Below are 108,982 nucleotides of genomic sequence, written 5' to 3' on the forward strand. Positions count from 1 at the left end.
CCCTGCCGTCGTCCCGCCATGTGGACAGCGACGACTTCTGGTATGTGCGCGCCAAGATGCGCGTGGTGCAGGGGCGCGACGCCGTCAGCCTGCGCTCGGCCGGCCAGCAATTGCAGGACGAGGCCCAGGCGCTGTCCGGCGTGCGCCAGTCGGCGGCTTATTACGGCCTGGCCCTGCAGGCCTACCAGCGCAACAACCTGGCTGAGGCGGAGCGCTGCTGGAACCTCGCCTCGGCCGATGGCCGCAGCTCGGCCCAGCTTGCCAAGTTGAGCGTGGACATCGCGCTGGCCCGCAAGGACTACCCGCGCGCGCTGACGCTGGCCCAGGCGGCCACCAAGCGCTGGCCCGACCAGCGGGCGCTGGGCATCGCCTACGCCCAGGCGCTGCAAAGCAATGGCCGCCACGCGGAGGCGCAGGATTACCTGCGCGCCAAGATCAAGCAATGGGGCTCCGACGAGCCCAGCCTCTACCAGATGCTGGCGCAAAGCGAGGAACGCAACGGCAAGCCGGTGCAGGCGCGCCGGGACCTGGCCCGCTACTACGTCATGACCGGCGCGTTCGCGGCAGCGGAATCGCAGCTGCAGCAGGCGCGCGGCCTGTCCAGCGACTTCTACGAGCAGTCGCAGATCGATGTGCAGATCAAGGAAGTCAAGGACAAGCTGGCGGAAGAGCGCCAGTTGCTGGAACGCTTCAAGTCGGGCTGATGAGGCCGGCTTACACAGGTGTCTGACACCCCCGCGATGCCGGACAAGCTGGCGTCCGTCTCGCACGGGTGTCAGACACCTGTGTCGCGGGATTACAAGCCGGTTTCGAAGAAGCGTCCCAGGCGCTGGGGCAGCCAGTTCAGGTGGCCAGGGAAGCCGCCCGTCGGAAAGCCGGCGTGTCCGCCATCGGAGGGCTGGTGCAGCAGGATGCCGGGCGCGCACTCGTCCGGCCTGGGCAGCGACGAGGGCGGGATGAACGGGTCGTTGCGCGCGTTGAGCACCAGCGTGGGCACGGAGATCTTCGGCAGCCAGGGCTTGCTGGACGCGCGCGTCCAGTAATCCAGCGCATTGCGAAAGCCATGCATCGGCGCGGTATAGGTATCGTCGAATTCGCGCAGGTCGTGCGCGTGGGCGATCCGCATGACGTCGATGGCGCCGGGAAAGCGATGCGCCTTTTCCAGCACCTTGTGCTTGAGCGTCTTCAGGAAGTGCGCCGTATAGATCCGCCGGTTGAACACGCCGGTAGATAGGGTCTTGCCGCAGGCGACGAGATCCAGCGGCACGGATACGCCGGCGCACGCGGTCAGCCAGGTGGTGTCTTCCTGGTGCTCGCCCAGGTACTTCAGCAGCGCATTGCCTCCCAGCGACACGCCCACGGCATGCCAGCGCGCATGCGGAATGCGCTTGCGCACCGTCTCCAGCAGGAAGCCCACCTCGGCGGAGTCTCCCGAGTAGTAGGCGCGGGCCAGGCGGTTGGGCACGCCGGAGCAGCCGCGGAAATGCGCAATCACGACTATCCAGCCGCGCGCGCGGAAATGATGCGCGATGGACTGCGCATAGCGGCTGTTGCTGCCCCCTTCCAGGCCGTGGAGCAGGATCAGGGCAGGGGTGTCGGGCGTTTGCGGCAGGGACTTCCAGTCCGCATCCGTCATCCACCTGGCCGCGGCGGTCTTGCCGTTGGCGACCGGCCGTTGCCCGCTGACCGGGGCGCCGTCGGCGGCCTTGTGCGGGAACAGCCCGGGGCCGGTCCAGTCGAAGTCGACGAAGTCCGTATCCGGCGTGTCCACGCGGTCGCGCACGAACGCGATGCGGTGATACTGCGCGAACAGGGCGGCGTAAACCGTCTGGCTGTCGCCTCCTGGCAACCAGGGGGGGACGGGGCAGGGCGTGGTATCAAGACGAGCAGCGGCCAACTAAAAATCCACCCGATTCAATGGAGCATGTCGGGTACGTCGTGCAAATCGAGCACCCCGGCTTCCGTGGGCGCCGACGAGGCATGGTGCATGACCATGCGCCAGCCGGTGGGGCCCTTGTGGTAGATGTTGGTGGCGTAGCAGTTGGCGAACTGCGTGCCTTCCCGCGTACGCACCGCTACCTGTTCCACCAGCACATGCACCGCGCACATCATGCTGAGCATGACCAGCGGGCGCAGCGGACGGACGTGCAGCGGGCCGTTGGACAGCACTTGTTGCCAGGACTCGTGCACCGCGGAGTGGCCGACGATGCGCAAGCCTCCGGGGTGGATGCATACGACTTCCTCGTCGTCAGCCCAGACTTGCATCAGGCGGACGCTGTCCGCCTGCTCTAGGGCTTCGTAGAACGCGTGCTCTGCTTCTTCGGGCGTTGCGAACATGGCTGCTGGAACGGATAAGCGTGTTATGGGGCGGGAGACTCAGTGCCCGTGGCCGTGCAGCACCGTGCCGGCCTTCAGACGGTACTCGGCGCCGCAATAGGCGCAGCTTGCGGAGCCGGTGCGGGCCACGTCCAGGAAGACGCGGGGGTGCATGCTCCAGAGCGGGGCCTTGGGGCCGGGACAGAACACGGGCAGGTCTTCACCGCCGACCTCAATGACTTCGTGAGCTTGGGGGACGGCGGCCGGGGCAGCAGCGGTCATGGATATTCCTGAAAAAAGAACCGGTAAACGGCAGGTTGGGGCAATGTTGCGGCCTTGCATGCGCAAGGCCGCGCGAATCAGACTTTGCTTAGCCAGTGATGGTACTTCGGGTTGCGGCCATTCACCATGTCAAAAAATGCGTTCTGCAACATCTCGGTGACCGGACCGCGCCGGCCGGAGCCGATCTGGCGGTTGTCGACCTCGCGGATCGGGGTCACTTCGGCGGCCGTGCCGGTGAAGAAGGCCTCGTCCGCGATATAGACGTCGTCGCGCGTCAGGCGCTTTGTCTCCACGCGCAGGCCGAAGTCGGCGGCCAGCGCATGGATGGTGGATCGTGTGATGCCGGTCAGGGCCGAGGCGATCTCGGGCTCGCAGAGCACGCCGTCCTTGACGATGAACAGGTTTTCGCCGGAGCCCTCGGCCACGAAGCCTTCGGTGTCCAGCAGCAGGGCCTCGTCATAGCCGTCCTGCAGGGCCTCGGTGTTGGCCAGGATGGAGTTGGCGTAGGTCGTGGCGACCTTGGCGCGCGGCATCGTGACGTTCACGTGCTGGCGCGCGAACGACGACACCTTGACCCGGATGCCGTGGGACAGCGCTTCTTCGCCCAGGTAGGCGCCCCAGGGCCAGGCGGCGATGGCGACATGCACCTTGGCGCCCTTGGGCGACACGCCCATCTTTTCCGGGCCGTAGAACACCAGGGGGCGCAGATAGCCGGATTCCAGCTGGTTTTCGCGCACGACCATCCGCTGGGCCTCGTTGATCGTGTCGCGATCGAACGGCATGGGGATCTGGTAGATGTGGGCCGAATTGAACAGGCGGTTGGTGTGGTCTTCCAGGCGGAAGATGGCGGTGCCGATCTCGGAGCGGTAGGCGCGCACGCCTTCGAAGACGGACAGGCCGTAATGCAGCGAGTGCGTCAGGACGTGCGTCGTCGCGTCTCGCCATGGGACGAGCTTGCCGTCATACCAGATGAAACCGTCGCGGTCAGCCATCGACATGGTCTTCTCCACACAGAGCGCGCCGGACCTGCCGCCACGCGCCAGGTCCCCAAGCGGTCAAGAATCTTGAGGCGCGTATTGTATCAAGCGGCGAGGTTACAATACGGGCCTATTCGCGCACCGGCGCGGCGCCCCATGGCCCGCGCATCGGGATTCCGGCGGGCGAACGGGTTGTCGTGTGTGTCCTTCCCCATAGAGTTTCCATGTCGTCCTGTCTGAATCGCCAGGGGCCAGCCGTTGTCCTCTGAATCCGCGCTTCCTGAATCCGAAGACCCCGGCGTGGTCCGCCAGGAACGCCTGACCGCATTCCGCGCGGGTGTCCACGCCATCGTGCCGGCCCTGATCGCCACGGCGACCTGGGGCCTGGTGACCGGGGTGGCCATGGTCAAGTCCGGGCTGACCGAGTCCATGGCGCTGGCCATGACCCTGCTGCTGTACGCGGGCTCGGCGCAGCTGACGTCGCTGCCGCTGATCGCGGCGGGCGCGCCGCTATGGTTGATTTTTGCGGCCGGCTGCGTGGTGAACTTGCGCTTCCTCATCTTCGGCGCTGCGTTGCAACCCTATTTCCGCCACCTGTCCTGGCCCAAGCGGCTGGGGCTGGGCTATTTCACGACCGATATGGGTTTCGTGCTGTTCATGCCGCGCTACGGCGATTCGGTCGAACGCGGCACGCGCGAGCAACTGTGGTTCTTCCTCGGCACGATCGCGCCGGGTTGGGTGGTGTGGCAGTCGTCCTCGATCGTCGGCATCTACCTGGGCGCCATGGTGCCCACGGACTGGTCGCTGGACTTCGCCGCCGTGCTGGCGCTGCTGGCGATCACCGTGCCGCTGGCCAGCTCCAAGCCGATGCTGGTGTCCATGCTGGCCGCCGGCGTGGTGGCCTGGACCGGGCAGGCGCTGCCCTTGCGCCTGGGCCTGGCGGCGGCCGTCATCGCCGGCGTGGCGGCCGGCATCTGGGCCGAACGTTTCTTCAAGGCGCGCGCATGACCCTCTGGCCCTCCGAAATCTACGTCTATTCCGCCATCCTGCTGCTGGCCCTGTGCAGCGTGCTGACGCGCGCCGGCTTCATGCTCTTTGGCGACTACATCCCCTTGCCGGACGGCGTGCGCAGAGCGTTGCGCTACGCGCCCGCCGCCGCGCTCACGGCCATCGTCGTGCCCGACCTGCTACCCTGGAAGGCCGGGTTGGGCCCCGTGTTCGACTACAAGCTCGTCGCGGGCCTGGTCGCCATCCTGGTGTTTCTGCGCACCCGCAGCGCCGTGCTGGTGATCGTCGTCGGCATGCTGGTGCTGTGGGGCTTGCGCTGGCTGGCGGGCTGATGCCCGGGCTTTGAACGGGGTTTGTCCACCTGATGGACACTCTGCGAGCCCCGTTTGCCTGCCGTCCGGGGCCATTGTCTGGCCTGCCGGATGCTGATTTGACCGTGTGGTAGGACGCCTGCGCTAAAATCAAGTTATCCACAGCAATCCGGGCCTGGTACTGCCCTCATAAGTATCGAATCCAGAATGCGCCGACTGGCCTCCAAGGCAGGGTGCGGATTGTCCGCGAAGCCGCTAGCGATTCGCGGATATTTGCGTGCCGTCGCGATGCGACCACGCGCATTCGGGTTGCCCCGATGCATATGTAGTGCAGTGCATGTAGCACTCTCGTTTTGTTCTTTTTCACTGGTCCCGGTATCTGCCAAACCCTGATGACTGAATCCACTCAATCCGTAGCACCCACCGCTGACGCGCCCGCGCCGACGTTCGCCGATTTCGGGCTGCACCCCCTGCTGCTGCAGTCCATCGCCGAAACCGGCTACACCATTCCGACGCCCATTCAGGCGCAGGCCATCCCTGTCGTGGTGGAAGGGCGAGACGTCATGGGCGCCGCCCAGACCGGCACCGGCAAGACGGCCGCTTTCACGCTGCCCATCCTGCACCGCCTCATGCCGTTGGCCAACACGAGCGCATCGCCCGCCCGGCACCCCGTGCGCGCGCTGATCCTCACGCCGACGCGCGAGCTCGCGGACCAGGTCTACGAAAGCGTCAAGCGCTACAGCAAGCAGACGCCGCTGCGCTCGGCCGTGGTGTTCGGCGGCGTGGATATCGGTCCGCAAAAGGAAGCGCTGCGCCGCGGATGCGAAGTGCTGGTGGCCACGCCGGGCCGCCTGCTGGACCACGTCGAACAAAAGAACGTGAACCTGAGCCAGGTCGGCATCCTGGTGCTGGACGAAGCGGACCGCATGCTCGACATGGGCTTCCTGCCGGATCTGGAGCGCATCATTCGCCTCCTGCCCGCGCAGCGCCAGGGCCTGCTGTTCTCCGCCACCTTCAGCAACGAAATCCGCAAGCTCGGCCGTTCGTACCTGAACCACCCCGTGGAAATCGAAGTCGCGGCGCGCAACGCCACCGCCACGACGATCACGCAGATCGCCTACAAGATGCCCAGCGACGCCAAGCGCGCCGCCGTCGTGCATCTGGTGAAGTCGCGGGGCCTGAACCAGGTCATCGTTTTCTCCAACACCAAGATCGGCACGGCGCGCCTGGCCCGCGAACTGGAGCGCGACGGCGTGAAGGCCGAATCGATCCACGGCGACAAGACGCAGGCCGACCGCATGAAGGCGCTCGAAGCCTTCAAGGCCGGCGAACTCGAAGTGCTGGTGGCCACCGACGTGGCCGCGCGCGGCCTGGACGTCGCGGGCGTGCCCTGCGTCATCAACTATGACCTGCCGTACAACGCCGAAGACTACGTCCACCGCATCGGCCGCACCGGCCGCGCGGGCGCTTCGGGCGAAGCCATCGCCCTGTTCACCTCCGACGAAGAGCGCTTCCTGCTCGACATCGAAAAGCTGATCAAGCGCGAAGTGCCGCGTGGCACGCTCGACGTGCCGGCCGACCTGATCGCGCGCAGCCATCGCCGCAGCGACGGCGGCCCGTCGTCGCGCGAAGGCCGCGAAAGCCGCGAAGGCGGCCGCGAGGGCCGGGGCGACCGCGGCCGTTCTTCCGACCGCCGTTCCGGCTACACCTCGAACTCCTCGCGCCAGCCCGTGGACGACTTTTTCCTGAAGCCTTACGAGCCCTCGGCCTCGTCGGCGCCGGCCGATGAACAGCCGTCCAAGAGCAACGGCGCTTCGGCCACGGCGCCCAAGCGCCAGGTCGCGGTCCTGCTGGGCGGCAGCCGCAAGCCCTGAGCGCCCCCGGCGACCCGGCAACAAAAACCCGCAAGGCCGAGAGGCGTTGCGGGTTTTGTGTTTTTCGCCCGGGGCCGCGGCGGCGTCAGGCGGCCAGCATCCGGGGCAGGTCGGGCAGGGCGGTGGCGATCGGGGCGCTGTCTGCGCTCAGGCTTTCCAGCAGGCGCTCCAGGTGGCCGATATGCGGCAGCATGGGGCCATAGAACACCACGCGCGCGCCGATCTGCACCAGCAGCGTCGGGAAGTTCTCGACGTCTTCGTCGCCCAGCAGTTCGGCGTGGTCTTCGATGTCGATCCAGGCGAAGACGTGCTGCGGCAGGGTGTCGGCCAGGGCTTGCAGCTTGGGCTTGTATTGCTCGCAGGTGTCGCACCAGGCCGCGCAGAAACAGGCGACCAGCCAGGTGCTGGACGATGAGCCCAGCCGCGCGCGCAGGGCGGCAAGGTCGGTACCGGGTACAAGTAGAGACATGTGAGCAGATCAGGGCGTGTTTGACTATCATACCCGGGATGTCTACCCACTATTTTGACCGCCATGACCGTCTTGCGCACTGATTCCGCCACGCCCGAGAACGGCCGCCTGCCCGGCGCGGCCACCGGCGCCGTCAGCGTGGGCCAGGCGTTCAAGCGCGCGCTGGTGTCCCAATGCCACCCGACCATGCTGTTCGCGGTGCTGCTGCCTTTCCTGATTGCGCTGATGGGCGCCTTTCTGCTGCTGTGGCTGTTCTGGACGCCGCTGACCGACTGGCTGCGCACCGAGGTCTCGCACTGGGAGTTCGTCAACCGCGTCGACGAATGGCTGGTCGCGGTGGGGCTGTTTTCGCTCAAGATCTACCTGATCCCGGTCATCGCCGCCGCCATCCTGCTGCCGGTGTCCGGCATACTCGGGCTGGCGATCGCCGCCGTCTTCGTCATGCCGCTGGTGCTGCGCCACGTGGGCCAGCGCGAGTACGCCACGGTGGGCCGGCGCGGCAAATTCTCCACCGCGGTCAGCGTCTGGAATGCCGTCTGGGTGTCCGCCGCCTTCGCCGCCGGCTGGGTGCTGACGCTGCCGCTGTGGCTGGTGCCGCCCATGGCCATCGTGCTGTCCATATTCTGGTGGGCGTTCGCCTTCTCGCGCATGATGCGGGTGGACGCCATCGTCGAGCACGCCAGCCCGTCCGAACGCAAGCTCATCCTGGAGCGGAACAACGGCGGTTTCTGGACCATCGGCCTGATCTGTTCGCTCTTGAACCTGCTGCCGCCCGCGTGGATTATCCTGCCGGTGTTTTCGGCGCTGGTCTACGCGCACTACGGCCTGGACGCGCTCAAGCGCTTGCGCCAGGACCGCGTCATCGACGTCTGACCGGCGTCTTCCCTCTTACCCTCTGGAACTGGACATGGCCGCAGAATCCGCCGCCCGTCGCATCGGCCTCATCATCGTCGGGGATGAAATCCTCTCGGGCCGTCGTCAGGACAAGCATTTTTCCAAGATCGTCGAACTCCTGAGCGCGCGCGGCATGCGCCTGAACTGGGCCGAGTTCCTGCCGGACGAGCGCGATGCGCTGGTGGCCGCCTACAAACGCAGCTTTGCCACCGGGGACGTGGTGCTTTCCTGCGGCGGCATCGGCGGCACGCCGGACGACCACACCCGGCAAGCCGCGGCAGCCGCCCTGGGCCTGCCCCTGGCGCTGCACCCCGAGGCCGAGCAGGCGATCGCACTGCGCACCCAGGAAATGGCCGCCAAGGGGCAGGGCACGGCCGACATGAGCGCGCCCGAAAACCAGCAGCGCCTGCAGATGGGCATGTTCCCGCAGGGCTGCGAGATCGTTCCCAACCCGTACAACCGGATTCCCGGCTTCTTCATCCGGGACCACACCTTTGTGCCGGGCTTCCCGGTCATGGCCTGGCCGATGCTGGAATGGACGCTGGACACCCGCTATCGTGCACTGCAGCATGTGCGGGCCCATGCCGAGCATTCCTTTCTGGTTTTCAGCATGCCCGAATCGCGCATCACGCCAGCCATGATCAGCGTGGAAACGCGCTGGCCCGATGTGCGCGCCTTCAGCCTGCCCAGCGTCGGAGAGGCGGGCGGAACCCCCCACATCGAACTGGGCGTGAAGGGCGAACCCGAGGCGGCGGCGGAGGCTTTGGAGTTCTTGCGGGCGGAGGTGTTGCGCCTGGGCGGGAAGCTGGCGCCGCCTGCCGCCGCTTGAACCGCACGTTCATAAACGGGGAGCAACCCCGTTTTATTGAACAAAATCTGATTGCCAAACGGCTCGGTAAATTTCACAATACGGGAAAGAACCATTTGCTGCATTGCCGCAAGTCTGTTTTTTGTCGGCGGCGCGGCGCTAGCCTATCTTCCCCATGACCCGTCTTTCGACCCCCCGCAATCCCCTGGACGCCGAGACCGAAGGCGCTTCCGCCCATCCCATCGCCATCCAGGTCATCGAGCGCGCCATGCGTTTGCTCGACGCCCTGGCCGCGCAGCCGGATCCCGTGACCCTCAAGGAGCTGTCCGCGACGACCGGCCTGCACGCGTCCACCGCGCACCGCATCCTGAACGACCTGGTCGTGGGCCGCTACGTCGAACGCGTCGACAACGGCCTGTACCAGCTCGGCATGCGCCTGCTGGAGCTGGGTTCGCTGGTCAAGGGGCGGCTGAATGTGCGCGAGGCGGCCATTCCCGCGATGCGTTCGCTGCACAAGCTCACGGGCCAGACCATCAACCTGTCGGTCCAGCAGGGCGACGAGATCGTCTATATCGACCGCGCCTGGAGCGAACGCTCGGGCATGCAGGTTGTGCGCGCCATCGGCGGCCGCGCGCCCTTGCACCTGACGTCCACGGGCAAGCTGTTCCTGTCCACCGGCGACACGCGCCAGGTTCGCGCCTATGCGCTGCGCACGGGACTGGCCGGCCATACGCGCAACAGCCTGACCGACCTGGACCGCCTGGAACGCGAATTGGCGCTGGTGCGCCGCCATGGCTATGCGCGCGATAACGAAGAGCTGGAGCTTGGCGTGCGCTGCATCGCGGCGGGCATCTTCGACGATACCGGCAAGCTGGTGGCGGGCCTGTCCATCTCGGCGCCCGCCGAACGCCTGCAGGACGATTGGATCAAGGCCCTGGTCGACACGGCCGCCAGCATTTCCGAGGCGCTGGGCTACGAACCGTCGGTGTCCACCGGCTTCAACGGCCTGGGCATGGCGGCCGAGGCCTTGCGGCCCTAGCACAACCGCCGCCCACAAAAAAAGCCGCCTGGGATAAGGCGGCTTTCTTGCTGAACGAGCTTATTGCTGTTCGACGCCGGCCTTCTTGAAGAGCTCTGCCCACTGCGGGACTTGCTGCTTCACCTTGGCTTCCAGCGCTTGGGGATTGGCTTCGGACGTCAGGACGGTTGCGCCCAGCTGCTTCATGCGGTCCTGGAACTTGGGATCGGCCAGGCCGGCCTGCAGGCTCTTGACGAGCTTGTCGACGACAGGCTTGGGCGTGCCCTTCGGCACCCACATTCCGTGCCAGATGCCCACTTCAAAGCCCTTGTAGCCGGATTCGTCCATGGTCGGCAGCTTGGGCAGCGTGGGAACGCGCTTCAGGCTGGTGACGGCATAGGCCTTTACTTTGCCGGCTTCGATTTGCTGGGTGGTGTTGGTGGTCTGGTCGCACATCAGGTCAACCTGCTTGCCCAGCAGGTCATTCATGGCCGGCGCGGTTCCCTTGTAGGGGATGGTCAGCAGCTGGACGCCCAGCGCTTCCACCAGCATGGTGCCGCACAGGTGGCTGGCGGCGCCGATGCCGGCATTGGCCAGGGACACCTTGTCCTTGTTCTTTTTGACGTAGTCGGCCAGTTCCTGGATGGTGTTGGGCGGGAAGTCCGAGCGCGCGACGATGGTCATGGGCACGTCGACCACCAGGCCGATGGGCTCGAAGCTCTTGAAGGGGTCGTACCCCGGATTCTTGTAGAGCGAGGGGGCGGTCGAGAAGCCGGCGTGCATCAGCAGGACGGAGTAGCCGTCCGGCTGCGAGCGGGCCACCTGGGTGGTGCCGATCGTGCCGCCGGCGCCGCCCTTGTTCTCAACCACGACCGTCTGGCCCAACGTCGGCCGCATGGCTTCCGCGAGCGAGCGGGCGACGTTATCCGTCGGACCGCCTGCGGCGAACGGCACCACCATGTTGATGGGGCGTTCCGGGAATTCCGCTTGGGCGGCGCCGGCCGCGAGCATGGCGCTGGCCGCGAGCATGGCCGAAAGCGTGCGGGGAATAAGGGTCATGAGGTCTCCGATTGCAGGGTTTTACTTGCTGCGATGTAGTTATTGACCGCTGACATGTAGGTTGTATTTGTTTGTCATCAGCGTGCAAGCAGTTTAGAAAAGAATTGATACGGCGTCATGTCCGGTATTTCCCGAATCATGGGAAATCATTGAGCAGGATCAAACCGGGCAGGGCGGGCGCACCGTTAAAGTGCAAATAGTTGTTGCGCTGCACAAAAAGCGCTTGACAAGTTTTTTGCCCAGTCTAGAATGTGAATTGTGCAGTGCATCAAACGGGCCGGCGGTAGCTTGTAGTACCAGTTTCCGCGCACGTTTCTATAGTTCGTCGCAGACAACCATCCTTATTCGCCGGACAGCCTCCGGCTACCCCTAAAGGAGCATTCTATGAGCGCAATTCCGCAACAAGTCCTGGACCGTCAAAAGGCCAGCATCAATACTTTCGTGGCCGCCCAGTCCGCCGTTTTCGCCGGCTTTGAAAAGCTGGTCGAGCTGAACCTGAAGGTCGTGAAGGCCACTCTGGACGAAGTCGCCCAGAAGTCGCAACAAGCCGCTGAAGTGAAGGATCCGCAGGAAGCCGCCGCGTTCGCCTCGGGCCTGCTGCAGCCGGGCGCCGAAAAGGCCATGGCCTACACCAAGCACGTGTACGACATCGTCGCCGGCGTGCAAGGCAGCCTGGTCAAGCTGACCGAAGAACAGATCGCCGAAAGCCAGCAGCAGCTGAGCGATGCCGTCGACCAGTTCTCCAAGAACGCCCCGACCGGCTCCGAAAGCGCCGTTGCCCTGATCAAGTCCTCGCTGGCCACCGCGACCAGCGCCTACGATTCGATGACCAAGGCCGCCAAGCAGGCCGCTGAAGTCGCCGAGTCGAACCTGAATGCCGCCGCCAACGCGACCTTCAAGGCTGCCACGGATGCCGCCGATGCCGCCACCAAGGTTGCCAACCGCAGCCGTCGCACCGCCTAAGTTTTTGGCGCGCGATGCTGCGCAAATCGCAGTAATGTAGTACTGTTGAGTGACAGAGCAGAGCTGGAATTAGGGCCACCCGCAGGGTGGCCCCTTTTTTTGCCTGTTTTTTGAGCCGCCTGCCGGCCCGCGGTCTTTAGCGGCGCGCCACGGCGCGCACGCACTCGCCCACCAGGGCGGGGCCGCGATAGATCAGGCCCGTATAAAGCTGCACCGCGTCGGCCCCGGCTTCCAGCTTTTCGCGGGCCTGCTGGCCCGACAGCACGCCGCCCACGCCGATGATGGCCAGGCTGTCGCCCAGCCGCGCTTTCAGGCGGCGGATGACCGCCAGCGACAATTCATGCACCGGCGCGCCGGACAGCCCGCCGGCTTCTTCCGCATGCGCCTGGCCCGCCACCGCATCGCGCGACAGCGTGGTGTTCGTGGCGATGACGCCGTCGATGCCGTGGCGCGGCAACGTGTCGGCGATGGCGTCGATCTGCTCTTCGGTCAGGTCGGGGGCGATCTTCACGGCGATCGGGACCCGGCGCTGGTGCTGGTCCTCGAGCGTCCGGCGCTTGTCCGCCAGTTGCCCCAGCAGCGCGGACAGCTCGTCGCCGCTTTGCAGCGCGCGCAGGTTCTTGGTGTTGGGCGAAGAAATGTTCACCGTGACGTAGTCGGCATGCGGGTACACGCCTTCCAGGCCGATCAGGTAGTCGTCCGCCGCGCGCTCGATCGGCGTATCCGCGTTCTTGCCGATGTTCAGCCCGAGGATTCCGCCTTGCTGGCGCCACGTGCTGCGCTGCACATTGGCCAGGAAGGCTTCCAGGCCCTGGTTGTTGAAGCCCAGCCGGTTGATCAGCGCATTGGCGCGCGGCAGCCGGAACATGCGCGGCTTCGGATTGCCGGGCTGCGCTCGGGGGGTGACCGTACCCACTTCGATAAAGCCGAAACCCAGGTTGCCCAGCGCGTCGATATAGGCGCCGTTCTTGTCCAGGCCGGCCGCCAGCCCGATCGGGTTGGCCAGCTGCATCCCCATCAGCGTGCAGGGGGCCTTGGGCTGCCCGTGCATGAGCTTGCGGGTGGCGCCGCACTCGTAGGCGCGCTGCAGGGCCGACAAGGTGACTTCGTGGGCGGTTTCCGCATCCATGGCGAACAGCGCCGGGCGGGCCAGGGGATAGGCGTGGAAGAGGATAGACATGGGGCGGAATTGTAGAGCGAATTTTGCCGGCCTTGCGGCGGGCCGAAGGCACGCAAGACATTCGCCAGGGAAATCAGGCGGCCGGCGGTTCGGGCTGATCGCGCCATTCGCCCTCGACCAGGAACTGGGCCGGGTGAAAGCTCGACTTATAGGACATCTTGCGGCTGTCCGCGATCCAATAGCCCAGGTACAGCCAGGGCAGGTTCAGCGCGCGGCACTGCTCGATCTGCCACAGGATGCTGTAGGTTCCCAGGCCGCCCGCGATGTCGGGGTCATAGAAGGTGTAGACGGAAGACAGGCCGTCGTCCAGCACGTCGATGATGGACACCATCATCAGCGCGCCTGCGGCGTCGCGGAATTCGACCAGCCGGGTGTTCACGCGGCTGGTGAGCAGGAATTGCGCATATTGGGTGCGGCTGTCCTCGTCCATGCCGCCGCCCGGGTGCCGGCCCTGCTGATAGCGGGTGTAGAGCCGGTAGTGCTCGGGCGACCAGGCCAGTTCCGCCACGAAGGACTGCAGATGCTGGTGGTCGCGCCAGGCGCGGCGCTGGCTGCGGTTGGGGGCAAAGCCCGCCGTATCCACGCGCACGGGGACACAGGCGTGGCAATTGTCGCAATGGGGACGGTAAGTGAAGAGCCCGCTGCGGCGAAAGCCCTGTTCCACCAGTTGGGAATACGTGCCCGCGTTGATCAGGTGGCCGGGCGCGGCGACTTGCGACCGGGCCTGGCGACCCGGCAGGTAGCTGCAAGGGTAGGGGGCGGTTGCATAGAACTGCAGCGTGGAGAAGGGTAGCTCTTTAAGCTGGCTCATTGGGAATCCCGCTTGACGGCGGCAAGCCCGTGACGGGATGGCTACATATTAACGCTTAACCCGGCATCCGACGCGGGGTCCGCGGACGCCCCCGGATGCAGCCTGCCGGCGCTGTCGAGCGTGCCCGCGGCCCACGCAATGCCCGGCTGCGAGGTGGTCCGGCGGACATGCTGGAGAAACCGCGCCCGGGATCGGGGGCGGGCGCCCATGCTGGCCAGGTGGCGCGTCTGCTGCTGGCAGTCGATCCACTCCACGTCCTGCGCGGCCAGGTAGCGCACCAGGTAGGCCAGCGCGATCTTGGACGCGTTGGGCGCGCGGGTGAACATGGATTCGCCGAAGAACATGCGCCCCAGGCTGATGCCGTACAGGCCGCCGGCCAGTTCGCCGTCGATCCAGGTTTCGATGCTGTGCACGTAGCCGGCCTCATGCCAGGCCCGGTAGGCCTCCTGCATGGCGGCGGTGATCCACGTGCCCGGCTGGCCGTCGCGCGGCGCGGCGCAGGCCGCCATGACCTGCGGGAAGGCCGTGTCCACGCGCACCTGCACGCGCGGCGCGGCGTCCTGCTCCTGGCTTGCGACCTGCCTGAGCAGCTTGCGCAGGGAGTGCGATGGCGCGAAGTCCTTCACGGCCAGCACCATGCGCGGATCGGGGCTCCACCAGAGGACGGGCTCGCCTTCCGAATACCAGGGGAAGATGCCGTTTGAATAAGCCTGGACGAGCCGGGCGGGGGACAGGTCGGCGCCGGCGGCCAGCAGGCCGTCGGGATCCGTCAGCGCGAATTCCGCGGGGGGAAAGGGAGTGTCGGCGGCAAGCCAGGGCAGCTTCAACGGTGCGATTCGAGGGTGTAGTGATGAGGGCCGAACGTGCCGCGCTTGCGGTCCTCGAAAAACAGGCGCAGCGTGCTTGCCACCGTGCGGAACGCCAGGTCGTCCCAGGGAATCTCGGACTCGTCATAATAGCGGGCTTCGAGGCTCTCGGGGCCGGGATCCAGCTCGGGGCCCAGCGCCTGCGCCAGGTAGAACACGTGTACCTGCTCGATCTGGGGCACGTCGATGATGGTGTAGATGTCGCCAAGCTGGATCTTGGCGCCGGATTCCTCCAGCGTTTCGCGCCCCGCGCCCTGCGCCGTGCTTTCGCCCAGCTCCATGAAGCCGGCCGGCAGGGTCCAGGTGTTGTAGCGCGGTTCGATGGCGCGCCGGCAGAGCAGCACGCGGTTTTCCCAGACCGGCACCGTGCCGACCACCAGCCGCGGGTTCTGGTAGTGGATCGCGCCGCAGTGATCGCAGATGTCGCGTTCGCGGTTGTCGCCTTCCGGCACCCGGCGGTTGACGGGCGAGCCGCATTGGCTGCAGAAATGGGAACGGCGCGGCGCGGGGAAGTAGGCGATGGGCGATTTGGCGGTCATGGGTACGATTCTAACGGCTGCGGCGGGTCGTGGCGCGCCGGCCCGGCACGGCGGGGGACGGGTTGCCGAAGCGCTCTTCCAGGTGCTCGACGAAAGACCTGACCTTGGGCGACAGGAAGCGCCGGTGGGGGTAGACGGCGACCATGGAAATGGGCGTGTGCGCGTAGTCGGTCAACAGGGCCGTGAGGCGTCCCGCGCGGATATCCTCGCCCACCAGGAATTCCGGCTGCAGGATGATGCCGTGGCCGGCCAGCGCGGCGGTGCGCAGCACGTCGCCGTTGTTCGCCCGCAGCGCCGCGTTCACGCGCACCAGATGCGTCACGCCGTCTTTTTCGAAATGCCATTCGTTGCCAGTGCTGGCATAGGCATAGTGCAGGCAGCGGTGCTGCTTCAGGTCTTCGGGCACGGCCGGCGCGCCGTGGCGCTTCAAATAGGACGGCGCGGCGCAAACCAGCAATTGCTGGGGCGCCAGCGGCCGGGCCACCAGCGAGGAATCCAGGAGCGGTCCGATCCGCACGGCGACGTCGTAGCCATCTTCCACCAGGTCCACCACGCGGTCGTTCAGGTCCAGGTCGATGATCACGTCCGGGTAGCGCTGCAGGTACTCGGCGATGGCGGGGCCCAGGTGCAGGATGCCGAACGAAACGGGGGCGCTGACCCGCAGCCGGCCGCTGGGACGCTGGCCTTCGGCCTGCAGCGACAGTTCCAGGTCCGCCACTTCGGCCAGGATGGGGCGCACGCGTTCATAGAAGGCGCGTCCCGCATCCGTCATGCTGAGCTTGCGGGTGGTGCGGTTGAGCAGGCGCACACCGTATTTCTGTTCCAGGTAGGCGATCTGCCGGGTAACCACGGAACGGGCCTGGCCCATCTTGTCGGCCGCCGCCGCGAATGAGCCCAGTTCCACGACCTTGGCGTAGGTCTGCATTGCGGTATGGGTATCCATGATTGTTTCCTAACGGGGAACAATAATTTGCAATTCTGCATGTTTATCTTTGTTTTTGGAATCGCAAGAATACGGCCCATGAAGAATCTTCCGTTCCGGGCGATTCGCATTCCGCACAAGGATGATTGCAATGATTGATACCCGTACCGCGCCCTATGCCGCACTGCTGCTGCGCGTCGCGCTTGGCGTGATGTTCCTGGCCCACGGCCTGACCAAGCTGCTCGTCTTCACGCTGCCCGGCACCGCGCAGTTCTTCGCCAAGATCGGCTTCGCCGGCTGGCTGGCCTATCCCGTCACGTTCTTCGAAGTCGGGGCGGGCGTGCTGCTGATCCTGGGCGTTGTGCCGCGCTGGATCGCCGCCATCGCGGTGGTGCAGCTTTTCGTTGCGTCGACCGTGCATTTCGGCAACGGCTGGGGCTTCGGCAACACGGGCGGCGGCTGGGAATATCCGATTTTCCTGACCGTGGCCGCCGCGGTGCTCGCCCTGCTGGGCGACGGCAAGTTCGCGTTGGTCAAGAGCGGCCGCGGCTGAGCGCGGCGCGGTAAGGCGCCTAGGGGATCAGGCCGGATCGGCTGCCGGGTTCGGCTCGAATCCCAGGCGCGCGGGCGCGTCGCGTCGCGCCATCGATTGAAGCGGCGCGGCGGCATAGACCTCGGGATACCGGGCCGTGATGGCCTGGCCGGGCGCCAGGTCCGCCAGCGCATCCAGCAGCGCGGCGCCGCCTTCCGTCGTCATCCGTTCCAGGAGCGGCGGCAGATCGCGGTCCAGCACGATGCCGGCGCCCAGCGGCGTCATGGCGTAGAGCTGCCCTTCGTCATCCAGCCACCATCCGCTGACTGACTTCACCGCCGCATTCGTGTGCGTGAGCAAGGCGCGGTTGTCGTCGGCCAGCCGCAGCACGTAGGGTGCGGCGTCCAGGCGCACGTATACCCGCTGCGGACCGTTCTGGAAAAACCAGCGGCCCGCCTCGTCATGCCCGTAGTTGCGGTTGATGAATTCCTGGATCTGGGTGTTGGTGATGGACTCGCCCGGGCCGCCGCCGGCCGCCTGGCCTTGCGGATGCAGGCGCCAGCGGCCGCGCGCGTCCAGCGACAGCCAGCCGTGCACCGCCGGCACATTCGGCCAGCGGGCCAGGGCGTCCTTCACCGATTGATCCATGTTCAGGGGCGAATGATGATGGAAGGCGTGATCACGATGGCGGGCGACGCCGGCATCATGGGCACCGCCACGGGTTGAGGTGCGTAGCCATAAGCATAATCGGGGCGGCACTTGCGCTTCTCGCGGTACTCGCCATTGCGCTTCCATTTGCGCTCGACCTTGCAGGCTCCATCCCAATACTGCTCCTTGTATTCGCCGCCCTTGTGGCGGTGATGGTGATGATGCTTGTCGCCGGCTTCGGCGGCGAACGGCGCCAGGGAGATCAGCGCGGCGGCGGACAGCGTCAAGAAGGAGGAGCGGCGGGTCGCGCCCGTCCGGGAATCCGAAATGTTGTGCATGGAGAGTCGTCGTTCAATGAAAACGGCGTCACCTTAGCAATCATTCGATTGACGGGGCGTAGGGATGGGTAACGAGATGCTGGGGAAGGGGAGAAGATGCTGGAGGCGCAAGCCGGAATCGAACCGACGTACACGGATTTGCAATCCGCTGCATAACCACTCTGCCATTGCGCCAGCACTTGCAAGAAAAAAGGAAGCGCGGTGTGGGCCGTTGCTTCCTCTTTATATTTGGAGCGGGAGACGAGTCTCGAACTCGCGACCTCAACCTTGGCAAGGTTGCGCTCTACCAACTGAGCTACTCCCGCTTGGGGTACTTCTTTGGGGTACTGCTGTCCTGCCTTGCTTTGATGCGGCTGCCTGCGATTTTTCACGCAAGGCGCTGTTCACCAAAGACAGCGATTGTACATGGTTTTTAAACCTTTGCACAGCGCGCGAAAATTCCTTCTTGCGCGCATCGCGGCCGGTAAAGAAAAAGGCCCATGCGGGCCCGTCTTCTTTCGTCAGGCGATGCTTCCAACGAAGCTCACAGACCGGAATCTGGAGCGGGAGACGAGTCTCGAACTCGCGACCTCAACCTTGGCAAGGTTGCGCTCTACCAACTGAGCTACTCCCGCATTTTGCTTGGCTGCTGCGTGACATGTCCGGCAAGACCTGGGTTTGGTCCTGGGCGGCTGTCAATCAGCGAGGCAAGAGTATACATCACTTTTTTTCCTGCGAACCTTGATCAGTAAAAGTAGCTGACGATGAACTGCCACGTTTGCCGTGGGACATGCGCTTGAGGGCTCAATTCGCCGTAGATGCGTTGCCATTGCAGGGCGTAATCGAGAACGCCATGGTGATACCTGGCTTCGGCCCATCCCATGGCGCGATCGTCGTCCGTATTCTGGGCGCGCAAGATAGAAAGGTTGAGGTTATCCACGATGCTGTCTTGCCAGTCGGCGCGCAGCAGTACGGATGCTCTTCCTCTCAGCAGGGCCAGGGGGTCGAGATTATCGCCAAGCTGATATTGGACGCCGGTCGGATAGGCGGAAAGGAATGGGTGCTTCGGGCGCTGGTAAGTGGTGGCCGTCTCATCGCGCTGCACCTCGAAGGTCAGGTTGAGCTTGCTGTCGCTTGTCCATGTTGCGCCGGTCGAAAGCCGGTTGCGCCATTTCTCGTCAGCGTCCGGCTGGGCCCGAAGCTTGCGGCCGGTCTTTCCCCCCGCCCATTCGAAGTAAGCTACGGTCGACTCGCCCAGCACCCTGGACGCGTTGACGCCGATTTGCGGTTCCCCTCCCTGTTCCCGATACACGACAAGTTGAGGATTGAGGTCCTCGGACAGTCGATAGTTGCCAGAAAACAATAGCCTTTCCTTCGAATTGCTGGCGCCCCAATCCAGGCTCGATCCTCGGGCATCCGGCTTGTCCGCCAGCTTCGGGGACCACAGCAGGGTAACGCTGGCTTCGTCCCACAAGCGCTGCCACCGAATCATGGCATTGCCCAGCCGATTCTTCTGCAGCATGTCCGGATCGCCGGATACGATGGAACGATGGGCGCCGACGCCCAGGAAATCGGTCGGGTTATAGCCTCTTGCCACTCCGTACCTTGCATTGATGCGCCCCGCATCCAGCATCGCATGGCCATCAAAGTTCCGCGTGAGATAGGCTTCCTTCAGCAGATTGACGGCATGGTCGCCCTTGGCTCCCTGGCTGATGCGCGCGTCGATGCGGTTTGACAGCACGGCTCGCCAATTGCCATCAATCTGGCGGTCCCAATACGTGTCGAGCGAGGCCCGTCTTGAATCGGGCATGGACTTACTCAGTTCGACAGCTGCCTCCAGCTGGACCGACACATATTTGACGGGCCTCTCCTGAACCGTCTCCGGGGCGGCCTGTTCGCTGGCAAAGCGCAGGGCCTGCAGATCCGTCTCTTCCGTTGCTGCCACCGCTCCCAGGCACGCCAACGCCATCGTCATTGCCGCTGCTGTTCTCATTCCGCGCGATATACGGGTTGGAATCTGGGCAGGTAATCACGCTGCAGCCATGCGTCAGGCACGTCTTGCCAGGCGAAATCGTCGTAGCGCATGATCGTCACCCACTTTGAATTGACGCCGTCGATGATGATGGTTTCGGTTGGCCGGTCTCTGCCCAGCGCATTCCTGTAGGAGCGGTAATACGCAGTCTTCAAAAGCGCTTTGCTGGCTGCATAGAACTTGGCTTTTCGGGTGCGATACCCGTCCTTGTCGATCCATAGTTCCATGGTGTCGTAGGTCACGTCCGGCCTGCGCGCTTTCAGGTCGAGCTTGTAGCTGTCGCGGCGTATCCGGTCGCCGTCCAGAATGCTCTCCTCGGTGACGCCGGTAACGGTGTAGTCGAGCCCCCAGTTGGCGGTAACGACGTCGCCGTTCGCGGCCTGGCCCAACAAGCGCTGTTGCGGCGATATCGGGACGCTGGCTTTGCTGCGCGGGTCGAAAATCCAAAGGTCTTTCCCGTTCTTTAAAGTGAGCTTTCCCGCATCGCGGCTGGGATTGGTGAAATGCAGCAGGCTGCGATACTGCCCCTTGTTCGGGTCCGCGCGCGAATACAGCACCAGGGAGGTAGTCTGGTTGAGATGTTCGTCCTTGTAGCTCGTCAAGAGCACCGTCAAGCGAAAGGACCGGTCCGGATTCCTGACCGCGTCGCTGTATTCCAGCAGCGCCTGTCCGTCAGGGATCGCGGCAGCTCCATGGCTGAATAAAAATAAAAGAAGGGCAGCGGACAGCTTTCGCATTGGATCGGAACGAATTAAACGTAGCGCAGGGAGTCGACGATGCTGATCCGCGCTGCGCGCTGCGCCGGAAACCAGGTCGATAGCAACGACACCAGTATCAACACGCCAACGCACACCATGATGAACTTAGGCTCGGCCCAAAGCTGTATGTGGATCGGGCTGGGATAGACCACGCCGGGAGGAAGCCAGGCCAGTTCCGCGCGATTGATTATCCCGGCGGCAATCCAGGCCATGCCTATGCCAAGCACGCATCCTATTGCTCCCAGCATTGCGCCTTCGCATAGAAACAGGGATTGAACGCCTCCTCTGCGCAATCCCATGGACCGCAGCGTGCCGATCTCGACGGTGCGCTCCATTACTGCCATGTTCATCGTATTGCCTATCGTGAAAATGGCAACGCAAGCGATCAGCAGGGCGATGAAGCCGAAGATCATTTCGAACATCGTGATGATGCGCTCGTACAGCGGCTGCAAGGTCATGAAATCGTGCGCGATCAGCGGCTGCCCCGGCATTTCCTCCCGCAGGATTGCCTGGATCTTCGCCTTTACGTACGGCAGGCGGGCCGTATCGTAAAGTTGCACCAGAACCGCCGTGGCGACCTGCCCGTCGCCGCCATTCAGCAGATTCTGGGCCTGAGGAAGATGCACGCCGACATAGATGTCGTCGAGCTCGCGGGCGCCTTGCTTTTCGATGCCAACGACTTGGAGCCGAGCGATGTTGGGCACGCCGGCGGCCGTGGCGGTCAATAGCTCGATCTGATCTTCCCCTGCCTCGGCAGGGCGTTCCATATGGCTGAGGCTTGCTATGTCCTGGGCCAATGCCTCGCCTTGCGGCGTATCCAGGGTGGGCAATGCGCAGGAAGACGATTCGTCCTGCGCGCATATGCCGAGCACGCGGGCGACCCCGCCTCCCAATACTGCGGAATTCTGCGCCATGCCGTCGAGATAGTTGGGCAGGACCCGCATTTTCATTCCGTAAGCATTCCAGCTGCGCAGCTTGCTTTGTCCTTCGACTTCCACTCCCTGAACCATCACGGCCTTGGAAGCGCCCGTCGCGTACCGGCCGGCGATGCCGCCGGCTGTCAATACCGGAGTTATCACGCTGATATCGTTTTGCAGCTCGGCGTGGGATTGAATCCGGGACCGGATTTTTTCGTAGTCGTATATCCCGTACAGCGATGGATTGCCGCTGCCATACAGCAGGTAGTCCTTGTGCTGAATCTGCATGTGTCCCATCGAGCGCACGAATGCGGTCTGCAGGCCCCGCTCGATGGTTACCGCATATCCGCCGAACAACAGTATTCCCACCATTCCCACAATCATCGCCAGCAAGGTGGCGCCGGTTCGTCTGCGGTTTCTCAGGAGATTGCGCCAGGCCAGCTTAAACACCTTGCAAGCGCTCCATTGAACCCCCTTGCGGGCTGGCGCCTGCATTGGCGATCGCTGCATTCACGAGTCCGTCGCTCACGATGTGAACTTCATCCGCGGCCGCGATGACCTGGGGGTCGTGCGAGGAAAAAATGACGGAAAGCCCGCGTTCAAGCTGGAGTTTTCGCAGCAGTTCCAGGATGGCCTGGCCCGTGACGCTGTCGAGGTTGGCGGTGGGTTCATCCGCCAGCACGATCTGCGGCTGATGGATAAGCGCCCTGGCTATGGCTACCCGCTGGCGCTGGCCGCCGGAGAGTTGTCCGGGCATGTGCGCGGCTTTGTCCGCCAAGCCCACTGAATCGAGGGCGCTCAGCACTTGCGCCCGCCGTCTTGCGCGGGGAGCCTGGCGAATGATCAGGGGATATTCCACGTTCTCATACGCCGTGAGCACGGGAATCAGATTGAAGTTCTGGAATATGAAGCCGATGTTTCTTGCCCGGAAATCGGTAAGTTCGTTATCCGACAAGGTCGACAGGTCTTGGTTGGCAATGAATATCTTGCCGCTATCCGGGCGGTCTATCCCACCCATGAGATTCAACAGGGTTGTCTTTCCGCTGCCCGATCTTCCCGCGAGGACGGTAAAGCGCGATCGCCGTACGGACAAGTCTATCTGCGCCAATGCGTGAATGCGAGCTTGGCCCATCTTGTATTGCTTGACGACATTTCTTAGCGCGACCGCTACCATGGTTTCTGAATTCCGCAATGGGGTCTTCTTGAGCGGAACGGCTGTGGCGCGTGAGCCCATAAACGCCACATTCTTCGCTGTGGCGTTTATTAGAGCGTTTACAACAGGGGCAAGCCCATTGGACGGGTCCGAAAATGGCGCAATCGCGTGCGACGCGCGGCTGCCACCATGGCGGGCATTGCAGGGCCATTCAGCAGGTAGGGGGGGGCTTGGCGCGAAAGGCGCAGGAATGAAAAAAGGGCCCGTAGGCCCTTGTTTCAACGATCCGCAGAATCTAAAAACGCTGCAGATCAAAATTTGGAGCGGGAGACGAGTCTCGAACTCGCGACCTCAACCTTGGCAAGGTTGCGCTCTACCAACTGAGCTACTCCCGCATTGGTTCCGTGAACTGCCCAGAACCTGTTTTCTTATTCACCCTGATCAACTTGGTTATCGATCAGAAGGCGCGCATTCTACCATGATTTTTTGGAGCTTGTCTTGGCCTGGGTTTCTTGGGCTTTCCGTGCCGGAGTGCAGCCATGGCTGTACGGGCTTGGGTTTTGCTGGCATTGCCTTGCTGGCAATGCCTGAAACACAGGTCAAACACTCAATCAAGTAATATGAGCGAAGACAGAAACTATAGCACACCGCACTGCACACATGTCAAATTCGCCCGTCGCTGACCTCGCGCCCGATTCCTTGCTGCCGGTGGTTCAGGACCTTACCCGCCTGAATACGCTGGGGCTCGCGTCCGAGGCCGGCGCGTTCGTCACGCTGAAAGCCCCCGCGCAATTGCCCGCCTTGTCCGCGCTGGCGCGGCAGGCATCGCCGCTGCTCGTACTGGGCGGCGGCAGCAACCTGGTGCTGCCGGAGCGGGTGCCCGGGCTGGTGGCGCGCGTGGCCTTCAAGGGCGTGCGCCTGCTGGAGGCGCGGCCCGATGCGTGGATCGTCGAGGCGGCGGGCGGCGAAAGCTGGCACGGCTTCGTGTCGGCGTGCATCGCACAGGGATGGGACGGGCTGGAGAATCTGGCGCTGATACCCGGCACCGTCGGCGCGGCCCCGGTTCAGAACATCGGCGCCTATGGCGTAGAGCTCGAAGAGCGCTTCCACAGCCTGACGGCTTGGGATGTGCGGGAGGCGCGCTATGTGGAGATGCGCGCGGCGGATTGCCGCTATTCCTATCGCGACAGCGCGTTCAAGCACGACGCGCCTGGCCGCTGGGTCATCGTGAGCGTGCGTTTTTCCCTGCCGCGGCCCTGGCGGCCCGTGCTCGGATACCCCGACCTGCAGCGCCACGCTAAGCTGGCCGGCGAGTCGCCTTCGGCGCGCGACGTATTCGACGCCGTCTGCGACATCCGCCGCGCCAAGCTGCCCGATCCGGCGGTCATCGGCAACGCCGGCAGCTTCTTCAAGAATCCGATCGTGCCGGCTGCGATGCGCGATGCGCTCACGGACCGCCACCCTGGGCTGGTGTCCTACGTCCAGCCGGATGGCCGCTACAAGCTCGCGGCGGGCTGGCTGATCGATCAATGCGGCTGGAAGGGCCGGACGCTGGGCGCGGCCGGCGTGCATGACCGCCAGGCGCTGGTGCTGGTCAACCGGGGCGGCGCCACCGCCGCCGACATCATGGGCCTGGCGCGGGCCGTGCAGGATGCGGTGGCCGCCCGCTACGGCGTGCGGCTGGAACCCGAGCCCGTGGTGGTCTGAGGCCCGCGGGCAGGCCAAAAAAAGGACCCGGCAGGGTCCTTTTTTCATGCGTGGCGGCTATCAGAAACCCAGCACGGACTGCATGTCGTACAGGCCGTTGGTCTTTTCTTCAAGGAACCGCGCCGCGCGCAGCGCGCCTTCCGCGTAGGTGGCGCGGCTGGACGAGCGGTGCGAGATCTCGATGCGCTCGCCGATGCCGCAGAACGACACGGTGTGGTCGCCCACGATATCGCCGCCGCGCAGCACCGAAAAGCCGATGGTGCCGGGCTTGCGCACGCCGGTGTCGCCGTGGCGGCTCCAGGTGGCGACGTCGGGCAGGGCGACTTCCCAGGCCGAGGCGATGGTTTCGCCCATCTTCAAGGCGGTGCCCGACGGGGCATCCACCTTGTTGCGGTGATGCGCCTCGAACACTTCCACGTCGTAGCCGGCATTCAGGATGCGTGCGGCCATGTCCAGCAGCTTGAGCGTGGCGTTGACGCCCACGCTCATGTTGGGCGCGAACACGATGGCGGTCTTCTGGGCGGCCACTTCGATTTCGGCGCGGCCGTTGTCGTCGAAGCCGGTGGTGCCGATGACGGCTTTCACGCCGTGCCTCACGCAGGCCTGCAGATGCTCCAGCGTGCCTTCGGGGCGGGTGAAATCGATCAGGCAGTCAGCGCCGGCCAGCGCGTCCAGGTCATCGGTGATGGCGACGCCGGTCTGCTTGCCCAGCGTGGCGCCCGCGTCGCGGCCCAGTGCGCTGGAGCCCTTGCTGCCCAGCGCCACGGCCAGTTCCAGGCCGTCGGCCTTCAGTACGGCCTCGATCAGCATCTGGCCCATGCGGCCGTTCGCGCCGGCAATAGCAATACGCATAGAGAATCCTTGGTGTCAGCGCAGCGGTTCGGGCGCGTTGCCGGGCTGGCCGGGGTATTGATTGAGCGGGCTGACAGGGGCGTCGGCTTCGCGCTTGGTCTGGTCCTGCTCTTCCTTCAGGCGGGCTTCGTCCTGGTTCAGGCGCTGGTCGGCCTTCTCGTCGGCGACGGAATCCGGCGTATTCATCTGGTAGGGCTGCAGGTCGGGCTGCTTGTCGCCTTCCCAGCGCACCAGCCGGTCGTTTTCGAACCAGACGGTGAACTTGCGTTCTTGCGCTTCGCCGTAGCCGGGCTTGAAGTAGTACGGATAATCCCAGCGGTTGGCGTGCAGCACGCTGGTCAGCGTGGGGCTGCCCAGGGCAAAGCGCACCTGCTCGCGGGTCATGCCCGGCTGGAGCAGCGCAACCTGTTCCTGCGTGATCCAGTTGCCTTGCTGGACGCTGGCCTTGTAAGGGAAGCCCCACTTGTCCGAGGTGCAGCCCGCCAGGGCGACGGCCAGCGTGGCAATGACCAGACCGGTCTTCAGAGAGCGGGAGGGAATTCGTGCAATCATGGACACAACGCGCCCCTATTATTTGGAAGCAGACAAAACCGTTATCATAAAGGTTTCATAAGGATAGTTCCGCGTGGCGGCATGAATTCGGTGAGCCGGCTCGCGGTAAACCTATCCTTGCCCATGCCAACGCGGACGGAGAGCGATTACACCATGAGCGACCAAAGCGAACTGAAGAACATGGGTTTGAAGGCGACTTTTCCCCGCCTGAAGATTCTTGATATTTTCCGCAAATCGGGCGAACGCCATCTGAGCGCCGAAGACGTCTACCGGGCCCTGATCGGCGAAAACGTCGAAATCGGCCTGGCCACCGTCTACCGCGTCCTGACCCAGTTCGAGCAGGCCGGCATTCTTGCGCGCAGCCAGTTCGATAGCGGCAAGGCCGTGTTCGAGCTCAATGACGGCGATCACCACGATCACCTGATCTGCACGAATTGCGGGAAAGTCGTCGAGTTTTCGGACCCGGACATCGAAAAGCGGCAGCAGAAGATTGCCAAGGACAACGCCTTCGCGCTGGAAAGCCACGCGATGGTGCTTTACGGCATTTGCGGCAGCTGCCTGAAAGGCCGCTAAGCCCCCGGCGCGCCCCACGGTTCGTGGCCGCGCTCGCCATGGGCCAGTGAAATCCAAAACCCCTTCTGCTCGAAGGGGTTTTTTTTGGGGGGCCGGGATCGCCGGCTACGCCGGCGCGGGGCGATCAGGTGGCGGCTTGGCCGAAGCCTTCCAGCATCTCGCGCGCATGTTCGCGCGTGGTGGCCGTGAGCTTGATGCCGCCCAGCATCCGGGCGATTTCCTCGACGCGGGCGGGCGGGTCCAGTTCTTCGATGCTGGAGCGCGTCGTGCCGCGCGATTCGGCCTTGCTGACCAGGAACTGGTTGTTCGCGCAGGCGGCAACCTGGGGCAGGTGAGTGACGCACAGCACTTGATGGCGTTCGCCCAGTTCGCGCAGCAGCTTGCCGACGGCTTCGGCGACTGCGCCGCCCACGCCGCTGTCGACCTCGTCGAAGATCAGCGTCGGCACGCGCGCCGCGCGGCTGGCGATGACGGACAGCGCCAGTGAGATGCGCGAGAGCTCGCCGCCCGAGGCCACCTTGGCCAGCGGGCGCGGCGTGGTGCCGGCGTGGCCGGCCACGAGGAATTCCACTTGTTCATTGCCGTGCGCGGACGGCGCGGACGCCGCCAGCGCGGGCTCGAACTTGCCGCCCTGCATGGCCAGCGACTGCATGGCCAGCGTGACCTGTTTGCCCAGGTCTTTCGCGATCTTGCGGCGGGCGGCAGACAGTTTGGCGGCGGCCGAGTCGTACTGCGTCTGGGCGGCGGCGGCCTGGGCGCGCAGCGCGTCGATGTCGCCCGCGGCTTGCAAGGCGGCCAGCTCGGCATGCAGGGAGTCGCGCAATTCGCACAGCGCGTCGGGTTCCGTGCGGAACTTGCGGGCGGTCTCGAACACCAGGCTCAGGCGCGCTTCCACGTCGGCGAGCCGCTTCGGGTCCAGGTCGACGCGGCTGACGTAGTTGTTCAGGTCGGAAACGGCTTCGCTGATGGCGATGCGGGCGGATTCCAGTTCGTCATGAACGCCTTGCAGGCCGGGGTCGTGGCGCAGCATCTGCTGGATGCGGTGGTTGGCCGAGGTGACGCGGTGGTGCGCGGAGTCGCCTTCGCCGTCCAGCGCCTCCAGGATCTGTGAGGCGCCGTCCAGCAGCGACTGCGAGTGCGACAGGCGCGTATGCTCGGATTGCAGCGAATCCCATTCGTCCGGGCCCAGGCCCAGTTGGTCCAGTTCCTCGACCTGCCATTGCAGGCGCTCGCGTTCGGTCGCCAGGCTTTCGGCGTCTTTTTCCGCGGATTCCAGCTGCCGCGCCAGGGCGCGCCATTGCTTCCAGGCCTGGCTGACGGCATGGCGCAGATCCCCGTGGCCGCCGTGCGCGTCCAGCAGATCGCGCTGGGCGTCGGGGCGCATCAGGCTTTGGTGCGCATGCTGGCCGTGGATGTCGACCAGGCTGTCGCCCAGTTCGCGCAATTGCGCCACGGTGGCGGGCGTGCCGTTGATGTAGGCGCGGCTGCGGCCCTGCGCGTCGATGACGCGGCGCAGGGACAGTTCCTCGTCGGCGTCGATCTCTCGTTCGGCCAGCCAGGCGTGCAGCGTCTTGGGCGTATCGAAGACCGCGGTGATGTCGGCGCGCGGCGCGCCTTCGCGCAGCATGCTGGCGTCGCCCCGTTCGCCCAGCGCCAGCGCCAGCGCATCCACCAGAATGGATTTGCCCGCGCCGGTCTCGCCGGAGAAGACGGTAAAGCCGGGGCCAAAATGGATCTCGGTCTGTTCGACGATGACGAAGTCGCGGATATGCAGGGTGCGCAGCATGTCGGGGCGCTAACTACTCTACGTTGTCGGTGGCTTGGGGCATCAGGTTCCAATGCAGCTTGCGGCGCAGGGTGGAGAAGAAGCTGTAGCCTTCCGGATGCACGAAGCGGATGGTATGGGGGGCGCGCTGCACGACGATGCGGTCGCCCGGTTGCAGGTCGGACCAGGTCTGCATGTCGAAATGCACGCTGGCGCCGACTTCGACGCGGCCCATGGCCGTGAGCGTCATGTTCAGCACGCCCGTGTCGGGAATGACGATGGGGCGGTTCGATAGCGTTTGCGGCGCCACGGGCACCAGCACCATGGCGTTCATGCCCGGGTGCAGGATGGGGCCGTTGGCCGACAGGGCGTAGGCGGTGGAACCGGTCGGGGTGGCGATGATCAGGCCGTCGGCGCGCTGCGTGTACATGAAGGCGCCGTCCAGTTCCACCCGGACTTCGATCATGCCGCCGCGCCCGGCGCGGTTCAGCACGACGTCGTTCAGGGCAGACGCGGAATACATCTTCTGGTCGCCGCGCCACACACTGCCTTCCAGCAGCATGCGTTCCTCGATCTTGAAGCTGCCTTCCAGCACGCGGGCAAGCGCGCCGTGCGCGTCCTGCAGGGCAATGTCGGTAATGAAGCCCAGGCGCCCGTGGTTGATGCCCACCAGCGGCACGCCGTAAGGCGCCAGGTGGCGCCCCGCGCCCAGCACGGTGCCGTCGCCGCCCATCACGACGGCCAGCGATGCGGTTTTGCCGATTTCTTCAAGCGTGGCGACGGGGTATTCGGTCAATCCGGTATTGCGCGCCGTATCCGCGTCGATGAGCACGTGCCGGCCCGCCTGCGTCAGCGCGTGCGCAAGTGCTCTCAGCGGTGTGTCCAGGCCGGTGTCCTGGTATCTGCCGATCAGGGCGACGGTAGGAAAGTGCATGGCTGCGTGCAAATCAGAAAGGCCGAAACCCGCCCGGAATGGGCTGGTTAGCCGATTATATGGGGCCGCATATCCGCTTGCGGGACAAAAATCGCCTTAATTGGAAAAGATTCCCTAAAATACCTGTTATGGATGACCGCGCACGCGCACTACTGAAAGCGTTGATAGAACGCTACATCGCCGATGGGCAGCCAGTCGGCTCGCGGACGCTATCGAAAGTCTTCGACTTGTCTCCGGCCACCATCCGCAATGTCATGGCGGACCTGGAAGAGCTGGGACTGATCCATAGCCCGCATACCTCCGCCGGCCGTGTTCCCACGCCGCGGGGCTACCGCATGTTCGTCGATTCCCTGCTGGCGGTGCAGTCTTATCAGCTGCAACCCCACAACATGGGCGAGATGCTGTCGGCGGCCGAACCCACCCGCGCGGTCAACGCGGCCGCCGCGCTGCTGTCCAACCTGACGCAGTTCGCCGGCGTGGTGCTGACGCCCAAGCGCGCCCAGGTGTTCCGCCAGATCGAATTCATCCGGCTGTCCGACAAGCGGGTGCTGCTGATCATTGTGACGCCCGACGGCGACGTTCAGAACCGCATCCTTTTCGTCCAGCGGGATTACGCCGAAGCCGAATTGCTCGAAGCCGGCAATTTCTTCAACATGCATTTCGCGGGCAAATCCTTCAACGCGGTGCGCCAGACCCTGTCCACCGAGCTGGCCCAACTGCGCGAAGATATCTCGCGCCTGATGCAGGCCGCCGTCGAAGCCAGCGCCGAAGCCGCCGAAGACGGGGACGCCGTGGTCATTTCCGGCGAGCGCAAGCTGCTGGACGTGACGGACATCGCCTCCGACATGGACCGGCTGCGCAAGATGTTCTCGCTGTTCGAGAAAAAAACCGACCTGCTGCAGTTGCTGGACGTGTCCAGTCGCGCGCAGGGCGTGCAGATCTATATCGGCGGCGATTCGCAGCTGGTGCCGATGGAAGAGGTGTCCGTCATCACCGCGCCTTATGGCGTGGACGGCAAGGTGGTGGGCACGCTGGGCGTGATCGGTCCCACCCGCATGGCCTACGAACGCGTCATTCCCATCGTGGACATCACGGCGCGCCTGCTGTCCAACGCCCTCAGCCACAATCAGTAGTTCCATTCAAAGCTACATCCTCCCTGCGGAGGAAGGGGAGTCTGTGTGTTTCTTCGCCTGTTCAAGTATCTCTGGCCTGAACGCTACCTGCCTGAAACCGAGCAAGACGACCCCTTCAACGAAGATCCCCCGCCCCGCGTGCCCGGCAAGATCGGCGTGCTGCTGGTGAACCTGGGCACCCCGGACACGCCGGGCAAGAAGGACATACGCAAATACCTGGGCGAATTTCTGTCCGACCCCCGCGTGATCGAGATTCCACGCTACCTCTGGAAGCCCATCCTGCACGGCCTCGTGCTGAACATGCGGCCCAAGAAGCTGGAGCCGCGCTACGCCGGCGTCTGGATGAAGGAAGGCTCGCCGCTGATGGTCTACAGCCAGCGCCAGGCCGATGGCGTGCGCGCCGCCCTGCAGGCGGCCGGCGTGGACGCCGTCGTCGAGCTGGGGATGCGCTACGGCAACCCCTCCATTCCCGACGCCATCACGCGGCTGCGCGAGCAGGGCTGCGACCGCATCCTGACCGTGCCGCTCTATCCCCAGTACGCCGCCAGCACCACGGCCACCGTGGTGGACGCGGTGACCCGCCATGTGGGACGGCTGCGCGACCAGCCCGAAATGCGCTTCATCAAGCGCTTTCACCAAGAGCCGGCCTACCTGGACTCGCTGGCCGGCCGCATCGAGCGCTACTGGCAGGAACACGGCAAGCCCCAGAAGCTGGTCATGAGCTTTCACGGCCTGCCTCGCTATTCGATCGAGCTGGGCGACCCCTACTACCGCGATTGCATGGAGACGGCGCGTCTCCTGTCCCAGCGCCTGTCGCTGCCGCGCGAAGATATCGAAGTGACCTTCCAGAGCCGGTTCGGCACCGCCCGCTGGCTGGAGCCCTATACCGAGCTGACGCTCAAGGCGCTTGCCGGCTCCGGGATCACCGAGGTCGATGTGGTGTGCCCGGGATTTGTGGCAGACTGTCTGGAAACCCTGGAAGAGATCAGCCTGGAGGGCCGCGAAGCCTTTGTCGGGGCAGGGGGCAAGCAGTTCCGTTACATCCCGGCGATCAATGACGATCCGGCCTGGATCTCGGGGCTGGCCCGCCTCGTGGAACGGCACTTGCAGGGATGGTCTCAGACATCACGGACTTGAAGGAGAAGGCGCATGCACCATGATCCCAAGACTGGAAAGACGGTCCAAAAGGGGAAGGTAAGCACCCCGGTCGACGAGGACCACGTCGAACACGAGCTGGACGAGGCCCTGGCCGACACCTTTCCGGCCAGCGATCCGGTCGCGATCCAATCCGATCCGGACGCGGACGACAAGCGTGTGGACCGCGCCCTGAAAGAGAGTTTTCCGGCCAGCGACGCCGTCGCGCCGGCGCAGCCGCACAAGAAATAGGCGGATTTCGTCCGGTGGGCGGCCGTCCCCGGCCGCCGTCAGGGAATATTTCGCTTACCCGGGCTTGAAATAGGGGTATTGGCCCCCATTCATGTCTGCGAAAGCCATTCTTTTTGGAGGATTCCCCATGACGGCACCCCACGAGCCTGCAGACCAGGCGCCCGAAGTCGGCCAGAACGCCGATGCGGCCCCCGCCGCCCAGGACGCCGCGCAGGCCGAGCTGAACGAGTTGCGCGCCCAGCTGGACGCGGCCCAGGCTACCGTCAACGAGCAGCACGACCAGCTTCTGCGCGTCCACGCCGAAGCCGAGAACGTGCGCCGCCGCGCCCAGGAAGAAGTGTCCAAGGCGCGCAAGTTCGGCATCGAGTCGTTCGCCGAAAGCCTGGTTCCGGTCAAGGACAGCCTGGAAGCCGCGCTGGCCCAGCCTGACCAGACCGTAGAAACGCTGCGCGAAGGCGTCGAAGTGACCCTCAAGCAGCTGGCCGCCGCCTTCGAGCGCAATCTGCTCAAGGAAATCGCGCCGGCGCAGGGCGACAAGTTCGACCCGCACCAGCATCAGGCCATTTCGTCCATTCCCAACGAGCAGCCCGCCAACACCGTGCTGCAGCTGCTGCAAAAGGGCTATGCCATCGCCGACCGGACCCTGCGTCCGGCGCTGGTGGTGGTGTCGGCCGGCCAGGGCTGAATACCCGACGCCCCATGACCGATCCCCGCTTCGATCCGGCTCAGGTATTCCAGGTGTTCGGCATGCGTCATGTCGACACCGCGGGATTCGACGCCGCCGTGGTCCAGGCGCCGGGATCGGATTTGCGTTGCGTATTTCTGTGGGGCCAGGATTGCTATAACTGCAATCTTTTCAAGCAGGCGGCGCTGCTGCACCAGGAAACGCTGGTTGGGCTCGGCTTGACGTGGTTCGAAGCCGACGTCTACGCGGACGAACCGCTGGGCCGGCGCTTTTCGCTGCATGGCGTCCCCACTTTTGTGCTGTACCGGTCCGGAAAGCGGCTGGGACGTATCACCGGTTGGCCCGGATTGCCCCAGTTCACGGCGGCAATCCAGCGCTTGCAGGACCCGGCCGCGGAAAATTCCAGCCAGGCGTCTTGAAAAACCCTGCGGGCAGCCCCAGTTATGTGGGGACAAGAAGTTTTTCTCTATTTTCATAGATTTAATCAAGGTAACCCACCATGAGCAAGATTATTGGCATTGACCTGGGCACGACCAACAGCTGCGTGGCTGTCATGGACGGCGGGCAGGTCAAAATCATTGAAAACGCGGAAGGCGCTCGCACCACCCCCTCCATCGTTGCCTACATGGACGATGGCGAGACCCTGGTCGGCGCGCCGGCCAAGCGCCAGGCTGTGACCAACCCGCGCAACACCCTGTACGCGGTGAAGCGCCTGATCGGCCGCAAGTTCGAAGAAAAGGCGGTGCAGAAGGACATCAACCTGATGCCCTACGCCATCGTCCGCGCCGACAACGGCGACGCCTGGGTGGAAGTGCGCGGCAAGAAGATGGCGCCTCCCCAAGTGTCGGCCGACGTGCTGCGCAAGATGAAGAAGACCGCCGAGGACTACCTGGGCGAAGAAGTGACCGAGGCCGTCATCACCGTGCCCGCCTACTTCAACGACAGCCAGCGCCAGGCCACCAAGGACGCCGGCCGCATCGCGGGCCTGGAAGTCAAGCGCATCATCAACGAACCCACCGCTGCCGCGCTGGCGTTCGGCCTGGACAAGACCGAGAAGGGCGACCGCAAGATCGCCGTCTATGACTTGGGCGGCGGCACGTTCGACGTGTCCATCATCGAGATCGCCGACGTCGACGGCGAAAAGCAGTTCGAAGTGCTGTCGACCAACGGCGACACCTTCCTGGGCGGCGAAGACTTCGACCAGCGCATCATCGACTACATCATCTCCGAGTTCAAGAAGGAACAAGGCGTTGACCTGTCCAAGGACGTGCTGGCCCTGCAACGCCTGAAGGAAGCGGCTGAAAAGGCCAAGATCGAACTGTCGTCGACTCAGCAGACCGAAATCAACCTGCCGTACATCACGGCGGACGCCTCGGGCCCGAAGCACCTGAACCTGAAGATCACGCGCGCCAAGCTGGAAGCGCTGGTCGAGGAACTGATCGAACGCACGATCGAGCCCTGCCGCGTGGCCATCAAGGACGCCGGCGTGAAGGTTTCCGACATCGACGACGTGATCCTGGTCGGCGGCATGACCCGCATGCCCAAGGTCCAGGAGAAGGTGAAGGAATTCTTCGGCAAGGATCCGCGCAAGGACGTGAACCCCGATGAAGCCGTCGCCGCTGGCGCCGCCATCCAGGGCTCCGTGCTGTCGGGCGACCGCAAGGACGTGCTGCTGCTGGACGTGACGCCTCTGTCGCTGGGTATCGAAACCCTGGGCGGCGTGATGACGAAGATGATCCAGAAGAACACCACGATCCCGACCCGGTTCTCGCAGACCTTCTCGACCGCCGACGACAACCAGCCGGCCGTGACGATCAAGGTGTTCCAGGGCGAACGCGAAATCGCCGCGGGCAACAAGGCCCTGGGCGAGTTCAACCTCGAAGGGATCCCGCCGTCGCCTCGCGGCATGCCGCAGATCGAAGTCACGTTCGACATCGACGCCAACGGCATTCTGCACGTGTCCGCCAAGGACAAGGGCACCGGCAAGGAAAACAAGATCACCATCAAGGCCAACTCGGGTCTGTCGGAAGACGAGATCCAGCGCATGGTCAAGGATGCCGAGGCCAACGCCGAGGAAGATCACCGCGTTGCCGAACTGGCCCAGTCGCGCAACCAGGCCGACGCGCTGGTGCATGCCACCCGCAAGTCGCTGACCGAGTATGGCGACAAGCTCGAAGCCTCCGAAAAGGAAAGCATCGAAGCCGCCATCAAGGACCTGGAAGGCACGCTGAAGGAAGGCGACAAGGCCGCGATCGACGCCAAGGTGGAAGCCCTGTCGACGGCATCGCAGAAGCTGGGCGAGAAGATGTACGCCGACATGCAGGCGCAGCAAGCCGCCGGCCAGCAGCAAGCGGCCGACAACGCGAAGCCGGTGGACGACAACGTCGTCGACGCCGACTTCAAGGAAGTCAAGCGCGACCAATAATGGCCGGGCGCTGACCTGCCTCTGCCGCCCGGTAGCCGGAGAAATCCGCCTACCGGGCGGACTCATTCTGTAGCACTGAAAAGAAGGCTCGTTTTTGAGCCCACGGATCATGGCAAAACGCGACTATTACGAAGTCCTGGGCGTAGCAAAAAACGCCGCGGACGACGACCTCAAGAAGGCCTATCGAAAGCTGGCCATGAAGTACCATCCGGACCGCAACCCGGACAGCAAAGAAGCCGAAGAGAAGTTCAAGGAAGCCAAGGAAGCCTACGAGGTCCTGGGTGATGAACAGAAGCGCGCCGCGTATGACCGCTATGGCCACGCGGGCGTGGACCCCAACTCCGCCGGCATGGGCGGGGCGGGCATGGGCGGCGGCTTTGCCGACGCCTTCGGCGACATCTTCGGCGAGATCTTCGGCGGCGGCGGCGGCGGTGGCCGTCGCGGCGGCGGCCCGCAGGTGTACCGCGGCGCCGACCTGAAGTACGCGCTGGAAATCTCGCTGGAACAGGCCGCTGCCGGTTTCGACACCGAAATCCGCGTGCCCAGCTGGGAACACTGCGACACCTGCCACGGCTCCGGCGCCAAGGCGGGCACCTCGCCCAAGACCTGCCGCACCTGCGGGGGCTCGGGCGCCGTGCGCATGCAGCAAGGCTTCTTCAGCGTCCAGCAAACGTGCCCGACCTGCCACGGCAACGGCAAGGAAATCACCGACCCGTGCCCGTCCTGCGACGGCGTGGGCCGCATCCGCCGCAACAAGACCCTGCAGGTCAAGATTCCCGCCGGCATCGACGACGGCATGCGTATCCGCTCCAGCGGCAATGGCGAACCGGGCATCAACGGCGGCCCGCCGGGCGACCTGTATGTGGAAATCCACATCAAGCAGCACAAGATCTTCCAGCGCGACAGCGACGACCTGCACTGCGAGCTGACCATCCCGTTCACTACGGCGGCGCTGGGCGGCGAGCTCCAGGTGCCGACGCTGGGCGGCAAGGCCGAGATCTCGATCCCGGAAGGCACGCAGTCCGGCAAGACCTTCCGCCTGCGCGGCAAGGGCATCCGCGGCGTGCGCGGCAGCTACCCGGGCGACCTGTACTGCCACGTCGTGGTGGAAACGCCGGTCCGCCTGAGCGACGACCAGAAGAACATCCTGCGCCAGTTCGAGGCTTCGCTGAACGACGGCGGCGACCGCCACTCGCCGCAAAGCAAGTCCTGGACCGACCGCGTCAAGGAATTCTTCAGCTGACAAGCCTGAAGCAAAAAAGCAAAAGCAAGAGCAAAAGCCGCGACGAGAGTCGCGGTTTTTTTTTCCGCAGCAGCACCGCGAAGCGTCCCCTCAACGACGCGAGCCACCGCGTAAGCCCAACAAGGCCGCCCGCGCGCCCGGGCCGCCGCCGCGCCAGGCGGCTAAAGAACCCAAACCTTCCCAGCCAGAACGAACCACCAGCCCATAAAAAAACCGCGGCTTTCGCCGCGGTTTCACTGCTACTGCAACTGCTACTGCTACTGCTACTGCAACATCCACATCTACTGCGACTGCAACTTCAATAGCGACTTCAACTTCAACTTCAACTACTACTGCTACAGCAACCACCGCTGTCGCCAGAAAAAACCGACCTCAAGCCATGATGCCGCCCGAGGCCGGCCGGGCTACAGCAAGCAGCTCACCGGGCGGTCGGCGGGTAGTCAAGCTCGCCGAACGTGTATTGGCCGCTGGCCTTGGCTTGCGCCAGTTCCGATTGGACTTCGGCGCGCGTCTTGACGCTGGCCGCAGCCGCCGCGACGGGCGGGTATTGCAGTTCGCCAAACGTGTACTGGCCGTTGACCTTGGCTTGTTGCAGCTGGGCTTGCACTTCCTGCGAGCTCAGGCCCGTGGTCTGCGGCACGGCGGGCGGATAGTCCAGCTCGCCGAAGGTGTATTGGCCGCTGGCCTTGGCTTGCTGCAGCTCGGTCGCGACCTGAGCGCTGCTCTTGGATTGTTCAACGCCGGCCGCTTGCGCGCCAACGCCAACCAGAGCCAGGGAAAGAAGTAGGGTGGTAGTTAGGGTTTTCATGGTCAGACCTCCAATTCGTCTTAGGTGGGGACCGAATCCGGCGGCCCTCCGTCGTGTTCGTTGTGTTCCCGATGACTGAATTGTGCTCGCTATCCCACCTGGGATAAACCCGTATTCACTGAAAACATCTTTCCAAATAACCGAGTAATCGTAGATTTTTTAACAATTACCCCCGTGAGTGGCATGGTCAAGCCTATTTTCTAGAAAATGACCTGTCCCCGCCAGATGCATTCATACAAAAAAACCCCTGCCGAGGCAGGGGTTTTGACAGGCGTAAAGTCCGGTCAGGGCGTGGATTTCTTCTTGAAGTCGCCCGCCACCGCGGTGCTGAAGCCGTCCGCCCGCAGGTGCCGGCGCAAGGCGGCATTGACCGCATCGGGCGTCAGCGCGGAGATCTTCTTGTCCATCTCGGCCGACCACGCGAACGTGCGGCCGCGCTGCAGATAGTCCAGCCACGTGCTGGCCAGGATGTCGTCCTGCGCGCGGGCCAGATTGCGATAGTTGAGCAGCGCGGTGATGCCTTCCGAGATCTCCTTGTCCGAGAAGCCGTCCTTCAGTACGCGGGCCAGTTCCTCATTGATGGCCTTTTCCAGGCGCTCGCGGTTCTGCGGCGCGTAGATCGCATACATGCTCCAGCTTCCCGTGGGCTCGAACGACGACACCGACAGGGAGCTGCGCACGTTGTAGGACAGGCCTTCGGTCTCGCGGACGCGGTTCCACAGGCGCGAGGTTTCCGACGCGCCGAACAGGTAGTTGCCCAGGTACAGCGCGGCGTAGTCGGGATCGGTGTCCTGCAGCTTCAGCGGCATGCGCGACAGGTAGAAGGCATTGGCCTTGTCGGGCGTGTCGATGTCGAACTGCTTGGCGGGCACGTCGCGGTACGGATTGGGCACGCGGGTGTAGGCGGGCGCCTTCTTCCATCCCGCCAGGCCGGTCTTGATGGCCTTTTCCACGGCTTCCGGCTCGAAATCGCCAACGGCCGAGAATTCGATGCGGCCGGCGCCATAGAACTTGGCGTGGAACTTGGAAAGGGCGTCGCGGTTCAGGGCGCGCACGCCAGCCAGCGATTCCTCGAACGTGGGCACGTAGCGCAGATCGTCGGCGGGCCACGGGTTGTCCTGGCGCGCCAGCGCGCGTCCGGCCAGGGCCGAGGGTTCGGTCATGGCGTTCTGGATGGAGGTTTCAAGCTGGCGCTGATACTCCTCGAGCTGTTCCTTCGGGAAATTGGCGTTGCGGATGATGTCCAGCGCCAGGGCGGTCAACTCGGGCAGATTCTCGCCCTTGGTCGACATGGCGACCTTGAGCGTGGTGCCCCCGCCGCTGAAGCCGAGCTCGGCCTGCAGCTTGTCCAGGCGGTCCTGTATGTCCTGGCGCGACAGCTTGGCCGTTCCGCGCAGCAGCAGGTCGGCGGCGGCGCTGGAATTCACGCGCTGGCCGAGCAGGTCCTTTTCATTGCCGAACTGGATCAGCATCTGCGCCTGCACGCGGCTGCCGCGCGTGGCCTTGGGCAGCAGCGCCAGTTGCACCGGGCCGTTGGGGAGGTCCAGCTTCTTGCGCTGGGTAAGCTTGTCGATGTTCTCGGGCGTGGGATCAAAGGCGGACGCGGCCTTGAAGTCCGGATCGCCCTTGTAGTCCTTGAAGACCTCGGTCAGGTCCGTGCGTTGCGCCTGCGGCGCGCGCACCGGCTTTTCGGTCGGGATGTAGCGGCCCTCGATGCGGTTGCTTTGCACCAGGTAGGAAGTGGCGGCCTTCTGCACGTCGGCCAGCGAAGCCTTGCGGGCGCGGTCGCGCTGCAAGAAGAACAGGCGCCAGTCGCCGGCGGCGATGGCTTCGGACAGCGCCACGCCGACTTGCTCGGGATCGCTGTAGGTTTGCTCCCATGCGGTCAGCCACTTGCTGCGCGCGCGGTCCAGTTCCTGCTGAGTGAAGGGCTTCTTGCCCAGCGATTCCAGCGTGCCGGTCAACGCCTTCATGGCGGCGTCCAGGCTCTTGCCCGGCGGCAATTGGGCGGCAAACATCGCCAGGCCCGGATCCAGGTTTTCCATCGTGAAGCCGAACACGCCCGAAGCCAGCTTGGTCGGGACCAGCGCATGGTAGAGGCGGCCAGACGGCGTGTCGGCCAGGATGGTGGTGGCCAGGTCGAAAGGCACGAAGTCGGGGCTGCCCGCGGCGGGGATGTGATACATCGCCGCGACCAGCGGCGTACCGCCCGCGCGGCGCAGGATCACCGAGCGCTCGCCGTCCTGCACCGGCTCCACCGTGTATTCGGGAGGCAGCTTGCGGTCGGGCTTGGGCAGCTTGCCCAGCGTGGCCTCGATGTCCGCCAGGGTGGCTTGCGGGTCGAACTTGCCCGCCACGATCAGCACGGCGTTATCGGGCTGGTAGTACTCGTGATAGAAGGCGCGCAACTGGCCGATGTCCACGTTCTCGACATCGGAGCGGGCGCCGATGGTGTTCTTGCCGTAGCTGTGCCATTGGTAGGCTGCGGACTGCATTTTCTGCATGAGAATGCGAAAGGGGCTGTTCTCGCCGCTTTCCATCTCGTTGCGCACCACGGTCATTTCCGAGTCCAGGTCTTCCTTGGCGATCAGGGAGTTGACCATGGCGTCGGCCTGCCAGCCCAGGTACCACTTCAGGGTGTCGGGGTTGGCGGCGAAACTGGCGAAGTAGTTGGTGCGGTCGCTGGAGGTCGAGCCGTTGGCCTGCAGGCCGCGGCGCGAGAATTCGCCCATGGCGTTGCGGGTGGTGGACGTGCCCTTGAACAGCATGTGCTCCAGCAGGTGAGCCATGCCCGTCTGGCCATAGTTTTCGTTGCGCGAGCCGACGAGGTAGGTCATGTTGACCGTGGTGGAGGGCTTGGATTCGTCGGGAACCAGCAGCACCCTGAGGCCATTGGCCAGGCGGTATTCGGTGATGCCTTCAATCGAGGCGGCCTCCGATACGCCGGCCGGCAGGCTGGCGGCCCCGGCCTGAAAGGCCAGGAAGGAGGAGAACAGCAGCGCGCTCAACGGACGCGGCAGCTTCGACAGGGACAGGCGCATGGCAGACAATTCCTTTGGCATGGCAGAATCCGTTGGAGTGTATACGTTGGCAATGGTTCAGGGGCTCGCGCACGGGGAAGCGTCCGCGGCGGGCTCGGCCGCAGGCCGCGAGGCAAGGGAAATCCGATATGTCTTTATCCGTGGAAGTCGAAACCCCGCGCCTGGTGCTGCGGCAGTGGCTTGCGGCCGACCGCAAGCCTTTCGCCGAGCTGAACGGCGACCCCGGCGTGACGGAGTACCTGCTGCCTCTTGGCGCCCAGGAGAGCGATGCGCTGGCTGACCGGCTGGCGGCGGGCATCGATGAGCACGGCTGGGGCTTTTGGGCGGTGGAGGCCCCCGGGGTCGCGCCCTTTATCGGCTTTGTGGGCATCAAGCCGCTGGCTGCCGCCTTGCCGTTTGCCCCGGGCGTGGAGATCGGCTGGCGGCTGGCGCGGCCTTTCTGGGGCAGGGGCTACGCCAGCGAGGCCGCCGAGGCGGCGTTGCGCGTGGGTTTCGAGCAGGTGGGGCTGGGCGAGATCGTGGCGTTCACGGTGCCGGCCAACCTGCGCTCGCGCGCAGTGATGGAGCGCCTGGGCATGCGCGCCGACCCGGAATGCTTCGACCACCCGGCGGTGCCAGCGGGAAATCCGCTGCGCTCGCACGTGCTGTACCGGATAAGCCGCGATGGCTGGCTGGTCAAAAGAAATGGTGACAGGGATCCTGGAGACTTGCCGTTTGCGGCGGCATAAGGCGCTGAGAGCCGCGCCGATCTGTCATGTTGCAGTGCAGCGCCCTGGAAATGCAAGGCTGATTTGAGGTATGGGCGGTCGCGGGTGTAAGCTTTTACAGAAGCAGTAGCTGTTGCCGACGGGATGCGCGACAGCCGTCCACCGGTTTCCCGTCCAACGCCAGACGCCGCCGCATCCGCGGCGCCGGTGCTTGTCGTTCGCGCCTTCGCTGCCGGCATCCTGCCGGCGCATTTTTCGGAGGAACGACCCATGCTGACCGAGATCGTCACGCGTGCTTTGTCCCAATTGACAGGCAGCGCCCTGAGCGGCGAGGGCATCAAAGGACAGTTTCAGTACGCCTATGCCAGTGATGACGGCCAATTCGTGGCCATATTGACGCATGACATGACCACGTATGTGGTGGACTTGAACACACAGCGGTATTTTGCGGAGTGCGGGGGATCGCCGCGCGGATTCGCCGGCCATGTGTTGGAGATGGAGGGCGCGGCGGCGCGCAGCCATCCTTGGCCCGCCGCCAATGATCTTTTTGACCTCGACATGGACGCCGATGAATTGTCGTGGCGCCAGTGCCCGGGCCTGCGCAACATGGCGAATAACGCTCACCGATCTGTGGAGAGCCGCGCCGCCTGAGAGTGGCCAGAAGCGGCAACACCTCACTGAGCCGGCGGATTCGCCGGTTTTTTTTGTCTCGCGGGTTCGCGGCTGGCTAAAATTCAGGCATGAACACGCACGCAGAACTCCGCGCCCCGGAAGGCGCGACGCTGGTCGATTGCACGCATGAACGCCATGCGGACCAGATACTGGCCATCTTCAACGACGCCATCGCCACGTCCACCGCGCTGTACGACTACAAGCCGCGGCCGCGCGAGGCCATGCTCGGATGGTTCCAGGCCAAGCAGCAGGGCGGCTTTCCCGTGGTGGGGCTTGAGAACCAGGCCGGCGAATTGATGGCCTTCGCCAGCTACGGCACCTTCCGCGCCTGGCCGGCCTACAAGTATTCGGTCGAGCATTCCGTGTACGTGGACGCGCGTTTTCGCGGCCTGGGGCTGGGCGAGGCCCTGATGCGGGAACTGATCGCGCGCGCCCGCGCCCGGCAGGTGCATGTGCTGATCGGCGGGATCGATGCGTCCAACCAGGGCAGCATCCGGCTGCACGAGAAGCTGGGCTTCCAGCACGCCGGCACGATCCGCGAGGCGGGCTTCAAGTTCGGACGCTGGCTGGACCTGGCGTTCTACCAGCTGACGCTGGACACGCCCAACAACCCGGTCGACGGCTGAGCCAGGGCGGGGCCTGTTTACAGGCCCCGGTTCTTACTTGGACAGCATCCGCATGGCCTGCTCCAGGCCGGCCACCGTCACGGGGTACATGCGGTCCTGCATGATGTCGCGCATCAGCGCGATGGACTGGCGGTATTGCCACGAGGCGGTGGGCTCGGGGTTGAGCCAGACGGATTTCGGCCAGGCGCCCAGCAGCCGGCGCATCCATTCGGCGCCGGGTTCCTTGTTGTAGTGTTCGACCGAGCCGCCGGGCTGCAGGATCTCGTAGGGGCTCATGGTGGCGTCGCCGACGATGATCAGGCGCCAGTCGGGGTTGTACTTGCGCAGCACGTCCCAGGTGTCGAAGCGTTCGTTCTGGCGGCGGCGGTTGCTTTGCCACAGGCTTTCGTAGGGGCAATTGTGGAAGTAATAGACTTCCAGGTTGCGGAATTCGGAGCGGGCCGCCGAGAACAGTTCTTCCACCCGGCCGATGTGGTCGTCCATGCTGCCGCCCACATCCAGCAGCATCAGTACCTTGACCGTATTGTGGCGCTCCGGGACCATGCGCAGGTCCAGGTGGCCGGCGTTGCGCGCCGTGCTGGCGATGGTGTCGTCCAGGTCCAGTTCCATCTCGGCGCCCTGGCGCGCAAAGCGCCGCAGCCGGCGCAGCGCCACCTTGAAGTTGCGCGTGCCGAGCTCGACCTGGTCGTCGTAGTCCTTGAACTGGCGCATGTCCCAGACCTTGACGGCGCTGCGGTTGCCGGCCGATGCGCCGCCCATGCGTATGCCTTCGGGGTGGTAGCCGCCGTTGCCGAAGGGCGAGGTGCCGCCGGTGCCGATCCATTTGCTGCCGCCCGCGTGGCGTTCCTTCTGCTCTTCGAGGCGTTCCTTGAAGAGCTCCATGAGCTTGTCCCAGCCGTGCTTTTCGATAGCGGCCTTTTCTTCGGGAGAGAGGCTTTTTTCGAACTGCTTGATCAGCCAGTCCAGCGGGATCTCCTTGCCCGCGGGCAAGGCGGCTTCGATGCCCTTGTAATAGGCGCCGAAAGCCTTGTCGTAGCGGTCGTAGAGGGACTCGTCCTTGACGAGCGTGGCGCGCGCGAGGAAGTAGAACTCGTCCAGCGTGGGCGCCATCAGGTCCTGGCGCAGGGCGTCCACCAGGGTCAGGTATTCCTTGACCGAGACGGGCAGCTTGTGCGCCCTGAGGTGATAGAAGAAGTCGATCAGCATGTGCGGGCCGCCCGTGAGTGCAGGATCAGCGGCGCTGGCCGCCGCGCGTCATGGCCGCCAGGCGCTCGAGCAGATGCACGTCCTGCTCGTTCTTCAGCAGCGCGCCGGCCATCAGCGGCACGGCCGTGGCCGTATGCGCGTCGATCTGGGCCGCGGTGGCGTCCTCGGCCAGCAGCAGGCGCAGCCAGTCCAGCAGTTCGGAGGTGGACGGCTTTTTCTTCAGGCCCGGCGCTTCGCGCAGCGAGAAGAAGGTGTCGAGCGCGGCGCGCAGCACGTCCTGCTTCAGGTCGGGGTAGTGCACCGCCACGATGTCGCGCATGGTGTCGCGGTCCGGGAAGCGGATGTAGTGGAAGAAGCAGCGGCGCAGGAAGGCGTCGGGCAGGTCCTTTTCGTTGTTGGACGTGATGATGACCAGCGGGCGGTGGCGCGCGGCGATGGTCTCGCGCGTTTCGTACACATGGAATTCCATGCGGTCCAGTTCGCGCAGCAGATCGTTGGGGAATTCGATGTCGGCCTTGTCGATCTCGTCGATCAGCAGCACGACAGGCTCGTGCGCCTGGAACGCCTGCCACAGCGTGCCCTGCACGATGTAGTTGCGGATGTCGCGGACCTTTTCGTCGCCCAGCTGCGAATCGCGCAGGCGCGACACGGCATCGTACTCGTACAGGCCCTGATGCGCCTTGGTGGTGGACTTGATGTGCCATTGCAGCAGCGGCCGGCCCAGCGCGCGGGCGACTTCTTCCGCCAGCATGGTCTTGCCGGTGCCGGGCTCTCCCTTGATCAGGAGCGGGCGCTGCAAGGTGAGCGCGGCGTTGACGGCAAGCTTCAGGTCATCGGTGGCGACGTAGCTGTCGGTCCCATCGAAGCGGACTGGCTTGGCGGAGGAGGCGGTCTGGGCTGCGGACATGGTCTGATGGCTTCTGTGGTTTGATGGGGATCAATAGCATCGTAAGGTATTAATCCTGAGCAATTATCGTACAATCAGGCGGTTTTGCTTTGGGTTCCACCCGCAACGTGTTTGCCGAGGGCCTTTTCGTGTGAGCAGGCCCTAGTCCTTAGCCATACCAAGAAGAGTCATTCCAATGAAGTTGCGAACCTCTCTGAAGTGCACGATATCCGTGTTGGCCGCCATGGCGTCCTGTGCGATCGCCGGCCAGGCTGTTGCTGCGGACGCAGCGCCGGTCGGTAATATCCAGAATGCCCGAGACAAGGTCTCCATGTGCATCGGCTGCCACGGCATCGACGGCTACAAGGCGACGTTTCCCGAGCTGTATCACGTGCCGATGATCGCCGGCCAGAACGCCAAATACATCGAAACCGCCCTCAACGAGTACAAGAAAGGCGCGCGCAGCCATCCCACGATGGACGCCATTGCCGGCAGCCTGTCCGACCAGGACATCGCCGACCTGGCCGCTTACTACTCGAATCTCAAATAAGGGGGCAAATCTATGAACCGCACCATGCTTGCCCTTGCGGGCGCGACCCTGGCCATCTCGGGCGCCGCCGCCCAGGCGCAGGACCTGGCGGCCGGCAAGGCCGTCTTCGACAAGTTCAATTGCGCGTCCTGCCATGGCGCCGACGCCAAGACGGCGGTGGACCCGGCCTACCCGACGCTGGCCGGCCAGCACGCCGACTACCTGGCCCACGCCTTGAAGGCCTACAAGCGCGGCGCCTCGGGCAGCGCGGCCACGGCCAACGTGCGCAAGAACCCCATCATGGGCGCCTTCGCCACGCAGCTGTCCGACCAGGACATCTCCAACGTGTCGGCCTGGCTCTCGTCGCTGCCCAGCGATTTGGGCGTGCGCAGATAGGTTCGGCCGGATAGCTTCGGCCGGATATAGGTTCGGCTTGAAATTGCCGGCGGCAACGGTAAAAACCCTCGGAAATCCGAGGGTTTTTTGTTCAGGTCAGAGGCTGGCGCGCCGGCGGATCAGGTCTATGTAAGTGTCGCTGTCGAGCGGAGTGCCCAGCCGCTGGGCTTCCCAGACGACCTGGCCCAGGCATTCCATGATCTCGTGGGCGGCCTGGTGGGCGTCCGAGCGCGCGGTCAGCTGCTGATAGGCGCGGCGGATGCCGGGCGGATGGTCGATGGACAGCTGCTCCGCGATGGCCAGGTGCATGGACAGGTGCAGAAAAGGATTGGTCCGACCTTTTTCCACGGCGTACTCGGCCGTCATGGCGTCGGGGCTTTCGAGGTCGCCGTGATATTCCGGATGCTCGATGATCCAGTCCAGCGCGATGGCCTCGAGCGGGGTCAGGACCTCGTTGGCGCGGTGCTTGCGCCAGGTTTCGATAAAGAATTCGCGGACTTGGTCGCGGGAGGGATTGAACATCTGCGGGGGACGGAAAGCGGGCTGTAGAAGCATTATTTTACCGCCCCGGCCGGACCGTCAGGTCGGCCCGCCCCTTTGCGATATAGAATTGGTTGCTATCCGCCATCCGGTGAGCGGTTCGCGGGGGGCGGTATTCCCCGCGGAATCGGACGCTTTCCGATGCCGGCGCGCGCAGAAAAACCACCCGGAGCAAATGGAGCATTCATGTCCTACCAACATATCAAGGTTCCCGCTGGCGGCCAGAAAATCACGGTCAACGCCGATTTCTCGCTGAATGTGCCTGAACAGCCCATCGTTCCCTTCATCGAGGGCGACGGCACGGGCGCCGACATCACCCCCGTGATGATCAAGGTCGTCGACGCGGCGGTGCAGAAAGCCTACGGCGGCAAGCGCAAGATCCACTGGATGGAAGTCTATGCCGGCGAGAAGGCCACCAAGGTCTACGGCCCGGACGTGTGGCTGCCCGACGAGACCCTGGAAGTCGTCAAAGACTACGTGGTTTCCATCAAGGGTCCGCTGACCACTCCAGTCGGCGGCGGCATCCGTTCCTTGAACGTGGCGCTGCGCCAACAGCTGGACCTGTACGTGTGCCTGCGTCCCGTGGCGTACTTCAAGGGCGTGCCGTCCCCGGTGCGCGAGCCCGAGAAGACCAACATGGTGATCTTCCGCGAGAACTCGGAAGACATCTATGCCGGCATCGAATACATGGCCGAAAGCGAGCAGGCCAAGGAACTGATCCAGTTCCTGCAGACCAAGCTCGGCGTGAAGAAGATCCGCTTCCCGAACACCTCGTCCATCGGCATCAAGCCGGTTTCGCGCGAAGGCACCGAGCGCCTGGTGCGCAAGGCTGCTCAGTACGTCATCGACAACGACCGCACGTCGCTGACGCTGGTGCACAAGGGCAACATCATGAAGTTCACCGAGGGCGGCTTCCGCGACTGGGGCTACGAGCTCCTGCAAAAGGAATTCGGCGCCCAACTGATCGACGGCGGCCCGTGGTGCAAGTTCAAGAACCCGAAGACGGGCCGCGAGATCATCGTGAAGGACGTGATCGCCGACGCCTTCCTGCAGCAGATCCTGCTGCGCCCGGCCGAATACGACGTGATCGCTACCCTGAACCTGAACGGCGACTACATCTCCGACGCGCTGGCCGCGCAAGTGGGCGGCATCGGCATCGCCCCGGGCGCGAACCTGTCGGATTCGGTCGCCATGTTCGAAGCCACGCACGGCACGGCGCCGAAGTACGCGGGCAAGGACTACGTGAACCCCGGTTCCGAGATCCTGTCGGCTGAAATGATGCTGCGCCACATGGGCTGGACCGAAGCCGCCGACCTGATCATCTCCAGCATGGAAAAGTCCATCCTGTCCAAGAAGGTCACGTACGACTTCGCCCGCCTGCTCGAAGGCGCGACCCAGGTGTCGTGCTCGGGCTTTGGCCAGGTCATGATCGAAAACATGTAGTTCGCGGTTCGCCCCGCATGTCCCGAAAACCCGCCCGCCGTCATGGCGGGCGGGTTTTGTCTAATCAATAGCATGATGCGCTTCGCGCTTGCTTTGTTCATTTCAGGTTGAGTGTTGTGCCCCGACTGTATGTTTCCCTGGTCACCTGGCTTGTTCTCCTGGTCCCCGCGCTGGCGCTGACCAGCCCGGTGGGCGGGCCCGCCATTCTTTATCTGAGCGGCCTGACTGCGCTGACCGCGCTGGCGGTGAATGCCGTCAAGCGTTATGAACCCATGAACTTCGGCGCCCTGTGGCCCGTGTCGCTGGCGCTGCTGCTGCCGCTGGCCTGTATGTTCATCACGTCCGCGGTGCGGGGCGTGTGGAGCGATTCGGAACTGGAGAAGCTGCTGCGCTTTGCGCTGGCGCTGCCGATCCTCTGGCTTTTGCTGCGCGCCCCTCGGCGGTGGCTCAAGCACCTGCAATGGAGCATTCTTGCCGGCGCGCTGGCCGGCGCGGCGATGCTGATCGTGACCCTGGAAACACTGGGGCGCAATGCCGTCGTCGAGATCGGCGGGCGCTACAACGCCGTGGCGTTCGCGAACATAACCTTGCTGTTCGGCGCCATGACGCTCCTGTCCCTGGGCTGGGGCGCCAGCACGCGTTGGCCGCGTGTCGAAACGGGCGTGAAGCTGCTGGTTGCCGCCTTGGCCGTGTATGCCACCTGGAAATCCGAGACCCGCAGCAGCTGGATGCTGCTGCCCATCCTGGGGCTGGTGTTCCTGCTCGGTTTGCGCAACTGGAAGCGCCGCCACAAGGTGTATTGCGCGCTGGCGGTCTGCGTCGCGCTGATCGCCAGCGCGGCCGCCATCTGGACGTTCAGCACGCGCATGCATGAGATCTCCAGAGACGTTCAGGGCTTCGCAACGTCGGCGAATCGCGACACGTCCTTCGGCATCCGGCTGCAGCTCTGGCACGCGTCCATCATCATGTTCCAGAAGAGCCCGATCGTAGGCATCGGCCCCAGCAAGTTCCGCGAGGAATTGCGGGAACTGCAGACCCAGGGCATCGTGACGCAAGAGGTTGTCGACGGCTTTGGCGAACCCCACAACGATTTGCTGGCGGCCTTGTCCGGATACGGCCTGCTGGGCCTCATCAGCATCCTGACGCTGTATCTGCTGCCGGCGGCTGTCTTCTTCCGGCGGCTGGCCAGCGACGACCGCGTCATCCGTGTTGGCGCGCAATTGGGGCTGCTGTTCTGCCTGGGCTATTGCGCGTTCAGCCTGACCGAGATGATGTTCCGCAATATGCGCAGCGTGCCGACCTATGGCCTGATCATGGTGACGCTGATTGCGCTGACCACGCCGCGCCCGGACCGCGCGGGCCAGCCGCTGCGCTAGGCCGCGCGGGCGGATGCCCGAAGCCGTATCCAAGAACGCAAGGCGCGCGCGCCTTGCGTCTTTTTTTTATGCGGGTTGCGCTAGATCAAGCTTGCCGCGGCGGTTTGATGAAAACACTGTTTTATGTCCGTATCCTGGCGGGAAGAAATACATGAACCGTCACATTTTGCCGCCATTGGTTTCGGGGCGCGAAAGGACATTGAAGGATGCGATGAGTAAGTCCAGCTTGCGTAGGGAACTGTTGTGGTTCGTGTTTGCCATCGGCGCGGCCGTGCTGGCGCTGGGCGCCTGGGACGCGTGGCAACGCCGCGCCGAGATGGTGGCCGACCGCAAGACAGAGCTGCTCCACGTGCTGGACCTGGCCGCGGGCATTCTGCGCAACGGCAAGCAGAGCGCGCACGAGGGCGTGCCCCTGGCCGAGGCCAAGCGCAACGTCGCGCGCCGCCTGGCGCAGCTGCGCTACGGCAAGGACGGCTATGTCGGCGCGTTCGACGACGACTATTCCCTGCTGGCGCATCCCGACGCCAAACTGGTGGGCACGAATGTGCGCGCCATCCAGGACAGCGAGGGCCAGCCGATCTTTGAGCACCTCTACGCGCAGGGCAAGGCGGGCGGCGGCTACGTGCAGTACCTGTTCCCCCGGCCGGGCGGCGAAGCCGCGCTGCCCAAGATCAGCTATGCGGCGTACGACGCGGAATGGGGCTGGCTGATGTTCACGGGCCTGTACGTGGACGATGTCGACGCGGCGTTCCACGGGACCTTGTGGCGCCAGGGCGGCGTGACGCTGGGCCTCCTCGTCCTGGTGCTGGCGGCGGCGCTGCGCTTTTTCCGCGCGCACATCATCAACCCGCTGGACGAGGCGGTCGCCGTCTGCGAACGCGTGGCCAACGGCGACCTGTCCAGCGCCATCTCGCGCCATCACCGGGGCGAGATCGGCCGCTTGTTCGACGCGATGGCGCGGATGCAGGAACGGCTGGACGTGGCGGTGCGCAGCATCGTGCATTCCACCGGGTCCATCGCGGCCGCCTCGCGCCAGATCGCCGCGGGCAGCATGGACTTGTCCGACCGCACCGAAAAGCAGGCCGCCGCGCTGGAGCAGACGGCCGCGAGCGTGGAGGAAATCACCGCCACCGCCAGGCAAAGCGCGGACCACGTGCGCGAGGTCAGCGCGCTGGCGGGCGAGGCGGCCAGGCTGGCGCGGCAGGGCAGCGAGGAAACGCAGCACGCCATCGACGCCATGCGCGAGATTTCGCATAGCTCGCAACGCATCGGCGAGATCATCCGCCTGATCGACGAAATCGCGTTCCAGACCAACATCCTGGCGCTCAACGCCGCCGTGGAAGCGGCGCGGGCCGGCGAGCAGGGACGGGGTTTCGCGGTGGTGGCGGGCGAAGTGCGCGCGCTGGCCCAGCGCTCGGCCACCGCGGCCAAGGAGATCAAGACGCTGATCGAGGCCTCGTCGGATTCCGTGGTGCGGGGCAGCCAGCGCGTGGAGCAGGCCAGCGCGACGATGGGCAACGTGCTGGAATCCGCGGCCACCAGCGCGCCGCTGATGGGCGAGATCGCCACGGCGTCCAACGAGCAGAGCGTGGGCATCGAGCAGATCAATCAGGCGGTGACGCACCTGGACAGCGTGACGCAGCAGAACGCCGCGCTGGTGGAAGAGTTCGCCGCATCGGCGGGCACTCTGCACGAGCAGGCCGACGGCCTGGCGCGTGCAGTGTCCGTGTTCAAGCTGTCTGCAGCCGCCTAGCCGATCCCTGTACCGCGCTCATGGCCCGCTGCAGGCGCGATCCGAGTTCCCGGCTGGCGGACGTCATGGGCATGCGCAGTTCGTCGGCGATGAGGCCCTGCATGGCCAGCGCGCGCTTGATCGGCGCGGGGTTGGGTTCCGAGAACAGCAGGCGGATCAGCCCGCGCAGGGGTTCGAACATTTCGCGGGCGGCCTCGGCATGGCCATCGCGGGCCAATTGCATGACTTCGACGTAGCGTTCCGGGTACAGGTGGGCCGCGGCCGGAATGGCGCCGCGGCCGCCCGCCAGGAAATGGTCCAGCAGCGCCAGGTCTTCGCCGCAAAGCGCGTCCATCGTGCCGCGCGCATTCAGCGCGGCCAGCACCGACGGATTGCATTCCTTCACGGCGCTGAAGTTGGGCAGCGCGGCCAGCGTTTCCATGGTCTCCACCGTCATCGCCACGCCCGTGCGCTTGGGGATGTTGTAGAGGATGATGGGGCGTTCGGTGGCCCAGGCGATCTGTCGGTAGTGCCAAAGAATGCCGGCTTGCGAGGGGCCCAGGTAGTAGGGCGGCGGCACCAGATAGCCGGCCGGCGCGTACTTGTCCAGGCGGCGGATCGCCGCCGCGACGCCGCGGGTGTCGACGCCGCCCGCGCCAAAGACCAGCGGCAGCGCATGCGGGTCGCTCGCGATGGCTTCGATCATGTCGATCTTTTCAGGCATGCCCAGCAGGTTGCCCTCGCCGGTGGAGCCGAACAGCACCAGGCCGGCGATGCCGGCGTTGCGGTAATAGCGGGCCAGCGCCTGCGCGGCGTCCACGTCCACATATCCGCCGCGCATCGGGGTGACCATCGGCAGCCAGATGCCCTCGAAAACGGTCTTGGCAGGGATGTCCATGGCTTATTGCACCGTGATTGCGCTGGCCGGACGCACCGGGCCAAACTCCGCCTGGGGCAGGCCGCACATGACGGCGTGCATCAGGGCGTCCAGTTCGCTGCGCGCGCATTGAAGCTGCAGCGTGCTTTGCGCATGGGCATGGTCCACCGACAGCAGGTAGATGCCGATGCGGTCGCCCAGCTCGCGATGCAGCGCCAGCCGCACGTTCAGGGCATCCAGCGTGTCTATCCTGACCGTCAGCGCGACCAGGTCGGATTGCGGTTGGGACGCCAGGGAGGCGGCGTGCGGATGATCGGGCGAACGGTTCAGGCGGCGGTCCAGTCGGGGAATCATGGCGGGGGCGGGACGGAGACGCCGCTTGCGGCGATCCGCGTATCCGGTTGGTTGATGACGATTCCACTATAGGAATCGCGCCGTAAATCCTGCCGATAAAAGCGGGCGCGACGCATAAAAATCGCGTCAACGCCCGTCCGTGCTCAGAACACCTTGGTCAGGGACAGCAGGCCCGTGGCGCGGCCCATGTCGCGGCCGCGCGTATTGGTGTAGACGGCGCGGTCGGCGTTGGTGTCCAGATAGGCCAGCGATACCGACAGGCCTTGGCCGAAGTCCTTGGTCAGGCCCAGCTTCCAGTCGGTGTAGGAGCCATTGTCGACGTTGCGCACGGTCTGGCGGCCCACGTGGGCGTTGACGGTCAGCCCCCAGACGCCGGTGTCGAAATTGCCGGACAGGTCGAAGTACTGGCTGTACTTGCTGTCGGCGAAGCCGAACAGGTTGGTCATGGCGATGGAGTACTTGAACATCAAGGGGCCGTAGCCGATGCCGGCATACAGCTCGGTAGTGTCGGGGCTGGTGTAGCCGGACGGGTAGTCGCCGGGGTAGTAGTACTGCAGGACGCCGACGTCCACCGGCACGTCCTGGGCCAGATTGCCCTTGTAGCCGCCGTAGAAGTCCATTTCGACGGGCGCGGAAACGTCGCTGTTGCTGTCGTTCAGCCAGCTGATGTTGGAGTTCCAGTTGCCCAGGTAGAAGCCGCTGGCGTGGGCGAGGTCGAAGCCGCCCTGGATCGCGGGCTTGTTGTTGGTCTGCATCAGGCCGCGGTAGCGGTATTGGCTGGCGAGCGTGACGTTGGCCGTCAGGGTGAAGTCGGAGGCCGTGGCGGGGGTCTCGGCGGCGGCGGGGGCGTCGCTGGCTTGCGCCGTGGCGCTCAGGGCCAGCAGTGCAAGCGCGGCCAGGGTGTTGCGGGACATGGAATGCTCCTGGTGTTGAACGGGACCGCAACAATAGGAGGATTGGCATAAAGCGCGAGACAAGACTCGCGCCTTCCGCGTAAAGGCCGCATCAATGCGCGCGAAAAGCCCGGGCTTCAGCCCGCGAAGCGGTAGCCCACGCCGATCTCGGTCAGCAGGAACACGGGCTGGGCGGGATCGGCTTCCAGCTTCTGGCGCAGGTGGCCCATGTAGATCCGCAGGTAGTGATTGCTTTCGACGTGCGACGGGCCCCAGACCTCGCGCAGCAGTTCCCGGTGCGTCATGACCTTGCCGCGGTGCGCCAGCAAGGCGGCCAGCAGCCGGTATTCCATGGCGGTCAGGTGCACGTGCTGGCCGGCGCGTTCGACGACCCGCTTTGAGAAATCCACGCGCACGTCGCCGAACGCGATCTCGGCCGCGTTGCCCGCCCCGCCCCTGGCGTGGCGCCGCAGCAGCACGCGCAGGCGGGCCAGCAGTTCGCTGACGCCGAAGGGCTTGGTCAGGTAGTCGTCGGCGCCGGCGTCCAATGCGGCGACCTTGTCGGCCTCGGCGCTGCGGGCCGACAGCACCAGCACGGGCACCTCGGTCCAGCCGCGCAGCTCGCGGATCAGGGTCATGCCGTCTTCGTCGGGCAGGCCGAGGTCCAGCACGATCGCGTCGGGCTGCCGGGTGCCGGCCTCGATCAGGCCGCGCTTGACGGTGTCGGCTTCATGGACGGTGCACCCCTCGCTTTCCAGGGCCTGGCGGACGAAGCGCCGGATGTTGGCGTCGTCTTCAATGATCAGGACGGCAGGCTGGTAGTCGAACATAGGGAAATCAAGGGGTTTCGGGTTGGATCGCGGGCGGGGTGCCCAGCGGCAGGCTGAAGACGAACTGCGCGCCCGAGGCTTGCCCCGGCGCATGCTCGACCCAGATGCGCCCGTGATGGGCGGTGATGATGGCTTCGCATACCGCCAGGCCCAGGCCGACGCCCGGCGTGGCGGATTCGCGTTCGCCGCGGGTGAATTTCTCGAAGATGCGGCGTTCGGCGCCCGGCGCCACGCCGGGGCCGTTGTCGCTGACGGCCACGCGCAGCTCGTCTTCATGGACGGCGGCGTGCAGGTGCAGGGTGCTGCCCGCCGGCGTGTACTTGGCCGCGTTTTCAAGCAGGTTGCACAGCACGCGTTCGATCAGCACGCCATCGCATTCCACCAGCGGCAGGTCGGACAGGCTGGCGACGGTGACCCGGTGCGCGGCCAGCGGCTCCCGCATGGCGGCCAGCGAGGCGCCCACCAGTTCTTCGACGGACTGCCATTCCAGGCGCAGCGGCGTGTCGCGGTTCTGCAGCCGCGCCATGTCCAGCAGGTTGGCGACCAGCGCATGCATGCGCTGGGCCTGGTCGCGCATGGCGCGGATGGTGTCCTGGATGTCCGCGGGCAGCGCGGCCTGCTGGCGCATCAGCGTGTCGGTCATGCCCACCAGGCTGGTCAGGGGCGTGCGCAGGTCGTGCGAGACGGCGGCCAGCAAGGAGTTGCGCAGCTTTTCCGATTCCATGCTGACCAGGGCCTGCTGCGCCACTTCCACATAGTGCAGGCGCTCCAGCGCTATGGCGATCAGGGTGGCGTAAGCCTCGATCTGGCGGCGCGAATCGGGATGCGAGAACAGGCTGCGGCGCGGCGTCGCCAGCGCCAGCACGCCGCGCGTGCGCATGGGGGCCTTCAGCGGCAGGTACAGCAGTTCGCTGTTGGACAGGGTGGTGGTGCCCGCGCCCGCCGGCTGCCCGTGGTCATAGACCCATTGCGCCAGGGCGGACTCCAGCGGCGGCATGTCGTCTGCGGCGGGCGAGGCCAGCTTCAGGCGGTCGTCCAGGCCCAGGATATAGAGCGCGCAGCGCGAGCCGAAGGTGGCATGCACGAACGAGCCGGCCAGGGCCACGATCTGTTCGGGCAGCAGCGCCGACGACAGCTCCCGCGCGAACTCATACAGGCTGCGCGCATCGGCTTCGCGCTTGACGGAGGTCTGGGCCTGCAGGCGCAGGCCGGCCGTCAGCTGGCCGATGAGCAGGCCCACGCCCAGCAGCACGCCGAAGGTCAGCAGGTACTGCACGTCCGACACGGCAAAAGACGTCAGGGGCTGGACGAAGAAGAAGTCGAACAGCGCCACGCTGACGACCGAGGCCAGCGCCGCCGGCCCCCGGCCGTGGCGCAGCGCCACCGCCACCACCGCCAGCAGGAACAGCATGACGATGTTGGTCTGGTGCAGGGCGGGAAAGGCAAGCGCGGACAGCGCCGTGGCGGCCGCGCAATAGCACAGGGCCCAGGCATAACCGGTCAGCGAACGCCCGTTGCGCTCATCGGCCGCCTGGCGGGCGCGGCGTCCCAATGTGAGCGGATCGCGCCCGGGCGCGGCGCGGGCGGGCAGCGGCGGCGCGCCCAGCCGGATGATGTCGATTTCCGGGCAGCCCGCGGCCAGCATGTCGGCAAAGCTGTGGCGGCGCCACAGCCAGCCCGGGGTCATGGCCGCGTTCAGCAAGGCCGACAGCGACAGGCGCAGCCGCTGCAGGCCGCTGGCGCGCGTGCGGCCGACGAGGGCCTTGGTGATGTTGTGGCGGCGGACATAGCGGACAACTGCGTCCACCATGTCCCCTCCGGCCAGCGTTTCGCTGCGGGCGCCCAGCGCATCGGCCAGCGCCAGGCTGTGCTGCAGCCGCTCCAGCTCGGCGGGCGGCGGCGGGGCCGCACGCGGCGTGTCGATGGTGACGACGTGCAGATCGCAATCGAGCTGCTGGCTCAGGCGGTGGGCGCTGCGGATCACGTACTCGGCGTCGATGTCCGGGCCGATGCAGGCGACGATGGCCTCGCGCGTTCGCCATACGGGCTCGATGGCGCGGTCGCGGCGATAGGCCTGCACGTCGTCGTCCACGTGGTCGGCGGTGCGGCGCAGCGCCAGTTCGCGCAGCGCGATCAGATTGCCCTTGCGAAAGAAGTTGCGCGTCGCGTGGCGGGCCTGCTCCGGCAGGTAGACCTTGCCTTCCTTCAGCCGGCGCAGCAGCTCGTCGGCGGACAGGTCGACGAGGATGACTTCATCGGCCGAATCGAAGACCTCGTCGGGAACCGTCTCCCAGACGCGCACGCCGGTGATGCTGCCGACCGCTTCATTCAGGCTGTCCAGGTGCTGGACGTTCAGCGTGGTCCAGACGTCGATGCCCGCGGCCAGCAGTTCCTGGATGTCCTGCCAGCGCTTGGCGTGGCGCGAGCCGGGCGCGTTGGAATGGGCCAGCTCATCCACCAGCACCAGGCTTGGGCGCCGCTGCAAGGCGCCGTCCAGGTCGAATTCCTTCAGCACGTGGCCGCGGTAGTCAACGTCCTTGAGCGGCAGGACGGCCAGGTCTTCCAGCAGGGTCGCGGTTTCGCGCCGGCCGTGGGTCTCGACGATGCCCGCCACGACGTCGACGCCCTGGGCGGCCTGCGCGCGGGCGGCCACCAGCATGGCGTAGGTCTTGCCGACGCCGGCCGAGGAGCCGAAGTACACGCGCAGCTTGCCGCGCACCGCCTGGCGCGCGGCATCGTCCAGGTTCTTCAAGAGCGCGTCGGGATCGGGACGCTCGCCGGGAATATCAGCCATGAACGCGCAAGAGGTGGAGGGGAACGGCTGGCAATACTATACGCCGCGCCATCAGCGCGCCGGGCCCAGCTTGTCCAGCGCCAGATTCAGCTTCAGCACGTTGACCACCGGATCTCCCAGCACGCCAAGCAAGGGCTTTTCGGTATTCGCCTGGATCAGGGCGTCGACCTGATCGCGCGGCAAGTTGCGGGTGCGCGCCACGCGCGCCGCCTGGTAGGCCGCCGCCGCGGGACTGATATGGGGATCCAGCCCGCTGCCGGACGCCGTGACCAGGTCCACCGGCACGGGGGTGGGGTTGTCCGGGTCGGCCGCCTTCAGGGCCGCGATGCGGGTCTGGATGGCCTCGGCCAGCGCCGGGTTGCGCGGGCCCAGGTTCGAGCCGCCGGAGCCCGCCGCGTTGTATGGCATGGGCGCGGTGGCCGAGGGGCGGCCCCAGAAGTACTGCGGCGACGTGAACGATTGGCCGATCCATTCCGAGCCCACGACCTTGTCGCCCTGCCTGATGAGCGAGCCGGCCGCCTCGTGGGGGAAGACGGCGGCGGCGATGCCGCTGGTCAGGAAGGGATAGGCCAGGCCGGTCACGAGAGACAGGGCGGCAAAGATGACCAGCGCGGGGCGCAGGATGCCGCCTTGGCGCGGCGGGAGAGTGGCGTGTTTCATGATGAATTCCTTACAGTAAGAACCGGGGGCCTAGACCCAGCCCAGCGCGGCCAGCACCATGTCGACCAGCTTGATGCCGACAAAGGGCACCAGCAGGCCGCCCAGGCCATAGATGAGCAGGTTGCGGCGCAGCAGCACCGAGGCGCCCAGCGGACGGTAGCGCACGCCCTTGAGCGCCAGCGGAATCAGCACGACGATGATCAGCGCGTTGAAGATCACGGCCGACAGGATGGCCGAGGCCGGCGTCGTCAGGTCCATGATGTTCAGCACGTTCAGCTGCGGATAGACCGTGGCGAAGGCGGCCGGGATGATGGCGAAGTATTTGGCCACGTCGTTGGCCACGCTGAAGGTCGTCAGCGCGCCGCGCGTCATCAGCATCTGCTTGCCGATCTCGACGATCTCGATGAGCTTGGTGGGGTTGGAATCCAGGTCCACCATGTTGCCGGCCTCCTTGGCGGCCTGGGTGCCCGAATTCATCGCCACCGCCACGTCGGCCTGCGCCAGCGCCGGCGCGTCGTTGGTGCCGTCGCCCGTCATCGCCACCAGGCGGCCTTCCGCCTGGTAGGCGCGGATGAGCTTCAGCTTGGCCTCCGGCGTGGCTTCGGCCAGGAAGTCGTCGACGCCGGCTTCGGCCGCGATGGAGGCCGCGGTGAGCTTGTTGTCGCCCGTGATCATCACGGTCTTGATGCCCATGCGCCGCAGCTCGGCAAAGCGCGACTGGATGTCCGGCTTGACGATGTCCTTCAGTTCGACCACGCCCAGCGCGCGGTTGCCGTCGCTGACCATCAGCGGCGTGCTGCCGCGCCGCGCCACGTCCTCGGCCAGGCGCAGCACCTGCTCGGGCACCGTGGCGTCCTGCGCGGCCAGCCAGGATTCGATCGCGTCGACCGCGCCCTTGCGTATCATGCGCTCGCCCAGGTTCACCCCGCTCATGCGCGACTGCGCCGTGAACGGCACGAATTCGACGCTGGCCATGCGGGGGGCGGGAGCGTGGATGGTCTTGTCGGCCAGCGCCACGATGCTGCGGCCTTCCGGCGTTTCGTCGGCCAGCGAGGCCAGGCGCGCGGCGTCGGCCAGCTCGCGCGGGGACACGCCCGGCGCGGGCAGGAAGGTGGAGGCCTGGCGGTTGCCGAAGGTGATGGTGCCGGTCTTGTCCAGCAGCAGCACGTCGACGTCGCCCGCGGCTTCGACCGCGCGGCCCGAGGTGGCGATGACGTTGGCGCTCATCATGCGGCTCATGCCCGCCACGCCGATGGCCGACAGCAGGCCGCCGATGGTGGTCGGGATCAGGCAGACCAGCAGGGCCACCAGCACCGTCACCGTGACGGCCGCGCCGCCGCCCGCCGCGGAAACCGCGTAGATCGAGAACGGCATCAGGGTCACGACCACCAGCAGAAAGACCACGGTCAGCCCGACCAGCAGGATGGTCAGCGCCAGTTCGTTTGGCGTCTTCTGGCGCTTGGCGCCTTCGACCATGGCGATCATGCGGTCCAGGAAGCTCTCTCCGGGATCGGCGGCGATGCGCACGAAGATCCAGTCCGACAGCACGCGCGTGCCGCCGGTGACCGACGAGAAGTCGCCGCCGGATTCGCGGATGACCGGCGCGGACTCGCCGGTGATGGCGCTTTCGTCCACCGAGGCCACGCCGGCGATGACCTGCCCGTCGCCGGGAATGGTCTCGCCCGCTTCGACCAGCACGACGTCGTCGCGGCGCAGCAGGCCGGATGGCTGGCTGACGGCCTGGTCGCGCCAGCCTTCGGGCTGCGCGTCGCGGGCGTCCACGTCGCGAAAGCCCTTGAGGAGGCGCGCGTTGATGGTGGTGCGCAAGCCGCGCAGGGTCGCCGCCTGCTGTTTGCCGCGGCCTTCGGCGAGCGCCTCGGCGAAGTTGGCGAATAGCACCGTGAACCACAGCCACACGCTGATCGCCAGGATGAAGCCCGCAGGGGCTTCGGCCTGGCCGCGCAGGGCCATGACCCACAGCAAGGTGGTGAGGATGCTGCCCACGTAGACCACGAACATCACGGGGTTCTTGAGCTGCGCGGCGGGCGACAGCTTGCGCAGGCTGTCCAGCACGGCGGGCCCGACCAGCGAGCGAGACCACATGCCGAACGGACGTTCATGCGTGTGAGCCGAAGGCGCGTGGGCGGCGCCGCCGCCGGCGCCGGTAGTTGGCGTTTCAATCTTGGCCATTTTCTTTCCTAGCCTGTTGCATCAAGGTTGCAGGTGTTCCGCGACCGGGCCCAAGGCCAGCGCGGGCACATATGTCAGGGCGCCCACCAGCAGCACGGCGCCGATCAGCAGCACCACGAAGAGGGGGCCGGTCGTGGGCATGCTGCCGGGGCCGGCGGGAAGCCGGCGCTTGGCCGCCAGCGAGCCGGCCATGGCCAGCACGGCGACGATCACGGCGAACCGGCCGAACCACATCGCGATGCCCAGCAATACGTTGTAGAAGGGCGTGTTGGCCGACAGTCCGGCAAAGGCGCTGCCGTTGTTGTTGGCGGCCGAGGACAGGGCGTACAGGATTTCCGAGAAACCATGGATGCCCGGGTTCAGCACGCCTGCCTGTCCGGCGGACACGGACACCGCCAGCGCGGTGCCGCCCAGCACCAGCAGGGGCGTGGCCAGGATGACGATGGACACCATCTTCATGTCGTGCGCTTCGATCTTCTTGCCCAGGTATTCCGGCGTGCGGCCGATCATGAGGCCAGCGATGAAGACTCCCAGGATCGCGAAGGCCAGCATGCCGTAGAGCCCGGAGCCCACGCCGCCGTAGACGACCTCGCCCAGCTGCATCAGCAGCATCGGCGACAGGCCGCCCATCGCGGTCAGCGAGTCGTGCATGCCGTTGACCGCGCCGCAGGACGCCGCCGTGGTGACCGTGGCGAACAGCGAGGTCGCGGCGATGCCGAAGCGGGTCTCCTTGCCTTCCATGTTGCCGCCGGGCGAATAGGCGCTGACCGCGCTGTCGGCGCCCGCTTGCGCGGCCATGGGGTTGGGCTGCTGCTCGAAGTAGGCGGCGCTCAGCGCGAACACGGCAAACAGCGCCGTCATCGCCGCCAGGATCGCGATGCCCTGGCGCCGGCTGCCCACCATCTCTCCGAACGAAAAGCACAGCGCGGGGGGTATCGCCAGGATGGCAAGCATCTGCAGGAAGTTGGCGAGCGGCGTCGGGTTCTCGAACGGATGCGCCGAGTTGGCATTGAAGAAACCGCCGCCATTGGTGCCCAGCAGCTTGATCGCTTCCTGGGACGCGACCGGCCCCATGGCCAGGGTCTGCGTCCGGGCGACGGCCGGGTCCGTGACCGCGCGGCCTTCGGCGTCCAGCACCGGCTGGCCTTGCGCGTCCACGCGCGGCTGGTCGTAATGCACGGCCTCGACCGTCTGGACCTCCTGGTACGGGCTGAAGTTCTGGATCACGCCCTGGCTGACGAACGCCAGCGCCAGCACGAAGGACAGCGGCAGCAGCACGTAGAGCGTGCAGCGGACCATGTCGGCCCAGAAGTTGCCCACGGTGGCCGAGCAATGCCGGGCCAGCCCGCGGATGAGGGCGAACAGCACGGCGATGCCGGTGGCCGCCGAGACGAAGTTCTGCACCGTCAGCGCCAGCATCTGCGTGAGGTAGCTCATCGTGGACTCGCCCGCATAGCCTTGCCAGTTGGTATTGGCGACGAAGCTGATGGCGGTGTTCAGGGCGGAGTCCGGCGATACCGCGCCCATGTCCGCGGGGTTCAGGGGCAGCATGCCCTGGACGCGCTGCAGGGCGTAGACCACGGCGATGCCGATGATGTTGAAGGCCAGCACGGCCAGGGCATAGCGCTTCCAGCCCATCTCGGTGCGCGGGTCGATCCCCGCCAGCCGGTAGATGCCGCGCTCTATCGGGCGGCCCCAGGCGGTCAGCCGGGATTGCCCGTTTTCCATGGCGATGCGGATGTAGCGCCCGAGCAGGGGCGCGATCGCAAGCAGGACTGCCAGGTACAGAACCAGCAGTCCGACGAATTCGGCGGTCATCAGAATTTCTCCGGTTTGAACAGTGCGACCAGCAGGTACACAAACAGCAAGGCGGCCGTCAGGCCGCTCAGCCAATAGAGCCAGCTCATGGTTGCTCCCCCGAAGACAGGGCTTCGCAGAATCGGAGCAGGGCGGCAGTCAGCCCGGCCATGACGGCGAAGATGGCGATATAGATGACATCCACGTTTTTCCTCCCGGGAGCTCGGCTCCCTTCGAACGACTGGCCTGCGCGGCGAAAGCGGATGCGCACCGGGCAGGCGAAGTGACCAATCAGGACACCGGCAGGTTACGGAGCAGGGGGTAAAAACGGGGTATAGCTTTGGGAGGGGGGTGTAAACAGAACGTAAAGACAAAAACGCCCGGCGGGCCGCTCCCGGCATGCCCGGATTCGGGCACGCCGGGATGCAGGGATCGCCGCGGACGGCCATCCGCCGTCCGGACGAACTGAGCGATGCTCAAGATTTAGGGCATAAACTCGCTAGTCAGGGCTGGAAATCCCAATATTTAGTACACGCGCCTCGAAATGCACTTATATGGTGCAGGGAATATGTAAATGAATGCTCCGTCTTAGGGCATTCCCCTAGTGTGACAATCCCGCATCTGGTGCAGAATCTCTTCCCATGCAGGTGAGGAGACAAAGCCCTGCATGGGCAAATACCGGCGGCACCGGTACATAAAAAAAGTAAAGCAGTACTCAAAAAAAGCAAACGCACAACGGCTGGCACCAGGCAGTGCCAGCCGTTGTCGCATAAAAAGCCTGAATTTCGCGCTTCAGGGCTTTTCAAGCGCAGCGTTTAGCGATATTCAGGTAGGGGTCCTGCTCATCCTAGCTATGCCGGAATCGCGCCTCACTCCCTCCCAGCCAGCCCCCACTCCCTATTGGCGCCGCAACCTGCGGCTGATCCTGCTGCTGCTTGTCGTCTGGGCGGCGCTGACGTTCGTCCCCTCTTTCTTTGCCCGCAGCCTGACCTTCGATTTCATCGGCTGGCCCTTCGCCTTCTGGATGGCCGCCTATGGCGCCCCGCTCGCCTACCTGATCATCATCGCCGTCTACGCCCGGGTCATGAATCGCGCCGATGAGCGCGCCGAAGAAACCGGGGAGCAGCGCTGATGCCGTTTTTCAGCGGAGACACTCCCCAGCAGTTTCGCATCCGGCTGCGGCGCATCTACGTGCTGTACACGGCCGGCTTCGCGCTGATGATCCTGCTGATGGCGCTGGCCGAGATCCTCGGCATGCCGCGCAACTGGATCGGCTATGTGTTCCTGCTGGTCACCGTCAGCCTGTACGCGGGCATCGGCATCGTCTGCCGCACCTCCGACCAGGTGGAGTACTACGTGGCCGGGCGACGGGTGCCCGCCATCTACAACGGCATGGCTACCGCCGCCGACTGGATGTCGGTGGCGTCCTTTATCGGCGTGGCCGGGACGCTGTACCTGACGGGCTATGGCGGGCTGGCCTACATCATGGGCTGGACGGGCGGCTACGTGCTGGTGGCGATGCTGCTGGCGCCGTATCTGCGCCGCTTCGGCCAGTACACCATCCCCGATTTCATGGGCGCGCGCTATGGCGGCAACCTGCCGCGCCTGGCGGGCGTGGCCTGCGCCATCCTCTGTTCGTTCACCTACCTGGTCGCCCAGATCTACGGCGTGGGCATCATCACCACGCGCATGACGGGCATTTCGTTTGAGCTGGGCATCTTCGTGGCGCTGGGCGGCATGCTGGTCTGCTCGTTCCTGGGCGGCATGCGCGCGGTCACGTGGACGCAGGTCGGGCAGTACATCATTCTGGTCATCGCCTATCTGGTGCCGGTGGTCTGGCTGTCGGTCAAGCACACCGACATGCCCCTGCCGCAACTGTCGGCTGGCGCGGTGCTGCAGCAGGTGACCGAAAAAGAGGTCTACCTGCAAAACGATCCGTCCGAGATCGAGGTGCGCCGGCTCTGGCAGCAGCATGCCGACGAAATGGCGCGTCGCGTGCAGGCCCTGCCCGAATCCTGGGCGCTGGAAAAAGACAAGCTGCGCAGCCGCCTTGCCCAGTTGAGCGCCAGCGACGCGCCCATGGTCGAGATCCGTTCGGCCGAACGGGAACTGGCCAGCTACCCGGCCACCGTGGAGGACGCGCGCGTCGCCTGGTCGCAATCGAAGGCGACGTTCGAGGCGCGCGCCGCCCCGCCGACCCCGCATGCGGAACCGTTCCCCGCGAAGGATCCCGAGGAACGCCGCAACATGCGCATCAACTTCCTTGCGCTGGTGCTGTGCCTGATGCTGGGGACGGCGGGCATGCCGCATATCCTGATGCGCTCATACACCACGCCCTCGGTGATCGAGGCGCGCAAGTCGGTGTGCTGGTCGCTGCTGTTCATCCTGCTGCTGTATTTCATGGCGCCGGCGCTGGCCTTGCTGGTGAAGTACGAGGTGTACACGCAGGTGGTGGGTTCCAGTTTTCTAAGCCTGCCCAACTGGGTGCACGCCTGGAGCGCGGTCGACACCAACCTGCTGGACGTCACGGACATCAACCGCGATGGCGTCGTGCAGCTGAGCGAGATCAGCATGGGGGCAGACGTGGTGGTGCTGGCCATGCCGGAGATCGGCGGGCTGCCCTACGTGATTTCCGGGCTGGTGGCGGCGGGCGGGCTGGCGGCGGCCCTGTCGACCGCCGACGGCCTGCTGCTGACCCTGTCCAATTCCCTGTCGCACGACATGTGGTATCGGATGGTGTCGCCGCGCATGTCGGCGGCGCGCCGGGTGATGGTGTCCAAGATCCTGCTGCTGGTGGTGGCTTTCGGCGCGGCCTGGGTGGCGGCGCGCAAGCCCGCGGACATCCTCTTCATGGTGTCGGCGGCGTTCTCCTTTGCCGCCTCTTCCTTCTTTCCTGCGCTGGTCATGGGCGTGTTCTGGCGCCGCGCCAATAAATGGGGCGCGACCCTGGGCATGGCGGCGGGGCTGGCCGTGACGTTCGCCTACATGACCCACACGCATCCCTGGCTGCGCGAATCGGTGCTGGGCATTTCGCGCACGCAGCCGGTGGACCTGTGGTGGGGCATCCAGCCTATCGCCGCGGGCATCTTCGGCGCGCCGGTGGCCTTCCTGACGATCATCGTGGTGTCCCTGCTGACGCCGCCGCCCGACCGCGCCACGCTGGCGCTGGTGGACTATCTGCGCAATCCCGCGGCGCCCAACCCGCAGACCGAGAACATCTAGGGGGCGGGGCAGGCGTCGGCGCGGCGGTTCGCCGGATCGGCGCAGGCGGCCCACGCCGCGTCGGGCAGGGCTTGGACCAGCGTCAGGATCTGCCCGGGCGCCCACATCCACTGCACGCCGCCCGGCGTTCGGCCGGCGGCGTCCCAGACGCGCTTGCGCTGCGCGGCGGTCATGGCGAACCGGCCGCCGTCGCCGCTGTTGCCGCTTGCCAGCACGGCCGCCGGATCGCGCTTCGCGCCATAAACATCGCTGTCGCCCTTGGGCTGCACGATGGCCCAGTCGTAGTGATAGGAATCCAGCGCGGGCGCCTTCCAGTTGGGGCCGGGCAGCGCCAGCACGGGATGCTCCGTCTGCACGGTCCGGTAGGGAGGCGCCAGCGCCGGCAAGCCGTCCGCGCCATCCTGTTGCGGCCGCAGGTAGCGTTGGGCGGGCTTGCCCTGGCCGTCGTGGACCACGACCTCGCGCGCGTACTCCCGTCCTTCGGCATAGCGGATGGTCCGCAACAGCCGGCCCGCCGCGTCATGCACATAGCGGGCCAAGGGCCGGGGGGCGTCGCCGCAGGCGCTTGCGCCCAGCTCGGCCAGCCAGCCGTGTTCGTCGTAGCGCAGGCAGCCGCTTGCGGGCGGATTCGGCCTGCCGTCCCAGCCGCGCGACCGCAGCGCATGGCCCGTCAGCCGGCCGGCGTCGTCGTAGTAGAAGCGCGTTTCCTCGTCGGGCTGGGGCAGGGGGGACCCGGGCGCTGCCCGCAAGGCCTCGACGACGCCGGCGCTGTACTGGGCAATGCCGCAAAGATGCCTGGCGCCGTCCGCGCCGCGCTCAAAGCGCAGCAGGGTGGCGCCGATGCGCGCGCCGGGCGCGGCCGCATAGACGGACCAGTCCACGCGCGCGGCCCAGATGAAAGGCGCCGCGCGAGCGCCGGCTTCCACGTCCACCCGGGGCAGCCAGGACTTGATCCGCGAACCGTCCAGGCCCAGCAGCGTATTCGTCTCGTCGAGCCGGACGTCAGCCACCAGGGTCTCCCGGTCGGCGGACGCGGCCAGGGGTTGGCAAAGGGCGCTGGCCAGTCCCGGGCTCAGGGACAGGGCCGCCAGGGCCAGCACGCGCAGAACGGTGTCAGTTCGCGGCATTGTGCAGGTAGGCGATCAGGCCCCAGAGTTCGCTGCTGACGCCGCCCAGGCGCAGCGCGCCCTCGCGCGATTCCATCAGCAGGAAAGGATAGGCCTTGCGTTCCAGCGTGCCGGCGGGCGGCAGCCGGTAGGGCGTGAAGTTCTCGGGCGACAGCAGGTAGGTATTGGCCATGTCGCCCACGTCCACATGCATGTACCAGACGGCCAGGTCCTGGCCTTGCAGGGCGGCTTCCGTTTCCGGGTAGATGCCGCCCTGGCCAGCGGGGATGGCGCTTTCCAGCACGCCCATGAACACGGGGCGCGGCCCGTATTGCGGAAAATACGCGCCGTCGGCGACGCGCTGCGTGAAGGCGCCCCGGATGAACCCCGCGGCGCGCGAGCCGGGCACCACCGTGCGCGCGAACATGGCGTCGAGCTGCTCGGCGCTGACCGGACGGCGGGTCGCCGACAGCGTGTCCATGTCCTGCGTGAAATCCTTCAGCCAGGCCCGGTAGCGCTGGAGTTCGGCGGCGCGGTTGAAGCCGTGGGCCATGGCGCTGCCCGCCAGCAGGCAGCCCAGGCACAGCCAGGCCGCCAGCCAGCGGCGCAAGCCCCGGGGGGCGACGACCGCGGCGCGGGCCGTCAATGCGAGACGGACTTCGAGAACACGTTCATCACCACCACGCCGGCGATGATGAGCCCGATGCCGATGAGCGCCGGCGTGTCCAGGTGCTGCTTGAAAAGCACAGCGCCCACGATGGAGATCAGCACGATGCCCACGCCCGACCAGATGGCGTAGGCGATGCCCACCGGGATCTCGCGCAGGGTCAGCGACAGGAAGTAGAACGAGATCAGGTAGCCGAACACCGTGATGAGGGACGGCATCAGGCGGGTGAAGCCCTCGGATCCCTTCAGCGCGCTGGTGGCGAAGATCTCGGCGATGATCGCCACGCCCAGGTAGAGCCATTTCATTTGCGAGGTCCTTCCGACTGCCGCAGCAGCACCAGCAGGGCGCCCGCGCCGCCTTCGCGTTCGGGCGCCTCGGAAAATGCCAGCACTTCGTTTTTCTGCACCAGCCAGGTGCGCGCCTTGTCTTTCAGCACCGGCTCCAGGCCTTGCGAGCCGTAGCCCTTGCCGTGCACGATGCGCACGCAGCGGATGCCGTGCTCCTGGCATTCGTCCAGGAACGACAGCAGGGCGTGGCGGGCCTGCTCGACGCGCAGGCCGTGCAGGTCCAGTTCGGCGCCCGCGCGCCACTGGCCGCGGCGCAGGTTGCGCGCCGTGTCGGGCGCGGCGTCGCCGCGCACGAAGGCGGTGCCGGCCTCGGACAGCAGATGCGTGATCTCGCCGCCGTCGGAGACGCCGGCGTCGGCGCGGCTGGGCGTCTCGCCCAGGGCGTTGGCGCGGCGCAGCGCGGGGGCGGGTTCCGCCACGGGCTTGTGCTCCACGCGGGCGTCATGCTTGATCGGCGTGACCGACTTCATCGTGCGCTTGAACGCCGCCATGTCGTCCAGGGGGGCGGACTCGGGCTTTTTCAGCACCGCCACCCGCTGGGCGAGGGCGGTGCGTTCGCGTTCGGCCTGAAGGTCCTTCTTCAGGCGCTTCAGGTCGGCCAGGCCGACCTTACTGCCCCGCATTCTCCAGCCACCGTTGTGCGTCCAGCGCGGCCATGCAGCCCGTGCCGGCGCTGGTGATGGCTTGGCGATAGACGTGGTCCTGCACGTCGCCGGCGGCGAACACGCCGGGCACCGAGGTCATGGTGGCCATGCCGGACAGGCCGCTCTTGGTGATGATGTAGCCGTCCTTCATTTCGAGCTGGCCCTGGAAGATTTCCGTGTTGGGCTGGTGGCCGATGGCGATGAACGCGCCGGTGACGGCCATGTCTTCAGTGGCGCCGGTGTCCACGTGGCGTACGCGCACGCCTGTAACACCGCTGTCGTCGCCCAGCACTTCTTCCAGGGTGTGGAACAGCTTCAGTTCCATGTTGCCGGTCTCGACCTTGCTCATGAGCTTGTCGACCAGGATGGGCTCGGCGCGGAACTTGTCGCGGCGGTGGATCAGGGTGACCTTGCGGCAGATATTGGACAGGTACAGCGCTTCCTCGACGGCGGTATTGCCGCCGCCGACCACCACGACGTCCTGGTTGCGGTAGAAGAAGCCGTCGCAGGTGGCGCAGCCGGACACGCCGCGGCCCATGAAGGACTGCTCGGACGGCAGGCCCAGGTACTTGGCGGAGGCGCCGGTCGCGATGATCAGGGCGTCGCAGGTGTAGATCTTGCCGGTGTCGCCCGTGAGGGTGAACGGGCGCTTGGACAGGTCGACCTTGGCAATATGGTCGAACAGCATTTCGGTATTGAAGCGCTCGGCGTGCTTCTGGAAGCGCTGCATGAGGTCCGGGCCCTGCACGCCATCCGCGTCCGCCGGCCAATTGTCGACGTCCGTGGTGGTCATGAGCTGGCCGCCTTGGGCCAGACCTGTAACAAGAACAGGGCTCAGATTGGCGCGTGCCGCATAGACGGCCGCCGTGTAACCGGCGGGGCCGGAACCGAGTATCAAAACTTTAGCGTGCGTAGGCGTGGACATGGGCGGGTATCTTTAGGTTAACGCCCAATTATAATGAGCCGCATGCCGCGTATCTCGACAGCTTCTCCGCGCGCCTCGCGCAACACCCGCAACGGGCCTTCTGCACTGCAAACGCGCATTTCCGCGTTGCTGCGCGAAGCCCGCTGGATCCTATTTGCCGCCCTGGCGGCCTGGCTCACCCTGGTGCTTGCCACCTGGAGCGCGTCCGACCCTGGCTGGTCGCATTCCGTGCCGGGCGATGTGGTGCACAACCACGGGGGCCGGCTGGGCGCCTATCTTGCGGACATCCTCCTCTATCTCTTCGGCTTTTCCGCCTGGTGGTGGGTGATCCTGCTGCTGCACCGCGTCCGCGCCGGCTACCGGCGCCTGGCCGCGCAACTTCGCGTTACCAATAGTAAGCAACCGGAAGTGTTGCCGCGCGTCCACTGGGAAGAAGGCATCGGCTTCTTCCTGCTGATGGTCGGCTCGCTGGGCATGGAAGCCCTGCGCCTGGCCAGCCGCGGCACCCATCTGCCCGGCGCCTCGGAAACCACCAGCGGCGCGGGCGGGGTCATCGGCCAGACGCTGGCCGACCTGATCGGCAACAGCATCGGCTTTACCGGCAGCACGCTGGCCTTCCTGGTCATGCTGGCCATCGGCCTGAGCCTGTTCTTCTCGTTCTCGTGGCTGTCCGTCGCCGAACGCGTGGGTTCCTGGCTGGAAGGCATGGTGCGCCGCGTGCGCAATTCCTACGCCGCCCGCGAAGACCGCAAGGTGGGCGAAGTGGCCAAGGCCGTGCGCACCGAGCAGGTCGTGGCCAAGCAGGAAAAACTGGTGCACGACCAGCCGGTCCGCATCGAGCCGGCCATTACGGTTGTGCCGAAGTCCGAGCGCGTCGAAAAGGAAAAGCAGCAGTCGCTGTTCTTTGCGCCCTCGGGCGGAGCCGAGGGCGACCTGCCGGCCATCAGCCTGCTGGATCCGCCGCTGAACAACCAGGAAACCGTCTCGGCCGAGACCATTGAATTCACCTCGCGCCTGATCGAAAAGAAGCTGGCCGACTTCGGCGTCTCCGTCACCGTGGTGGCTGCGCAGGCCGGGCCGGTCATCACCCGCTACGAGATCGAGCCGGCCACCGGCGTGAAGGGCAGCCAGATCGTCAACCTGGCCAAGGACCTGGCGCGCGCCTTGAGCCTGGTCAGCATCCGGGTCGTGGAAACCATACCCGGCAAGAACCTGATGGGCCTGGAACTGCCCAACCCGCGCCGCCAGATGGTGCGCCTGTCCGAGATCCTGGGCTCGCAGACCTATCACGCCAGCCACTCGGTCGTGACCATGGCGCTGGGCAAGGACATCGCCGGCAACCCGGTGGTGGCCGACCTGGCCAAGATGCCCCACCTGCTGGTGGCGGGCACGACCGGCTCGGGCAAGTCCGTCGGGATCAACGCCATGATCCTGTCCTTGCTGTACAAGGCCGATGCCTCCCATACCCGCCTGATCCTGATCGACCCGAAGATGCTCGAAATGAGCGTCTACGAAGGCATCCCGCACCTGCTGGCGCCGGTCGTCACCGACATGCGCCAGGCCTCCAACGCGCTGAACTGGTGCGTGGGCGAAATGGAAAAGCGCTACCGCCTCATGAGCAAGATGGGCGTGCGCAACCTGGCGGGCTACAACACCAAGATCCGCGACGCCATCAAGCGCGAAGAGCCCATCCCGAATCCGTTCTCGCTGACGCCCGACCAGCCCGAGCCGCTGGCGCCGCTGCCCACCATCGTGGTGGTCATCGACGAGCTCGCCGACCTGATGATGGTGGTGGGCAAGAAGATCGAAGAACTGATCGCACGCCTGGCGCAGAAGGCGCGCGCCGCCGGCATCCACCTGATCCTGGCCACGCAGCGTCCCAGCGTGGACGTCATCACGGGCCTGATCAAGGCCAACATCCCGACGCGCATCGCCTTCCAGGTGTCGTCCAAGATCGACTCGCGCACCATTCTTGACCAGATGGGCGCGGAAACCCTGCTGGGCCAGGGCGACATGCTCTACATGCCGCCGGGCACCGGCCTGCCGGTGCGCGTGCACGGCGCCTTCTGCAGCGACGATGAAGTCCATCGCGTCGTGGAAAACCTGAAGGCGCAGGGCGAGCCGAACTACATCGAAGGCCTGCTGGAAGGCGGGCTGGACGGCGACGGCGGCGAAGGCGCCAGCAGCGTCACCGGCATCGGCGGGGACGCCGAATCGGACCCGATGTACGACCAGGCCTGCGAAGTCGTGCTCAAACACCGCCGCGCCTCGATCTCGCTGGTGCAGCGCCACCTGCGCATCGGTTACAACCGTGCGGCCCGGTTACTCGAGCAGATGGAGCAATCGGGTATGGTGTCGGCGATGCAGTCCAATGGCAACCGCGAGATCCTCGTTCCCGCGGCGGCCGCCGCCCGAGAGGAAGCATGATGAAGACGTTTCGCCGCCTGGCCGCGGTCGCGGTCCTCGGCCTGTCGCCGGCCTTGGCGTTTGCCGCCAGCGCGCAGGAGCAGTTGCGCGCCTTTGTGGCGACGGTCACCTCGGCCACCGGCTCGTTCTCGCAGTACACCGTGAACGACCAGGGCCGGACCCAGCCCGCCCAGACCGGCGTGTTTTCGTTCCAGCGCCCCGGCAAGTTCAAGTGGGCGGTGCAAAAGCCCTATGAGCAACTGGTCGTTTCCGACGGCCGCCAGGTGTTCCAGTTCGACCCCGACCTGGCCCAGGTGACCGAGCGCAAGGTCGATGCCGCCATCGGCACCTCGCCCGCCGCGATACTGTTTGGCTCGGGGTCGCTCGAGCAGTCTTTCGATGTGTCGGCGCTGCCCGCGAAGGATGGCGTGGAATGGCTGCGCGCCAAGCCGCGCACCGCGGACGCCGGCTTTTCGCGCGTGGACATCGGCATGAAGGACAATCTGCCGGTGCGCGTGGAATTGCTGGATTCGTTCGGCCAGACCACCCGCGTGGACCTGTCGGCCATCCAGGCCAATCCGTCGCTGCCGGCCAAGGAATTCCAGTTCACCGCGCCCAAGGGCGTGGATGTCGTGAAGATGTAGCTTCCGCACATGCCGTCCGCGCCGCGGATGGCTGGCAGGCAGGCAAAAGGCCCGGCATGAAGCCCGGGCCTTTTGCATTGCGTCTTGCGAAGTTCCCCCGAAGTTCCCCCGAAGTTCCCTTTACGGGCGCTTATACGCCACGCAGTCGATTTCCACCTTGGCGTCGACCATCAGGCTGGACTGCACGCAGGCGCGCGCCGGCGGGTTTTCGCCGAAGTATTCCTTGAACACCTTGTTGAACGAGGGAAAGTCGCGGGCGTCGTCCAGCCAGACGCCGCAGCGCACCACGTGCTCGGGGCCGTAGCCGGCTTCCCTCAGGATGCCCAGCAGCTGCTGGATGGCCTTGTGGGTTTGCGCCACGGTGCCGCCTTCGATCACTTCGCCGTTTTCCATCGGCACCTGGCCGGACACGTGCAGCCAGCCGTCCGCCGCGACCGCGCGGGCGAAGGGCATGTGCGAGCCGCCCTGGCCGGTGCCGCCGGCGACGCCGTAGCGGGTGATGCCGTTCTGGTCGGCGGTGGGAGTCGTGCTCATGGGGTGTTCCTCCAATTGGGCGGGTAGTTGATTCGGCAGGTGTCAGACACCTAGGTGTCTGACACCTGGGTATAGGAGTTGCGCAGATCGCCGTTGCGCGGCAGCCAGCGGCCGGCGCGATCGCCGGTGGGCTGCCCGTGGCGGTAGGACAGGGCGCCATTGACCCAGACCGCCTCGATGCCCGCCGCGGTCTGCACCGGGGCGGCAAAGGTGGCGCGGTCGATGACGGTGTCCGGATTGAACAGCACCAGATCCGCGTGGTAGCCCTCGCGCACCAGGCCGCGTTCGGCCAGGCCGAAGCGGGCCGCGGACAGGCCGGTCATCTTGTGCACGGCCTGGGCCAGCGGGAACAGGCCCACGTCGCGGCTGTAGTGGCCCAGCACGCGCGGAAAGGCGCCCCACAGCCGCGGATGCGGCATGGGGTCGTTCGGCAGGCCGTCAGAGCCCACCATGGTGAGCCGGTGCGACAGCACGCGGCGCACGTCGTCTTCGTGCATGTTGTGATACACCGCGCCCGCCGGCTGCAGGCGCCTGGCCGCGTCCAGCAGGGTGACGCCCCATTCGGCGGCGATGTCGGCCAGCTTGCGGCGCGCCTGCTCCGGGTGCGGCACGGACCAGGTGATGTCGATGTCGAACTCGTCGGTCACCTGTTTCAGGTCCAGCGTGGACGAGCTGGCGGAATAGGGATAGCAGTCGCAGCCCACATGCTGCAGGCGTCCCGCGCTTTCCAGCTTGAACAGCACTTCCTTCGTGCGGCCCCAGTTGCCGGCGCCGGCGCATTTCAGGTGCGACACCACCACCGGCACGCGGGCGTGCAGGGCGATGTCGAAGGCTTCCTGCATGGCCTCCAGGATGGCGGCGAATTCCGACCGCAGGTGCGTGGTGTACAGCGCGCCGAACTCGTCCAGGGCCTCGGCCAGCAGCTTGACCTCGGCCGTATCCGCCTCGAAGGCGGAGGCGTAGGCCAGGCCCGTGCTCAGGCCGATGGCGCCATGGGCCAGCGCGTCGCGCAACTGGGCGCGCATCGCCAGCGCCTCGTCGCGGGTGGCGGGCCGGTCCAGTCGGTCCATGTGGTTGCTGCGCAGCGCGGTGTGGCCCACCAGCGCGGCCACGTTCACGGCGGGCCGGGCGGCCTCGATGGCGCGCGTGTAGTCGGCGAACGTGGGGTAGCTGAAGTCTTCCCGCTTGCCCAGCAGGTTCATCGGGTCCGGCGGTTCGCCGCGAAGCGACACGGGCGACGCGCTGATGCCGCAGTTGCCCACCACCACCGTGGTCACGCCCTGGGACAGCTTGGGCAGCATGCCTGGGGTGCGGATGACGTTGGTGTCGTCATGGGTATGGACGTCGATGAAGCCGGGAGCCAGCGCCAGGTCGGTGCCGTCGATGATCTGGCGGGCGGGGGCGCCGGGCAGTTTGCCGATGGCGGCGATGCGGCCGTCGGCGAGCGCCACGCTGGCGCGGTATTCAGCGCCGCCGGTGCCGTCCAGGATACGGACGTTGCCTATGAGGGTGTCGTACATCTCGTGTTCCAGGTTCAATCGCCCAGCGGCAAGCGGTTCGGGCCGCCGCGGTGCTCGTCCAGCGCCAGCTTGATGCGGCGCAGGCGTTCGCGGTTTTCTTCTTGGTTCAGCATCGCCAGCTCCGTCGACAGCAGGTCGATGGCCAGCATCATCGCGTAGCGCGAGGCCGACGGCTTGTAGATGAAGTCGGTCTCGTCGGTCCGGATGGGCAGCACCACGTCGGCCAATCCGGCCAGCGCGGAGGACGCGTCCGTAATCGCGACGATGCGCGCGCGGTACTGCTTCACGATGCGGGCAGCGCCCACGATCTCGGGCGTCAGGCCGGAGGCCGACAGGATCAGCACGGCGTCGCGCTCGTCCAGCGTGGCCGCCACCATCCGCAGCAGCACCGCGTCGCTGTAGACGGCGATGGGGTAGCCCAGGCGCACCAGCCGCGACTGGACTTCCTGCGCCAGCACGGCCGACGCGCCGCCCATGCCGAAGACATAGATCATGCGCGCGCCGTCGACGATGGACGTGGCTTCCTCGAACAGCTGCTCGGTGAACGTGGGCAGGTGCGCGCGCAGCGTGCTTTCGATGTCGGCGTAGATGCGGGCGTAGAAGGTGCTTTCCTCGGCCGGCGCGCTGGGGTCCAGGAACCGGCTGCCGACTGTGCTGGCCTGCGCCAGCTTCATCTTCAGGTCGCGCGTGTCGTCGCAGCCCACCGTGCGCGCAAAGCGCGAAATGGTCGCGATGCTGACGCCGGCCTTGGCGGCCAGCTGGTCGACCGTGGCGCTGGCGCCCCAGATGATGTCGTCCAGGATGGCGTCGGCGACCTTGCGTTCGGTCACGCTCAATGCGTCCCGCCGACTGCGTATCTGGAAGACGATGTCGCGGATGATGTTCATGTGGGGTTCCTGGATCAAGTCGGGCCTAGGCCAGCTCGGGGTCGTCGATGCGCGAACAGGCCACATAGTGGCCGGGACCGACGCTGACGGCCTGCGCCTCTATCGCCGCGCAGGCGTCGATGGCGTGCGGGCAGCGCGTGCGGAACACGCAGCCGGACGGCGGATTGACCGGGCTGGGGATATCGCCTTTGAGCAGAATACGCGAACGCGGGGCGCGCGGATCCGGCACGGGCGCGGCGGACAGCAGGGCGCGGGTATAGGGATGGCGCGGGCGGGAGTAGACCTCGCTGGTCGGGCCGCGTTCCATCACGCGGCCCAGGTACATCACCACCACCTCGTCGCACAGGTAGTCCACCACCGCCAGATCGTGGGCCACGAACAGCATGGTCAGCCCCAGGTCGCGCTGCAGGTCCTGCAGCAGGTTCAGCACCTGGGCCTGCACCGATACGTCCAGCGCGGACACGGGCTCGTCGGCCACGATGAAATCGGGCTCCACCGCCAGCGCGCGCGCAATGCCAATGCGCTGGCGCTGGCCGCCGGAGAACTCATGCGGATAGCGGCGGCTGTGGTCGGCGTTCAGGCCCACGCGCTCCAGCAGTTCGCCGATGCGGGCCGAGCGGCGGTGCTGCGCGAGCTTGTGGGTGTCAAGCGCTTCGCCCAGGATCTCGGCCACCGTCATGCGGGGATTGAGGCTGGCGTACGGGTCCTGGAACACGATCTGCATGCGGCGGCGCCACGGCAGCATCTGCTTTTCGTTCAGCTTGGTGATGTCCTGGCCGTCGAACACGATGCGCCCGGCGGTGGGCGCGAACAGGCGCAGCAGGGCGCGGCCCGTGGTGGTCTTGCCGGAGCCGGACTCGCCGACCAGGCCCACGATGGTGTTCTTCGGCACGTCGAAGCTCACGCCGTCCACCGCCCGCACGACCGGCGCGTTGCGCGCCTGGGAAGTCGGGAAGTGGACCTTCAGGTCTTCGATCCGCACCAGCGGCGCTTCGGCGCGGATAGTCGGGTTGCTCGTCATAGCGGATTTACCTTGATGCAGCGCGCGCGGTGTTCGGGCTGCACCGTCACGAGGTCGGGCACGCCGGCGCGGCAGTCGTCGGCGGCCAGCGGGCAGCGCGGCGCGAAGGTGCAGCCGGGCGGCAGGGACAGGACGCTGGGCACATTGCCGGGGATGGCGCGCAGGCGTTCGCCGGAAGCCAGCAGCGCGGCCGTCGGCAGACAGGACAGGAGGCCGCGAGTGTAGGGATGCGTGGGCTTTTCGAACAGGTCGTAGACCCCGGCGTCCTCCACCACGCGCCCGGCGTACATGACGGCCACGCGATGCGCGATCTCGGCCACCACGCCCAGGTTGTGAGTGATGAACAGGATGCTCATGTTCATCTCGGCCTGCAGCCGGCGCAGCAGGTCCAGGATCTGCGCCTGCACCGTCACGTCCAGCGCGGTGGTGGGCTCGTCGGCGATCAGCACGGCCGGGTTGCAGGCCAGGGCCAGCGCGATCATCACGCGCTGGCGCATGCCGCCCGACATCTGGTGCGGATATTCGTTGACGCGCCGGTCGGCCGCGGGAATCTCCACGCGCTCCAGCATTTCGCGGGCGCGCTTCATCGCGGACGCGTAGGAGCCGCCTTCGTGCTGCAGCACGGCTTCGGCGATCTGGTCGCCCACCGTGTACAGCGGGTTCAGGCTGGTCATGGGCTCCTGGAAGATCATGGCGATTTCGGCGCCGCGGATCTTCTGCAGCGCCGCGGGCGTGGCGCGCGCCAGGTCGTGCCGCACGCCCTGGCGGTCGCGGAACAGGATCTTGCCGGCCTCGATGCGGCCAGCCGGCTTGGGCAGCAGGCCCATGATGGACAGGCTGGTCACAGACTTGCCGGAGCCGGACTCGCCCACGATGGCCAGCGTTTCGCCTCGGGCCAGGTCGAAGGTCACGCCATCCACGGACTTGGCGATGCCGTCGCGGCTGTGGAACCAGGTCTTGAGTCCTTCCACCGACAGCACGACGTCTCGGGTGCTTGCGGTCATGATTACAGCTCCTTGCGCAGGCGCGGGTCGAGTACGTCGCGCAGACCGTCGCCCACCAATTGCAGCGACAGCACGGACAGCACGATGGCGATGCCGGGGAAGATCATGATCCAGTCGGCCGAGCCCATGTATTGCTGGCCGGCGTTGATCATGGTTCCCCAGGTGGGAATGTCGGGTGAGACGCCCACGCCCAGGAACGACAGCCCGGCTTCGGCCAGGATCGCGTAGGCGAAGATGAAGGTGCCTTGCACCAGGATGGGCGAGACCAGGTTGCGCAGCACGTGCACGGTGACGATGCGCCAGGTGGGCACGCCCAGCGCGCGGGCGGCCTCCACGAAGGGCAGTTCGCGGATCACCAGGGTCGATGCCCGCACGATGCGCGCCAGGCGGGGCGTATAGACGATGCCCAGCGCAATCACCACGTTGACCAGCGACGGGCCCAGCGCGGCCACCAGCGAGATCGCCAGCAGGATGTCGGGAAACGCCATCATCGCGTCGATCAGGCGCGACACGAACTTGTCGGCCGACCGGAAGAAGCCGGCGATCAGGCCCAGCGCGATGCCCAGCACGCTGGACACGATCACGACCGAAAAGCCCACCATCAGCGACAGCCGGCCGCCGTGGATGACGCGGCTGAACACGTCGCGCCCGAAGTCGTCGGTGCCGAACCAGTGCGCGGCGCCGGGCGCCTTCAGTCGGTTCATGATGGACAGCTTGAACGGATCGTAGGGGCTGACCCACGGCGCAAGCAGCGCGGCCGCCACCAGCACGATGATTACGATCAGGCTCAGCAGCACCGTCTTGCGCGACACCAGCAGGCGCAGCACCTGCCAGCGGTCGGCGCCGGCGCCGGAAACAGAGGAAGTTGCGATAGCCATACTAGTAGCGCACCCGTGGGTCGACCACCAGGTACAGCAGGTCGATGAACAGATTGATCAGGACGTAGATGGCCGCGATGATCAGCAGCGCGCCCTGGATGACGGGATAGTCGCGGCGCAGCACCGCCGACACGACCAGACTGCCCACGCCGGGCAGGCCGAACACGGTTTCAGTCACGACCGCGCCGCTGATCAGCAGGGCCGTGGTCAGGCCCAGCACCGTCAGGATGGGAATGAGCGCATTGCGCACCGCGTGCTTCAGGATGACCTTGCTTTCCGGCAGGCCCTTGGCCCGCGCCGTGCGCACGTAATCGTCGCGCAGCACGTCCAGCATGCTGGCGCGGATGAAGCGGGTGATCAGCGCCGAGTTCACCAGGCCCAGCACCACCGCGGGCAGGATCAGGTGCGACAGGCGGGTGGCCAGCGACGCGTCCGGTCCGCCGTAGCCGGCGACGGGCAGCCAGCCCAGCTTCACCGAGAACAGCTGCATCAGCAGCAGCCCCAGCCAGAAGCTCGGCACGCTGGAGGTGAACATCGAGAACGACAGCACCGACTGGTCCAGCGTGGTGCCGCGCTTGACCGCCGACAGTATGCCCACCGGCAGCGCGATGGCGCTGGCGATCAGCAGCGACATCAGGGTCAGCAGGATCGTCGGTTCGGCGCGGTCGGCCAGCGCGGACAGCACGGGCTTGTTCATGAAGATGGACTGGCCCAGGTCGCCCTGCGCCAGCTTGCCCAGCCACGACACGTACTGCACGGCCATGGGCTGGTCCAGCCCCAGCTGCGCGCGCAGCGCGGCGATGTCCTGCTGGCTGGCCTGCGGGCCCAGCATCACCGCGGCCGGATCGCCGGGCGTGACGCGGATGATCACGAACACGATGGTCGCGACGATGAACATCACGGCCACCAGCCCGACCAGCCGGTTTAAGAGATAACGCAACACGGTGGAATCCTAGAGGTCAGTGCGCAAATGCAGATGCAGACGCGGGTTTCACCGGCTTGCGGGCGGCCGATGCCGCCCGCAAGCCGGACGCTTACTTGGGCGCCTTCCACGCATTCCAGAAGTACGGCCACGGCACGGCCTTGACGCCCTGCAGCGACGGCGACCGCGCGGCCTGCGCGTTGAAGTCGCCGACCTTGATGAAGGGCACTTCGTCGTACACGGCCTGCTGCACGTCGGCCCAGCGCTTGACGCGCTCTTCCTGGGTGCGCGCCTGGTTGAAGGCGTCCAGCGTCTGGTTGCGGCGCGGCGTATCCCACCAGCCCGGCGCATCCTTGGACGGGAAGTCGATCAGCGCGGGCTCGGGCAGGAAGGGGCTGTGGGTGATGAAGATGTCCCACACGGCCGGGTCCTGGCGGCGCTGCGTCAGGGTGGCCCAGTCCACCACCTGCATGTCCACGGTGAAGCCGGCGGCTTTCAGGTATTCGGCCGCCACCAGCGCCATCTTGTAGTGGAATTCATACTGCTGGCTGGTCAGGATGCGGATCTTGCGGTCCTGCACGTTGGCGCCGTCCACCAGCTTCTTCGCCGCGGCGGCGTCCGCCTTGTTGTAGACCTTGCCGCCCAGGGACGTGGCCCACGGGTAGCCTTCGGGATACAGGTCGCCGTTGAGCTTGTAGAAGGCCTTGTCGCCGAACGCGGCGTACAGCATGTCTTCTTCGTTCAGCGCCAGCTGCACCGCCTGGCGGACGGCCTGGTTGGCCATGATGCCCTGCTTGGTGTTGAGCACCAGCCGCGGCCAGCCGAAGGGCTTGAGCATCACCGGGTCGGAGCGGCCGTTCTTGAGCTTGGGCAGGGATTCCACCGGCAGGGAATCGACATAGTCGAACTGGCCGGCCACCGCGCTCTCGACGCGGGTGTTGGAATTGCTCACCGGCACGAAGCGGATTTCGTCCAGGTACTGCTTGCGCGCGCCGCCGTAGCCGTCGGGCTCGCCTTCGCGCTGCTTGTAGCCCTCGAACCGGACCAGTTGGATGTACTGGTCGGGCACGCGCGCCTTCAGCTGGTAGGGGCCGGTGCCGACGAATTCGGTCAGCGCCGGGGCGATCTTGCCCTTGGGCATGATGACGGCGGCGCTGTTGTTCATGGCCAGCAGCGCGGTCAGGGGAGCATAGGGTTGCTTGAGCGTGATGCGGATCGTGTTGGCGTCCGGGGCTTCCATGCCGGCGATGATCTTGGCGGCATTCTTGCCGCGCGTGGCGGTTTCGGTCCAGCGCTTGAGCGAAGCCAGCACGTCCGACGAATCCATCTTGGAGCCGTCGTGGAACGTGATGCCCTGGCGCAGCGCAATGGTGTAGACCAGCCCGTCGGGCGAGACCTCCGGCATCTTGTCGGCCAGCAGCGGGGTCAGGTTCCACTTGGCGTCGAAGGTGTACAGCGTTTCAAAGAAATGCTGCGTCAGGATGCCCACCAGGTCGGCCGTGCTGCTCATCGGATCCAGCGTCGGCGGTTCGCCGATGGTGGCGACCGAGATCGTGCCTCCCTTGACCGGCGTGGCACAGAGGGCGGGGGTCGACAATGCGGTCAAGCCAATTGCGCCGGCCGCGAGCAGGCTCTTTAGCCCACCGCCTCGCCGGGAGGTACGGAAGTTCATGATTCTCTCTCCAGAGGGTCAAAAACAGGTTGTCGCTTGGTATCGGGTAAAGCGCCGGGATCCCAGGTTTTGCTCGCCCCCTCGGGGCCTGGCGCGGTGCGGCGGGCAGGGGGGTCTAGAAGAAGGTCTCGGCCACGTCGGTGACGCGGTATTGCTCGTCCACCAGCAGGACCTGGCGCCATTTGTCGAACGTCAGGCAGGGGTGGGAAATATCGAAGGCGATCATGTCGCCGACCTGGATGTCGTCGCCCTCGCCGATCTGCATGAAGGCGTGCTGGTCCATCATGGCCGAGAGCTTCCAGTGCGCGGGCGCCGCGCCGGGCGCCTGCCGGCCGGGGCGGTGCAGGAGGGCGGGGGTAGGCAGGCCGGCGTCGAAAGCGGCGTCGCGCTTGCCCAGCGCAATGATGGCGCGGCCGGCTTCGGGCAGCGACTGCACGTAGGCCCATACCTGCAGCGCGGGCTGCAGGCCCGGCTCCATCTTGCGGGCGACCGGGTTGTGCGCGTTGATGCGTTCGGCCGCCGTGCGGTAGATGCCCACGTCGTGCGACAGGTAGCAGCCGGGGCGCAGCACCACTTCCAGGGGCTGGCCGATGTCCAACTGCGAGAACTCCTCGGCCACGACGTCGAACCAGGCGGAGCCGGCGCCGGAGATCAGCGCGGGGCCGCTCTTGCGCAGCTTGCCCGCGGTGGCAAGCCCGCGCAGCGCGTCGGTGGCGCGGCGCAGGAAGGCGCGGATGGCGCTTTCGTCCTGCAACACGCCTTCATAGACTTCGATGCCCGCCAGGGCCAGGCCCGGCCACCGGCCGATTTCGTCCACGACGGACTGGAGCTGGGCGTCGTCGCGCACGCCGGTGCGGCCGCCTGTGGGGCCCAGTTCGATCAGCACGGGCAGGACCAGGCCCTGCTCGCCGAAATACTTGCCGAGCTGCGCGGCGTTGGTCGGCGAATCCACGATGCAGAAGAAGGTGAAAGCGGGGTCCTGCAGCAGGCGGGCGATGATGGCCATGTTGGCGCGGCCCACGAGCTGGTTGGCCATCAGCACCCGGCGGATGCCGTGCTGATAGGCGGCCAGGACCTGCGGCGCGGTCGCCAGCGTGATCCCCCAGGCGCCGTTGTCGATCTGGCGCTTGAACAGCGCCGGGCTCATCGTGGTCTTGCCGTGCGGCGCCAGCTTGACGTGGTACGCCTCCATGAACTGCTGCATCCATTGCAGGTTGTGGCGCACCCGGGCTTCGTACAGCACGGCCACGGGCAGGCTCACGTCCTCGTCCAGCAGGTTCCAGTTCAGCGCCGCCACGTCGGCGGTGGTACAGGAGGCGGGAAAGGCGCCCAGGCCTTTGCCGTTGACGTCCAGAGGGGCTGCGGGAGAGGATGAGTTCGTCATGGCGGGCGCCTGGTGTGGAAAATATTTACGTCAAATCGAATTTTTTTCATTATCGTGAAAGAAATTTACAAGCGGGAGCTAGGAGTTTCCCGTAGTCGAGGCTGCCGCGACAGTGGGAAAATAGGTTCCATGCCGCGCAACGCCTTGCGTGCCCGCCGCCCCCACAGAGGAAAAGTCATGCTGAAAGTTGCTTTGGGCCAGTTCGCCGTCAGCCGCGTCTGGGAAGAAAACGCCCAGGTCTGCGTCGACCTGATGGAGCGCGCCCGTGCGGGCGGGGCGGACCTGCTGGTCCTGCCCGAAGGCATCCTGGCCCGCGACATCACGGATCCGCAGATCGTGCTGAAGGCCGCGCAGCCGCTGGACGGCCCCTTCATGACCCGCTTGCTGGAGGCCAGCCGCGGTTCGTCGCTGTCGACCATGATGTGCGTCCACGTTCCGACGGGAGAAGGGCGGGTCTGGAACACGCTGGTCACGCTGCGGGACGGCAAGATCCTGTCGCAGTACCGCAAGCTGCACCTGTACGACGCCTTCACCATGAAAGAATCCACCAACGTCACTCCCGGCGCGGAGATCCCGCCCCTGCTGGAGATCGCCGGGCTGCGCGTGGGCCTGATGACCTGCTACGACGTGCGCTTTCCCGAGCTGGCCCGCCGGCTGGCGCTGGACGGCGCGGACCTGCTGGTGCTGCCGGCCGCCTGGGTGCGCGGCCCCTTGAAGGAAATGCACTGGGAAGTCCTGGTCACCGCGCGCGCGCTGGAAAATACCTGCTACGTGGCGGCCACGGGCGAATGCGGCGAGCGCAACATCGGCTGCAGCATGGTGGTCGATCCCCTGGGCGTCGTCACGGCGCGCGCGGGCGAGGCGCCCGCGCTGGTGTTTGCCGACATCGATCCCGAACGCCTGGCCCACGCCCGCAAGGTGTTGCCGGTGCTGGCGAACCGCCGCTTCTCGCCGCCCGACCTGGCGTAGGCCGGCAGGCCGCCGCGCCGGGGCTTGGCCGGCCCCGGGCATGGTGTAATGCAGACTTGAAATCCTTGCTGACTTCCTTCATCTGCTGCCAATGAGCAACGATCTCTTCGCGGCCGATCCAGCGCATCGGCCCTATGTGCCCCTGGCCGAACGCCTGCGCCCGCGCACCTTGTCCGACGTGGTCGGGCAATCGCACCTGCTGGGGCCGGACAAGCCCCTGCGCGTCGCATTCGAATCGGGCCGTCCGCATTCCATGATTTTCTGGGGCCCGCCGGGCGTGGGCAAGACCACGCTTGCGCGCCTGATGGCAGACGGCTTCGACGCCCAGTTCATCGCCATATCCGCCGTGCTGGGCGGGGTGAAGGACATCCGCGAGGCGGTCACGGTGGCGCAGGTGGCGCAAGGCCAGGGCCGCCGCACCATTCTCTTCGTCGACGAGGTGCACCGCTTCAACAAGGCGCAGCAGGACGCCTTTCTGCCTTACGTGGAAAGCGGCCTCTTCACGTTCATCGGCGCCACCACCGAGAATCCCTCGTTCGAGGTCAACTCGGCGCTGCTGTCGCGGGCGCGCGTCTACGTGCTGCAATCGCTGACGGCCGAGGAATTGCAGTTGCTGGTCGACCGCGCGGTGCAGGCGCTCAATGAGGGCATGGACGACGGCGAGACCATCCGCATCGAGGCCGACGCGCGCGAGCAGCTGGCGGCCTGGGCCGACGGCGACGCGCGCCGGCTGATCAGCGCGGTGGAAGTCGTGGCCGAATCCGCGCAATCCGCGGGCCGCGACACGGTGGACGCCGCCTGGCTTGAGATCTCGCTGTCGCAGAACCTGCGCCGCTTCGACAAGGGCGGCGACGCCTTCTACGACCAGATCAGCGCCCTGCACAAGTCGGTGCGCGGCTCCAACCCCGATGCCGCGCTGTACTGGTTCTGCCGCATGGTCGACGGCGGCGCGGATCCCAAGTACCTCTCGCGCCGCCTGGTGCGGATGGCGGTGGAGGATATCGGCCTGGCCGATCCCCGCGCCACGGACCTTGCCGTGAACGGCGCCGACATCTACGAACGCCTGGGCTCGCCCGAAGGCGAACTCGCGCTGGCGCAGGCGGTGGTCTACATGGCCTGCGCGGCCAAGTCGAACGCCGTCTACAACGCCTACAACCAGGCGCGCAAATTCGCGGCGGAACACGGCAGCGCGCCCGTGCCCATCCACCTGCGCAACGCGCCCACCAAATTGATGAAGCAATTGGGCCATGGCAAGGCCTATCGCTATGCGCACGACGAGCCGCACGGCTACGCCGCCGCCGAGCAATATTTCCCTGATGGACTCAATCCCTCCTTCTATCGGCCGACCGATCGCGGCCTGGAGGCTAAAATCCAGCAAAAGCTGGCATTCCTGCGTGAGCTGGACGCGCAGGAACGCGCCAAAAACCGGTAACGGGCCGCGCCCGTTGCTTCTCGCAACCTCACCGACATCACCATGCTAGACCCGATACTGCTGCGCAAAGACCTGCAAACCGTCGTAGACCGCCTCAAGAGCCGTGGCGTGACCTTCGACACGGAACGGTTCAACGACCTGGAGTCTCGCCGCAAGGCCGTCCAGACCGAAACCGAGTCCCTGCAAGCCCGCCGCAACGCGCTGGCCAAGCAGATCGGTCAGTTGAAGGCCAAGGGCGAAGACGCCAGCGCCGTCATGGCGGAATCGCAGGCCGTGCCCGAACGCCTGAAGCAGCTTGAAGACGAGCTGGCCGCCTTGCAGCTGCCGCTCAACGAACTGCTCATGTCCGTGCCGAACCTGCCGCACGCCAGCGTGCCGCAGGGCGACTCCGCCGACGACAACGTCGAGGTCCGCCGCTGGCTCCCCGGCGCCGCCGGCGCCGACGGCAACCCGCCGGCCCTGGCGTTCGAGGCCCGCGACCACGTCGCCCTCGGCGAACCGCTGGGCCTGGATTTCGACATGGCCGCCAAGCTGTCGGGCGCGCGCTTCTCGTTCATGCGCGGCCCCATCGCGCGCCTGCACCGCGCGCTGGCCCAGTTCATGCTGGACCTGCAAACCGGCACGCACGGCTACACCGAGTGCTATACGCCCTACATCGTCAATGCCTCGACCCTGTTCGGCACCGGCCAACTGCCCAAGTTCAAGGACGACATGTTCGCGGTCTCCAAGGGCGGCAGCGACGACGAGCCCAAGGTCGACGACCAGGGTAAGCCTTACGTGCGCGAGGACCAGTACCTGATCTCCACCTCCGAGATCACGCTGACCAGCGTGGCCAGCGGCGCCATCCAGGCAGCCGCCGATCTGCCGATCAAGCTCACCGCGCACACGCCTTGCTTCCGTTCCGAGGCCGGCAGCGGCGGGCGCGACACGCGCGGCATGATCCGCCAGCACCAGTTCGACAAGGTCGAAATGGTGCAGATCACGCAGCCCGACCAGTCGTACGAGGCGCTGGAGGACATGGTCGGCCACGCCGAACGCGTGCTGCAATTGCTGAACCTGCCGTATCGCGTCGTGCTGCTGTGCACGGGCGACATGGGCTTCGGTTCGGCCAAGACCTACGACCTGGAAGTGTGGCTGCCGGCGCAAAACACCTGGCGCGAAATCTCGTCGGTGTCCAACTGCGAAACGTTCCAGGCCCGCCGCATGCAGGCGCGCTTCCGCAATGCCCAGGGCAAGCCGGAATTCGTGCATACGCTGAATGGTTCGGGCCTGGCCGTGGGCCGGGCGCTTGTGGCCGTGCTGGAAAATCACCAGCAAGCCGACGGCAGCGTGCTGATTCCCGAAGCGCTGCAGCCTTACATGGGCGGCCTGACGGTGCTCAAACCCTGACGCAAGACCTGTCCATCGGCCATATGGCGGATAAAAAGGCGGAGCCCTCGGGCTCCGTTTTTTTTTATCATTGCGACATAATCTTGTCGCTTTAGAACGCTATTCTGCCGCCATGAGTGTTTGATTTTGATGTGAGCAATTGTGTATTCCAATAAAAGGGCCAGATAGTTGCGGCACAATACACCCGCGTTCTACACGCTTCATTCACTTATATAACAAGGAGTTGTCCATGACTTCAAGAATGATTGGAGATTTTCGTGTGAGATGCTCTGTGGCTCATGAAGACGAGCAGGGCTACCGCGTGCAGATATGGACCCGCCGGGTAGGCGGAACCGCACCGGAAAAATGCTGGACCGTGCCGGGACAGGCGCCGTTCACGAACTTGCACGAAGCAGAACAGGAAAGCCGTCAATTGTTCCAAGAAATTAATGGTGTGCGTTTCAACGGTGAACCGGAGTTTGCTCATGCGTCCGCATAATGGCTGGTGGCGGGCGTCGAGTGCGCCGCGCCGATGGATCGATCTTGTTCAGGAATCGCCGCGCTGGGCCGATAGCAAGGCCAAGCCGGCATCGCAGCAACCGGCCGTGCTGGCCGTCAAACCTGCTCAGGCCCCCACGGCCTGACAGAGAACATCCCGCAGGACACCGGACATTGTCCTGGCGAAAAAAAGGCCACTCGAAAGAGTGGCCATATTTTTTGCCGTTACGCGCAGGTCAGTCGCGATCGTGGCCGCGGCCCCGATGATGGCCATGGTCATGGCCGCGCCCACGGCCGTGGTAATAATGGCCGCGGTCGTAGTAGCGGGGGCCGCCGCGGTAATAAACCGGCGCGGGGTAGACCACCGGCGGCGCGACATACACCGGCGCCGGACGGTAATAAACGGGTGGCGGAGGCGCCACGTAGACGGGCTGCGGCGCCACATAAACCGGCGCCGGATACATGATCCCGGGCACGCCGATGGAAATGCCGACGTCCACGCGAGCCAGCGCGACGCTGGAGATCAGCAGACCCGCGGCACCAACACCTGCAATAAGCCATTTTTTCATGTTGCACCTGCCCGCCGCATGACGCAGCAAAGTTGAGTATTCGTTGACGCTATTTTCGGTTCTTTCCGCCAGCTTTTCGTAAGCGGCCCCGCCTCAATAGCGACAATCCGCAACCGTCCCTTTGATAAAACCCGCGCCGGTGCTGCGTTGCGGCAGAAGCCGTCCGCTCTGGTAAACCCTGCGTTGAAGTCGATTGAAATAACCTGGAATCAGATGAAGTTATTCGGCGGCGTTACACGTAGTCACCATCGGCGGCCTGGCGCGGGTAACGGTGTTGCACCCGCGCGCCACCCCGCTACCTGTCCAGGTGTTCGTCGGGCTGCGAGCGGCGATATTCAACCACCCAGACCCATGGATTTGCGGCCCACGCATGCGCGCCATAGCGTTCGCACCACATCAGCGCAAACGCTGTTTGAAGCGGGACGCCCGGCAGCAGCGCGGAGCTTTGATAAAGGGCTTGCGTGCCTTCTGCGCGGGCATCGGCTTCGGACAGATTCTGCAGGCGTTGTATGCGTACGCCCACCACTACTGCGCTGGCAAAGGAGTTGCCGGCTTCATCGGCGAGTTCAATGCTCTCGCCGGATTTTCCGTAAGGGCATCTGACCCAGCTTGAGGTCTTGCGCAATTCAGAGGGATTGTCCGGCGACGGGCCCATCGCCACCCATCTGCCCGAGTCCGCGGCATCCGCATACCAGACCGTCGTGAACTTGGTCGGCTGCGGCTTGAGGATGCGCCGGCTCTGCACCTTGGCGCCCTCAAGAACGGCTTGCTTGAGAGGTTCGCTGAATTGGAGTGACTGCCTTTTCATGTGCTCGCTGTTCCCCTCGCGATCAACGCCTGCGCGCCATTGCTGCTGCGGCCGAGTCGACACGTGCCAACTGAGTGGGCGTTATGTCCGCCTCGCAGTGGGGGAGTATGACGCGTCACGTCCATCGTGTCAGGCCTGCGCTGAATTAGTGTTGTCTTTTTGAAAACAGCACGAGGTTATTTGTATACTCGAAGCATGAATACAGACCTGCACGATCTCAAGCCCGGTTACTACTGGTACACCATGGCCAATGACCCGCTGGCCGTCATCCATATCCACGAGGACGGCGGCGCCACGCTCATGGGCACGGACTATCGCATCGGCGCCGAAGGCGTGGCCGACATGGTCCGCCAGGGCGAACGCTTCTTCTGGATCGAGCCGCCTCAAGTCTGAGATGACGGATCTGCTCCTGAAGAACGTCCGCGCGCCGCAAGGCGATGCCGTGGACGTGCTGGTGCGCAATGGCCGCATCCGGCAAATCGGGCCCCGACTCGACGCTGAGCCCGCCGTCGCCGTGGAAGATGGCGGCGGCGCGCTGCTGCTGCCCGGCCTGGTGGAAGGGCACACGCACCTGGACAAGACGACCTGGGATTCTCCCTGGTACGTGAACGAGGTCGGGTCCGCCCTGACCGACCGCATCCACAACGAACGCGCCTGGCGCGCCAGCACCGGCCACGACGCCGCGAGCCATTCGCGCGCGCTGGCGATGGCCTTTCTGCGCGAAGGCGCCACCCGCATCCGCACGCATGTCGATATCGACACCGATGCCGGGCTGCGCCACCTGGATGGCGTGCACGCCACGCGCCGCGAACTTGCCGGCCGCGTCGAAATTCAAACAGTGGCCTTCCCGCAGTCAGGCCTGCTGGTGCGGCCCGGCACGGCGGAATTGCTGGACGAGGCCCTGGCCCAGGGCGCGGACGTGCTCGGCGGGCTGGACCCGTCCGCCATCGACCGCGACCCCGCAAGGTCACTGGACGTGTTGTTCGACCTGGCCGGCAAGCATGGCAAGCCGGTGGACATCCATCTGCACGAGCCGGGCGAGCTGGGCGCATTCACGCTTGACCTGATCCTGGACCGCACCCAGGCGCTGGGCATGAACGGCAAGGTCGTCATCAGCCATGCCTTCTGCCTGGGGGGCGTCGACGCGAAGCGGCTGGACGGCCTGCTCAAGCGGCTTGCGGCGCTGGACGTGGCCTTGCTGACCACCGCGCCGCCGTCGCGGCCCGTGCCGTCCGTGCGCGCCTGCCGCGAGGCCGGGGTGACGATCTTCGGCGGCAACGACGGCATCCGCGACACCTGGACGCCCTACGGCAATCCCGACATGCTGGCCCGCGCCACGCTGATCGGCCTGCGCAATGACCTGCGGCGCGACGACGAGGTCGAGTGGGCCTTCGATTGCGTGACCCACGCCGCCGCCCGCGCCTGCGGCTTCGCGGACTACGGCCTGGCGCCCGGCGCGCGCGCCGACCTGGTGCTGGTCGACGCGAGCTGCGTGGCCGAAGCCGTGGTCAAGCGGGCTCCCCGCCGCCTGGTGGTTTCCGGCGGCGTGGTCGTTGCCCGCAATGGCCAGGACGCCATCGCCTAGCTGCGCCTGGCCTTGGCGCTCGAACCCAGACCGAGCTGCGTCTCGGTCAGTTCCACGAATGCCCGCATCAATTCCGAGCGCACGCCGGACCGCAGCCAGATCGCGCCGACGGTGCGCACCGGGCAGGGCGCGGGCAGCGGCCAACGCGTGACGCGCGCAGACGGCGTTCCGGTGGTCGCCCAGTCAGGCAACAGCGCCACTCCCAATCCCTCCGACACCAGCTTGGCGATGGAATCGATGCCGTCGAGTTCAAACCGCACCCGCGGCCGCAGATTGCGGGCCCGCAGGTAGTCGTCGGCCATCTTGCCGCCGACCACGCTGCGGTCATAGCAGATGTAGGGTTCCCGCGCGAGAACGGCCAGCGGGTCGCGCACTTTCATGTCCGCCGGGGTGACCAGCACCAGCGGCTCGTGGCGCAGGTCGCGCCAGGCGCAGGTCTTGGGCAGCGAAAACAGCGGATGCACCAGCAGCGCGCCATCCAGTTCGCCCGTCAGCACCTTGCTGTAGAGCAGGGTGGTGGGCGCCGGTTCGATATAGATCTCGATATGCGGATGGCGCGTCACCCAGGTGCGCAGCACCGGCGGCATGATGCCGGTCAGCGCGGTGGGCGTGGCGCCCAGGCGCAGGGGGCCGGCGGGCAGTTCGGTATCCGAGGCGGCTGAACGCAGATCGCGGACGTCGCGCAGGATGTTGCGTGCGCGTTCAAGAATCCGGGCGCCGGCCGGGGTGGGCTTGACTGTGCGTCCGGAGCGCGCGATCAGCGAGCTGCCCACGTCCGCCTCCAGCGCGCGCAGCCGCTGCTGCACGGTGGCCGGAGTCAGGCCCTGATGCCTTGCGGCCTGGGCGATGGAGCCCAGCTCCACCACATGCACATAGGTTTGCAGAAAACGCGAGTCCACGGCGGCCAGCCTCTTGGGAAGATAGTTTTTCCATATTCTAAATATGGATGAAGATAGTTGTTGTTTTCTTTTGCGGGGTGAAGAATACGTCCACGGCGTTGAGGCAGCGCAAGGCGCGCTGATCAAGCCTGTCGGAACATTCCAGCTACCAAGGAGCCACCCGTGCCCATCATTGAATCCATAGACGTATGCGCCGCCGCGGTGCCTCTGGATAAAGTCACCTCGTTCTCGAACCGCACCGTCTCCACACGCCACTATGGCCTGGTCAAGGTGCGTTCCTCCGACGGAGTGGAAGGCATCGGCTTTTGCTACGTCGGCAGCGCCGGCGGCGCCATCTTCGAGGCCGCCGTCCAGAGCCTGCTGGGGCCGGTGCTGCTGGGCAAGGACTCGCACGCCGTCGAAGGCCTGTGGCAAGCCATGTACCAGGAAGCGCTGCTGCAAGGCCGCCAGGGCACGGTGATGCGGGCGCTGAGCGCGCTGGACATCGCGCTGTGGGACCTGAACGCCAAGACGGCGGGCCTGCCGCTGCACAAGTTCCTGGGCGCCATGGAACTGGAAACCGTGCCGGCCTACGCCAGCGGCGGCTACTACCTGGACGGCAAGACCCCGCAGCACCTCGGCGAGGAAATGGCCAGCTATGTGGACAAGGGTTTCCGCGCCGTCAAGATGAAGACCGGCCGCCTGTCGCCGCGCGAGGAAGAGGCGCGCCTGAAGGCTGCGCGCGAGGCCGTGGGTCCGGACGTCGAGCTGATGATGGACTGCAACAACGCCTGGCAGGACGTGACCCAGGCCATGCAGTACATCCGCCGCTTCGAGCAGTACGAGCCCTATTTCATCGAAGAGCCCTTCGGCCCGGACGACATCGACAGCCATGCCAAGCTGGCGCGTCTGACGCACCTGCCGATCGCCACCGCCGAGATCGGCTACGGCCGCTGGTATCACAAGGAATTGCTGGACAAGGGCGCCGCTGGCATCCTGCAGACGGACGCGGCGGTTTGCGGCGGCATCACGGAGTGGAAGCGCATCGCCGCCACGGCCGCCAGCTACGGCGTGGTGGTCTGCCCGCACTGGTTCCATGACGTGCATGCGCCGCTGGTTGCCGCCACGCCCAATGCGCGCTACGTCGAATTTTTCTGGGACGACCAGGTCCTCAATTTCCGCAAGCTGGTCGATCGCCAATTGACCCACAAGCAGGGTCGCGTGGTCTTGCATCAGGAACCGGGGCTTGGGTTCGGTTTTGACGAACGCATGGTCGAACGGTACGGCAAGTGGACCCGCGTCGCCCGCTGATCACAGGAGAACTTCATGAGCACTGTTGCCGCCGATCGTCCGCAGGGCGTCTATTCGCCCGTCCTGACTCCCTTTAACGCAGACCTGTCGCCCAGCGCGCCGCGCTTTGTCGAACATTGCAGCGCATTGCTGGAGCAGGGCGCGGGGCTGGCGATCTTCGGCACCAATTCCGAAGCCAACTCGCTCAGCGTGGCAGAAAAGCGCCAACTGCTGGACGCCTTGCTGGAGGCGGGCCTGCCCGCCAGCCGCATGATGCCGGGCACGGGCGCCTGCGCCCTGCCCGATGCGGTCGAGATGACGCGCCATGCGGTCGCCGCGGGCTGCGGCGGAGTGCTCATGCTGCCGCCCTTCTACTACAAGGGCGTCAGCGACGAAGGCTTGTTCCGCGCCTTCGCCCACGTGATCGAGCAGGTCGCGGACGACCGGCTGCGCATCTACCTGTATCACATCCCGCCGGTGTCGGGCGTGGGCATCAGCCTGGGCCTGATCGACCGCCTGCTGGGCGAGTATCCCGGCATCATCGCGGGGATCAAGGACAGCTCGGGCGACTGGGCCAATACCGAGGCGATGCTGCGCGACTTCCAGCCGCGCGGCTTCGACGTGTTCGCCGGCACCGAGACGGTGCTGCTCAACACCCTGCGCGCGGGCGGCGCCGGCTGCATCACCGCCACCGGCAACGTCAACGCGGGCCCCATCGTCGAGCTCTATCGCCATTGGCGCGAGGAGGGCGCCGACGACAGGCAGCAGGCGCTGAACGACACCCGCGCGATCTTCCAGTCCTACCCCATGATTCCCGCCATGAAGGCCGCGATCGCGCAGCGCAGGCAGGATCCCGTATGGGTCACCGTCAGGCCGCCGCTGGTGGAGCTGGACAGCGCGCAGGCCGCGCAGCTGGCGCAGCGGCTGGCTGCGCCGCCGGCAATCTAGCGCGGGCCCGAATCCTTCATGCAGTCGTAGTGCAGGAGTGCAGCATCCAGGCCGCGCCAGACGGCCGGATGCGACAGAGGCAGGCAGTGCATCCATAACCAGTCGCCGGCCTTTGGACCGGCGCGCGAGGAGACAAGAATGCAACGTAGGCAATTCATGACCAGCGCCGCGGCGCTGGGGGCGGCGCTCGTCCTGCCCGTGGCGGCGCGGGCGCAGGACATGCCGTCCGGGCCGGTGAAGATCGTCGTGGGGTTTCCCGCCGGCGGCGGCACCGATGTGCTGGCGCGCTTGCTGGGGCAGAAGCTGGGCGTGCTGTGGAATATCCCGGTCATCGTCGAGAACCGCGCGGGCGCGGCGGGCATCATCGCCGCCGAGCAGGTCGCCCGCCAACCCAATGACGGGAACACCTTGCTGATGGCGCATGTGAACAGCCACGGCATCGCGCCGGGCTTGCAGCCCAAGCTGGCCTACTCGGTGGACCGCGACTTCACGCCCATCGCCCTGGTCGGCAAGACGCCCACCATCCTGATCGGCGGCGCCAGCCAGCCGGCGAAGACCTTGTCCGACCTCGTCCAGCTGTGCCGCGCCCAGCCCGGCAAGATCGTGTTCGGCTCGGCCGGCAGCGGCTCGGCCCAGCACCTGGCGCTGGAAATCTTCAAGGCCCGCGCCGGCATCGACGTGCTGCATGTGCCTTACAAGGGATCCGCGCCCCTGATGAACGACCTGATGGGCGGCCATGTGCAGTATTGCTTCGAAGGCATGACGACCGCCACGCCGCTGCTGCAGTCCGGCAAGGTGATCGCCCTGGCCCAGACCCTGCAGAAGCGGTCCAAGAGCCAGCCCGACGTGCCGACCGTGGCCGAACAGGGCTACCCGGGCTTCGAGGCCAGCATCTGGTTCGGCATGGTGGGCCCGGGCAAGATGCCCGACGCCATGGTCCAGCGCATGAACCGCGACATCGACCAGGTCCTGGCGATGGCGGACGTGCAGGAAAAGCTGGCGCAGGTGGGCGCGGAAGACGGCGGCGGCAGCGTGCAGCGCTTTGCCGACTTCATGAAGAACGAACAGCAGAAGTACGCCAAGACCATCCAGGACGCGAAGATCGTCGCCGAGGGGTGATGCCCCCGTCGTCCCGGCGCGCGCCGTTCAGCGCGCGTCCGGGTCCACCCAGCCCGCCGTCGCCGAGATCGAGCGGGCTTTCTCGCTCAGCAGCCGGGCCGTGTCCGATTCCAGGTCGTCGTCGATGGCGCCCACCGGCCCCATCAGGGTGATGGCCGCCTTCATTTCGCCCAGCATGTCGAAGATGGGCGCGGACAGCGATGTGAAGTGCGGCAGCAGCGCGTGGCGGCAGCGGCTGATGTGGTGCTTTTGCACCTCGTCGCGGATCGCCTGCACGTCCTGCATCGTGTACGAATTGCCCGGCGCGCCGCCGTGGCTTTCGGGCACGGCCGAGGCCATCTCCTGCTCCAGCAGGTCGCGGGTGAGGGCGTCCGGCAGATGCGCCAGGAAGTTGCGGCCCAGCGCCGACGACAGCAGGGGCATCACGGTGCCCACGCGCAATTCCAGCAAGGGCCGGCTGCGGCTGCCTTCCACGCGGTAGACGATGGTGGGGCCCTTGTTGCCCCACACGCCCAGGAACACGGTATGCCCGGTGGCCGCGGCCACTTCGGCCATGATGGGCCGGGCCGTGGTGAACACGTCGAATTGCTCCAGGGCCGCCAGCCCCAGGCGCAGGGCATAGGGTCCGAGGCCGTAGTGGCCGGTGTCGGCGTGCTGCTGCACCACGCCCACCTTTTGAAAGCTCACCAGGTAGTAATGGACATTGGGGACGGTCAGTTCACAGGCGTCCGCGATTTCCTTCAAGGGCATCGGGCGGCCGGCCTTGCGGATCACGTCCAGGATCCGGAACCCCACTTCGATCGACTGGATGCCTCTGCGCGCAGCGGTTGGCGACTGCTCCGTGTTCTTTTCAACCTTGCCGGCGGGCCTTGCCATTGCTGCCTCCACTGTGTCTTTGGCGGCAGTGTAGCAGCGGCTTTGCGGCGTTCCGCCCGGGAAACGGGACGGTTTCGCCGGGTTTCCCCTAGCTTTTTTGCGCCGATCTTTAAGTTTGATAATAGTTAATGCATACAGCAGTATCAATCTACAACGACAGGGGAAAGCAAGCATGGAAGCGAATGTTGCAATGCCGCGGATCGACGCGGGGCCGACGCTCAGCAGGAAAGAGGAGCGCCAGGTGGTGGTGGCATCGACCTTGGGCACCCTGTTCGAGTGGTACGACTTTTTCATCTACGGAACGCTCGCCGTCTTCATGAGCCAGGTGCTGTTCCCGCAGGACAACCCCACGGTGGCGCTGCTGGCCGCCCTGGGCGCGCTGGCCGTGGGCTTCATCATCCGGCCGCTGGGCGCGGTGATGTTCGGCTACCTGGGCGACAAGCTGGGCCGCAAGTACACCTTCCTGATCACGGTGGTGATGATGGGCGGGGCGACCGTGCTGATCGGCTGCCTGCCCACCTATGAATCGGCGGGCCACCTGTCGTGGATCCTGCTGCTGACGTTGCGCGTCGTCCAGGGACTGGCGGTCGGCGGCGAATACGGCGGCGCCGTCATCTACGTGGCAGAACATTGCGAACCGAAGCGTCGCGGCCTGTTGACGGGCTGGATCCAGATCACGTCGTCGGCCGGGCTGATCCTGTCCCTGATCGTGATCCTGTGCACCCAGGCGTCGATGAGCGCCGAGGACTTCCGCCAATGGGGCTGGCGCCTGCCGTTCATCCTGTCGATCGTGATGCTGGCCATCTCCATCTACGTGCGCGCCAAGCTGCACGAGTCGCCGGTCTTCACGCGGATGAAGCAGCAGAACCGCCTGTCCAAGAACCCCGTCAAGGAAACGTTCGGCCAGTGGCCCAGCCTGAGGCTCGTGCTGCTGGCGCTGATCGGCGTGACGGCCGGGCAGGGCGCAACCTACTTCACCGGCCAGTTCTACGTCATGATCTTCCTGCAGCAGGCCGTGCAGCTGGATCAGACCACCGTCTACACGCTGATCCTGACCGGCTTCATCATCGGCGCGCCGACCTTCGTGCTGTTCGGCTGGCTGTCGGACCGGATCGGCCGCAAGTGGATCATGATGGCCGGGCTGTTCATCGGCGCCGTGGGCTACCACGCCATGTTCAACGTGCTGCTCAACGCCGGCAACCCGGCCCTGGCGCAGGCCATGCAGACGACCCCGGTGCGCGTGCACGCCGACACGAGCGGCGGCGCCTGCGACTTCGGGCTGCAGGCGGCGATGATCGGCAGCCACGCCGACCACAGGAAGGTGTGCGTGCAGGCCAAGAAATTCCTGGTCGGCAAGGGCATCAACTTTGAATACGCGGCGCCGCTGCCGGGCCAGGAGATCGCCATGAGCGTGGGCGGCGTCACTGTCAACGGCTTTGACCGCGCAAGCTACGCCAAAGCGCTGACGGCCGCCGGCTACCCCGACCGGGCCGATCCCGCGGGCATCGACCGCGCCACCATCATCCTGATCCTGGTGCTGATGACCGCGGTGGTCGCCATGGTTTACGGGCCGGTCGCCTCCTATCTGGTCGAATTGTTCCCGGCGCGCATCCGCTACACGGCGCTGTCGTTTCCGTATCACATCGGCGCCGGCATTTTTGGGGGTATCGTGCCCTTTACCGCCACCTATCTAGCCCAGGCCAGCGGCAATATCTTCGGCGGCCTGATGTACCCGGTGGCGGTGATGGTGATCGTGGGCATCATCGGCAGCTTGTTTCTGCCCAACACGCGCGCCAAGGCCATCGACGAAGACCCCGTCCATTGAAAGAGAGGAGAGACATGTCCGTGCAACAGAGTTTCAAGGCTGCCGTCATCCAGGCGGCGTCCATCCCCACCGACAGCGTGGCCTGCGCCCAGAAGGCGGCGTCGCTGATCCGCCAGGCGGCCGAGCAGGGCGCCCGCGTGCTGGTGTTTCCCGAAGCCTTCCTGGGCGGCTACCCCAAGGGCAACTCCTTTGGCGCGCCCATCGGCATGCGCAAGCCCGAGGGCCGCGACGCCTACGCCAGCTACCACCGGCAGGCCATCCGCCTGGACGGCGAAGAGGTCGCGCTGGTGGCGCAAGCCGCGGCCGACACCGACAGCTTCGTCGTCATGGGCTGCATCGAGGCCGACGGCGGCACGCTGTACTGCACCGTGCTGTACTTCAACGGCCAGCAGGGCCTGGCCGGCAAGCACCGCAAGCTGATGCCCACCGCGGGCGAGCGGCTGATCTGGGGCTTTGGCGACGGCTCGACCATGCCGGTCTTCGACACCCCGTACGGCAAGGTCGGGGCGGTCATCTGCTGGGAAAACTACATGCCCATGCTGCGCATGTACATGTACAGCCAGGGCGTGGCGCTGTATTGCGCGCCCACCGCCGACGACCGCGACAGCTGGATCCCCAGCATGCGCCACATTGCGCTGGAAGGCCGCTGCTATGTGCTGACGGCCTGCCAGCACTTGCGCCGCGGCGCCTACCCCGAGGACTTCGAATGCGCGCTGGGCGACGCGCCGGACACCGTGCTGATGCGCGGCGGCAGCGCCATCATCGACCCCCTGGGCGAGGTGCTGGCCGGGCCGGATTTCTCGGACGAGACCATCCTGTACGCCGACATCAACCCCAACCAGATCCTGCGCGGCAAGTACGACTTCGACGTGTCCGGACACTATGCCCGGCCCGACGTCTTCCAGTTGCAGGTCGACACCCGCGAAAAGCGCGCGGTATCGGCCGTCAACGCCGCCGGCCCGCAGGAGGCCTGAGCAATGCACTTCGATTTCAGCGCCTTGCCGGCGCAGACGGTCTACAACGTGCTGACCTCGACCGTCACGCCGCGCCCGATCGCATGGGTCACCACCATGTCGGGCAAAGGCGTCGTCAACGCGGCTCCCTTCAGCTTCTTCAACGTCATGGGGCACCAGCCGCCCACGGTCGCCATCGGCCTGATGCGCCATGCCAGCGGAGAACTGAAGGACACCGGCGCCAACATCATCGAGAACGGAGAGTTCGTGGTGAACCTGGTGCCGGAGTCGCTGGTCCGGCAAATGAACCAGACTTGCGCGGACTACCCGGCCGACGTGGACGAGATGGCGGCGGCCGGCCTGACCGCGCGTCCGGCATCGCACGTGCGTCCGCCCCTGATCCAGGGCAGCCCGGTGTCGTTGGAGTGTGTCAGCCAGGCAACAGTCGTGACCGGCCCGCGCCAGATCGTGGTCATCGGCCGCGTGCTGGGGGCGCACGTCGATGACGCCCATGTGCAGGACGCGGCGCGCGGCTATGTGGATACGCCGGCCTTGGGGCTGATCGCCCGCATGCATGGCGGCGGGTGGTATGCGCGCAGCTCCGATACTTTCCAGCTGGCCCGGCCAACGGCGCCGGAGTGAGGAACAGGCGGCCGATCCGGCCGCTTTTTTTTGCCTCGGACGGCGTGTCATTGCAGCGCCCGCGGCCGGTTTGCGCAAAGGGATGAGCTTGAGTCAATAAGTTCTCCATTTCGCCAGATGCCGCGCAAATTCGCGCTGCTAGCATTTCCCGGACTGGCGCGGAAACCCTTGAATCGGCTTCTGCGCCGGCGCTTTTTTCTGACACAACGAACACCATTTATTGGGGGCGGATATCCAGGGACTTGCGGGTGCCCTGGATGCCGGAGGCAGTATGAAAAACATGAAACTCGGAGCCCGCCTGGCCGGCGGGTTTTCCGTTCTGCTGGCCATGATCATCGTCATGTGCGTCGTCGGCCTGGTCAGCCTGGCCAACATCAACGAATCGGTAGAAACCGTGACGCAGCGCTCCCTGATCAAGGAACGCCTGATCAGCGACTGGGCGCGCAACATCCAGGCCGGGGTCACCCGGACCACGGCGATCGCCAAGAGCGCCGACGCCAGCCTGGCGGGCTTCTTCACCGAGGAAGCCGCCGCGTCCTCGCGCAATTCCTCGGCATTGCAGCAGAAGATCGAGCCGCTGATCGAGACGGACGAAGAAAAGCAGCTGTGGGAAGGGATCCGGAAGTCGCGCGGGGATTACCTGGGAACGCGCGACCGGATCTTCAAGGCCAAGGCCGACGGCGATGTGGAGACGGCCAACAAGGTCTTTGCCCAGGAATTCCTGCCGGCCACGCGCCAGTTCATCGACCAGATCACCCGCTTGTCCAACCTGCAGCGCGCCGATATCGACAGCCGTGCAGCCGACATCCAGGGCGCATATGTCTCGGCGAACTTCTGGATGATCGCCATCGGTTCCCTCGCGGTAGTGAGCGGCCTGCTGCTGGCGGTCATGCTTACCCGCGGCATCACCCGGCCGTTGGCCGCCGCCGTGCGGGTCGCGAGCACCGTGGCCGCCAACGACCTGACCAGCACCATTACGGCGACCTCCCGCGACGAGATCGGGCAGTTGATGCGGGCGCTGGAATCCATGAACGCCAACCTGGCCGGGACCGTCGCCAGGATCCGGACCGGCGTGGACAGCATCGCCTCCGCGTCCGGCGAGATCGCGGCCGGCAACGCCGACCTGTCTTCCCGCACCGAGCAGCAGGCCGCGTCCCTGGAAGAGACCGCCGCGTCCATGGAGCAGCTGTCTTCCACCGTGAAGCAGAACGCCGATAGCGCGAAGCAGGCGAACCAGCTTGCCGCGGCGGCGTCTGACACCGCGTCCCGGGGCGGCGCCACCGTGTCCGAAGTCGTGAGCACCATGAGCGCGATCTCGGCCAGTTCCGTCAAGATCGCCGACATCGTCTCTGTCATAGACGGGATCGCCTTCCAGACCAACATCCTGGCGTTGAACGCCGCGGTGGAGGCGGCGCGGGCGGGCGAGCAGGGCAAGGGCTTCGCGGTGGTCGCGGCCGAGGTGCGCACCCTGGCGCAGCGCAGCGCCCAGGCCGCCAAGGAAATCAAGACGCTGATCGAGGACACCGTGCAGAAGATCAGCCAGGGCTCGGGCAGCGCGGAGCGCGCCGGGTCGACGATGCAGGAGATCGTGAGTTCGGTGCAGCGCGTGACCGACATCATGGGCGAGATCGCCGCGGCGTCCGCCGAGCAGGCCGACGGCATCGAGCAGGTCAACCGCGCCGTGTCCCAGATGGACGAGGTGACGCAGCAGAACGCGGCGCTGGTGGAAGAGGCCGCCGCCGCCGCGGGTTCGATGCAGGACCAGGCGGCGGAACTGATGCTGGCGGTCAGCGCCTTCAAGCTGCCGGGCGGCGGACAGGCGGGCATCCAGCCTGCCGCGCGCCAGCCGTCGGCGGCGTTGCAGCTTGCGGCTTACTAGAAAGCAGGGCCGAAAGCCGCGAACTAGGCCTCGGCTCCCAGGCGGCTGTCCAGATCGCGCACGAACGATACAAGCCGGGGGCCGACTTCCTGTTCGATCCAGTCGGACTGGCCGGCCGTCGCGGGCAAGGTGACATTCACGGCCATCGGCATGCCGTTGGCCTTGAACCGCAGAGGGGCCGCCACACCGATAAGGTCGGAGCGCCAGGCGCCGTGGCTCGTGCAGAAGCCGCGCTCTTCGATCGCCTTGATCGATGCGGACAGCGCTAGTCTGCCGCTGTCGTCGTGCTCCGGCTCCTGGGCCGCGAGGCGTTCCAGCAGGAGCTGCCTGTCTTTCGGCGCGTGCGCGGAGAGCAACGCGTGCCCGATGGCGGTGCGCAGCAATGGGCGGGTGGATCCGATATCCGGCTTTGCGCCGTTATTGTCCCGGTCGTGCACGGTTTCGACATAGACCACCTGGAGCCGGTCGCGCATGCCTATCGAAACCGGGCCGCGTGCAAAGCGCGCCAGATCGAACATCCCGTGCTCGGCCAGCCGCCGCACCGTGAGCTGCACCAGCAGGGGATAGCCCAGCGACAGTACCGCCGGGGCAATGGCGTACTTGCGGGTCTCTTCATCGCGGCTCAGATAGCCCAAAGCAACCAGCGTGAATGTCAGCCGCGACACGGTTGGCTTGCTCAGGCCGAGCGACTCGGCAATGTCCTTGTTGCCAAGAACGGGACGCGCGGCGGAAAAACATCGAAGAACGTCAAAGCCATTCGCCAGCGTGGAGGCGAATTGCGGGTGTTCGTCTAGCGCGGCGCGGGATTGAAGCTCGTGCAAGGTTGAACGCGTCATGGGGTTTCCCCGATTGATATCGGAATGAATTCGAAATAAAAGAATGCAATACCATTATTTATAACTGTATTCCACTATTTGGAATATGTCTACAAGGAAGTTGAGGCAATGGAAATGAAAGGACGGCGCTTGTTCCGCTTTGCGGTCGTGGCGGACTCGCACTTGAATCCGGTTGGCGCGGACAACACTTCCCCCTGGCAGACGAATCATCTGGCCAATCCGCGCAATGAGGTCGTGGTGGAGGCCATCAATGCCATCGCCCCGGTGTTTACCGTCCATGTGGGCGACGTTGTGCATCCCTTGCCGCACACGGCCGACTACGAGCCGGCCGCGCATTTCGCGCAATCGCTCTATCAGCGCCTGGACGCGCCCTTCTACATTGCGCCGGGAAACCACGATATCGGCGACAAGTGCCTGCCCGGCAATCCCGCCGCGACCATCTCGGAGGCGACCTGCGCGAAATACGAGGAAAAGTTCGGCGCGCAGTGGCAGCGTTTCGATCATGCCGGCATTTGCTTTGTCATCGTGAACGCATGCCTTTTCGGTTCGGGGCTGCCGCAAGAAGAAGCGCAATGGGCCTTTCTTGACGAAGTCGTGGCCTCCACGGCGGACAAGCGCGTGTTCCTGTTTTCGCACTATCCGCCGTTCATCACGGCGGCCGACGAAGAGGACAACTACGACAATATCGATGGCGCTCCGCGCCGGCGCCTGATCGAATTGCTTGAGCGCAGCAATGTCGAGGCGTTGTTCGCCGGGCATGTCCATACGTTTTTCCTGAACAAGATCGGCAAGGCCTGGTCCTACGCGTTGCCGTCGTCGACGAATTTTCGCCAGGACTACGCCGAACTCTTCCGTGTTGCGCCGGCGGAGGAACTGGGCCGCAATGATCTGGGGAAATTCGGATTCTTCGTGGTCGATGTGCACGAGCACGGCCATATTGCGCGCTTCGTCCGCACCTATGGCTCGACCGATGCCGGTGAAGTCGGCGACATGGTTGTGCAGCTGGGCGAAGATATTCGAGGGCACGACGCGCCGACCGTCGGCGTGGAGTTCAATCACGATTGGGCGGGGGCGCAATTGCTGCCTTGCAATCCGCCGCTGGATGCCTTTATCCGCAAGCGCGTCCGCAATGACTACTTCGCGCTAAACCTCTGGGATGCGGGCGTCCGGACCGCGCGCGTGCCTCTGGCCGACGTCGCCGATGACGTGGCGTTCGAGCGGATGGCGCTGATGGCCGGGCTGGGCCACCGGTTCACGGTGCATGGCGCCGTCCCGCCAGGGCCGCAAGCCCTCGATCGCCTGGCATCCATCGCGCCGAGCCTGGCAGGCTACGAAATGATCGCACCTGAAGATGCGCTAGACGAGGCGCTTGCCGCAAGGCTCAAGGCAGTTGGCGTGCCGGTGTTCTTTGCGCCGATCTTGCGCCCCAGCACCGATAAGCACGCGACATTCGACCATACGATGAGTTGCGGCCTGCCTGTCGGGGATTTGGCCCGCCTGGATGCGTTCAAGCGCCTGATCCGGTCGGGAGCGGGTTTGCTCATCCGGATCGGGCCGGATGATCCCGTGCTCGAATCATTGCAGGCGATTGCCGAACAGGCGGGCGCGCAGGACCTGAGAGTGTCGGTTCACGTTGTGCTGGCCGCAGGCAAGTCTTCGCATGTTCAAGACAATGACGCGCGGCAGGCGGCCCGCAGCACTGAAGCGGCCTTGGCGGCACTGCTCTACCCGCATATTCCGGTCACGCTCGATACGTTCATGGATGTCGACCGCGGCTATTTCTCTCGCAACGGCCTGGTCGACCGCCGCCACAACCCGCGACGGGCCGCAGTCATGCTGCGCAAGCTCCATGACCGCCTGGCTCGTGCCGGCGAGCTCAGGTTGCTGTCGTTCTCTCGCGCGGATGATGGGCTGGCGTTGCTGCTGCAACCAGGCGCCGAAGGCAAACCGTTCCAGTGCCGTATTCCTCTGCCGGTCCAGGCCGCGGCGGCAGGGGCCGCAACACTGGCTGACTGGCGCGATATCGCGCTCTTCTCTTGATATCAATCCGAATTGAACGGGGTAGAACTGCCATGTACAGAGTCCTTTCGTTGTTCATCGCGCAATTTGCGCTTTCCGCGGCAGCGCAGGCCGCGTGGCCTGATCATCCGCTCCAGATGATTGTCCAGTTTCCTCCAGGCACGACCACCGACACCGTGGCGCGCGACCTGGCCGCGAAGCTGGGCGCGGAGCTGAAGCAGCCGGTGGTGGTGGTCAACCGCCCGGGAGCGGGGGGCATGATCGGCGTGGGAGCGGTCGCCAATGCCAAGCCGGATGGCTATACGATCGGCACCGTCAACCTGCCGACGCTCGCGATCATTCCCCACCTTCAAAAAGTGCCCTACGAGCCGCTGACCGCTTTTGATCATCTGGCCGTCGTGGGGCCGTACGACTATGGCATTTTCGTGGCGGCCGATGCCCCTTGGAAGTCGCTGCAGGAGCTCGTGGACTACGGGCGCAAGCATCCGGGTGTGCTGACTTACGGCACGCTGTCCGCCGGGACGACAAATCAGTTGACCATGCAGCGGCTGGGGCAGGACTTGGGGCTGGACTGGGTCTTCGTGCCGTACAAGGGCGATAACGAGTCCGTTCCCGCGCTGATCGGCGGGCAGATCCAGTTGATCAACGCATCGCCGGCGACCGCCTTGCCGCTTGTTCTCAGCGGCAAGCTGCGCATGCTGGCCGCGACCAGCCCGCAACGCTGGGCGGCCCTGCCTGATGTGCCGACCCTGAAGGAAACCGGCCTGGTCGATTATTCCCAGAATTCCTTCCTGTCCGTGGCAGCGCCCGCCGGGCTTGATCCCGAAGTCCGCCAAAGGCTGGAAGCCGCGCTCAAGAAAATCCTGGTCGATCCCGCCGTCAAATCCGCATATCAAGGCAAATTCGGCCAGATGGTTGCCTATCAGAGCGGCGAAGCCTACGCGAAGCTGGCAAAGGAGGAGTTCGCCGTCTGGGGTGAAATCCTCAAGGATGCCAAGACAAAATAGAGGGCGGTGGTTCGGCGTTTCCATTCCGCGGAAAAAACAAAAGCCCCTTTCGGGGCTTTTGAGTTGCACGCTGGCCATTTGCTAGAACCTGATGCTGAGATTGGCCTTGAAGCCGTGCTGCTGTGCGCTGGATGCGACCTGGCCACTGTAGGAGAGACCGAGCGTGGCCAACGGCGAGAGGCGGAGATCAAGACCCGCTTCGATCACGGCGCTGTCCTGGGCGATTGGCACGCCGGCGACGGTGAAGGCGTTGGAACCGGCAAATGTCTGTGTGGAGAGCGGCACGGTATCGCCAAACGCATGTTTCCAGCCGAGCATGCCGCGCGCCGTGAGGTCCATGCCGCCGAGCGTGACGTCGGTCGAGGCGCGCACGCCCAACGTCGTGAAGGTGGTGTCGGTGCTCTGGCTTCTGGCTGAGAGCGCGGCGAGCCCGCCTTGTTCGGCAAAGCCGCCGGTGTCCAGGTTGACATAGGCGAGGTTGACGAAGGGCTCGAATGCGGCCACGGGCGTATCGATGCGATAGCCGAGTTCGCCGAAGGCCTGGAACGTGCCGGCGTTATAGCCGGCCTTGAGCCTGTCGGTGAAGCCGGGGAACGTAGCTGAGCGGCTCGTATCGATGTCGTGCCATGTATAGGCAAGCCCGGAACGAAAGCCGAGCTGGCGCCATTGCGTGCCGCCATAGAGGCCGAGGTGATAATTGTCGCTTGAACCCGACGAGCGGCGGTCATTTGCATCGAAGCTGGTGTGGCTGTAGCCGGTGATGACGCCAAGCCGCCAGCTGTCGAACACCGGCGCATCAGCCCCGATCAGGAAGCCGCCGGTGGACCGGCTGAGGCGCGCGGCATTGCCATCGCTGTCGGTATGCCCCCATGAGCCAAAGCCCTGGCCCCAGACGGCGAAGCGATCCGTGCTGGCTGGCATCAGGATCGGCCCGCCTGCGCCATAGGCCACGGCCACCGGCGCAGGCGAGACACCAACGCCGTCGAATGCGGCGCGGATGCGGGTCATGGCCGCTTCGCGCACGAAACGGCTGTCCTCGATCAGGGAGGTCTTGGCCGAGGCATGGATTTCGCCGGAGAGCTGGTCGAAGGCGAAGGCCGCCGCTTGCGCGCTGGTTTGCGAGGCGACGATGTCATAGAGCCTCTGGCCCTGTCCGAGGCTCTCCACGCCGTTCGCGGTGGCGCACTGGTTGGAGGTGAAGCCGACAAGACAGAACGCCTGATTGTTGCGGCTGATGTCGAGATAGACATGGGCCGGATCGTAGCTCAGCGACAGTCCGACATAGGGCAAGTTCTCGGTCAACGTGTCGAAGGTGCCGCTGACCATGCTGTCGGCGCTGATGATGGTCCAGCGGGTGCCGGGCAGATAGGCGCCGTCCTGCTTGGCGACAGCGACCTGGCCGCCATTGATGGCGACATTGCCGGTTACCCGGGTGAGGTCTCCGCCTCCAGCGGGGTCGATCCCGACGGCATAGGTAGAGCCGGCCGCGAAGGTCAGATTGCCATTTACGGTCAGCGTGCCGAAAGCGCCTCCGTCGGGTCCGGGGGCTAGCGTGCCGCCAGAGGCAACGGTTGTCGCCCCGACCGTCCCGGTTCCCGCAAGCGTGGCGCCTGTGAGAACGTCGAGCGTGCCGCCGAGCGCGCCGTTGACGGCAAGCATGCCGGCCTCGACCCTGGTCGCGCCCGCGAAGGCGCTGCTGTCGCCTGTCAGCTCAACGACACCGCTGCCGATCTGCCGAATGGTCCCGCTGCCGGTCACCGCCCCGGCGAAGGTGATTGCGTTGCTGCGGTTGAACGCGAGCGTGCCATTGTTCAGCACATTGCCGATGATCGAACCACTGGCGCCACCGTTGCCGATCTGCAGTGTGCCGGCGGAAATCGTCGTGCCCCCGCTATAGGTGCTGGCGCCGGTAAGAGTCAGCGCGCCTGTCCCGTTCTTGTTGAGTGAGCCCGCGCCGCCGATGACGCCAGTGAAGGTGGTGTCGATCGCGGCATTGTTCGCGGTAAGCATCGCCGTGCCGAGGGTGATCGAGCCGCTGCCCGACAGGTTGTTGGCGATCTGGGAGAAGTTGTTCAGATCCAGGGTCGCGCCAGCATTGACGGTCACGGCCGAACTCGGTGCAAAGGCATTGGCGATACCGGTCTGTAGTGTGCCGCCATTGACGATTGTCTGGCCGGTGTAGGTGTTGATCGCCGACAGGGCCAGCGTGCCGGCGCCGTTCTTGGTCAGGTCGCGGCCGTTCCAGCCGGTCGTCGAAGGGGCCTGGTCCGCCAGCATTACGTCGACATCGAAGGTATCGGTCGGGTTGGCCAGGGTGAAGACGCCGTTGCCGAGCGCCGGACCCGCCGACCATGTCAGGCCGAAGCCGATGTTGTAGTCGAGGCTATTGGCGGTCTTCGCGCCCGAGAGGGTGAGGTAGTCGACAGCGCTGGCCGCAGCTCCGAAGTCGACCGCGGCAAACTCGCCTGCAATGCCGCCGGTCGTTTGGAGCACGGTGAACTGAGTGCTGGTCAGCGCGCTTGCCGAAGTCGGCGCGCCGGCGGCGAAGCCGGTGATGTTCAGGGCGCCGTCGATCGCCGCGGTCTGCGCCGTGATGGCCGGGTTGTTGCCGCCGATCGCCACACCCAGCACTGAACCCGAGGCTTGCGTAAAGGCCCCCGCGACCGAGAGTCGGGACGCACCTCCGATCGATGTCGCCGCACCGGCCTGCGTGGCGTGGCTGGCGGACTGGAACAAGCCGTTCTGCGCGAAGGCCAATGTCCCGGCCTGCACGTTGACCGAGCCAACCGAAGATGCCGCGCCCGTAAGCGTGGTCGTTCCGCTGCCGATCTGGTTGACTGTGCCGGTCCCCGAGATCGTGCCGGCGTAAGCAATTGCGTTGCCGCGGTTGAAGGCGAGCGCGCTATTGTTCAGTACATTGCCGATGATCGAACCGCTGGTGCCGCCATTGCCGACCTGCAGCGTGCCGGCGGAGATCGTCGTGCCGCCGGTATAGTTGCTGTCGGCGGTGAGGGTCAGCGTTCCCGTCCCCGTTTTAGTAAGCGCGCCGACTCCAGAGATCGTCCCGCCCAGCGTCAGCGTGGTGGCGCCCACTGACTCGAATATGCCGCTGGCGGCGCCGAGCGTGACCGAGCGTGCCGTCGTCAAGCTCGCGGTTGTGCGCAGCGTGCCGCCATCAAGGGTGAGGGTAGCCGATACCGGACCTAAACTCCCGGCGACCGCGATTTGCAGTGTGCCGCCTGAGACGTTCCAGGGCGTCACCGCCCCAGAGGTGGTTCCCACCAATTGCCAGACGCTCGCGCCGGTCTTGGAGAAGCTCGTAAAACCCTGATAGTTGGGTCCCAGCTGCGAGACGTCGAACACGGTGGAGACGGAGGTGCCGGCGGGGTTGGAGGAAAGATCGGTGACGTCCCCGCCTAGAATGAGGGCGTTGGCGCCGCCCGAAGCGTTGACGTTCCCGATGAGGTTCCAGCCTTGCCGCAATTCCAGGCTGTTGGCGCCGCCGGTAAAGGAGACCGCATTCGCGCGGGTGCTCCCGTTGCCGCTCAAGCCGCCGGCAATCGTTCCCGTGTTGATGATCTGGAGATCGGCGCCCTCGATGCCTGCGCCTCCCGTCGCGATGCCTCCGGACGCCAGCCCCGAATTTGCGCCGGTCGTGCCGCCGCTACCCCCCTGGATGACCCCCGAATTGTTCAAGGTGAAGGCCGAGCCCAGGATTCCCGCGCCGCCATTGCCCCCGCTTCGGCCATGGGTGGCCTGGGCCCCCGCGGCGCCATTGCCGCCATTGCCGCCGGTGATCATGAAGCTGTTGCTCAGGTTCACACCGGTGTTGACCAGGCCCGACCCACCGCCGCCGCCGAAGCCGGCGCCGCCTTGCAGCAGCGGGGCGCCGCCATTGCCGCCATTGCCGCCGGTGATATTTGCGGAGGTCGCGGTGCTTCCGCCACCAACGATCACTGCCCCCGCGCCACCCCCGCCACCGCTACCGCCATCTCCCCCGAAGGGCGAGGAGGTAGCGACGTTGCCGCCATTTCCGCCGCTGCCACCGACAATGGGCCCGGCGACACCTGTCAAGGCGGCGCCGTTGAAGCCATCGCCGCCGCCGCCGCCGCCGCCGGCGCCGATACCGCCTGTACAGGCGCCGCAAACGGCATCGTCACCAGCTTCCCCCGCCTCGCCCACCGGATTTGAGGCGGTCCCGCCAGCCCCACCCGAGCCGCCGGCGCCCGGGGCGCCGCCGGTCACGGCATTGCCCGCGCTCCCCGCGCCGCCATTGCCATTGCTGCCGTTTTGACCGGGACTGACCTGTGCGCTTCCCACGCCGCCCACGCCATTGGAGCCGCCGCCGCCGCCGGCGCCGCCCGACGCTCCGTTTCCGCCGAGGGCCGCGCTGTTGTTGCCGCCGCGGCCATCGCCATGTGCGGGCGATGTGTACGTCAGGAAGATGGCGGTTGCGATGAGAAGCGGCAAGCTCGAGTCAACTGCACGCGAGATGCTTGGAGGCACTATCGAGGAAGTACGCATAAAGCAAGTCTCCGCAACAGGGTTATCGCGCTGGGCAACCTGGAAGCAGTGTCGTCGCGACAAGAATCACATAGATCACATCCATTGAATTTAAGAGCCGCCGTGAACCATTGACAGGACCGGAGAGTCAGGCGGCGCGGGGTCGAAAGGCCCGCTGCGCCAACTATAGCGTGGTCTTTTGCAAATAACTCTCTGCTTGATCGACATAGGCCACTCTCGCTTTCCGATAGATGCGTAAAGAAGACAGAATCATGGGAGTAATTACCCGCGCGGGCGTATTTCGGCGCTGATATGACGGTCTCTATTGACGGTGCTCGATGCGCGCCGTCAAAACCACCGTCAAAGAGAGGGGGCAAGAGATTGCTTGAGATGACGAAGGGCGAAAAAAAGCCCGCAGCTCTGTGCGAGTTGCGGGCTTTTTTTGGGTTTCGGTGCATTCACCGAAACAAATACTTGGCGGAGAGGGTGGGATTCGAACCCATGGTACGGGGATAACAACCTGCGCTCCGGCGACCATACCCTGGCGTGGATGGGCACGGCTCAGGGCCGAATCGCGGCCGGCTCGTTTGCGGCAAGCCCGATCACGGCGGCAGTTACTGGCGGCGCGAACCTGAATATCGAGTTCGGGACCGGCACGCTGACGCTGGCCCAGCTTGAAGCCGGGACGAACCAAACCATGTTCGAGAATCGGCCAGAAGGCGCGGAGATGGACCTTTGCCTGCGATACACAGAAGTGCAGACCACGACGGTATCCGCGAGGATATACGGCATGTGTCAAGCAGTGACCGCCACGGTTGCGGAGGGCTCTTGGTGTTTAGCAAAAAGCGGGGCCCCCTTCTATATCGCACAGTGGCGCAATGGCCGTTTCAGCGTCCGGTGGTGAGGCGGTTGGTCTGACGTCGCTGGTGTTCAACGCAATAAGCGATTCGTCTGCGGGCATCGTCGCGACGGCGAACTCGCCAGCTCTTGTTTAAGGTAACGCTACCAAACTGCTTGGTAATGCTGTTGGCGCACCATCTCGGCGGAGCCGTGACCATGTATCGCATCATCGACGAAAGCACCATATACCGTGTCAGCGATTTCACTTCCATCCCGATGGACCTGGAGAAGGCGGACTATCAGGCATACCTGCAGTGGCTGGCCGTTGGTAACGAGCCGGAATCAGGCCCGGGCGCGTAGGGGCCCAGACGCCAGTCTGAGCACATAACGGCTGAAACTGCGGCCGGCTGATACTGAAAAGGACTCTACCGGAAGGAATACGGCGGCAAGGGCCAAGGCGGTACCGGTCGAGGCTGCCGCAACCACAAGCGCCCCAGCGGCGGTGACTTTTCCGCCGTCTCCAAGCCAAAGGTAGAGGGAGGAACCAACCGTGTAGATGGCAAAAAGGTGCGTCAGGTATAGCGGAAAGGATATGCGCCCGAGCCATTGGGAAATTGGAAGATCTAGGAACCTCCGGGCGCCCGGCGACAGCATACAGGCGGCTAGGATAAGAGTGGCAAAAATTGAAAGCGACCTGATGCTGTCCTCTGGGAGTCGTAAAGCAGCTAGGACCAGAACAGCGCACAGACCTGCGGCAGCGATTCCCCTGGCGGGGCCGGGCCATGCGGCAGCGCGAAGCAGGGCGACGGCCATGCCGAGCGCGAATGGCAGGAAGTACGAGTTGGCCCACCAGGTCAAGGCGCAGAAAGTACAGACGATCGTGGCCTGCGCGAGCCGGGATGTTCCGGCCACCAGTAAACAGCCAAAAATCAGGAACGAGCCTAGAAGTTCGAATGGCATCGTCCAGAGCGCGGCGTTATAGAAAATTGCATCTCGTGGATCGAACCGGTAGACATCCCACAGGGCGAACTGAAGCAATTCGGGGAAGCCTACGGGGACGCTGAAGCCTAGAGCCAGCCAGGGGCTATCCGCTGCGACCCCAGCCACCTGATTCTGGGCCACGCCGGAAACCTGTACGAGGAACGCGATTAGGAGGGACGCAGCGATGGGGATGGTGAGGCGCAGATATCTGCGCAATGCCAGAGAGACCACGCTGACACGATCACCCGTATGGAAGAAATTGATGGAAAGAACGTAGCCGGATAAGGCGAAGAATATGAAGACGGCCAGTCTGGCGTCGATGAAAAACGGGATAGGCGGAAACGTACTTCCAGTCAAAAGGAAGACAGGCCCTAGATGGCCGAAGAGTACGAATAGGGACGCCCATCCCCTCAAACCATCCAGATATGTCTCGCGCATTGTGTCACCGATTTTTTTCTGGATTGTATGTCCTATTGAACGCCCCCGCTTCGGCGGGCTTTTTTTCGTCCAAACGGAGGCACCATGCCCCAAGGGATCATCAAGATGAAGCTGGACGATGCGGCAATCCTGGCCGCGAATCGCACGACAGAAGCGGGCGCAGTAACCGGCGTGGTTGGCTGGTTCGCCCAGGTCAACTGGATAGGCTGGGCCGGGGGCCTGGTCGCGGTGGTGGGCCTGGCTGCCAATCTCTACGATCAGCGCCGGCGCGACCGGAGAGAACAAGCGGAAAGCGAGGCGCGCATGGCGGCCTTGCGTGAGAGGAGCCCGAAGCCGGGGCCCCCGCCCGCGTGGGTAATGGAGCCCGCCCCGAGCTTGATCCCGCTGCTCGATCGGATTATTTCGCCCTCCGGGCTGGAATCCAGCAAGTGACTGCGCAGCTGGCCGCGTGCCAGGCGCGGCTGCCATAGCCTACGCCTCTTCGGTGTTGTCTATCGTGGCGCCGATAGCCTGCATCCGGGCGCGAACGCGGGCCAAGTCTTCCGGGCTCAATTCCAGCGATGCGGCGAGATGGAACAGGTTTGGATAGGGCATATCCTTCGGCTCAGCGCCGCCCGTGTACTTGCGCCAGTGTTGCTCACCGACGCAGGCCAGCGCGGCCATTTGCTTG

Annotated in this window: 105 protein-coding genes, 4 tRNA genes and 1 pseudogene (2 of these 110 running past the window's edge); 49 read left to right on the forward strand and 61 right to left on the reverse strand. The window is 65.6% G+C overall.

Annotation, left to right across the window (positions count from 1 at the left end):
- Positions 1 to 704: the 3' portion of a M48 family metalloprotease gene (locus ACFWP0_RS19335; RefSeq protein WP_377844725.1), read on the forward strand. 805 nt of this gene lie to the left of the window's left edge; the window shows 704 of its 1,509 coding nt (coding positions 806-1,509); its start codon lies off the left edge, out of view; the stop codon is at positions 702 to 704.
- Positions 705 to 796: 92 nt separating this feature from the next.
- Here the strand turns inward: ACFWP0_RS19335 and ACFWP0_RS19340 are convergent, their stop codons facing one another.
- The 4 genes from ACFWP0_RS19340 to ACFWP0_RS19355 form a co-directional block, all read right to left on the reverse strand.
- A complete protein-coding gene (locus ACFWP0_RS19340) occupies positions 797 to 1,897 on the reverse strand; it encodes a YheT family hydrolase (RefSeq protein WP_377844727.1) in 1,101 nt (366 codons plus the stop codon).
- Between the two features lie 17 nt (positions 1,898 to 1,914).
- Entirely contained in the window at positions 1,915 to 2,337 is a 423-nt protein-coding gene (locus tag ACFWP0_RS19345) for a YybH family protein (RefSeq protein ID WP_377844729.1), read from the reverse strand.
- 39 nt (positions 2,338 to 2,376) lie between these two features.
- Positions 2,377 to 2,598: a zinc-finger domain-containing protein gene (locus ACFWP0_RS19350; RefSeq protein ID WP_377844730.1), complete on the reverse strand. Its 222-nt coding sequence runs from the start codon at positions 2,596 to 2,598 to the stop codon at positions 2,377 to 2,379.
- A 77-nt stretch (positions 2,599 to 2,675) separates the two neighbouring features.
- The gene (locus ACFWP0_RS19355; protein ID WP_377844732.1) at positions 2,676 to 3,596 is read right to left on the reverse strand and encodes a branched-chain amino acid transaminase; all 921 of its coding nucleotides are present in this window, start codon (positions 3,594 to 3,596) and stop codon (positions 2,676 to 2,678) included.
- A 237-nt stretch (positions 3,597 to 3,833) separates the two neighbouring features.
- Here ACFWP0_RS19355 and ACFWP0_RS19360 point away from each other — a divergent pair, with 237 nt between their 5' ends.
- The 3 genes from ACFWP0_RS19360 to ACFWP0_RS19370 all read left to right on the forward strand — a co-directional run bounded on the left by ACFWP0_RS19360 (position 3,834) and on the right by ACFWP0_RS19370 (position 6,768).
- Positions 3,834 to 4,583, forward strand: coding sequence for an AzlC family ABC transporter permease (locus ACFWP0_RS19360; protein ID WP_377844734.1), 750 nt, complete (start codon positions 3,834 to 3,836; stop codon positions 4,581 to 4,583).
- Positions 4,580 to 4,915: an AzlD domain-containing protein gene (locus ACFWP0_RS19365; RefSeq protein ID WP_046803475.1), complete on the forward strand. Its 336-nt coding sequence runs from the start codon at positions 4,580 to 4,582 to the stop codon at positions 4,913 to 4,915. The genes ACFWP0_RS19360 and ACFWP0_RS19365 overlap by 4 nt, the downstream gene beginning before the upstream one ends.
- Positions 4,916 to 5,286: 371 nt before the next feature.
- Entirely contained in the window at positions 5,287 to 6,768 is a 1,482-nt protein-coding gene (locus tag ACFWP0_RS19370) for a DEAD/DEAH box helicase (RefSeq protein WP_377844736.1), read from the forward strand.
- An 85-nt stretch (positions 6,769 to 6,853) separates the two neighbouring features.
- Here ACFWP0_RS19370 and ACFWP0_RS19375 read toward each other — a convergent pair whose 3' ends face one another.
- Entirely contained in the window at positions 6,854 to 7,237 is a 384-nt protein-coding gene (locus ACFWP0_RS19375; RefSeq protein ID WP_377844738.1) for a thioredoxin family protein, read from the reverse strand.
- A 63-nt stretch (positions 7,238 to 7,300) separates the two neighbouring features.
- Between ACFWP0_RS19375 and ACFWP0_RS19380 the strand changes: the two genes are divergently transcribed.
- The 3 genes from ACFWP0_RS19380 (at position 7,301) to ACFWP0_RS19390 (ending at position 9,978) form a co-directional block, all read left to right on the forward strand.
- Positions 7,301 to 8,110: an EI24 domain-containing protein gene (locus ACFWP0_RS19380; RefSeq protein ID WP_377844740.1), complete on the forward strand. Its 810-nt coding sequence runs from the start codon at positions 7,301 to 7,303 to the stop codon at positions 8,108 to 8,110.
- A 34-nt stretch (positions 8,111 to 8,144) separates the two neighbouring features.
- Positions 8,145 to 8,960 carry a competence/damage-inducible protein A gene (locus tag ACFWP0_RS19385; RefSeq protein ID WP_377844742.1) on the forward strand — a complete coding sequence of 272 codons (816 nt, stop codon included), beginning with the start codon at positions 8,145 to 8,147 and terminating at the stop codon, positions 8,958 to 8,960.
- A 154-nt stretch (positions 8,961 to 9,114) separates the two neighbouring features.
- Positions 9,115 to 9,978 (forward strand): IclR family transcriptional regulator, encoded by an 864-nt coding sequence (locus ACFWP0_RS19390; protein ID WP_377844744.1) that lies wholly within the window; start codon positions 9,115 to 9,117, stop codon positions 9,976 to 9,978.
- Positions 9,979 to 10,038: 60 nt separating this feature from the next.
- On the opposite strand, the gene ACFWP0_RS19395 is transcribed toward ACFWP0_RS19390, so the two are convergent.
- Positions 10,039 to 11,016 carry a tripartite tricarboxylate transporter substrate binding protein BugD gene (locus tag ACFWP0_RS19395; RefSeq protein WP_377844745.1) on the reverse strand — a complete coding sequence of 326 codons (978 nt, stop codon included), beginning with the start codon at positions 11,014 to 11,016 and terminating at the stop codon, positions 10,039 to 10,041.
- Between the two features lie 384 nt (positions 11,017 to 11,400).
- Here ACFWP0_RS19395 and phaP point away from each other — a divergent pair, with 384 nt between their 5' ends.
- A complete protein-coding gene (phaP, locus tag ACFWP0_RS19400; protein WP_377844747.1) occupies positions 11,401 to 11,979 on the forward strand; it encodes a TIGR01841 family phasin in 579 nt (192 codons plus the stop codon).
- Between the two features lie 136 nt (positions 11,980 to 12,115).
- Here the strand turns inward: phaP and ACFWP0_RS19405 are convergent, their stop codons facing one another.
- The 5 genes from ACFWP0_RS19405 to ACFWP0_RS19425 all read right to left on the reverse strand — a co-directional run bounded on the left by ACFWP0_RS19405 (position 12,116) and on the right by ACFWP0_RS19425 (position 16,318).
- The gene (locus ACFWP0_RS19405) at positions 12,116 to 13,159 is read right to left on the reverse strand and encodes a quinone-dependent dihydroorotate dehydrogenase (protein ID WP_377844749.1); all 1,044 of its coding nucleotides are present in this window, start codon (positions 13,157 to 13,159) and stop codon (positions 12,116 to 12,118) included.
- A 73-nt stretch (positions 13,160 to 13,232) separates the two neighbouring features.
- A complete protein-coding gene (locus ACFWP0_RS19410; protein WP_377844751.1) occupies positions 13,233 to 13,970 on the reverse strand; it encodes an arginyltransferase in 738 nt (245 codons plus the stop codon).
- A 41-nt stretch (positions 13,971 to 14,011) separates the two neighbouring features.
- The gene (gene aat / locus ACFWP0_RS19415; protein WP_377844752.1) at positions 14,012 to 14,797 is read right to left on the reverse strand and encodes a leucyl/phenylalanyl-tRNA--protein transferase; all 786 of its coding nucleotides are present in this window, start codon (positions 14,795 to 14,797) and stop codon (positions 14,012 to 14,014) included.
- Entirely contained in the window at positions 14,794 to 15,375 is a 582-nt protein-coding gene (locus ACFWP0_RS19420) for an NUDIX hydrolase (RefSeq protein WP_377844754.1), read from the reverse strand. The genes aat and ACFWP0_RS19420 overlap by 4 nt, the downstream gene beginning before the upstream one ends.
- A gap of 10 nt (positions 15,376 to 15,385) precedes the next feature.
- Positions 15,386 to 16,318, reverse strand: a complete 933-nt coding sequence (locus ACFWP0_RS19425; protein WP_377844755.1) for a LysR family transcriptional regulator — start codon at positions 16,316 to 16,318, stop codon at positions 15,386 to 15,388.
- Positions 16,319 to 16,448: 130 nt separating this feature from the next.
- Between ACFWP0_RS19425 and ACFWP0_RS19430 the strand changes: the two genes are divergently transcribed.
- Positions 16,449 to 16,850: a DoxX family protein gene (locus ACFWP0_RS19430; protein WP_377844757.1), complete on the forward strand. Its 402-nt coding sequence runs from the start codon at positions 16,449 to 16,451 to the stop codon at positions 16,848 to 16,850.
- A 27-nt stretch (positions 16,851 to 16,877) separates the two neighbouring features.
- On the opposite strand, the gene ACFWP0_RS19435 is transcribed toward ACFWP0_RS19430, so the two are convergent.
- The 10 genes from ACFWP0_RS19435 to ACFWP0_RS19480 all read right to left on the reverse strand — a co-directional run bounded on the left by ACFWP0_RS19435 (position 16,878) and on the right by ACFWP0_RS19480 (position 23,049).
- Entirely contained in the window at positions 16,878 to 17,477 is a 600-nt protein-coding gene (locus ACFWP0_RS19435; protein WP_377844759.1) for a DUF2946 family protein, read from the reverse strand.
- Positions 17,478 to 17,479: 2 nt separating this feature from the next.
- Positions 17,480 to 17,815 carry a hypothetical protein gene (locus ACFWP0_RS19440; RefSeq protein WP_377844761.1) on the reverse strand — a complete coding sequence of 112 codons (336 nt, stop codon included), beginning with the start codon at positions 17,813 to 17,815 and terminating at the stop codon, positions 17,480 to 17,482.
- A gap of 100 nt (positions 17,816 to 17,915) precedes the next feature.
- Positions 17,916 to 17,989: transfer RNA gene (locus ACFWP0_RS19445), tRNA-Cys, on the reverse strand.
- Between the two features lie 55 nt (positions 17,990 to 18,044).
- Positions 18,045 to 18,120, reverse strand: a tRNA-Gly gene (locus ACFWP0_RS19450).
- Between the two features lie 233 nt (positions 18,121 to 18,353).
- A tRNA-Gly gene (locus tag ACFWP0_RS19455) sits at positions 18,354 to 18,429 on the reverse strand.
- A 110-nt stretch (positions 18,430 to 18,539) separates the two neighbouring features.
- Entirely contained in the window at positions 18,540 to 19,769 is a 1,230-nt protein-coding gene (locus tag ACFWP0_RS19460) for a hypothetical protein (protein WP_377844763.1), read from the reverse strand.
- 14 nt (positions 19,770 to 19,783) lie between these two features.
- A complete protein-coding gene (locus tag ACFWP0_RS19465; protein ID WP_377844765.1) occupies positions 19,784 to 20,563 on the reverse strand; it encodes an outer membrane lipoprotein-sorting protein in 780 nt (259 codons plus the stop codon).
- Between the two features lie 14 nt (positions 20,564 to 20,577).
- Positions 20,578 to 21,951 carry an ABC transporter permease gene (locus ACFWP0_RS19470; protein ID WP_377844767.1) on the reverse strand — a complete coding sequence of 458 codons (1,374 nt, stop codon included), beginning with the start codon at positions 21,949 to 21,951 and terminating at the stop codon, positions 20,578 to 20,580.
- On the reverse strand, positions 21,944 to 22,675 hold the full coding sequence (locus ACFWP0_RS19475) for an ABC transporter ATP-binding protein (protein ID WP_377844768.1): 732 nt from the start codon (positions 22,673 to 22,675) through the stop codon (positions 21,944 to 21,946). Before ACFWP0_RS19475 ends, ACFWP0_RS19470 begins: the two co-directional genes overlap by 8 nt.
- 298 nt (positions 22,676 to 22,973) lie before the next feature.
- Positions 22,974 to 23,049: transfer RNA gene (locus ACFWP0_RS19480), tRNA-Gly, on the reverse strand.
- A gap of 265 nt (positions 23,050 to 23,314) precedes the next feature.
- Between ACFWP0_RS19480 and murB the strand changes: the two genes are divergently transcribed.
- Positions 23,315 to 24,361: a UDP-N-acetylmuramate dehydrogenase gene (gene murB / locus ACFWP0_RS19485; protein WP_377844770.1), complete on the forward strand. Its 1,047-nt coding sequence runs from the start codon at positions 23,315 to 23,317 to the stop codon at positions 24,359 to 24,361.
- Positions 24,362 to 24,421: 60 nt separating this feature from the next.
- On the opposite strand, the gene dapB is transcribed toward murB, so the two are convergent.
- Together dapB and ACFWP0_RS19495 are read right to left on the reverse strand one after the other, a co-directional pair.
- Positions 24,422 to 25,213, reverse strand: a complete 792-nt coding sequence (gene dapB, locus ACFWP0_RS19490; RefSeq protein ID WP_377844772.1) for a 4-hydroxy-tetrahydrodipicolinate reductase — start codon at positions 25,211 to 25,213, stop codon at positions 24,422 to 24,424.
- A 15-nt stretch (positions 25,214 to 25,228) separates the two neighbouring features.
- Positions 25,229 to 25,765, reverse strand: a complete 537-nt coding sequence (locus tag ACFWP0_RS19495) for an outer membrane protein assembly factor BamE (RefSeq protein ID WP_377844774.1) — start codon at positions 25,763 to 25,765, stop codon at positions 25,229 to 25,231.
- 153 nt (positions 25,766 to 25,918) lie between these two features.
- On the opposite strand from ACFWP0_RS19495, the gene fur reads away from it, so the two are divergent.
- Positions 25,919 to 26,338 carry a ferric iron uptake transcriptional regulator gene (fur, locus tag ACFWP0_RS19500; protein ID WP_171661856.1) on the forward strand — a complete coding sequence of 140 codons (420 nt, stop codon included), beginning with the start codon at positions 25,919 to 25,921 and terminating at the stop codon, positions 26,336 to 26,338.
- 124 nt (positions 26,339 to 26,462) lie between these two features.
- On the opposite strand, the gene recN is transcribed toward fur, so the two are convergent.
- Both recN and ACFWP0_RS19510 read right to left on the reverse strand, forming a co-directional pair.
- Positions 26,463 to 28,124, reverse strand: a complete 1,662-nt coding sequence (gene recN / locus ACFWP0_RS19505) for a DNA repair protein RecN (protein WP_377844776.1) — start codon at positions 28,122 to 28,124, stop codon at positions 26,463 to 26,465.
- A 13-nt stretch (positions 28,125 to 28,137) separates the two neighbouring features.
- Positions 28,138 to 29,037 carry an NAD kinase gene (locus tag ACFWP0_RS19510; protein WP_377844778.1) on the reverse strand — a complete coding sequence of 300 codons (900 nt, stop codon included), beginning with the start codon at positions 29,035 to 29,037 and terminating at the stop codon, positions 28,138 to 28,140.
- A gap of 128 nt (positions 29,038 to 29,165) precedes the next feature.
- Here ACFWP0_RS19510 and hrcA point away from each other — a divergent pair, with 128 nt between their 5' ends.
- The 7 genes from hrcA to dnaJ all read left to right on the forward strand — a co-directional run bounded on the left by hrcA (position 29,166) and on the right by dnaJ (position 35,909).
- Positions 29,166 to 30,170, forward strand: coding sequence for a heat-inducible transcriptional repressor HrcA (hrcA, locus tag ACFWP0_RS19515; RefSeq protein WP_171661859.1), 1,005 nt, complete (start codon positions 29,166 to 29,168; stop codon positions 30,168 to 30,170).
- Positions 30,171 to 30,215: 45 nt separating this feature from the next.
- Positions 30,216 to 31,307 carry a ferrochelatase gene (gene hemH, locus ACFWP0_RS19520; protein WP_377844780.1) on the forward strand — a complete coding sequence of 364 codons (1,092 nt, stop codon included), beginning with the start codon at positions 30,216 to 30,218 and terminating at the stop codon, positions 31,305 to 31,307.
- Between the two features lie 12 nt (positions 31,308 to 31,319).
- Positions 31,320 to 31,556: a hypothetical protein gene (locus tag ACFWP0_RS19525; RefSeq protein WP_377844782.1), complete on the forward strand. Its 237-nt coding sequence runs from the start codon at positions 31,320 to 31,322 to the stop codon at positions 31,554 to 31,556.
- 127 nt (positions 31,557 to 31,683) lie between these two features.
- A complete protein-coding gene (gene grpE / locus ACFWP0_RS19530) occupies positions 31,684 to 32,241 on the forward strand; it encodes a nucleotide exchange factor GrpE (protein WP_377844784.1) in 558 nt (185 codons plus the stop codon).
- Between the two features lie 14 nt (positions 32,242 to 32,255).
- Positions 32,256 to 32,660: a thioredoxin family protein gene (locus ACFWP0_RS19535; RefSeq protein ID WP_377844786.1), complete on the forward strand. Its 405-nt coding sequence runs from the start codon at positions 32,256 to 32,258 to the stop codon at positions 32,658 to 32,660.
- An 80-nt stretch (positions 32,661 to 32,740) separates the two neighbouring features.
- Positions 32,741 to 34,666 (forward strand): molecular chaperone DnaK, encoded by a 1,926-nt coding sequence (gene dnaK / locus ACFWP0_RS19540; protein WP_377844788.1) that lies wholly within the window; start codon positions 32,741 to 32,743, stop codon positions 34,664 to 34,666.
- A gap of 109 nt (positions 34,667 to 34,775) precedes the next feature.
- The gene (gene dnaJ / locus ACFWP0_RS19545; protein WP_377844790.1) at positions 34,776 to 35,909 is read left to right on the forward strand and encodes a molecular chaperone DnaJ; all 1,134 of its coding nucleotides are present in this window, start codon (positions 34,776 to 34,778) and stop codon (positions 35,907 to 35,909) included.
- Between the two features lie 418 nt (positions 35,910 to 36,327).
- On the opposite strand, the gene ACFWP0_RS19550 is transcribed toward dnaJ, so the two are convergent.
- Entirely contained in the window at positions 36,328 to 36,717 is a 390-nt protein-coding gene (locus tag ACFWP0_RS19550; protein ID WP_377844791.1) for a DUF4148 domain-containing protein, read from the reverse strand.
- A gap of 284 nt (positions 36,718 to 37,001) precedes the next feature.
- Entirely contained in the window at positions 37,002 to 39,758 is a 2,757-nt protein-coding gene (locus tag ACFWP0_RS19555) for a M16 family metallopeptidase (protein ID WP_377844793.1), read from the reverse strand.
- Between the two features lie 128 nt (positions 39,759 to 39,886).
- Between ACFWP0_RS19555 and ACFWP0_RS19560 the strand changes: the two genes are divergently transcribed.
- The 3 genes from ACFWP0_RS19560 to ACFWP0_RS19570 all read left to right on the forward strand — a co-directional run bounded on the left by ACFWP0_RS19560 (position 39,887) and on the right by ACFWP0_RS19570 (position 41,763).
- Entirely contained in the window at positions 39,887 to 40,486 is a 600-nt protein-coding gene (locus ACFWP0_RS19560) for a GNAT family N-acetyltransferase (protein ID WP_377844795.1), read from the forward strand.
- Positions 40,487 to 40,735: 249 nt separating this feature from the next.
- Entirely contained in the window at positions 40,736 to 41,116 is a 381-nt protein-coding gene (locus ACFWP0_RS19565; RefSeq protein WP_377844797.1) for a hypothetical protein, read from the forward strand.
- Positions 41,117 to 41,205: 89 nt separating this feature from the next.
- Entirely contained in the window at positions 41,206 to 41,763 is a 558-nt protein-coding gene (locus ACFWP0_RS19570; protein ID WP_377844799.1) for a GNAT family N-acetyltransferase, read from the forward strand.
- 33 nt (positions 41,764 to 41,796) lie between these two features.
- Here the strand turns inward: ACFWP0_RS19570 and ACFWP0_RS19575 are convergent, their stop codons facing one another.
- Positions 41,797 to 42,969, reverse strand: coding sequence for a VWA domain-containing protein (locus ACFWP0_RS19575; RefSeq protein WP_377844801.1), 1,173 nt, complete (start codon positions 42,967 to 42,969; stop codon positions 41,797 to 41,799).
- Between the two features lie 25 nt (positions 42,970 to 42,994).
- The gene (locus ACFWP0_RS19580) at positions 42,995 to 43,876 is read right to left on the reverse strand and encodes an AAA family ATPase (RefSeq protein WP_377844803.1); all 882 of its coding nucleotides are present in this window, start codon (positions 43,874 to 43,876) and stop codon (positions 42,995 to 42,997) included.
- 175 nt (positions 43,877 to 44,051) lie between these two features.
- Here ACFWP0_RS19580 and ACFWP0_RS19585 point away from each other — a divergent pair, with 175 nt between their 5' ends.
- Entirely contained in the window at positions 44,052 to 44,405 is a 354-nt protein-coding gene (locus ACFWP0_RS19585; RefSeq protein WP_377844805.1) for a c-type cytochrome, read from the forward strand.
- Between the two features lie 12 nt (positions 44,406 to 44,417).
- The gene (locus ACFWP0_RS19590) at positions 44,418 to 44,780 is read left to right on the forward strand and encodes a c-type cytochrome (RefSeq protein WP_377844807.1); all 363 of its coding nucleotides are present in this window, start codon (positions 44,418 to 44,420) and stop codon (positions 44,778 to 44,780) included.
- 96 nt (positions 44,781 to 44,876) lie between these two features.
- On the opposite strand, the gene ACFWP0_RS19595 is transcribed toward ACFWP0_RS19590, so the two are convergent.
- The gene (locus ACFWP0_RS19595) at positions 44,877 to 45,302 is read right to left on the reverse strand and encodes a DUF1841 family protein (protein WP_171661874.1); all 426 of its coding nucleotides are present in this window, start codon (positions 45,300 to 45,302) and stop codon (positions 44,877 to 44,879) included.
- Positions 45,303 to 45,506: 204 nt separating this feature from the next.
- Here ACFWP0_RS19595 and icd point away from each other — a divergent pair, with 204 nt between their 5' ends.
- The 3 genes from icd (at position 45,507) to ACFWP0_RS19610 (ending at position 49,892) form a co-directional block, all read left to right on the forward strand.
- On the forward strand, positions 45,507 to 46,763 hold the full coding sequence (gene icd, locus ACFWP0_RS19600) for an NADP-dependent isocitrate dehydrogenase (protein ID WP_006217809.1): 1,257 nt from the start codon (positions 45,507 to 45,509) through the stop codon (positions 46,761 to 46,763).
- Positions 46,764 to 46,879: 116 nt separating this feature from the next.
- Positions 46,880 to 48,139 (forward strand): O-antigen ligase family protein, encoded by a 1,260-nt coding sequence (locus ACFWP0_RS19605; RefSeq protein WP_377844808.1) that lies wholly within the window; start codon positions 46,880 to 46,882, stop codon positions 48,137 to 48,139.
- A gap of 211 nt (positions 48,140 to 48,350) precedes the next feature.
- On the forward strand, positions 48,351 to 49,892 hold the full coding sequence (locus tag ACFWP0_RS19610; RefSeq protein ID WP_377844810.1) for a methyl-accepting chemotaxis protein: 1,542 nt from the start codon (positions 48,351 to 48,353) through the stop codon (positions 49,890 to 49,892).
- Here ACFWP0_RS19610 and ACFWP0_RS19615 read toward each other — a convergent pair.
- The 9 genes from ACFWP0_RS19615 to kdpF all read right to left on the reverse strand — a co-directional run bounded on the left by ACFWP0_RS19615 (position 49,870) and on the right by kdpF (position 60,376).
- Complete coding sequence (locus ACFWP0_RS19615) at positions 49,870 to 50,769, reverse strand: 4-hydroxy-tetrahydrodipicolinate synthase family protein (RefSeq protein ID WP_377844812.1); 900 nt, start codon at positions 50,767 to 50,769, stop codon at positions 49,870 to 49,872. The two genes, ACFWP0_RS19610 and ACFWP0_RS19615, sit on opposite strands and share 23 nt — an antisense overlap.
- Positions 50,770 to 50,772: 3 nt before the next feature.
- On the reverse strand, positions 50,773 to 51,102 hold the full coding sequence (locus tag ACFWP0_RS19620) for a hypothetical protein (protein ID WP_377844814.1): 330 nt from the start codon (positions 51,100 to 51,102) through the stop codon (positions 50,773 to 50,775).
- A gap of 143 nt (positions 51,103 to 51,245) precedes the next feature.
- Positions 51,246 to 52,016, reverse strand: coding sequence for a TorF family putative porin (locus ACFWP0_RS19625; protein WP_377844816.1), 771 nt, complete (start codon positions 52,014 to 52,016; stop codon positions 51,246 to 51,248).
- Between the two features lie 116 nt (positions 52,017 to 52,132).
- Positions 52,133 to 52,825: a two-component system response regulator KdpE gene (gene kdpE / locus ACFWP0_RS19630; protein WP_377844818.1), complete on the reverse strand. Its 693-nt coding sequence runs from the start codon at positions 52,823 to 52,825 to the stop codon at positions 52,133 to 52,135.
- Between the two features lie 7 nt (positions 52,826 to 52,832).
- Positions 52,833 to 55,619 carry a DUF4118 domain-containing protein gene (locus ACFWP0_RS19635; protein WP_377844820.1) on the reverse strand — a complete coding sequence of 929 codons (2,787 nt, stop codon included), beginning with the start codon at positions 55,617 to 55,619 and terminating at the stop codon, positions 52,833 to 52,835.
- A 51-nt stretch (positions 55,620 to 55,670) separates the two neighbouring features.
- Positions 55,671 to 56,279 (reverse strand): potassium-transporting ATPase subunit KdpC, encoded by a 609-nt coding sequence (gene kdpC / locus ACFWP0_RS19640; protein ID WP_377844822.1) that lies wholly within the window; start codon positions 56,277 to 56,279, stop codon positions 55,671 to 55,673.
- Positions 56,280 to 56,309: 30 nt separating this feature from the next.
- On the reverse strand, positions 56,310 to 58,469 hold the full coding sequence (kdpB, locus tag ACFWP0_RS19645; RefSeq protein WP_377844824.1) for a potassium-transporting ATPase subunit KdpB: 2,160 nt from the start codon (positions 58,467 to 58,469) through the stop codon (positions 56,310 to 56,312).
- Between the two features lie 21 nt (positions 58,470 to 58,490).
- Complete coding sequence (gene kdpA, locus ACFWP0_RS19650) at positions 58,491 to 60,287, reverse strand: potassium-transporting ATPase subunit KdpA (protein ID WP_377844826.1); 1,797 nt, start codon at positions 60,285 to 60,287, stop codon at positions 58,491 to 58,493.
- Positions 60,287 to 60,376 carry a K(+)-transporting ATPase subunit F gene (gene kdpF / locus ACFWP0_RS19655; protein ID WP_035183859.1) on the reverse strand — a complete coding sequence of 30 codons (90 nt, stop codon included), beginning with the start codon at positions 60,374 to 60,376 and terminating at the stop codon, positions 60,287 to 60,289. Before kdpF ends, kdpA begins: the two co-directional genes overlap by 1 nt.
- A gap of 743 nt (positions 60,377 to 61,119) precedes the next feature.
- Between kdpF and ACFWP0_RS19660 the strand changes: the two genes are divergently transcribed.
- Complete coding sequence (locus tag ACFWP0_RS19660) at positions 61,120 to 61,398, forward strand: DUF4212 domain-containing protein (RefSeq protein ID WP_377844943.1); 279 nt, start codon at positions 61,120 to 61,122, stop codon at positions 61,396 to 61,398.
- Positions 61,398 to 63,488 carry a sodium:solute symporter family protein gene (locus ACFWP0_RS19665; protein WP_377844829.1) on the forward strand — a complete coding sequence of 697 codons (2,091 nt, stop codon included), beginning with the start codon at positions 61,398 to 61,400 and terminating at the stop codon, positions 63,486 to 63,488. The genes ACFWP0_RS19660 and ACFWP0_RS19665 overlap by 1 nt, the downstream gene beginning before the upstream one ends.
- On the opposite strand, the gene ACFWP0_RS19670 is transcribed toward ACFWP0_RS19665, so the two are convergent.
- From ACFWP0_RS19670 to trxB, 5 genes are read right to left on the reverse strand one after another with little or no spacing between them, the layout of a single operon-like run.
- Positions 63,485 to 64,615: a hypothetical protein gene (locus ACFWP0_RS19670; protein WP_377844830.1), complete on the reverse strand. Its 1,131-nt coding sequence runs from the start codon at positions 64,613 to 64,615 to the stop codon at positions 63,485 to 63,487. The two genes, ACFWP0_RS19665 and ACFWP0_RS19670, sit on opposite strands and share 4 nt — an antisense overlap.
- On the reverse strand, positions 64,602 to 65,240 hold the full coding sequence (locus ACFWP0_RS19675; RefSeq protein WP_377844832.1) for a hypothetical protein: 639 nt from the start codon (positions 65,238 to 65,240) through the stop codon (positions 64,602 to 64,604). The genes ACFWP0_RS19670 and ACFWP0_RS19675 overlap by 14 nt, the downstream gene beginning before the upstream one ends.
- Positions 65,237 to 65,566, reverse strand: a complete 330-nt coding sequence (locus tag ACFWP0_RS19680) for a multidrug efflux SMR transporter (protein ID WP_050447207.1) — start codon at positions 65,564 to 65,566, stop codon at positions 65,237 to 65,239. The genes ACFWP0_RS19675 and ACFWP0_RS19680 overlap by 4 nt, the downstream gene beginning before the upstream one ends.
- Entirely contained in the window at positions 65,563 to 66,231 is a 669-nt protein-coding gene (locus tag ACFWP0_RS19685) for a Smr/MutS family protein (protein WP_377844835.1), read from the reverse strand. Before ACFWP0_RS19685 ends, ACFWP0_RS19680 begins: the two co-directional genes overlap by 4 nt.
- Positions 66,218 to 67,177, reverse strand: a complete 960-nt coding sequence (gene trxB, locus ACFWP0_RS19690; RefSeq protein ID WP_377844837.1) for a thioredoxin-disulfide reductase — start codon at positions 67,175 to 67,177, stop codon at positions 66,218 to 66,220. The genes ACFWP0_RS19685 and trxB overlap by 14 nt, the downstream gene beginning before the upstream one ends.
- A 42-nt stretch (positions 67,178 to 67,219) precedes the next feature.
- On the opposite strand from trxB, the gene ACFWP0_RS19695 reads away from it, so the two are divergent.
- Both ACFWP0_RS19695 and lolA read left to right on the forward strand, forming a co-directional pair.
- The gene (locus tag ACFWP0_RS19695; RefSeq protein WP_377844839.1) at positions 67,220 to 69,604 is read left to right on the forward strand and encodes a DNA translocase FtsK; all 2,385 of its coding nucleotides are present in this window, start codon (positions 67,220 to 67,222) and stop codon (positions 69,602 to 69,604) included.
- Positions 69,604 to 70,227: an outer membrane lipoprotein chaperone LolA gene (lolA, locus tag ACFWP0_RS19700; protein WP_377844945.1), complete on the forward strand. Its 624-nt coding sequence runs from the start codon at positions 69,604 to 69,606 to the stop codon at positions 70,225 to 70,227. Before ACFWP0_RS19695 ends, lolA begins: the two co-directional genes overlap by 1 nt.
- 120 nt (positions 70,228 to 70,347) lie before the next feature.
- Here lolA and ACFWP0_RS19705 read toward each other — a convergent pair whose 3' ends face one another.
- The 9 genes from ACFWP0_RS19705 to ACFWP0_RS19745 all read right to left on the reverse strand — a co-directional run bounded on the left by ACFWP0_RS19705 (position 70,348) and on the right by ACFWP0_RS19745 (position 80,049).
- Complete coding sequence (locus ACFWP0_RS19705) at positions 70,348 to 70,761, reverse strand: RidA family protein (protein WP_377844841.1); 414 nt, start codon at positions 70,759 to 70,761, stop codon at positions 70,348 to 70,350.
- A 50-nt stretch (positions 70,762 to 70,811) separates the two neighbouring features.
- The gene (locus ACFWP0_RS19710; RefSeq protein WP_377844843.1) at positions 70,812 to 72,281 is read right to left on the reverse strand and encodes an amidohydrolase family protein; all 1,470 of its coding nucleotides are present in this window, start codon (positions 72,279 to 72,281) and stop codon (positions 70,812 to 70,814) included.
- A 14-nt stretch (positions 72,282 to 72,295) separates the two neighbouring features.
- Complete coding sequence (locus tag ACFWP0_RS19715) at positions 72,296 to 73,168, reverse strand: MurR/RpiR family transcriptional regulator (protein WP_377844845.1); 873 nt, start codon at positions 73,166 to 73,168, stop codon at positions 72,296 to 72,298.
- 25 nt (positions 73,169 to 73,193) lie between these two features.
- On the reverse strand, positions 73,194 to 74,189 hold the full coding sequence (locus ACFWP0_RS19720) for an ABC transporter ATP-binding protein (RefSeq protein WP_377844847.1): 996 nt from the start codon (positions 74,187 to 74,189) through the stop codon (positions 73,194 to 73,196).
- Positions 74,186 to 75,193, reverse strand: coding sequence for an ABC transporter ATP-binding protein (locus ACFWP0_RS19725; RefSeq protein WP_377844849.1), 1,008 nt, complete (start codon positions 75,191 to 75,193; stop codon positions 74,186 to 74,188). Before ACFWP0_RS19725 ends, ACFWP0_RS19720 begins: the two co-directional genes overlap by 4 nt.
- A gap of 2 nt (positions 75,194 to 75,195) precedes the next feature.
- The gene (locus ACFWP0_RS19730; protein ID WP_377844851.1) at positions 75,196 to 76,071 is read right to left on the reverse strand and encodes an ABC transporter permease; all 876 of its coding nucleotides are present in this window, start codon (positions 76,069 to 76,071) and stop codon (positions 75,196 to 75,198) included.
- Position 76,072: 1 nt separating this feature from the next.
- Positions 76,073 to 77,014 carry an ABC transporter permease gene (locus tag ACFWP0_RS19735; protein ID WP_377844853.1) on the reverse strand — a complete coding sequence of 314 codons (942 nt, stop codon included), beginning with the start codon at positions 77,012 to 77,014 and terminating at the stop codon, positions 76,073 to 76,075.
- Between the two features lie 91 nt (positions 77,015 to 77,105).
- Entirely contained in the window at positions 77,106 to 78,665 is a 1,560-nt protein-coding gene (locus ACFWP0_RS19740; protein ID WP_377844855.1) for an ABC transporter substrate-binding protein, read from the reverse strand.
- Positions 78,666 to 78,780: 115 nt separating this feature from the next.
- Complete coding sequence (locus ACFWP0_RS19745; RefSeq protein WP_377844856.1) at positions 78,781 to 80,049, reverse strand: amino acid deaminase; 1,269 nt, start codon at positions 80,047 to 80,049, stop codon at positions 78,781 to 78,783.
- A gap of 177 nt (positions 80,050 to 80,226) precedes the next feature.
- Here ACFWP0_RS19745 and ACFWP0_RS19750 point away from each other — a divergent pair, with 177 nt between their 5' ends.
- From ACFWP0_RS19750 to ACFWP0_RS19765, 4 genes are all read left to right on the forward strand, one after another.
- Positions 80,227 to 81,018, forward strand: coding sequence for a deaminated glutathione amidase (locus ACFWP0_RS19750; protein WP_377844858.1), 792 nt, complete (start codon positions 80,227 to 80,229; stop codon positions 81,016 to 81,018).
- Positions 81,019 to 81,109: 91 nt separating this feature from the next.
- On the forward strand, positions 81,110 to 82,450 hold the full coding sequence (locus tag ACFWP0_RS19755) for a replication-associated recombination protein A (RefSeq protein WP_377844860.1): 1,341 nt from the start codon (positions 81,110 to 81,112) through the stop codon (positions 82,448 to 82,450).
- A gap of 42 nt (positions 82,451 to 82,492) precedes the next feature.
- Complete coding sequence (gene serS, locus ACFWP0_RS19760; RefSeq protein ID WP_377844862.1) at positions 82,493 to 83,839, forward strand: serine--tRNA ligase; 1,347 nt, start codon at positions 82,493 to 82,495, stop codon at positions 83,837 to 83,839.
- A 229-nt stretch (positions 83,840 to 84,068) separates the two neighbouring features.
- Positions 84,069 to 84,317, forward strand: coding sequence for a hypothetical protein (locus ACFWP0_RS19765; RefSeq protein WP_377844864.1), 249 nt, complete (start codon positions 84,069 to 84,071; stop codon positions 84,315 to 84,317).
- A 235-nt stretch (positions 84,318 to 84,552) separates the two neighbouring features.
- Here ACFWP0_RS19765 and ACFWP0_RS19770 read toward each other — a convergent pair whose 3' ends face one another.
- A complete protein-coding gene (locus ACFWP0_RS19770) occupies positions 84,553 to 84,885 on the reverse strand; it encodes a virulence factor (RefSeq protein WP_377844865.1) in 333 nt (110 codons plus the stop codon).
- 295 nt (positions 84,886 to 85,180) lie between these two features.
- Complete coding sequence (locus ACFWP0_RS19775) at positions 85,181 to 85,693, reverse strand: hypothetical protein (protein WP_377844947.1); 513 nt, start codon at positions 85,691 to 85,693, stop codon at positions 85,181 to 85,183.
- A gap of 195 nt (positions 85,694 to 85,888) precedes the next feature.
- Here ACFWP0_RS19775 and ACFWP0_RS19780 point away from each other — a divergent pair, with 195 nt between their 5' ends.
- Together ACFWP0_RS19780 and ACFWP0_RS19785 are read left to right on the forward strand one after the other, a co-directional pair.
- Positions 85,889 to 86,086: a hypothetical protein gene (locus ACFWP0_RS19780; RefSeq protein ID WP_171661678.1), complete on the forward strand. Its 198-nt coding sequence runs from the start codon at positions 85,889 to 85,891 to the stop codon at positions 86,084 to 86,086.
- A gap of 1 nt (position 86,087) precedes the next feature.
- Positions 86,088 to 87,278: an amidohydrolase family protein gene (locus ACFWP0_RS19785; protein WP_377844867.1), complete on the forward strand. Its 1,191-nt coding sequence runs from the start codon at positions 86,088 to 86,090 to the stop codon at positions 87,276 to 87,278.
- Here the strand turns inward: ACFWP0_RS19785 and ACFWP0_RS19790 are convergent.
- Positions 87,275 to 88,177, reverse strand: coding sequence for a LysR family transcriptional regulator (locus ACFWP0_RS19790; protein WP_377844869.1), 903 nt, complete (start codon positions 88,175 to 88,177; stop codon positions 87,275 to 87,277). The two genes, ACFWP0_RS19785 and ACFWP0_RS19790, sit on opposite strands and share 4 nt — an antisense overlap.
- Positions 88,178 to 88,339: 162 nt before the next feature.
- Between ACFWP0_RS19790 and ACFWP0_RS19795 the strand changes: the two genes are divergently transcribed.
- The 3 genes from ACFWP0_RS19795 to ACFWP0_RS19805 all read left to right on the forward strand — a co-directional run bounded on the left by ACFWP0_RS19795 (position 88,340) and on the right by ACFWP0_RS19805 (position 91,513).
- Positions 88,340 to 89,467: a mandelate racemase/muconate lactonizing enzyme family protein gene (locus ACFWP0_RS19795; RefSeq protein ID WP_377844870.1), complete on the forward strand. Its 1,128-nt coding sequence runs from the start codon at positions 88,340 to 88,342 to the stop codon at positions 89,465 to 89,467.
- A gap of 15 nt (positions 89,468 to 89,482) precedes the next feature.
- The gene (locus ACFWP0_RS19800; protein WP_377844872.1) at positions 89,483 to 90,394 is read left to right on the forward strand and encodes a dihydrodipicolinate synthase family protein; all 912 of its coding nucleotides are present in this window, start codon (positions 89,483 to 89,485) and stop codon (positions 90,392 to 90,394) included.
- A 138-nt stretch (positions 90,395 to 90,532) separates the two neighbouring features.
- Positions 90,533 to 91,513: a Bug family tripartite tricarboxylate transporter substrate binding protein gene (locus ACFWP0_RS19805; protein WP_377844873.1), complete on the forward strand. Its 981-nt coding sequence runs from the start codon at positions 90,533 to 90,535 to the stop codon at positions 91,511 to 91,513.
- 27 nt (positions 91,514 to 91,540) lie between these two features.
- Here ACFWP0_RS19805 and ACFWP0_RS19810 read toward each other — a convergent pair whose 3' ends face one another.
- Positions 91,541 to 92,389, reverse strand: a complete 849-nt coding sequence (locus ACFWP0_RS19810; protein ID WP_377844874.1) for an IclR family transcriptional regulator — start codon at positions 92,387 to 92,389, stop codon at positions 91,541 to 91,543.
- Between the two features lie 172 nt (positions 92,390 to 92,561).
- Here ACFWP0_RS19810 and ACFWP0_RS19815 point away from each other — a divergent pair, with 172 nt between their 5' ends.
- The 4 genes from ACFWP0_RS19815 (at position 92,562) to ACFWP0_RS19830 (ending at position 97,688) form a co-directional block, all read left to right on the forward strand.
- Entirely contained in the window at positions 92,562 to 94,214 is a 1,653-nt protein-coding gene (locus tag ACFWP0_RS19815; RefSeq protein ID WP_377844876.1) for an MFS transporter, read from the forward strand.
- A gap of 14 nt (positions 94,215 to 94,228) precedes the next feature.
- Positions 94,229 to 95,188: a carbon-nitrogen hydrolase family protein gene (locus ACFWP0_RS19820; protein ID WP_377844878.1), complete on the forward strand. Its 960-nt coding sequence runs from the start codon at positions 94,229 to 94,231 to the stop codon at positions 95,186 to 95,188.
- Between the two features lie 3 nt (positions 95,189 to 95,191).
- On the forward strand, positions 95,192 to 95,809 hold the full coding sequence (locus ACFWP0_RS19825; RefSeq protein WP_377844880.1) for a flavin reductase family protein: 618 nt from the start codon (positions 95,192 to 95,194) through the stop codon (positions 95,807 to 95,809).
- A 280-nt stretch (positions 95,810 to 96,089) separates the two neighbouring features.
- Positions 96,090 to 97,688, forward strand: coding sequence for a methyl-accepting chemotaxis protein (locus ACFWP0_RS19830; RefSeq protein WP_377844881.1), 1,599 nt, complete (start codon positions 96,090 to 96,092; stop codon positions 97,686 to 97,688).
- Positions 97,689 to 97,711: 23 nt separating this feature from the next.
- On the opposite strand, the gene ACFWP0_RS19835 is transcribed toward ACFWP0_RS19830, so the two are convergent.
- The gene (locus ACFWP0_RS19835) at positions 97,712 to 98,524 is read right to left on the reverse strand and encodes an IclR family transcriptional regulator (RefSeq protein ID WP_377844883.1); all 813 of its coding nucleotides are present in this window, start codon (positions 98,522 to 98,524) and stop codon (positions 97,712 to 97,714) included.
- A gap of 108 nt (positions 98,525 to 98,632) precedes the next feature.
- Here ACFWP0_RS19835 and ACFWP0_RS19840 point away from each other — a divergent pair, with 108 nt between their 5' ends.
- The gene (locus tag ACFWP0_RS19840; protein WP_377844885.1) at positions 98,633 to 100,564 is read left to right on the forward strand and encodes a metallophosphoesterase; all 1,932 of its coding nucleotides are present in this window, start codon (positions 98,633 to 98,635) and stop codon (positions 100,562 to 100,564) included.
- A gap of 50 nt (positions 100,565 to 100,614) precedes the next feature.
- Complete coding sequence (locus ACFWP0_RS19845) at positions 100,615 to 101,550, forward strand: tripartite tricarboxylate transporter substrate binding protein (RefSeq protein WP_377844887.1); 936 nt, start codon at positions 100,615 to 100,617, stop codon at positions 101,548 to 101,550.
- A gap of 81 nt (positions 101,551 to 101,631) precedes the next feature.
- Here ACFWP0_RS19845 and ACFWP0_RS19850 read toward each other — a convergent pair whose 3' ends face one another.
- Positions 101,632 to 106,020, reverse strand: a complete 4,389-nt coding sequence (locus ACFWP0_RS19850; protein ID WP_377844889.1) for an autotransporter domain-containing protein — start codon at positions 106,018 to 106,020, stop codon at positions 101,632 to 101,634.
- Between the two features lie 583 nt (positions 106,021 to 106,603).
- Between ACFWP0_RS19850 and ACFWP0_RS19855 the strand changes: the two genes are divergently transcribed.
- The gene (locus tag ACFWP0_RS19855) at positions 106,604 to 106,957 is read left to right on the forward strand and encodes a hypothetical protein (protein ID WP_377844890.1); all 354 of its coding nucleotides are present in this window, start codon (positions 106,604 to 106,606) and stop codon (positions 106,955 to 106,957) included.
- 152 nt (positions 106,958 to 107,109) lie between these two features.
- Positions 107,110 to 107,253, forward strand: coding sequence for a hypothetical protein (locus tag ACFWP0_RS19860; protein WP_377844892.1), 144 nt, complete (start codon positions 107,110 to 107,112; stop codon positions 107,251 to 107,253).
- On the opposite strand, the gene ACFWP0_RS19865 is transcribed toward ACFWP0_RS19860, so the two are convergent.
- Entirely contained in the window at positions 107,236 to 108,312 is a 1,077-nt protein-coding gene (locus ACFWP0_RS19865; protein ID WP_377844894.1) for an acyltransferase family protein, read from the reverse strand. The genes ACFWP0_RS19860 and ACFWP0_RS19865 overlap by 18 nt on opposite strands.
- Before the next feature lie 105 nt (positions 108,313 to 108,417).
- On the opposite strand from ACFWP0_RS19865, the pseudogene ACFWP0_RS19870 reads away from it, so the two are divergent.
- A pseudogene (locus ACFWP0_RS19870) lies at positions 108,418 to 108,717 on the forward strand (hypothetical protein); the annotation flags it as partial.
- Positions 108,663 to 108,782, forward strand: a complete 120-nt coding sequence (locus ACFWP0_RS19875; protein ID WP_377844896.1) for a lysis system i-spanin subunit Rz — start codon at positions 108,663 to 108,665, stop codon at positions 108,780 to 108,782. The pseudogene ACFWP0_RS19870 and the gene ACFWP0_RS19875, both read left to right, overlap by 55 nt.
- Position 108,783: 1 nt before the next feature.
- Here the strand turns inward: ACFWP0_RS19875 and ACFWP0_RS19880 are convergent, their stop codons facing one another.
- Positions 108,784 to 108,982, reverse strand: partial view of an XRE family transcriptional regulator gene (locus ACFWP0_RS19880; RefSeq protein ID WP_377844898.1) — the 3' portion only. 65 nt of this gene lie beyond the right edge of the window; the window shows 199 of its 264 coding nt (coding positions 66-264); its start codon lies beyond the right edge, outside the window; the stop codon is at positions 108,784 to 108,786.

The organism is Achromobacter sp. NPDC058515 (assembly GCF_042721735.1).
Lineage (GTDB): Bacteria > Pseudomonadota > Gammaproteobacteria > Burkholderiales > Burkholderiaceae_B > Achromobacter.

What these genes read in the sequence shown, in the direction of transcription:
- ACFWP0_RS19345 (WP_377844729.1), bottom strand. Translation starts at nt 2,337, where the DNA reads ATGTTCGCAACGCCCGAAGAAGCAGAGCACGCGTTCTACGAAGCCCTA.
- ACFWP0_RS19350 (WP_377844730.1), bottom strand. Translation starts at nt 2,598, where the DNA reads ATGACCGCTGCTGCCCCGGCCGCCGTCCCCCAAGCTCACGAAGTCATT.
- ACFWP0_RS19355 (WP_377844732.1), bottom strand. Translation starts at nt 3,596, where the DNA reads ATGTCGATGGCTGACCGCGACGGTTTCATCTGGTATGACGGCAAGCTC.
- ACFWP0_RS19365 (WP_046803475.1), top strand. Translation starts at nt 4,580, where the DNA reads ATGACCCTCTGGCCCTCCGAAATCTACGTCTATTCCGCCATCCTGCTG.
- ACFWP0_RS19370 (WP_377844736.1), top strand. Translation starts at nt 5,287, where the DNA reads ATGACTGAATCCACTCAATCCGTAGCACCCACCGCTGACGCGCCCGCG.
- ACFWP0_RS19375 (WP_377844738.1), bottom strand. Translation starts at nt 7,237, where the DNA reads ATGTCTCTACTTGTACCCGGTACCGACCTTGCCGCCCTGCGCGCGCGG.
- ACFWP0_RS19380 (WP_377844740.1), top strand. Translation starts at nt 7,301, where the DNA reads ATGACCGTCTTGCGCACTGATTCCGCCACGCCCGAGAACGGCCGCCTG.
- ACFWP0_RS19385 (WP_377844742.1), top strand. Translation starts at nt 8,145, where the DNA reads ATGGCCGCAGAATCCGCCGCCCGTCGCATCGGCCTCATCATCGTCGGG.
- ACFWP0_RS19390 (WP_377844744.1), top strand. Translation starts at nt 9,115, where the DNA reads ATGACCCGTCTTTCGACCCCCCGCAATCCCCTGGACGCCGAGACCGAA.
- ACFWP0_RS19395 (WP_377844745.1), bottom strand. Translation starts at nt 11,016, where the DNA reads ATGACCCTTATTCCCCGCACGCTTTCGGCCATGCTCGCGGCCAGCGCC.
- phaP (WP_377844747.1), top strand. Translation starts at nt 11,401, where the DNA reads ATGAGCGCAATTCCGCAACAAGTCCTGGACCGTCAAAAGGCCAGCATC.
- ACFWP0_RS19405 (WP_377844749.1), bottom strand. Translation starts at nt 13,159, where the DNA reads ATGTCTATCCTCTTCCACGCCTATCCCCTGGCCCGCCCGGCGCTGTTC.
- ACFWP0_RS19410 (WP_377844751.1), bottom strand. Translation starts at nt 13,970, where the DNA reads ATGAGCCAGCTTAAAGAGCTACCCTTCTCCACGCTGCAGTTCTATGCA.
- ACFWP0_RS19420 (WP_377844754.1), bottom strand. Translation starts at nt 15,375, where the DNA reads ATGACCGCCAAATCGCCCATCGCCTACTTCCCCGCGCCGCGCCGTTCC.
- ACFWP0_RS19425 (WP_377844755.1), bottom strand. Translation starts at nt 16,318, where the DNA reads ATGGATACCCATACCGCAATGCAGACCTACGCCAAGGTCGTGGAACTG.
- ACFWP0_RS19430 (WP_377844757.1), top strand. Translation starts at nt 16,449, where the DNA reads ATGATTGATACCCGTACCGCGCCCTATGCCGCACTGCTGCTGCGCGTC.
- ACFWP0_RS19435 (WP_377844759.1), bottom strand. Translation starts at nt 17,477, where the DNA reads ATGGATCAATCGGTGAAGGACGCCCTGGCCCGCTGGCCGAATGTGCCG.
- ACFWP0_RS19440 (WP_377844761.1), bottom strand. Translation starts at nt 17,815, where the DNA reads ATGCACAACATTTCGGATTCCCGGACGGGCGCGACCCGCCGCTCCTCC.
- ACFWP0_RS19460 (WP_377844763.1), bottom strand. Translation starts at nt 19,769, where the DNA reads ATGACGATGGCGTTGGCGTGCCTGGGAGCGGTGGCAGCAACGGAAGAG.
- ACFWP0_RS19465 (WP_377844765.1), bottom strand. Translation starts at nt 20,563, where the DNA reads ATGCGAAAGCTGTCCGCTGCCCTTCTTTTATTTTTATTCAGCCATGGA.
- ACFWP0_RS19475 (WP_377844768.1), bottom strand. Translation starts at nt 22,675, where the DNA reads ATGGTAGCGGTCGCGCTAAGAAATGTCGTCAAGCAATACAAGATGGGC.
- murB (WP_377844770.1), top strand. Translation starts at nt 23,315, where the DNA reads ATGTCAAATTCGCCCGTCGCTGACCTCGCGCCCGATTCCTTGCTGCCG.
- dapB (WP_377844772.1), bottom strand. Translation starts at nt 25,213, where the DNA reads ATGCGTATTGCTATTGCCGGCGCGAACGGCCGCATGGGCCAGATGCTG.
- ACFWP0_RS19495 (WP_377844774.1), bottom strand. Translation starts at nt 25,765, where the DNA reads ATGATTGCACGAATTCCCTCCCGCTCTCTGAAGACCGGTCTGGTCATT.
- fur (WP_171661856.1), top strand. Translation starts at nt 25,919, where the DNA reads ATGAGCGACCAAAGCGAACTGAAGAACATGGGTTTGAAGGCGACTTTT.
- recN (WP_377844776.1), bottom strand. Translation starts at nt 28,124, where the DNA reads ATGCTGCGCACCCTGCATATCCGCGACTTCGTCATCGTCGAACAGACC.
- ACFWP0_RS19510 (WP_377844778.1), bottom strand. Translation starts at nt 29,037, where the DNA reads ATGCACTTTCCTACCGTCGCCCTGATCGGCAGATACCAGGACACCGGC.
- hrcA (WP_171661859.1), top strand. Translation starts at nt 29,166, where the DNA reads ATGGATGACCGCGCACGCGCACTACTGAAAGCGTTGATAGAACGCTAC.
- ACFWP0_RS19525 (WP_377844782.1), top strand. Translation starts at nt 31,320, where the DNA reads ATGCACCATGATCCCAAGACTGGAAAGACGGTCCAAAAGGGGAAGGTA.
- grpE (WP_377844784.1), top strand. Translation starts at nt 31,684, where the DNA reads ATGACGGCACCCCACGAGCCTGCAGACCAGGCGCCCGAAGTCGGCCAG.
- ACFWP0_RS19535 (WP_377844786.1), top strand. Translation starts at nt 32,256, where the DNA reads ATGACCGATCCCCGCTTCGATCCGGCTCAGGTATTCCAGGTGTTCGGC.
- dnaK (WP_377844788.1), top strand. Translation starts at nt 32,741, where the DNA reads ATGAGCAAGATTATTGGCATTGACCTGGGCACGACCAACAGCTGCGTG.
- dnaJ (WP_377844790.1), top strand. Translation starts at nt 34,776, where the DNA reads ATGGCAAAACGCGACTATTACGAAGTCCTGGGCGTAGCAAAAAACGCC.
- ACFWP0_RS19550 (WP_377844791.1), bottom strand. Translation starts at nt 36,717, where the DNA reads ATGAAAACCCTAACTACCACCCTACTTCTTTCCCTGGCTCTGGTTGGC.
- ACFWP0_RS19555 (WP_377844793.1), bottom strand. Translation starts at nt 39,758, where the DNA reads ATGCGCCTGTCCCTGTCGAAGCTGCCGCGTCCGTTGAGCGCGCTGCTG.
- ACFWP0_RS19560 (WP_377844795.1), top strand. Translation starts at nt 39,887, where the DNA reads ATGTCTTTATCCGTGGAAGTCGAAACCCCGCGCCTGGTGCTGCGGCAG.
- ACFWP0_RS19565 (WP_377844797.1), top strand. Translation starts at nt 40,736, where the DNA reads ATGCTGACCGAGATCGTCACGCGTGCTTTGTCCCAATTGACAGGCAGC.
- ACFWP0_RS19570 (WP_377844799.1), top strand. Translation starts at nt 41,206, where the DNA reads ATGAACACGCACGCAGAACTCCGCGCCCCGGAAGGCGCGACGCTGGTC.
- ACFWP0_RS19575 (WP_377844801.1), bottom strand. Translation starts at nt 42,969, where the DNA reads ATGCTGATCGACTTCTTCTATCACCTCAGGGCGCACAAGCTGCCCGTC.
- ACFWP0_RS19580 (WP_377844803.1), bottom strand. Translation starts at nt 43,876, where the DNA reads ATGTCCGCAGCCCAGACCGCCTCCTCCGCCAAGCCAGTCCGCTTCGAT.
- ACFWP0_RS19585 (WP_377844805.1), top strand. Translation starts at nt 44,052, where the DNA reads ATGAAGTTGCGAACCTCTCTGAAGTGCACGATATCCGTGTTGGCCGCC.
- ACFWP0_RS19590 (WP_377844807.1), top strand. Translation starts at nt 44,418, where the DNA reads ATGAACCGCACCATGCTTGCCCTTGCGGGCGCGACCCTGGCCATCTCG.
- ACFWP0_RS19595 (WP_171661874.1), bottom strand. Translation starts at nt 45,302, where the DNA reads ATGTTCAATCCCTCCCGCGACCAAGTCCGCGAATTCTTTATCGAAACC.
- icd (WP_006217809.1), top strand. Translation starts at nt 45,507, where the DNA reads ATGTCCTACCAACATATCAAGGTTCCCGCTGGCGGCCAGAAAATCACG.
- ACFWP0_RS19610 (WP_377844810.1), top strand. Translation starts at nt 48,351, where the DNA reads ATGAGTAAGTCCAGCTTGCGTAGGGAACTGTTGTGGTTCGTGTTTGCC.
- ACFWP0_RS19615 (WP_377844812.1), bottom strand. Translation starts at nt 50,769, where the DNA reads ATGGACATCCCTGCCAAGACCGTTTTCGAGGGCATCTGGCTGCCGATG.
- ACFWP0_RS19620 (WP_377844814.1), bottom strand. Translation starts at nt 51,102, where the DNA reads ATGATTCCCCGACTGGACCGCCGCCTGAACCGTTCGCCCGATCATCCG.
- ACFWP0_RS19625 (WP_377844816.1), bottom strand. Translation starts at nt 52,016, where the DNA reads ATGTCCCGCAACACCCTGGCCGCGCTTGCACTGCTGGCCCTGAGCGCC.
- kdpE (WP_377844818.1), bottom strand. Translation starts at nt 52,825, where the DNA reads ATGTTCGACTACCAGCCTGCCGTCCTGATCATTGAAGACGACGCCAAC.
- ACFWP0_RS19635 (WP_377844820.1), bottom strand. Translation starts at nt 55,619, where the DNA reads ATGGCTGATATTCCCGGCGAGCGTCCCGATCCCGACGCGCTCTTGAAG.
- kdpC (WP_377844822.1), bottom strand. Translation starts at nt 56,279, where the DNA reads ATGAAACACGCCACTCTCCCGCCGCGCCAAGGCGGCATCCTGCGCCCC.
- kdpB (WP_377844824.1), bottom strand. Translation starts at nt 58,469, where the DNA reads ATGGCCAAGATTGAAACGCCAACTACCGGCGCCGGCGGCGGCGCCGCC.
- kdpA (WP_377844826.1), bottom strand. Translation starts at nt 60,287, where the DNA reads ATGACCGCCGAATTCGTCGGACTGCTGGTTCTGTACCTGGCAGTCCTG.
- kdpF (WP_035183859.1), bottom strand. Translation starts at nt 60,376, where the DNA reads ATGAGCTGGCTCTATTGGCTGAGCGGCCTGACGGCCGCCTTGCTGTTT.
- ACFWP0_RS19660 (WP_377844943.1), top strand. Translation starts at nt 61,120, where the DNA reads ATGCCGGAATCGCGCCTCACTCCCTCCCAGCCAGCCCCCACTCCCTAT.
- ACFWP0_RS19665 (WP_377844829.1), top strand. Translation starts at nt 61,398, where the DNA reads ATGCCGTTTTTCAGCGGAGACACTCCCCAGCAGTTTCGCATCCGGCTG.
- ACFWP0_RS19670 (WP_377844830.1), bottom strand. Translation starts at nt 64,615, where the DNA reads ATGCCGCGAACTGACACCGTTCTGCGCGTGCTGGCCCTGGCGGCCCTG.
- ACFWP0_RS19680 (WP_050447207.1), bottom strand. Translation starts at nt 65,566, where the DNA reads ATGAAATGGCTCTACCTGGGCGTGGCGATCATCGCCGAGATCTTCGCC.
- ACFWP0_RS19685 (WP_377844835.1), bottom strand. Translation starts at nt 66,231, where the DNA reads ATGCGGGGCAGTAAGGTCGGCCTGGCCGACCTGAAGCGCCTGAAGAAG.
- trxB (WP_377844837.1), bottom strand. Translation starts at nt 67,177, where the DNA reads ATGTCCACGCCTACGCACGCTAAAGTTTTGATACTCGGTTCCGGCCCC.
- ACFWP0_RS19695 (WP_377844839.1), top strand. Translation starts at nt 67,220, where the DNA reads ATGCCGCGTATCTCGACAGCTTCTCCGCGCGCCTCGCGCAACACCCGC.
- lolA (WP_377844945.1), top strand. Translation starts at nt 69,604, where the DNA reads ATGAAGACGTTTCGCCGCCTGGCCGCGGTCGCGGTCCTCGGCCTGTCG.
- ACFWP0_RS19705 (WP_377844841.1), bottom strand. Translation starts at nt 70,761, where the DNA reads ATGAGCACGACTCCCACCGCCGACCAGAACGGCATCACCCGCTACGGC.
- ACFWP0_RS19710 (WP_377844843.1), bottom strand. Translation starts at nt 72,281, where the DNA reads ATGTACGACACCCTCATAGGCAACGTCCGTATCCTGGACGGCACCGGC.
- ACFWP0_RS19715 (WP_377844845.1), bottom strand. Translation starts at nt 73,168, where the DNA reads ATGAACATCATCCGCGACATCGTCTTCCAGATACGCAGTCGGCGGGAC.
- ACFWP0_RS19720 (WP_377844847.1), bottom strand. Translation starts at nt 74,189, where the DNA reads ATGACGAGCAACCCGACTATCCGCGCCGAAGCGCCGCTGGTGCGGATC.
- ACFWP0_RS19725 (WP_377844849.1), bottom strand. Translation starts at nt 75,193, where the DNA reads ATGACCGCAAGCACCCGAGACGTCGTGCTGTCGGTGGAAGGACTCAAG.
- ACFWP0_RS19730 (WP_377844851.1), bottom strand. Translation starts at nt 76,071, where the DNA reads ATGGCTATCGCAACTTCCTCTGTTTCCGGCGCCGGCGCCGACCGCTGG.
- ACFWP0_RS19740 (WP_377844855.1), bottom strand. Translation starts at nt 78,665, where the DNA reads ATGAACTTCCGTACCTCCCGGCGAGGCGGTGGGCTAAAGAGCCTGCTC.
- ACFWP0_RS19745 (WP_377844856.1), bottom strand. Translation starts at nt 80,049, where the DNA reads ATGACGAACTCATCCTCTCCCGCAGCCCCTCTGGACGTCAACGGCAAA.
- ACFWP0_RS19750 (WP_377844858.1), top strand. Translation starts at nt 80,227, where the DNA reads ATGCTGAAAGTTGCTTTGGGCCAGTTCGCCGTCAGCCGCGTCTGGGAA.
- ACFWP0_RS19755 (WP_377844860.1), top strand. Translation starts at nt 81,110, where the DNA reads ATGAGCAACGATCTCTTCGCGGCCGATCCAGCGCATCGGCCCTATGTG.
- serS (WP_377844862.1), top strand. Translation starts at nt 82,493, where the DNA reads ATGCTAGACCCGATACTGCTGCGCAAAGACCTGCAAACCGTCGTAGAC.
- ACFWP0_RS19765 (WP_377844864.1), top strand. Translation starts at nt 84,069, where the DNA reads ATGACTTCAAGAATGATTGGAGATTTTCGTGTGAGATGCTCTGTGGCT.
- ACFWP0_RS19770 (WP_377844865.1), bottom strand. Translation starts at nt 84,885, where the DNA reads ATGAAAAAATGGCTTATTGCAGGTGTTGGTGCCGCGGGTCTGCTGATC.
- ACFWP0_RS19775 (WP_377844947.1), bottom strand. Translation starts at nt 85,693, where the DNA reads ATGAAAAGGCAGTCACTCCAATTCAGCGAACCTCTCAAGCAAGCCGTT.
- ACFWP0_RS19780 (WP_171661678.1), top strand. Translation starts at nt 85,889, where the DNA reads ATGAATACAGACCTGCACGATCTCAAGCCCGGTTACTACTGGTACACC.
- ACFWP0_RS19785 (WP_377844867.1), top strand. Translation starts at nt 86,088, where the DNA reads ATGACGGATCTGCTCCTGAAGAACGTCCGCGCGCCGCAAGGCGATGCC.
- ACFWP0_RS19800 (WP_377844872.1), top strand. Translation starts at nt 89,483, where the DNA reads ATGAGCACTGTTGCCGCCGATCGTCCGCAGGGCGTCTATTCGCCCGTC.
- ACFWP0_RS19805 (WP_377844873.1), top strand. Translation starts at nt 90,533, where the DNA reads ATGCAACGTAGGCAATTCATGACCAGCGCCGCGGCGCTGGGGGCGGCG.
- ACFWP0_RS19810 (WP_377844874.1), bottom strand. Translation starts at nt 92,389, where the DNA reads ATGGCAAGGCCCGCCGGCAAGGTTGAAAAGAACACGGAGCAGTCGCCA.
- ACFWP0_RS19815 (WP_377844876.1), top strand. Translation starts at nt 92,562, where the DNA reads ATGGAAGCGAATGTTGCAATGCCGCGGATCGACGCGGGGCCGACGCTC.
- ACFWP0_RS19820 (WP_377844878.1), top strand. Translation starts at nt 94,229, where the DNA reads ATGTCCGTGCAACAGAGTTTCAAGGCTGCCGTCATCCAGGCGGCGTCC.
- ACFWP0_RS19825 (WP_377844880.1), top strand. Translation starts at nt 95,192, where the DNA reads ATGCACTTCGATTTCAGCGCCTTGCCGGCGCAGACGGTCTACAACGTG.
- ACFWP0_RS19830 (WP_377844881.1), top strand. Translation starts at nt 96,090, where the DNA reads ATGAAACTCGGAGCCCGCCTGGCCGGCGGGTTTTCCGTTCTGCTGGCC.
- ACFWP0_RS19835 (WP_377844883.1), bottom strand. Translation starts at nt 98,524, where the DNA reads ATGACGCGTTCAACCTTGCACGAGCTTCAATCCCGCGCCGCGCTAGAC.
- ACFWP0_RS19840 (WP_377844885.1), top strand. Translation starts at nt 98,633, where the DNA reads ATGGAAATGAAAGGACGGCGCTTGTTCCGCTTTGCGGTCGTGGCGGAC.
- ACFWP0_RS19855 (WP_377844890.1), top strand. Translation starts at nt 106,604, where the DNA reads ATGGGCACGGCTCAGGGCCGAATCGCGGCCGGCTCGTTTGCGGCAAGC.
- ACFWP0_RS19860 (WP_377844892.1), top strand. Translation starts at nt 107,110, where the DNA reads ATGTATCGCATCATCGACGAAAGCACCATATACCGTGTCAGCGATTTC.
- ACFWP0_RS19865 (WP_377844894.1), bottom strand. Translation starts at nt 108,312, where the DNA reads ATGCGCGAGACATATCTGGATGGTTTGAGGGGATGGGCGTCCCTATTC.